This is a genomic window from Dehalobacter sp. DCM, from assembly GCF_024972775.1.
In the GTDB taxonomy this organism is placed as follows: domain Bacteria; phylum Bacillota; class Desulfitobacteriia; order Desulfitobacteriales; family Syntrophobotulaceae; genus Dehalobacter.
Genome location: NZ_CP092282.1, coordinates 4,373,235 through 4,488,577 on the forward strand (window position 1 = coordinate 4,373,235; position 115,343 = coordinate 4,488,577).

General features: G+C 44.6%; 107 protein-coding genes, 5 tRNA genes and 1 pseudogene (2 of these 113 cut by a window edge). 12 read left to right on the forward strand and 101 right to left on the reverse strand.

Annotation, left to right across the window (positions count from 1 at the left end):
* From uvrB to LPY66_RS20375, 15 genes are all read right to left on the reverse strand, one after another.
* Window positions 1–1,651, reverse strand: partial view of an excinuclease ABC subunit UvrB gene (gene uvrB / locus LPY66_RS20305; RefSeq protein WP_337986052.1) — the 5' portion only. 395 nt of this gene lie to the left of the window's left edge; only the first 1,651 of its 2,046 coding nucleotides appear in the window; its start codon is at window positions 1,649–1,651; its stop codon lies beyond the left edge, outside the window.
* A gap of 195 nt (window positions 1,652–1,846) precedes the next feature.
* Entirely contained in the window at window positions 1,847–2,863 is a 1,017-nt protein-coding gene (locus LPY66_RS20310) for a hypothetical protein (RefSeq protein ID WP_337986053.1), read from the reverse strand.
* A 409-nt stretch (window positions 2,864–3,272) separates the two neighbouring features.
* Entirely contained in the window at window positions 3,273–4,460 is a 1,188-nt protein-coding gene (locus tag LPY66_RS20315) for a S41 family peptidase (protein WP_337986054.1), read from the reverse strand.
* 92 nt (window positions 4,461–4,552) lie between these two features.
* Window positions 4,553–5,683 carry a murein hydrolase activator EnvC family protein gene (locus LPY66_RS20320; protein ID WP_337986055.1) on the reverse strand — a complete coding sequence of 377 codons (1,131 nt, stop codon included), beginning with the start codon at window positions 5,681–5,683 and terminating at the stop codon, window positions 4,553–4,555.
* Between the two features lie 116 nt (window positions 5,684–5,799).
* The gene (gene ftsX / locus LPY66_RS20325; protein WP_337986056.1) at window positions 5,800–6,684 is read right to left on the reverse strand and encodes a permease-like cell division protein FtsX; all 885 of its coding nucleotides are present in this window, start codon (window positions 6,682–6,684) and stop codon (window positions 5,800–5,802) included.
* The gene (gene ftsE, locus LPY66_RS20330) at window positions 6,674–7,360 is read right to left on the reverse strand and encodes a cell division ATP-binding protein FtsE (protein WP_337986057.1); all 687 of its coding nucleotides are present in this window, start codon (window positions 7,358–7,360) and stop codon (window positions 6,674–6,676) included. The genes ftsX and ftsE overlap by 11 nt, the downstream gene beginning before the upstream one ends.
* Window positions 7,361–7,872: 512 nt before the next feature.
* Entirely contained in the window at window positions 7,873–8,832 is a 960-nt protein-coding gene (locus LPY66_RS20335) for a transketolase family protein (protein WP_337986058.1), read from the reverse strand.
* Window positions 8,832–9,644 (reverse strand): transketolase, encoded by an 813-nt coding sequence (locus tag LPY66_RS20340; protein ID WP_337986059.1) that lies wholly within the window; start codon window positions 9,642–9,644, stop codon window positions 8,832–8,834. The genes LPY66_RS20335 and LPY66_RS20340 overlap by 1 nt, the downstream gene beginning before the upstream one ends.
* Before the next feature lie 79 nt (window positions 9,645–9,723).
* Window positions 9,724–10,831, reverse strand: a protein-coding gene (prfB, locus tag LPY66_RS20345; protein WP_337986060.1) for a peptide chain release factor 2 whose coding sequence is annotated in 2 segments (ribosomal slippage) — window positions 9,724–10,761 and window positions 10,763–10,831 — 1,107 coding nt in all. Because the reading frame shifts where the segments join, the coding sequence is not laid out codon by codon here.
* A gap of 90 nt (window positions 10,832–10,921) precedes the next feature.
* On the reverse strand, window positions 10,922–13,435 hold the full coding sequence (secA, locus tag LPY66_RS20350; protein ID WP_337986061.1) for a preprotein translocase subunit SecA: 2,514 nt from the start codon (window positions 13,433–13,435) through the stop codon (window positions 10,922–10,924).
* A gap of 215 nt (window positions 13,436–13,650) precedes the next feature.
* Window positions 13,651–14,181: a ribosome hibernation-promoting factor, HPF/YfiA family gene (hpf, locus tag LPY66_RS20355; protein ID WP_337986062.1), complete on the reverse strand. Its 531-nt coding sequence runs from the start codon at window positions 14,179–14,181 to the stop codon at window positions 13,651–13,653.
* Between the two features lie 367 nt (window positions 14,182–14,548).
* The gene (locus tag LPY66_RS20360) at window positions 14,549–15,292 is read right to left on the reverse strand and encodes a ComF family protein (RefSeq protein ID WP_337986063.1); all 744 of its coding nucleotides are present in this window, start codon (window positions 15,290–15,292) and stop codon (window positions 14,549–14,551) included.
* A complete protein-coding gene (locus LPY66_RS20365; RefSeq protein WP_337986064.1) occupies window positions 15,276–17,117 on the reverse strand; it encodes a DEAD/DEAH box helicase family protein in 1,842 nt (613 codons plus the stop codon). The genes LPY66_RS20360 and LPY66_RS20365 overlap by 17 nt, the downstream gene beginning before the upstream one ends.
* 73 nt (window positions 17,118–17,190) lie before the next feature.
* The gene (locus tag LPY66_RS20370; protein ID WP_337986065.1) at window positions 17,191–17,448 is read right to left on the reverse strand and encodes a hypothetical protein; all 258 of its coding nucleotides are present in this window, start codon (window positions 17,446–17,448) and stop codon (window positions 17,191–17,193) included.
* Window positions 17,449–17,616: 168 nt separating this feature from the next.
* Window positions 17,617–18,831: an O-antigen ligase family protein gene (locus LPY66_RS20375; RefSeq protein WP_337986066.1), complete on the reverse strand. Its 1,215-nt coding sequence runs from the start codon at window positions 18,829–18,831 to the stop codon at window positions 17,617–17,619.
* Between the two features lie 95 nt (window positions 18,832–18,926).
* Between LPY66_RS20375 and LPY66_RS20380 the strand changes: the two genes are divergently transcribed.
* Complete coding sequence (locus LPY66_RS20380; RefSeq protein ID WP_337986067.1) at window positions 18,927–20,051, forward strand: glycosyltransferase family 4 protein; 1,125 nt, start codon at window positions 18,927–18,929, stop codon at window positions 20,049–20,051.
* 33 nt (window positions 20,052–20,084) lie between these two features.
* On the opposite strand, the gene LPY66_RS20385 is transcribed toward LPY66_RS20380, so the two are convergent.
* The 4 genes from LPY66_RS20385 to spoIIID form a co-directional block, all read right to left on the reverse strand.
* On the reverse strand, window positions 20,085–21,548 hold the full coding sequence (locus LPY66_RS20385) for a nicotinate phosphoribosyltransferase (RefSeq protein ID WP_443112445.1): 1,464 nt from the start codon (window positions 21,546–21,548) through the stop codon (window positions 20,085–20,087).
* Window positions 21,549–21,644: 96 nt separating this feature from the next.
* Window positions 21,645–22,403 carry a WecB/TagA/CpsF family glycosyltransferase gene (locus LPY66_RS20390; RefSeq protein ID WP_337986068.1) on the reverse strand — a complete coding sequence of 253 codons (759 nt, stop codon included), beginning with the start codon at window positions 22,401–22,403 and terminating at the stop codon, window positions 21,645–21,647.
* Window positions 22,400–23,386 (reverse strand): rod shape-determining protein MreB, encoded by a 987-nt coding sequence (gene mreB, locus LPY66_RS20395; RefSeq protein ID WP_337986069.1) that lies wholly within the window; start codon window positions 23,384–23,386, stop codon window positions 22,400–22,402. The genes LPY66_RS20390 and mreB overlap by 4 nt, the downstream gene beginning before the upstream one ends.
* Before the next feature lie 179 nt (window positions 23,387–23,565).
* Complete coding sequence (spoIIID, locus tag LPY66_RS20400) at window positions 23,566–23,820, reverse strand: sporulation transcriptional regulator SpoIIID (RefSeq protein WP_337986070.1); 255 nt, start codon at window positions 23,818–23,820, stop codon at window positions 23,566–23,568.
* A gap of 619 nt (window positions 23,821–24,439) precedes the next feature.
* Here spoIIID and LPY66_RS20405 point away from each other — a divergent pair.
* The 4 genes from LPY66_RS20405 to LPY66_RS20420 are packed head-to-tail and all read left to right on the forward strand — an operon-like array spanning window position 24,440 to window position 27,419.
* Window positions 24,440–25,000: a tryptophan transporter gene (locus tag LPY66_RS20405; protein WP_337986071.1), complete on the forward strand. Its 561-nt coding sequence runs from the start codon at window positions 24,440–24,442 to the stop codon at window positions 24,998–25,000.
* A gap of 16 nt (window positions 25,001–25,016) precedes the next feature.
* Complete coding sequence (locus tag LPY66_RS20410; RefSeq protein ID WP_337986072.1) at window positions 25,017–25,859, forward strand: energy-coupling factor ABC transporter ATP-binding protein; 843 nt, start codon at window positions 25,017–25,019, stop codon at window positions 25,857–25,859.
* On the forward strand, window positions 25,856–26,689 hold the full coding sequence (locus LPY66_RS20415) for an energy-coupling factor ABC transporter ATP-binding protein (RefSeq protein WP_337986073.1): 834 nt from the start codon (window positions 25,856–25,858) through the stop codon (window positions 26,687–26,689). The genes LPY66_RS20410 and LPY66_RS20415 overlap by 4 nt, the downstream gene beginning before the upstream one ends.
* Complete coding sequence (locus LPY66_RS20420; protein WP_337986074.1) at window positions 26,658–27,419, forward strand: energy-coupling factor transporter transmembrane component T family protein; 762 nt, start codon at window positions 26,658–26,660, stop codon at window positions 27,417–27,419. The genes LPY66_RS20415 and LPY66_RS20420 overlap by 32 nt, the downstream gene beginning before the upstream one ends.
* Window positions 27,420–27,558: 139 nt before the next feature.
* Here the strand turns inward: LPY66_RS20420 and spoIID are convergent, their stop codons facing one another.
* From spoIID to LPY66_RS20435, 3 genes are all read right to left on the reverse strand, one after another.
* Entirely contained in the window at window positions 27,559–28,494 is a 936-nt protein-coding gene (gene spoIID, locus LPY66_RS20425) for a stage II sporulation protein D (RefSeq protein WP_337986075.1), read from the reverse strand.
* Between the two features lie 110 nt (window positions 28,495–28,604).
* The gene (murA, locus tag LPY66_RS20430) at window positions 28,605–29,855 is read right to left on the reverse strand and encodes a UDP-N-acetylglucosamine 1-carboxyvinyltransferase (RefSeq protein WP_337986076.1); all 1,251 of its coding nucleotides are present in this window, start codon (window positions 29,853–29,855) and stop codon (window positions 28,605–28,607) included.
* A 174-nt stretch (window positions 29,856–30,029) separates the two neighbouring features.
* Window positions 30,030–30,686 (reverse strand): hypothetical protein, encoded by a 657-nt coding sequence (locus LPY66_RS20435; protein ID WP_337986077.1) that lies wholly within the window; start codon window positions 30,684–30,686, stop codon window positions 30,030–30,032.
* Between the two features lie 272 nt (window positions 30,687–30,958).
* Between LPY66_RS20435 and LPY66_RS20440 the strand changes: the two genes are divergently transcribed.
* Window positions 30,959–31,258 (forward strand): metal-sensing transcriptional repressor, encoded by a 300-nt coding sequence (locus LPY66_RS20440; protein ID WP_337986078.1) that lies wholly within the window; start codon window positions 30,959–30,961, stop codon window positions 31,256–31,258.
* A 147-nt stretch (window positions 31,259–31,405) separates the two neighbouring features.
* Here the strand turns inward: LPY66_RS20440 and LPY66_RS20445 are convergent, their stop codons facing one another.
* From LPY66_RS20445 to LPY66_RS20615, 35 genes are all read right to left on the reverse strand, one after another.
* Window positions 31,406–31,810, reverse strand: coding sequence for a F0F1 ATP synthase subunit epsilon (locus LPY66_RS20445; RefSeq protein WP_337986079.1), 405 nt, complete (start codon window positions 31,808–31,810; stop codon window positions 31,406–31,408).
* Between the two features lies 1 nt (window position 31,811).
* On the reverse strand, window positions 31,812–33,215 hold the full coding sequence (atpD, locus tag LPY66_RS20450) for a F0F1 ATP synthase subunit beta (RefSeq protein ID WP_337986080.1): 1,404 nt from the start codon (window positions 33,213–33,215) through the stop codon (window positions 31,812–31,814).
* 37 nt (window positions 33,216–33,252) lie between these two features.
* A complete protein-coding gene (gene atpG / locus LPY66_RS20455) occupies window positions 33,253–34,101 on the reverse strand; it encodes an ATP synthase F1 subunit gamma (protein WP_337986081.1) in 849 nt (282 codons plus the stop codon).
* Window positions 34,102–34,119: 18 nt separating this feature from the next.
* Window positions 34,120–35,622, reverse strand: coding sequence for a F0F1 ATP synthase subunit alpha (gene atpA, locus LPY66_RS20460; protein ID WP_337986082.1), 1,503 nt, complete (start codon window positions 35,620–35,622; stop codon window positions 34,120–34,122).
* Window positions 35,623–35,626: 4 nt separating this feature from the next.
* Entirely contained in the window at window positions 35,627–36,199 is a 573-nt protein-coding gene (locus LPY66_RS20465) for a F0F1 ATP synthase subunit delta (RefSeq protein ID WP_337986083.1), read from the reverse strand.
* Window positions 36,193–36,687, reverse strand: coding sequence for a F0F1 ATP synthase subunit B (gene atpF / locus LPY66_RS20470; RefSeq protein WP_337988151.1), 495 nt, complete (start codon window positions 36,685–36,687; stop codon window positions 36,193–36,195). The genes LPY66_RS20465 and atpF overlap by 7 nt, the downstream gene beginning before the upstream one ends.
* A gap of 120 nt (window positions 36,688–36,807) precedes the next feature.
* A complete protein-coding gene (gene atpE / locus LPY66_RS20475) occupies window positions 36,808–37,038 on the reverse strand; it encodes a F0F1 ATP synthase subunit C (protein WP_337986084.1) in 231 nt (76 codons plus the stop codon).
* Between the two features lie 93 nt (window positions 37,039–37,131).
* Window positions 37,132–37,872 (reverse strand): F0F1 ATP synthase subunit A, encoded by a 741-nt coding sequence (gene atpB, locus LPY66_RS20480; protein ID WP_337986085.1) that lies wholly within the window; start codon window positions 37,870–37,872, stop codon window positions 37,132–37,134.
* 7 nt (window positions 37,873–37,879) lie between these two features.
* Window positions 37,880–38,239, reverse strand: a complete 360-nt coding sequence (locus tag LPY66_RS20485) for an ATP synthase subunit I (RefSeq protein WP_337986086.1) — start codon at window positions 38,237–38,239, stop codon at window positions 37,880–37,882.
* The gene (locus LPY66_RS20490) at window positions 38,232–38,462 is read right to left on the reverse strand and encodes an AtpZ/AtpI family protein (RefSeq protein ID WP_337986087.1); all 231 of its coding nucleotides are present in this window, start codon (window positions 38,460–38,462) and stop codon (window positions 38,232–38,234) included. The genes LPY66_RS20485 and LPY66_RS20490 overlap by 8 nt, the downstream gene beginning before the upstream one ends.
* 161 nt (window positions 38,463–38,623) lie before the next feature.
* Window positions 38,624–39,739: a non-hydrolyzing UDP-N-acetylglucosamine 2-epimerase gene (wecB, locus tag LPY66_RS20495; RefSeq protein WP_337988152.1), complete on the reverse strand. Its 1,116-nt coding sequence runs from the start codon at window positions 39,737–39,739 to the stop codon at window positions 38,624–38,626.
* A gap of 542 nt (window positions 39,740–40,281) precedes the next feature.
* Window positions 40,282–40,737: a deoxycytidylate deaminase gene (locus LPY66_RS20500; RefSeq protein WP_337986088.1), complete on the reverse strand. Its 456-nt coding sequence runs from the start codon at window positions 40,735–40,737 to the stop codon at window positions 40,282–40,284.
* 89 nt (window positions 40,738–40,826) lie between these two features.
* Window positions 40,827–41,459 (reverse strand): uracil phosphoribosyltransferase, encoded by a 633-nt coding sequence (upp, locus tag LPY66_RS20505; protein WP_337988153.1) that lies wholly within the window; start codon window positions 41,457–41,459, stop codon window positions 40,827–40,829.
* Window positions 41,460–41,554: 95 nt separating this feature from the next.
* Entirely contained in the window at window positions 41,555–42,826 is a 1,272-nt protein-coding gene (gene glyA / locus LPY66_RS20510; RefSeq protein WP_337986089.1) for a serine hydroxymethyltransferase, read from the reverse strand.
* A gap of 71 nt (window positions 42,827–42,897) precedes the next feature.
* Window positions 42,898–43,461 (reverse strand): TIGR01440 family protein, encoded by a 564-nt coding sequence (locus tag LPY66_RS20515; protein WP_337986090.1) that lies wholly within the window; start codon window positions 43,459–43,461, stop codon window positions 42,898–42,900.
* A gap of 150 nt (window positions 43,462–43,611) precedes the next feature.
* Window positions 43,612–44,055 carry a ribose 5-phosphate isomerase B gene (gene rpiB / locus LPY66_RS20520; RefSeq protein WP_337986091.1) on the reverse strand — a complete coding sequence of 148 codons (444 nt, stop codon included), beginning with the start codon at window positions 44,053–44,055 and terminating at the stop codon, window positions 43,612–43,614.
* 23 nt (window positions 44,056–44,078) lie between these two features.
* Window positions 44,079–44,510, reverse strand: a complete 432-nt coding sequence (locus tag LPY66_RS20525) for a low molecular weight protein arginine phosphatase (protein WP_337986092.1) — start codon at window positions 44,508–44,510, stop codon at window positions 44,079–44,081.
* Between the two features lie 42 nt (window positions 44,511–44,552).
* Window positions 44,553–45,101 carry a manganese efflux pump MntP gene (locus tag LPY66_RS20530; protein WP_337986093.1) on the reverse strand — a complete coding sequence of 183 codons (549 nt, stop codon included), beginning with the start codon at window positions 45,099–45,101 and terminating at the stop codon, window positions 44,553–44,555.
* Window positions 45,102–45,113: 12 nt separating this feature from the next.
* Window positions 45,114–46,232, reverse strand: coding sequence for an L-threonylcarbamoyladenylate synthase (locus LPY66_RS20535; protein ID WP_337986094.1), 1,119 nt, complete (start codon window positions 46,230–46,232; stop codon window positions 45,114–45,116).
* 62 nt (window positions 46,233–46,294) lie between these two features.
* The gene (gene prmC / locus LPY66_RS20540; protein WP_337988154.1) at window positions 46,295–47,173 is read right to left on the reverse strand and encodes a peptide chain release factor N(5)-glutamine methyltransferase; all 879 of its coding nucleotides are present in this window, start codon (window positions 47,171–47,173) and stop codon (window positions 46,295–46,297) included.
* A 71-nt stretch (window positions 47,174–47,244) separates the two neighbouring features.
* On the reverse strand, window positions 47,245–48,312 hold the full coding sequence (gene prfA, locus LPY66_RS20545; protein ID WP_337986095.1) for a peptide chain release factor 1: 1,068 nt from the start codon (window positions 48,310–48,312) through the stop codon (window positions 47,245–47,247).
* A 223-nt stretch (window positions 48,313–48,535) separates the two neighbouring features.
* Window positions 48,536–48,736: a 50S ribosomal protein L31 gene (gene rpmE, locus LPY66_RS20550; protein WP_337986096.1), complete on the reverse strand. Its 201-nt coding sequence runs from the start codon at window positions 48,734–48,736 to the stop codon at window positions 48,536–48,538.
* A 118-nt stretch (window positions 48,737–48,854) separates the two neighbouring features.
* Entirely contained in the window at window positions 48,855–49,835 is a 981-nt protein-coding gene (glpX, locus tag LPY66_RS20555) for a class II fructose-bisphosphatase (RefSeq protein WP_337986097.1), read from the reverse strand.
* Window positions 49,836–49,893: 58 nt separating this feature from the next.
* Window positions 49,894–50,529, reverse strand: a complete 636-nt coding sequence (gene fsa / locus LPY66_RS20560) for a fructose-6-phosphate aldolase (protein WP_337986098.1) — start codon at window positions 50,527–50,529, stop codon at window positions 49,894–49,896.
* Window positions 50,530–50,597: 68 nt separating this feature from the next.
* Window positions 50,598–51,278: a hypothetical protein gene (locus tag LPY66_RS20565; RefSeq protein WP_337986099.1), complete on the reverse strand. Its 681-nt coding sequence runs from the start codon at window positions 51,276–51,278 to the stop codon at window positions 50,598–50,600.
* A gap of 152 nt (window positions 51,279–51,430) precedes the next feature.
* On the reverse strand, window positions 51,431–52,624 hold the full coding sequence (gene alr, locus LPY66_RS20570) for an alanine racemase (protein WP_337986100.1): 1,194 nt from the start codon (window positions 52,622–52,624) through the stop codon (window positions 51,431–51,433).
* A gap of 17 nt (window positions 52,625–52,641) precedes the next feature.
* Window positions 52,642–53,718 (reverse strand): lipid II:glycine glycyltransferase FemX, encoded by a 1,077-nt coding sequence (locus tag LPY66_RS20575; protein WP_337986101.1) that lies wholly within the window; start codon window positions 53,716–53,718, stop codon window positions 52,642–52,644.
* 96 nt (window positions 53,719–53,814) lie between these two features.
* Window positions 53,815–55,419 (reverse strand): CTP synthase, encoded by a 1,605-nt coding sequence (locus LPY66_RS20580; protein ID WP_337986102.1) that lies wholly within the window; start codon window positions 55,417–55,419, stop codon window positions 53,815–53,817.
* Window positions 55,420–55,538: 119 nt separating this feature from the next.
* The gene (argS, locus tag LPY66_RS20585) at window positions 55,539–57,224 is read right to left on the reverse strand and encodes an arginine--tRNA ligase (RefSeq protein ID WP_337986103.1); all 1,686 of its coding nucleotides are present in this window, start codon (window positions 57,222–57,224) and stop codon (window positions 55,539–55,541) included.
* 322 nt (window positions 57,225–57,546) lie between these two features.
* Window positions 57,547–58,968, reverse strand: a complete 1,422-nt coding sequence (locus LPY66_RS20590) for a PepSY1/2 domain-containing protein (RefSeq protein ID WP_337986104.1) — start codon at window positions 58,966–58,968, stop codon at window positions 57,547–57,549.
* An 11-nt stretch (window positions 58,969–58,979) separates the two neighbouring features.
* A complete protein-coding gene (gene sleB / locus LPY66_RS20595) occupies window positions 58,980–59,687 on the reverse strand; it encodes a spore cortex-lytic enzyme (protein WP_337986105.1) in 708 nt (235 codons plus the stop codon).
* A gap of 288 nt (window positions 59,688–59,975) precedes the next feature.
* Window positions 59,976–61,145, reverse strand: a complete 1,170-nt coding sequence (locus LPY66_RS20600) for a pyridoxal-phosphate-dependent aminotransferase family protein (protein ID WP_337986106.1) — start codon at window positions 61,143–61,145, stop codon at window positions 59,976–59,978.
* Window positions 61,146–61,248: 103 nt separating this feature from the next.
* Window positions 61,249–62,640 carry an asparagine--tRNA ligase gene (gene asnS / locus LPY66_RS20605; protein WP_337986107.1) on the reverse strand — a complete coding sequence of 464 codons (1,392 nt, stop codon included), beginning with the start codon at window positions 62,638–62,640 and terminating at the stop codon, window positions 61,249–61,251.
* An 18-nt stretch (window positions 62,641–62,658) separates the two neighbouring features.
* Window positions 62,659–63,378 (reverse strand): DUF2225 domain-containing protein, encoded by a 720-nt coding sequence (locus tag LPY66_RS20610; RefSeq protein ID WP_337986108.1) that lies wholly within the window; start codon window positions 63,376–63,378, stop codon window positions 62,659–62,661.
* A gap of 70 nt (window positions 63,379–63,448) precedes the next feature.
* Entirely contained in the window at window positions 63,449–64,603 is a 1,155-nt protein-coding gene (locus LPY66_RS20615; protein WP_337986109.1) for a THUMP domain-containing class I SAM-dependent RNA methyltransferase, read from the reverse strand.
* 358 nt (window positions 64,604–64,961) lie between these two features.
* Between LPY66_RS20615 and LPY66_RS20620 the strand changes: the two genes are divergently transcribed.
* Together LPY66_RS20620 and hflX are read left to right on the forward strand one after the other, a co-directional pair.
* Entirely contained in the window at window positions 64,962–65,363 is a 402-nt protein-coding gene (locus LPY66_RS20620; protein WP_337986110.1) for a response regulator, read from the forward strand.
* A gap of 205 nt (window positions 65,364–65,568) precedes the next feature.
* Window positions 65,569–67,377, forward strand: a complete 1,809-nt coding sequence (hflX, locus tag LPY66_RS20625) for a GTPase HflX (protein WP_337986111.1) — start codon at window positions 65,569–65,571, stop codon at window positions 67,375–67,377.
* Here the strand turns inward: hflX and LPY66_RS20630 are convergent.
* The 9 genes from LPY66_RS20630 to rlmH form a co-directional block, all read right to left on the reverse strand.
* A complete protein-coding gene (locus LPY66_RS20630) occupies window positions 67,337–68,275 on the reverse strand; it encodes a 1,4-dihydroxy-2-naphthoate polyprenyltransferase (protein ID WP_337986112.1) in 939 nt (312 codons plus the stop codon). The two genes, hflX and LPY66_RS20630, sit on opposite strands and share 41 nt — an antisense overlap.
* Before the next feature lie 54 nt (window positions 68,276–68,329).
* Complete coding sequence (larC, locus tag LPY66_RS20635; protein WP_337986113.1) at window positions 68,330–69,532, reverse strand: nickel pincer cofactor biosynthesis protein LarC; 1,203 nt, start codon at window positions 69,530–69,532, stop codon at window positions 68,330–68,332.
* Between the two features lie 39 nt (window positions 69,533–69,571).
* Window positions 69,572–71,518, reverse strand: a complete 1,947-nt coding sequence (locus LPY66_RS20640; RefSeq protein ID WP_337986114.1) for a methyl-accepting chemotaxis protein — start codon at window positions 71,516–71,518, stop codon at window positions 69,572–69,574.
* Window positions 71,519–72,279: 761 nt separating this feature from the next.
* Complete coding sequence (locus tag LPY66_RS20645) at window positions 72,280–73,437, reverse strand: DUF362 domain-containing protein (RefSeq protein ID WP_337986115.1); 1,158 nt, start codon at window positions 73,435–73,437, stop codon at window positions 72,280–72,282.
* A gap of 26 nt (window positions 73,438–73,463) precedes the next feature.
* Window positions 73,464–74,234, reverse strand: coding sequence for an enoyl-ACP reductase FabI (locus LPY66_RS20650; protein WP_337986116.1), 771 nt, complete (start codon window positions 74,232–74,234; stop codon window positions 73,464–73,466).
* Between the two features lie 98 nt (window positions 74,235–74,332).
* Window positions 74,333–74,530: a (Fe-S)-binding protein gene (locus LPY66_RS20655; RefSeq protein ID WP_337986117.1), complete on the reverse strand. Its 198-nt coding sequence runs from the start codon at window positions 74,528–74,530 to the stop codon at window positions 74,333–74,335.
* Between the two features lie 298 nt (window positions 74,531–74,828).
* Window positions 74,829–76,613 (reverse strand): sensor domain-containing diguanylate cyclase, encoded by a 1,785-nt coding sequence (locus tag LPY66_RS20660; RefSeq protein ID WP_337986118.1) that lies wholly within the window; start codon window positions 76,611–76,613, stop codon window positions 74,829–74,831.
* Window positions 76,614–76,837: 224 nt separating this feature from the next.
* Window positions 76,838–77,827: a 2-hydroxyacid dehydrogenase gene (locus LPY66_RS20665; protein ID WP_337986119.1), complete on the reverse strand. Its 990-nt coding sequence runs from the start codon at window positions 77,825–77,827 to the stop codon at window positions 76,838–76,840.
* A 136-nt stretch (window positions 77,828–77,963) separates the two neighbouring features.
* Window positions 77,964–78,446, reverse strand: coding sequence for a 23S rRNA (pseudouridine(1915)-N(3))-methyltransferase RlmH (gene rlmH / locus LPY66_RS20670; protein WP_443112446.1), 483 nt, complete (start codon window positions 78,444–78,446; stop codon window positions 77,964–77,966).
* Window positions 78,447–78,680: 234 nt separating this feature from the next.
* Between rlmH and LPY66_RS20675 the strand changes: the two genes are divergently transcribed.
* Window positions 78,681–78,908, forward strand: coding sequence for an alpha/beta-type small acid-soluble spore protein (locus tag LPY66_RS20675; RefSeq protein WP_337986120.1), 228 nt, complete (start codon window positions 78,681–78,683; stop codon window positions 78,906–78,908).
* A 208-nt stretch (window positions 78,909–79,116) separates the two neighbouring features.
* Here LPY66_RS20675 and LPY66_RS20680 read toward each other — a convergent pair whose 3' ends face one another.
* The 18 genes and pseudogenes from LPY66_RS20680 to LPY66_RS20765 all read right to left on the reverse strand — a co-directional run bounded on the left by LPY66_RS20680 (window position 79,117) and on the right by LPY66_RS20765 (window position 98,778).
* The gene (locus LPY66_RS20680; RefSeq protein WP_337986121.1) at window positions 79,117–83,460 is read right to left on the reverse strand and encodes a 2-hydroxyacyl-CoA dehydratase; all 4,344 of its coding nucleotides are present in this window, start codon (window positions 83,458–83,460) and stop codon (window positions 79,117–79,119) included.
* Between the two features lie 341 nt (window positions 83,461–83,801).
* Window positions 83,802–84,893, reverse strand: coding sequence for a S1C family serine protease (locus tag LPY66_RS20685; protein WP_337988156.1), 1,092 nt, complete (start codon window positions 84,891–84,893; stop codon window positions 83,802–83,804).
* A gap of 164 nt (window positions 84,894–85,057) precedes the next feature.
* Entirely contained in the window at window positions 85,058–85,849 is a 792-nt protein-coding gene (locus LPY66_RS20690) for an MBL fold metallo-hydrolase (RefSeq protein ID WP_337986122.1), read from the reverse strand.
* Between the two features lie 61 nt (window positions 85,850–85,910).
* Window positions 85,911–86,573 carry a tetratricopeptide repeat protein gene (locus tag LPY66_RS20695; RefSeq protein WP_337986123.1) on the reverse strand — a complete coding sequence of 221 codons (663 nt, stop codon included), beginning with the start codon at window positions 86,571–86,573 and terminating at the stop codon, window positions 85,911–85,913.
* Between the two features lie 20 nt (window positions 86,574–86,593).
* On the reverse strand, window positions 86,594–88,036 hold the full coding sequence (scfB, locus tag LPY66_RS20700; protein WP_337986124.1) for a thioether cross-link-forming SCIFF peptide maturase: 1,443 nt from the start codon (window positions 88,034–88,036) through the stop codon (window positions 86,594–86,596).
* Between the two features lie 213 nt (window positions 88,037–88,249).
* Entirely contained in the window at window positions 88,250–88,390 is a 141-nt protein-coding gene (gene scfA, locus LPY66_RS20705) for a six-cysteine ranthipeptide SCIFF (protein ID WP_337986125.1), read from the reverse strand.
* 13 nt (window positions 88,391–88,403) lie between these two features.
* Entirely contained in the window at window positions 88,404–88,940 is a 537-nt protein-coding gene (locus LPY66_RS20710; RefSeq protein WP_337988157.1) for a hypothetical protein, read from the reverse strand.
* A gap of 177 nt (window positions 88,941–89,117) precedes the next feature.
* Window positions 89,118–89,192, reverse strand: a tRNA-Gly gene (locus tag LPY66_RS20715).
* A 171-nt stretch (window positions 89,193–89,363) separates the two neighbouring features.
* A pseudogene (locus tag LPY66_RS20720) lies at window positions 89,364–90,275 on the reverse strand (M14 family metallopeptidase); the annotation flags it as partial.
* Window positions 90,276–90,460: 185 nt separating this feature from the next.
* Window positions 90,461–90,536: transfer RNA gene (locus LPY66_RS20725), tRNA-Phe, on the reverse strand.
* A gap of 51 nt (window positions 90,537–90,587) precedes the next feature.
* Window positions 90,588–90,663 (reverse strand) — tRNA-Glu (locus LPY66_RS20730).
* A gap of 106 nt (window positions 90,664–90,769) precedes the next feature.
* Entirely contained in the window at window positions 90,770–91,447 is a 678-nt protein-coding gene (locus tag LPY66_RS20735) for a class I SAM-dependent methyltransferase (RefSeq protein WP_337986127.1), read from the reverse strand.
* 368 nt (window positions 91,448–91,815) lie between these two features.
* Entirely contained in the window at window positions 91,816–92,796 is a 981-nt protein-coding gene (locus LPY66_RS20740) for a uroporphyrinogen decarboxylase family protein (protein WP_337986128.1), read from the reverse strand.
* A gap of 44 nt (window positions 92,797–92,840) precedes the next feature.
* The gene (locus LPY66_RS20745; protein WP_337986129.1) at window positions 92,841–93,470 is read right to left on the reverse strand and encodes a corrinoid protein; all 630 of its coding nucleotides are present in this window, start codon (window positions 93,468–93,470) and stop codon (window positions 92,841–92,843) included.
* Between the two features lie 147 nt (window positions 93,471–93,617).
* Window positions 93,618–94,964, reverse strand: coding sequence for an MFS transporter (locus LPY66_RS20750; protein ID WP_337986130.1), 1,347 nt, complete (start codon window positions 94,962–94,964; stop codon window positions 93,618–93,620).
* A 213-nt stretch (window positions 94,965–95,177) separates the two neighbouring features.
* A complete protein-coding gene (locus LPY66_RS20755; RefSeq protein ID WP_337986131.1) occupies window positions 95,178–95,357 on the reverse strand; it encodes a hypothetical protein in 180 nt (59 codons plus the stop codon).
* A gap of 26 nt (window positions 95,358–95,383) precedes the next feature.
* Entirely contained in the window at window positions 95,384–96,199 is an 816-nt protein-coding gene (locus LPY66_RS20760) for a 4Fe-4S dicluster domain-containing protein (protein ID WP_337986132.1), read from the reverse strand.
* On the reverse strand, window positions 96,199–98,778 hold the full coding sequence (locus LPY66_RS20765) for a molybdopterin-dependent oxidoreductase (RefSeq protein ID WP_337986133.1): 2,580 nt from the start codon (window positions 98,776–98,778) through the stop codon (window positions 96,199–96,201). The genes LPY66_RS20760 and LPY66_RS20765 overlap by 1 nt, the downstream gene beginning before the upstream one ends.
* Window positions 98,779–99,048: 270 nt before the next feature.
* On the opposite strand from LPY66_RS20765, the gene LPY66_RS20770 reads away from it, so the two are divergent.
* Window positions 99,049–101,145: a sigma-54-dependent Fis family transcriptional regulator gene (locus LPY66_RS20770; RefSeq protein WP_337986134.1), complete on the forward strand. Its 2,097-nt coding sequence runs from the start codon at window positions 99,049–99,051 to the stop codon at window positions 101,143–101,145.
* A gap of 64 nt (window positions 101,146–101,209) precedes the next feature.
* Here LPY66_RS20770 and LPY66_RS20775 read toward each other — a convergent pair.
* The 14 genes from LPY66_RS20775 to LPY66_RS20840 form a co-directional block, all read right to left on the reverse strand.
* A tRNA-Lys gene (locus tag LPY66_RS20775) sits at window positions 101,210–101,285 on the reverse strand.
* Between the two features lie 110 nt (window positions 101,286–101,395).
* Entirely contained in the window at window positions 101,396–102,679 is a 1,284-nt protein-coding gene (locus LPY66_RS20780; RefSeq protein ID WP_337986135.1) for an adenylosuccinate synthase, read from the reverse strand.
* Window positions 102,680–102,798: 119 nt separating this feature from the next.
* Window positions 102,799–104,127, reverse strand: coding sequence for a replicative DNA helicase (gene dnaB / locus LPY66_RS20785; protein WP_337986136.1), 1,329 nt, complete (start codon window positions 104,125–104,127; stop codon window positions 102,799–102,801).
* A 109-nt stretch (window positions 104,128–104,236) separates the two neighbouring features.
* A complete protein-coding gene (lonC, locus tag LPY66_RS20790; RefSeq protein ID WP_337986137.1) occupies window positions 104,237–106,162 on the reverse strand; it encodes a Lon family ATP-dependent protease in 1,926 nt (641 codons plus the stop codon).
* Window positions 106,163–106,259: 97 nt separating this feature from the next.
* Entirely contained in the window at window positions 106,260–106,706 is a 447-nt protein-coding gene (gene rplI, locus LPY66_RS20795) for a 50S ribosomal protein L9 (RefSeq protein WP_337986138.1), read from the reverse strand.
* A complete protein-coding gene (locus LPY66_RS20800; RefSeq protein WP_337986139.1) occupies window positions 106,703–107,668 on the reverse strand; it encodes a DUF2232 domain-containing protein in 966 nt (321 codons plus the stop codon). Before LPY66_RS20800 ends, rplI begins: the two co-directional genes overlap by 4 nt.
* A gap of 15 nt (window positions 107,669–107,683) precedes the next feature.
* Window positions 107,684–107,998: a MazG-like family protein gene (locus LPY66_RS20805; protein ID WP_337986140.1), complete on the reverse strand. Its 315-nt coding sequence runs from the start codon at window positions 107,996–107,998 to the stop codon at window positions 107,684–107,686.
* A gap of 104 nt (window positions 107,999–108,102) precedes the next feature.
* Window positions 108,103–108,348 carry a 30S ribosomal protein S18 gene (gene rpsR, locus LPY66_RS20810; protein WP_337986141.1) on the reverse strand — a complete coding sequence of 82 codons (246 nt, stop codon included), beginning with the start codon at window positions 108,346–108,348 and terminating at the stop codon, window positions 108,103–108,105.
* 19 nt (window positions 108,349–108,367) lie between these two features.
* Window positions 108,368–108,772 (reverse strand): single-stranded DNA-binding protein, encoded by a 405-nt coding sequence (locus LPY66_RS20815; RefSeq protein WP_337986142.1) that lies wholly within the window; start codon window positions 108,770–108,772, stop codon window positions 108,368–108,370.
* 19 nt (window positions 108,773–108,791) lie between these two features.
* On the reverse strand, window positions 108,792–109,076 hold the full coding sequence (gene rpsF, locus LPY66_RS20820) for a 30S ribosomal protein S6 (RefSeq protein ID WP_337986143.1): 285 nt from the start codon (window positions 109,074–109,076) through the stop codon (window positions 108,792–108,794).
* Window positions 109,077–109,179: 103 nt separating this feature from the next.
* Window positions 109,180–110,280: a redox-regulated ATPase YchF gene (ychF, locus tag LPY66_RS20825; protein ID WP_337986144.1), complete on the reverse strand. Its 1,101-nt coding sequence runs from the start codon at window positions 110,278–110,280 to the stop codon at window positions 109,180–109,182.
* A gap of 35 nt (window positions 110,281–110,315) precedes the next feature.
* On the reverse strand, window positions 110,316–110,510 hold the full coding sequence (locus tag LPY66_RS20830; protein ID WP_337986145.1) for a DUF951 domain-containing protein: 195 nt from the start codon (window positions 110,508–110,510) through the stop codon (window positions 110,316–110,318).
* 15 nt (window positions 110,511–110,525) lie between these two features.
* Window positions 110,526–111,194 carry a CvpA family protein gene (locus tag LPY66_RS20835; protein WP_337986146.1) on the reverse strand — a complete coding sequence of 223 codons (669 nt, stop codon included), beginning with the start codon at window positions 111,192–111,194 and terminating at the stop codon, window positions 110,526–110,528.
* A gap of 22 nt (window positions 111,195–111,216) precedes the next feature.
* Window positions 111,217–111,314 (reverse strand) — tRNA-Sec (locus LPY66_RS20840).
* A gap of 616 nt (window positions 111,315–111,930) precedes the next feature.
* Here LPY66_RS20840 and LPY66_RS20845 point away from each other — a divergent pair.
* Window positions 111,931–112,143 carry a sulfurtransferase TusA family protein gene (locus LPY66_RS20845; RefSeq protein WP_337986147.1) on the forward strand — a complete coding sequence of 71 codons (213 nt, stop codon included), beginning with the start codon at window positions 111,931–111,933 and terminating at the stop codon, window positions 112,141–112,143.
* Between the two features lie 25 nt (window positions 112,144–112,168).
* On the opposite strand, the gene selB is transcribed toward LPY66_RS20845, so the two are convergent.
* The gene (selB, locus tag LPY66_RS20850) at window positions 112,169–114,061 is read right to left on the reverse strand and encodes a selenocysteine-specific translation elongation factor (RefSeq protein ID WP_337986148.1); all 1,893 of its coding nucleotides are present in this window, start codon (window positions 114,059–114,061) and stop codon (window positions 112,169–112,171) included.
* A 158-nt stretch (window positions 114,062–114,219) separates the two neighbouring features.
* Between selB and yyaC the strand changes: the two genes are divergently transcribed.
* Window positions 114,220–114,789, forward strand: a complete 570-nt coding sequence (yyaC, locus tag LPY66_RS20855) for a spore protease YyaC (RefSeq protein WP_337986149.1) — start codon at window positions 114,220–114,222, stop codon at window positions 114,787–114,789.
* Here yyaC and LPY66_RS20860 read toward each other — a convergent pair.
* Window positions 114,786–115,295, reverse strand: coding sequence for a DUF4446 family protein (locus tag LPY66_RS20860; RefSeq protein ID WP_337986150.1), 510 nt, complete (start codon window positions 115,293–115,295; stop codon window positions 114,786–114,788). The genes yyaC and LPY66_RS20860 overlap by 4 nt on opposite strands.
* 18 nt (window positions 115,296–115,313) lie before the next feature.
* A protein-coding gene (locus LPY66_RS20865; protein ID WP_337986151.1) for a DUF554 domain-containing protein crosses the window boundary here: on the reverse strand, window positions 115,314–115,343 show its 3' portion. It continues 666 nt past the right edge of the window; the window shows 30 of its 696 coding nt (coding positions 667–696); its start codon lies off the right edge, out of view; it ends in the stop codon at window positions 115,314–115,316.

Below are 115,343 nucleotides of genomic sequence, written 5' to 3' on the forward strand. Positions count from 1 at the left end.
CATACATGATGACTTTTCCGTTTACATTGCGGGCAGCCCGGCCGACTGTCTGAATTAAAGAACGTTCCGAACGCAAAAAACCTTCTTTATCGGCATCCAGGATCGCTACCAGGGATACCTCCGGTAAGTCAAGCCCCTCTCTTAATAAGTTGATCCCTACAATGACATCGATTTCTCCTAACCGTAATTCACGCAGGATTTCAAGTCTTTCTAATGTCGTAATATCGGAGTGGAGATAGCGGACCTTAATATTCAGTTGTTTCAAATAATCGGTAAGGTCCTCGGACATTCTCTTCGTCAGTGTTGTGATCAGGATTCTTTCATTATTGGCGATGCGCAGCCGGAGTTCACCGATTAAATCATCGATCTGTCCTTTAGTCGGTCTGACGCTGATCTCAGGATCAATAAGTCCTGTTGGCCGAATGATTTGCTCCACAGCTTCCCGGCAATGTTCTTTTTCATAGGGACCTGGTGTCGCACTGACATAAACTTTCTGCGGTGTGAGCAATTCAAATTCGTTAAAGCGCAGCGGACGGTTATCCAATGCGGACGGCAGCCGAAAACCATGCTCCACAAGCGTGCTCTTCCGCGACCGGTCTCCTTCATACATCCCTCTGACCTGCGGGAGAGTCTGATGTGACTCGTCAATGAACATAAGAAAATCCTTGGGGAAAAAATGCAGCAGGGTATAAGGGGTCTCGCCAGGTTCTCTGAAAGTCAAATGACGGGAATAATTTTCTATCCCGTTGCAAAATCCCATTTCGCGAAGCATTTCGACATCGTAGCGTGTGCGCTGTTCGATACGCTGTGCTTCCAAAAATTTTTCTCTGGCTCGGAACCAGGTTAGCTGCTGTTCCAGCTCCTGTTCTATATTCGCTGTTGCGACAAGCAACTTCTCTTTCTCGGTGACATAGTGCGAATTCGGGAAGATCGCGATGTGCTTTCGTTCTCCCAAAATCTCACCCGTAAGAATATTTACCTCGTAAATGTGTTCAATCTCATCACCAAACATTTCGATCCGAACCGCCTTTTCATCCGAAGCGGCAGGACAGATCTCGACGATATCCCCTTTGACACGGAACGTTCCGCGGGAAAAAGACATATCATTGCGGTCATATTGAATTTCCACCAATTTGCGAAGCATTTGGTTCCGTTCAATTTCCTGACCCTGCCTGAGAGAGAGTACCATATTTCGGTATTCATCCGGCGAACCCATACCGTAAATGCAAGAAACGCTGGCTACGACGATGACATCACGCCGTTCAAACAATGCGGCTGTTGCAGAGTGGCGTAGTTTTTCGATCTCTTCATTGATGGAGGCGTCTTTTTCTATATAAAGGTCATTCGACGGAACATACGCTTCCGGCTGATAATAATCGTAATAACTGACAAAATACTCCACTGCATTTTCCGGGAAAAACTCTTTAAACTCACAATAGAGCTGGCCGGCTAAAGTCTTATTATGGGCCAGAATCAAGGTGGGTTTCTGGACACGTTCGATAATACTGGCCATGGTAAATGTTTTACCGGACCCCGTCACCCCGAGGAGTGTCTGATGGTTTTTTCCGTCTAAAACCCCCTCTGTCAGCTTGTCCACTGCTTGCGGTTGATCACCGGCAAGTGCGTAGGGAGCATGCAGTCGAAATTCCATACTTTTTGACCTCCATTTGTAAAGAGTATCTTTATTATAAGATACACCCTACGTCAAGTCCAGCAGCCCCTATCTATTGAAAATTTTACCGTTATTTCCCGATGTGTATAGGAATTAACTGCCTATCTAAGAACGAAAACCTATGGGAACATGTTAAATGTACCCTTAGCGATGCCATCGTTATCCAACCGACAGTTAATTTTGAAGATCGCTTAAAATGCTGCTAATGAGCTCTCCTCGGAAATTATCCAGTCCCCGGAAATTCAACGTATCATTAATGACGTTTTTAAGCTTGAATCGGGCAATTTTACTGTTCTCCATAATCTCCACCAAGGTTGGGCTGTGTTTCAGCTGAAAGCCTTGCTCCTCGATCCGGCATGGATTACCCTTCCAGACTGCCAGATTCTTCTCTGGAAATACCAAGCCAATAACGGTATACGGTTTTAAGGGATGTACGATGATATCCATTCTCTGTCCCAGAGATTTAACTTCTTCCAGCAAGATACTCATGACATCAGAGGATTCTTCGCTATCGAGACAAATGCGGTCAAAATCCTTAATATAGCGCGGCACAAGATTAAACCAGGAGTCCAATTGAAGACCATGTAAAAAGAATAGCGACAAATTGCTGCTTTTAACCTTTGATAAAATTATGGCAATCTCATCAAAGCACCCACTGTCTTCTAAATTCTTATTACTTTGGTTCATCTCGGATCCGGTTAGAATAGGCGCCATGGATTCGCGTTCAATGGCATTATCTTGTTTGCCCAAATAATCCTCCCTGAGTTGGTGAATAATCTGTTGTTCTATATCGGCCAACTGGTGTTCCAATACCGTGATTTGGTCACGGTATTCTTCAAGTTTGCTCTTGCGGCAAAAAGAAGTAAAATCTATTTCCCTCACATACCCTCCGCTGAACTCGAAGCCCCATTTAAATTCATTTTTATCGAGGAGAGCGATTCGATAACTCGGTAAAAATATTCCGGCAACAGAATCAGGCTCTCTAATTGACCGGATATAATCAACCTCATATCCCCTATCGATCAGCTGAATTCCAATTAATTTCATCATTGTCGACTTTCCTGTCCCCGGCCCGCCGGTCAGCAAGTATGTATAACGGATATCTTTCAGCAATTCCGACAACAATGACACATAACCATAGGGAGTAAAAGCCTCAATAAAGTAATGCCTGACGCCTGCTGCGTTTCCCACCACGATTCCTCCTATTCGAGATATACTGTGTGATATTTTATGCGGAACAAAGCATCAGCGTTCGTATCTCTGCATGATATTAAGTAAAACTTGGCTGGCGTCAAGTCCTTAGACGAAGGCGGCAGCCATAGCTGCACTTATGTAATTCAGAACGTGAATTAAGCTTTCTGGAACAGAAAGTCACTTATACTTTCTGATATACTAAGTAAAACTTGGCTGGCGTCAAGTCCTTAGACGAAGAAGACGCAGCCATAGCTATACTTATGAAGTTCAAAACGCGAACCAAACTACTTGGACATAAAAAAACCTCCCCCTTATGATAAACAGTTTAATTATTTTAACTGCTGTCATAGGGGGAGTATACCACTAGCTGTTACACCCCTCGTTTACATTGAATTATCCATATTATTTACTGAATCATCTGCCCCAATGCCTCAATCCCCTTCGTGAGCTGACTGTCAAAGTCCGCCTCGTTTGGCAAGATCGTTGCTTTCTCATCTTCCTTAAGCTCCACCTTGACATCCGGTTCGACGCCAATTTTATTGATGTCGTTTTTCAATGGTGTAAGGTATTTGTCGGTTGTTAGCTTGACACTGGTATTGCCGTCCAGTTCGAATACCGTCTGCACAACGCCTTTGCCATACGTCTTCGTTCCAACCAAGATTCCGGCGCCGTAGTCTTTAACTGCACCGGAAACGATTTCCGATGCTGACGCCGAATACTCATTAATGAGGAGAACGATGGGTTTATTGATATAGTCGGCGGTTGCCCTCCGCGTATCAATGTTTCCTTTATTATCCACGATATGAACGATAGGTCCGTCATTAGCCGGTACCAAAAGACTGGCGACTTTTATCGCCGCATTGACTTCCCCGCCCGGATTGTAACGCAGATCAATAATCACACCGTTATATTTATCGATATCCATTTCTTTAAGTACGTTTTCCAACTCATCGCCGGTCTGCATACTGAAGCTGGAAATATCGATCAGCGCAATATCCGGATGTCCGGGAAGTGCCTGCCCTTCAACCGTCGGAACATTGATATTGTCCCGGATCATTGAGACGACAAACTCTTTACTCGTCCCAGGCCGATAGATCGTCACAGATACCTTGGTTCCGGGCTCGCCGCGTAATATCGCGACAGCGGTGTCCGAGCTGATTTCGGAAACATCTGTATCATCGATTTTGAGAATAATATCCCCGGCCTGAAGCCCCGCCCGTTCTGCGGGTGATCCCTTGATGGGCCGCATGACAACCAATTTGGTTGGATCCGCCGTACTTAAGTGGACGCCAATACCACCAAATGTTCCCTGAATCGAATTCATCAGTTTTTCGTTCTCTTCCGCATCCTGATACGATGAATATTTATCCAGAGAACTGACCATTCCCTTAATGGCTCCCTCGACAAGATCGGCACCTTCAGTTTCATTTAAGTAATATTTATCAATAAGATGAACGACTCGCGTGAGTCTTCCCATATTATCATAATTAACAAAAATAATTCCGCTGATGATTACCGCCAGTGCCGCACATAAGATCAGGCCGACTGCAGCGGCCTGTATAAATGCTTTTTTCCAGTTGACACGGTTAGACAATGATCCAACACTTCCCTTAAGCTTATTTATCCTTATTATATGCGGACAAGTTTCTCGTTATTGCCCTTTTGCCATAACCGCAAAAATAAATATTAGAAAAAGGCCATGGGATTCGTTGGAACACCGTTTTTCCGAACTTCAAAATGCAAGTGCGGACCTGTACTCCACCCTGTGGAACCAACATAACCAATCACCTGGCCTGCTGAAACAGTGGCGCCTGCGGCGACTGCCCGACTGGACATATGTCCATAAAGCGTTGACATATTATTGCCATGGTCAATGATCACGGCATTGCCATATGCACCGTACCATCCAGAGAAAATGACTGTGCCTGCACCGGCTGCCATTATTTTGGAGCCATAGGAAGCCCCGATATCAACCCCGGTATGCAGTTTGTATTGCCCTGTTACCGGATGAACCCTGTAACCATAATTACTGGTTATATATCGGGTGTATGATGGCCACGTATTAATGGTACCGGTTACTTTCCCTTTGTTGTTTTTTTGAAGCTCACGGATCTTTGCTTCCAGTGCTTTCGAATCGGCTTCCAGTTTTTCAATTTGTTCGAGTATTTCTGCTTGATCTTTTTTGTTTTCAGCTAAAGCGATCTGTTTTTGCGCTTTCGTGCTATCCAGGTATTGTTTGGCTGCTGCCGCTTGCTGCTTTAAGTTCTCCGCTTCATTCATTTTATTAACAAGCTGCACTTTTTTCTGATCCAGATCGTGTTTCTGAACACGGATATCCGTCAAGATATCCTGATCGTTTTCCACCAAACAACTTAAATATTCTACCCGGGTGATAAAATCAGAGAGATCCGTTGACTGAAAGAGTACCTCGAGATAATTGACCTGACCCGCTTCGTATATCGACCGAACGCGATTGCGCAACGTTTCCTGGCGATCAGTCAATTCGGCTTCTTTCGCTTCCACTTCACCTTGGATATAGGCGACTTCTTCCTGAGCATTGGCAAACGCATGTTCTTTTTTGGATAAATCGGTTTCAGCCACAGTGATCTTTTGGGTGAGATCCTTGATTTGGGTTTGCATTTGCTGTGCTTTATTCGTTAGATTTTTAAGATTGCTCTCAGCTTTATTTTGTTTCTGTAATATCTCCTGCTGCTGTTTAAGCGCGTCATCTAAATCATCTGCACTGACCGGAAAACTAAATGTGACTAATAAGACAGCCAGTATAAATAGCACAACGACTTTCGATTTTTTCGCCATTCTCTTTTATTACCTCCCGAATAAAACTCTAAAATTGAAAATATCTTATTCTTTTTTATATATCGTCATTTGACGTCAGTAAATGAAGAAACCTGACTGGTTCACCCTTCAGAAGCTTAAATGTTCAAGAACTTTCTTACTGAAAAAGCACTAGCCAGAAATCCCATGGCGATTCCGCCAAAGAACATGATCAAAAGAACAGTGAGAATAAACTGTTGACTGCTGACGACGGGGAGAAATGTCAATGACGTAATGATATAGTTCAAAAGACCGGTATACGTAACACCAACAAGCGTAATGGCCAGCATGGCCCCGATCATGCCAATCAATATACCTTCAATTAAGAACGGCCAGCGCACAAACGATTTGCTTGCCCCCACAAGACGCATGATTTGGATCTCTTTCTCTCTTGAATTCACGTTTGTCTTGATATTCAGGACGATTAGCAGAAAAGATGCGCAGGCAAATGCCACGACCACACCAATCCCAATCCAACGCAGCCACTGAGTAAATTTGACTAGTTTTTCAACGAACCCCTGTCCATAACGGACTTTATCAATACCATCGAATCCGTTGACCTCTGCTGCAACCGCTTCGACCAAGCCAGCTTCGGTGGTCGTGATCGTTATCTTATTCGGAAAGGGATTGACCCCACCCAAATCTTCCAACAATGAGTCCGAATCCATGGTCTCTTGGAACTCAAGGATTGCCTGATCCTTAGTGGTCAGCGTAACGGTAGCTATACCTTCAATACTTTCTATTTGGCTTTTCAGATCAGCAATCTGTGTGTCTGTCAAATCATCTTTAAGAAAAACGGCAATTTCTACCTGGGACTCAAAGGTATCTGCGATATTCTCGGTATTCACTAAAAAGAAAATGGAATATCCAAGAATCGTTAACGAAATCATGACGGTTAAAATAGACGCTGCACTTAGCCAAAAATTTCTCTTAAGTGACAAGAGGGACTGCGTGATCACATAACCAAAAGAGTTAAAAGTCAATTCGATATGCCCCCTCTTTACTGTCCGATGTTATTCTGCCTTCTTCGATGCGCACAACTCGTTTTTTCATTTTGTCGGTAATGTAGCGGGCATGCGTCGCCATGACAATGGTTGTCCCCATTGCGTTGACATGGTCCAGTAACTCCATAATGTTCCAGGATGTTTCCACATCAAGATTACCCGTCGGTTCATCCGCGACAAGCAGTTCCGGACGATTGACCAGCGCTCTGGCAATACAGACCCGCTGTTGTTCCCCGCCGGATAACTCAGACGGAAATGAATTCTTTTTCTTGGAAAGTCCAACCAGATCAAGGATCCGATTGCTGTTCTCTCTGGTCTCTTTCTGACTCTTGCCAATAACTTGTTGTGCAAAAGCAACGTTCTCATAGACTGTTTTCGTCGGCAGTAACTTAAAGTCCTGGAAAATAACGCCTATTTTCCTTCTGACTAATGGAACCTGATGCGCATTAATTCTGACAAGATTTGTATTGTCTATCAAAACCTGTCCTCTGGTGGCTATCTCTTCACGGTATAACAATTTGATCAAAGTCGATTTGCCTGCGCCGCTGGCGCCAACCAGAAAAACAAATTCCCCTTTAGCAATGTCCAGATTAACATTCATTAATGCACGCGCCCCACTGGGATAAATTTTGGATACATTTTTCAGTTTGATCATTATTTTTCTCCTCGACTAGTACCTTGTTAACTCTAAAATGATAATATAATAGCTTGCAGATTTTTGTAAGACAAGGCGGATGATTGAGGCATACCGAGCGTATGTCGATTGACGTCCACGGATGGACTAATGCCGCGGACACCATGGAGGGTGTAGGAGCGGCAAGGCCACGGATGGACTAATGCCGCGGACACCATGGAGGGTGTAGGAGCGGTGAAGACAACGCAGTATTACTAAAAATCTGCCGCCAGAATATATAAGCTTTAGGGTTAATATGGTACTAACCTACTGTTGCGGTGCCAATATCTTTTATAACGTATTACTCTTCGACATGATACTCCGATTTCCTGTTAAAAAAGGCTAGAAATATTAAACAAATTTACCTTATGATAACCATGCCAATAAATTAAAACTGCATCATACATCGGGTACAGAATTTTAAGTATACCCGAAAGCATGATGCAGTTTGATTCTGACATAAACATTCTTTGTGGATTGAATTATGACCGACTTTATTTTCGTTGCATTACGTCCTTGACAGCGGCTATGATATCTTGGGCTTTCAAGTGATACTTCGCCAGAAGTTCATCCGGACGGCCAGATTCTCCAAAGAGGTCCTGTACACCAACACGACGCATAGGCACCGGATAAGTCTCACCGAGCACTTCCGCCACGGCACTTCCAAGACCGCCGATAATATTATGTTCTTCCGCCGTAACAACCGCCCCGGTGTTTTTCGCCACTTGAACGATCGTATCCTGATCGATCGGCTTGACGCACGCACAGTTTACAACCGTGATTTCAATACCATCCGCACTCAGTTCGTTAGCCGCTTTCAAGGCTTCCACAACCATAAGGCCGTTAGCAATCACCGCTGCATCTGTTCCTTCTCTGATCACGTTGGCTTTGCCTATTTCAAATTGATACTCCGAATCAAAAAGCACCGGCAATGCCAGTCTTCCCAGCCGGATATAGACCGGTCCACGAAACGCTGCCGCCGCTTTGATAACTTGGCTGGTTTCTTCGGCATCCGCAGGCACCAGCACCGTCATATTTGGTACGGAGCGCATGATGGCCACATCTTCAATCGCCTGATGCGACGCCCCGTCTTCTCCGACACTGATACCGGCATGTGTTGCGGCAATTTTTACATTCAACTTGGGATAAGCGATGGAGTTACGAATAATTTCAAATGCCCGTCCTGTCGCAAAGATGGCAAACGTGCTGGCGAAAGGAATCTTTCCCGCTGCTGCCAGACCTGCTGAAAAACCAAGCAGGTTTTGTTCTGCGACACCCATATTGATGAAGCGTTCCGGGAAAACCTTGGCAAAATCAGCCGTCTTCGTTGATTTGGACAAATCCGCATCGAGGACAACAATATCTTTATTGTCTGCACCGAGTTGAGCCAGTGTTTTTCCATAAGCGTCACGTGTTGCGATACTCTGTGTCGTATTAAGATCAAAGACTCCCATTACTTCCCACCTCCCAGTTCGGTCAGGGCTGTTTCCGCTTGTTCCGGATTCGGCGCATTTCCGTGCCATCCTGCTTCATTTTCCATGAAGGAAACCCCTTTGCCCTTTACGGTTTTGGCAATGATCATGGTGGGCTTTCCTTGAAGACCTTTCGCTGTTTCAATCGCGCTATAGATTTCTTCAGAAGCATGCCCATCAATTTCGAGAACATTCCAGCCGAATGCGCGCCATTTTTCATCCAACGGCGCGGAGTTCATGACGTTTTCGGTCTTCCCGTCGATTTGAAGACCATTGCAGTCAAGAAATGCCGTGAGATTATCCAGTTGGTAATGGGCGGCCGCCATGGCGGCTTCCCAAACTAGGCCTTCCGCCATCTCGCCGTCTCCCAGCAGACAATAGACACGGTAATCCTTCTGATCCAGCTTTCCGGCCAGCGCCATGCCACATGCAGCGGATATCCCCTGTCCCAGAGACCCGGTCGACATATCGACGCCCGGTACCTTCTTCATATCAGGGTGACCCTGCAGAAAATGACCGGTCTTCCTCAAGCTTGAGAGTTCCTCTCTGGGAAAATAACCTTTCGCGGCCAGTGCCGCATAGAGCACCGGTGCAGCGTGGCCTTTGCTTAAGATAAAACGATCTCTTTCAGGCCAATCCGGACGAGACGGATCAACATTCATCACCTTGAAATACAAAACTGCCAATATATCCGCTGCCGAGAGGCTGCCACCGGGATGACCGGATTTTGCCTTCAACAGCATGGAAATGATATCCTTGCGAATACCGCAGGCTATTTCTCTAAGCTCAGACATAGAATAAAATTCCTCCTTATTCTAATAGCGTGTTCATCGTTAATATGGCTTAATTAGTATGCAATCTCTCACTTTGCCATTATTGATTCTGACTAATATTTTGCTGCAGAAACGCCGATACAAAATCGTCGATTTCGCCATCCATGACCGAATTGACATTACCTGTCTCATAATTAGTCCGGTGGTCCTTGACCATACTGTAGGGATGAAATACATAGGAACGGATTTGACTTCCCCAAGCGATATCATTGAGTTCGCCGCGGACCTCCGAAATCTCTTCCTCCTGTTGTTTCCGTTTCAGTTCAAGCAATTTTGCCTGAAGGACGCGCATACAATACGCTCTGTTTTGAATCTGCGAGCGTTCGCTTTGGCATTGGACGATTATCCCCGTCGGAATATGAGTGATTCTTACCGCCGAATCTGTCTTGTTGACATGCTGTCCGCCGGCACCGCCGGAGCGATACGTATCTACTTTCAAATCTTCCGAATCGATGGTTATTTCGGTATCCTCCGTCACTTCCGGGATCACATCCACCGAAGCAAACGACGTATGCCTCCTGCCGGAGGCATCAAAAGGGGAGATACGCACTAAACGGTGTACCCCTTTTTCACTCTTGGCATAGCCATAAGCATTTTCCCCTGCCAAGGAAAATGTGGCGCTTTTAATACCGGCCTCATCGCCAGGCAGAAGGTCGAGTGTTTCCACTTTAAATCCACGGCGCTCACCCCAGCGCACATACATTCTATAGAGCATCTGCACCCAGTCCTGGGCTTCCGTTCCACCTGCACCGGCATGCAGTGTGATGATGGCGTTATTCTGATCATAGGGTCCGCTGAGCAAAATCTCCAATTCTAAATTGGAAAATCGGGTCTGCAGGCCTTTGACCGATTTCTCTATATCCTCTTCCAACGACGTATCGTCTTCCTCGACTGCTAATTCCCACAGGGTAGACGTATCCTCCAACTCTGTTTGGAGCTGTTCATATAAAGCCACTTTATCTTTTTCCCGGGCCAGTTCCTGCATTATTTTTTGCGCAGACACAGGATCATCCCAGAACCCCGGCTTATTAAGCTCCTCTTCCAGTCTTCCTATTTTCACATGACGGCCAGCAACGTCAAAGGGAAACCCTCAAATCTGCGAGGCGCAATTTTAGGTTTTCAATTTCTTTTTTCCAGTCGGCGAGCACACAAATCACTTCCTAGATTCATAATTTATTATCTTTATTATTAAAGTAAAATCCGCAGAGTTTGTCAAGGTCAACGCCTGTCCGCCGGCATCATGCATTGATGCCGCAGCATTTTTTATATTTCTTCCCGCTGCCGCATGGGCATGGATCATTGCGTCCGATTTGTTCCCCTGCTTTCCGGGGCGTCTTTGCCTTTTCTTTCTCTTCCTCCTCGTAGCGATTTTCTGTAACCTTTTGATTCTGTTCGGGGACTTGTGTCGTGATCCGGGGTGTGACCCTCAGGATATACGTTGCCACATCTTCTTGGATAGCCTCAATCATTCCCTGGAACATTTCGAAAGCTTCATTACGATATTCAATCAGAGGATCACGCTGACCGTAAGCCCTTAAACCGATGCCCTCCTTCAGGCTGTCCATAGCAACAAGGTGATCTTTCCAGCGGGTGTCGACGACCTGCAGGACGACGGCTCTTTCAATTTCCCGCATTAATTCAGAACCAAACTGGGCTTCTCGGCTCGCATACAGTTCATGGACGCTGTCCAGAAGCAGCTCTTCAACTTCCTCTCGAGACAGGTTCGTGATCTGCTCGGCAGTAAAATCATGGTCGGGAAGAATAACATTATCAATATATTCGAGAAAACTCACCAGGTCCCATTCCTCGGGATAAGGACTATCCGCGCTGTAGCGGGCCACGGTGTCCACGATGACCTTCTGAATCATCTCCATGACCTGATCCTTCAGATTGCCGCCGGTCAGGACATCACGGCGCTGCGAGTAAATGATTTCACGCTGTTTATTCATGACATCGTCATAGTTTAAAACATGTTTCCGAATGTCAAAGTTCCTGCCTTCAACGCGTTTCTGCGCATTCTCTATACTTTTGCTGACAATCTTAGATTCCACCGGGATACTGTCATCCATACCGAGTTTATCCATCAGCCCGGCAATATTGTCTCCACCAAAGAGACGCATCAGATCATCGTCCAGCGAGATATAAAACTGCGACGATCCCGGGTCTCCCTGACGGCCGGAACGTCCGCGAAGCTGGTTGTCAATCCGTCTGGACTCATGCCTTTCCGTTCCGATGATATGCAGTCCGCCAATTTCTTTGACCCCTTCCCCCAGTACGATATCCGTACCACGTCCGGCCATGTTGGTAGCAATGGTGACCATGCCCGGCTCACCTGCTTTGGCCACGATCTGTGCCTCGATCTCATGGAATTTCGCATTGAGTACCTGGTGAGGAATATTCTTTTTCTTTAGCATATCACTAATTCTTTCGGATCTTTCAATGGAAATAGTACCGACTAAAACCGGTTGCCCAGCCATATGTTTTTCGATAATATCGTTGACTACGGCGTTAAATTTGCCTTCTTCCGTCCGATAAATGATATCGGGGAGATCCTGGCGGATCATCGGAAGGTTAGTAGGTACTTCTACAACGTCCAAATGATAAATATTAATAAATTCCTGTTCTTCAGTCCGAGCCGTACCCGTCATACCGCCAAGCTTTTTGTACATTCGGAAAAAGTTCTGGAACGTGATCGTTGCCAAGGTCTGTGATTCACGTTCGATCTTGACATTTTCCTTCGCTTCGATAGCCTGGTGTAATCCCTCGCTGTAGCGCCGGCCAAACATTAAGCGGCCGGTAAATTCATCCACAATGATGACCTGTCCGTCTTTGACGACATAATCCCGATCTCGCCTGAACAACGTATGCGCTTTAAGGGCTTGATTAACATGGTGGGCCACCTCATTGTGTAAATCATCATAAAGGTTGTCAACCCCGAGCATTTTTTCAACACGGGTTATTCCGGCTTCCGTAAGGGTAACCACTTTGTCCTTTTCATTAACATGATAATCATCCTCAATGATAAGCCTCGGGATGACTTTGGCGACGCGATAATACAATTCTGTCGGCTTGTCCGATTCACCTGAAATAATTAATGGTGTTCTGGCTTCATCAATGAGAATGGAGTCCACCTCGTCAACGATAGCATAATTTAATTCTCGCTGAACAACAGCCAGGGGATTTACTGCCATGTTGTCCCTCAAATAATCAAATCCAAATTCGTTGTTGGTGCCATAAGTGATATCTGCGTTATAACTCTCCCGCCGTTGGTCATGCGTCAAGCCATGAACGATCAATCCAACCGAAAGGCCCAAAAAGTTATAAATCTGACTCATCCATCCGGCGTCACGGGATGCAAGATAGTCATTCACGGTGACGACATGGACTCCCTTGCCGGTCAACGCATTTAAATACGTTGGTAGTGTTGCGACCAAGGTTTTACCTTCTCCGGTTTTCATCTCGGAGATTCGGCCGTCATGGAGGACCATGCCGCCGATAAGCTGAACATCATAATGCCGCTGACCAAGTACGCGTTTAGAAGCTTCTCTAACCACAGCAAAGGCTTCCGGCAATAAGTCGTCCAGGCTTTCTCCCTGCACAAGCCGTTCCTTAAATTCAGCTGTTTTCGCCTGTAAGGCTCGGTCGGAAAGAGCCTGCACCTGCGGCTCCATTTGATTGATTATGTCTACCTTTTTTTGATACTTTTTAATATCTCGCGCATTATCATCCAATAAATTTTTTAAAAATCCCATAGTTTCCACCTTTCACCTTTTTAAGGTGTATTTCCCTATCTATTTTAACACTCTGCTTCTAAAGGTTCAATCTAACCCTTTCTGCTAAACATTGCACCTTCATGCAGAGTATATTTTCATAACAAATGTCCCGCAATTGATATAACGGGACATTTGTTCGTTCCAGCTATGTTTGAACTCAGCGTCTACACTCAATTCACAATCCGAATGATGATTTAGAATTCGGGTTCCAGCAATCCATAACCGCCATGTTTGCGGCGATAGACAACATTGATCTGCTCCGTATCTGAATTAGCAAATACATAGAAGTTATGCCCAATTAAATTCATTTGCATAACAGCTTCTTCAACGGACATCATTTGGGCTGAGAATTTTTTGTTTTTGACAATACCGTCGACGATAGTAAGCTCTTCATCTTCTTCCATCACAAAACTGGGCTCTTCTTTTGTCCCCTTGACCCTATTCTTTCCTATGCGTTTCCGGTATTTCTCCATCTGACGTTCGAGCTTATCCACAACAAGGTCAATGGAAGAATACATGTTATCAGTTTCTTCTTCACCTCTCAGGATAAAGCCATTCAGCGGGGCAGTCACCTCAACTTTTTGACGTTCCTTCTCAACGGACAGCATGACTTGAATATCAAGGAAATCATCGGAGTACTTTTCCAGTTTACGAACACGTTTTTCAACATACTCTTTGAGGGAATCTGTGATCTTCATCTGTTTGCTTCGAACATTGATATTCATTGTCTCAACCCCTTTCGCCTGATACGATAGTAATAAACGGATACTCTATTAAGTATTCATCTTCGACCTTAAAATTCCTGCCACAATTTGTCTCGTTCCCTATATTATTGCCTGAGCATGCTGAAAACATCCTGAGAGCCTCTGTCGTTTTTTAAGTATATAATTTCCGTGGAGAGAGAAATTTCGTTGAAGTTATACACATTCAATTGTGGATAGTGTTGATAACTATGTTTTTTAGCGATTATTTCGGTTTTTTTTGGTGGATAACATCGTTTACAATCCGACAATTAGTACTTTAGTCCTGCATTTTATGTTTATCCTCTGTTTTTATTTTACAGCATTCTCTTAAAATCTTACTCTATTGACATTATTCTTCTTTCCCTGCACCCAGACAAACTGCGTATATATTGTCTATACCGCCTGTTTTCAGAGCTTTGCTGCATTCCTCCAAGGTTGCTCCAGTTGTGACAACATCGTCTACAAGCCAAACGGTATGGATATGCTTTCCAAAATTAGGTTTAAGTGTAAATGCACCTTGAAGGTTCTTCAGTCTTTCCCGGCGCCCTAACGCTGTTTGTGACAAGGTCTCCCTGTTCCTAAGAAGCATATCTTTAATGTCGATCCCCAAACGGCGACTGAGAATAGAAGCCAAGACCTCCGCCTGATTGTAGCCTCTTTGCGCTAATCGCGCAGGATGCATAGGAATAGGCACAAGGGCGTCGGGCGGAGGAAGCACGTTAATCACCCAGGACACAAGATCGTCAGCCAGGGCCAAAAGGTGATACGGCTGACTTTTAAACTTGATCCGGTGGATATAGTCCTTCAACGCGCCGTGATAGTGACCCAGCGCGGTGACTTTCCGGAGCCCCTGAGGCCCATTACCGGACTCGCAGTCTCTGCAGACTTGTTTCTGGATCGGAATAATTTTCCCGCAGGCAATACACCGCGGACTTTTTGTCAGCAGATATCGTTCTCGACAATCAGCGCATACCACATCCTCCGACCGATTACCGCATAATACACATTCCTCTTCGTCCTTAAACCAGAGCGTGGCTGCGTACTGCTTTGAATTAAGCCACGCTACCTGCAGATTATTACGCCATCCGCTCATGTGAGCTCCCCCAGGCTTTGGCCAGATCGTTCTGTTCAATGATCCATTGCCTTGCCTCTACCATTGCCGGCGTTTCTCTGCTAGCCAGGAACAATACTTTACCAAAATTGCAGGTGTCGTGTCTTCCTGTTCTTCCGGCCATTTGAACCAGCGTCCGGGTATTAAAAATCTCATGGTCTGCATAGAGAACAACGGTCTGGACACCCTTAATCGTTATCCCTCGTTCCAAAATGGACGTACTAATAAATATATCTCCCTTTCCCCTACTGAAATCCATTATTTTATTGACTCTAGCTGGATCGGAACTCCAGCTCCCATCGATATTCAAATCTCCTAATAAGTGGGTCAGCAGCGTTTTCCACATTTTCACCAGGGCAATAGTAGGGACGAAAACCAGGACAGGGCCATAATAAGTCAATTCACTGAGCGTTTCTTTCAGAACTTTCAAAGGTTGTTCCAAATTTCTTTTATCATAGGCTTGTGACGGTATCCTGTATGTTTCTTTGAGTTCGATTTTATGCCATTCCGGAACAGGTAGCGGATGGCCATGGTAGCGAATGGGCAAACGCACGACCGGGCGTTTCTCAGCAGAAAAACGAGCCAATATTTCCTTGGAAGGCGTTGCTGTAAGGTATACCATTTGCCCGTTTTCTTTTAAAGCTTGACGCAGACCAAACGCCAATACCTGATTGCCTGTATAAGGGTAGGCGTCCATTTCGTCAAAGATAACGACATCAAATGCACGGTAGAATCGCAGAACCTGATACGATGTAGCCACTGTGAGCTGCGCGGGTTTATAATCATGGGACACTGCCCCGCTCAGGAGCTTAATTTCTATATCTGGAAAACATTTCACCAGACGCGGCTGCACGTCATGCACAACGTCCAGTCTAGGTGCCGCAAACAACACCTTCTTTTTCGTATGCAAAAGGTGTCTGATCAAAGGAAAACACACCTCCGTCTTACCTGCACCACAGGCAGCCCAAAGTAAGGTTTCCTTTTCCTTATCCCCAAGCACGCATTGCCATAATTCCTCTGCCGCATGCTTTTGGCCATCGGAATAATTAAGTGCAGGCGGCTGGCATTCTTCAAACAGAAGCGAGCTCTCCTCACTGACACGTTCCATCACTGATTGCGGCTGTTTTAAGCGGAAAAGAACCTGTAGTGAATTGATTGGGCCGATATTCTGACAATCCTGACAAGTAATCGTTTTTGCATAAATCGACGGCCACGCTACAACATTACTGCTGCCGCAGCGCTGACAAATTTGGCGGTTACCCTCTTCTTTAAAAGCGGTCAGCCATTCAGCCAGACCGGAGCATACAGCGAACTGCATAAGAGCAACAACGTCTTCTTCCTTTATACCCAGTTCATTACCCAGTAGCACGATCTCGTTCTCCGCCAGTTGCCTTCCTTCAACAAACCTCAGAAATGACTGAAATAAACTATCATTCTTTTGGATATGCCGGATAAAATTCTCTTGCGAATCATCTTCATAACCATGTGTTTGTTCACCATTTCTGTTGCAATCACACTTCTTCCAGATATCCGCCTCACGGATATCTTTCCAGGAGGGCAACTCTTTTCCAACTCTGATGTTGATCTCATCACGCTCGATCAAGCTTATGATATTTCTTAGCGCTCTTTCCCCCGGATCCTTTCGTTTTTGTTTCCCGGGCCACAAAAAATAAGCAGGTTCTGAGATTATCGCTTTATTTAAACAATTTAAGGGCAAGCCGAGATTGATATACCGTTCCCAATCTCCTACCAGCCTGTCCACTGCGGGGACAGGTGAAAAACCGAATTCAGCTTTCGCGTTCATCATAAGATGAAACAACATTGTTTTTACCCGATATGCTAACCAATAAGTTAAATTCGCTGTTGACTCTGTCAATCGGTTACAGCATATGTTCCCTTCTTACAAAATTCACCGTTAAACCTGGAAAACGTTTCTCCAAGCGCACTTTTACATCGCCGCGGACCCTTGGTTCAAAAATATCGGAAGATTCGATATTCATAACAATACCAGTTGTTCTCCCTGTAGTCTTTCTGATCATATAGATTTCTTTTTCCATGTCTTCAAAATCAAATACCAAGGAAGTGACCATTACCCTGCTTGTGGCATTGCATGGTGCCGATGATAAGTGCAAATCCATGATTTTTCGCTGCACTGCATGGGGAATTTGCCATTCATATCTGCCTGCACATATCCAAGCTAGAATAATTGCGCACGTAAACACAATAATCAGTAGCATGTTATCGTCCTGCCTTCCCGTTATCATTGCGATATTATCCTCATCGTTATAATGATATGCGGCAGCAGTTTAAGCGGTTCTGTTCATCCCAGCCAGCATCCAAAAAAGGATGCCAACAATTCCAAATAACATATCTGCATCAAACGCACTGTGAAGGCCTAAATAGAGAACAGCCGTTTTACTGATGATCGGATCCATATTTTTTTCGATGATCAGACTGCGAACATAGTTAAAAACCCCTTTTCCTGCCCAAATTATGCAAATTGCTACTCCTGCCAGTCCCTGGTTAAGCAGGATACGGCAAAATGAAGAGTGGGGATCCAGTGTCCAATAAGCTGTGGTCTGTACGAAGGAAAACGCCAGCCACCCGCCTGCCCGCGGCAGAAAATGCGCATCCCAGGCAAGTTTGATACTATCTCGGAAATAGTGCATTCTTTCAGTCAAGCTGGTATTCGTCCAATCGAATAAATGCAGTATCCCATCCGGATAACGCGAAATCATAGGAGCAATAAAAAGCAACAATACGACACATGCCGCTCCTGTAAGTGCATACACTTCTTTTTTTCTCTGCGGATTACGTCCATCCTGATTGGGCCTGCGATGGCCGCGATGTTTTACATGATTTCTTACACAGCCATCTTTAAAAATGATAATCATGGTTACACCCACGCTTAAAAGAAGAGACATACGCGATCCAGTCAAAAGAAGACTGCAGATAAATAATCCCCACACAGCCGGCATCAGTGCAGCTATACGAACAGTAATTTTTTTCCTGTATTGATATAATACCATAATATGGCAAAAAAGAAAATCTGCTGCTGTATTAGGATAGCCAAAACAAAAAGCATATCTCTCTTGTTCCGGCGCAGGCGGAGGAAGCCATACTTTTTCGCTGCCTGGCAGTAAGGATAAAATGATGCATATAAGCGTGACCCCCACAAGGCGCAATACGATATGTCCTTTATTTTCTATTTCCGCCAGCCGACTGCCCCATAAATAAGCTATCCAATAAATCAACCAACGCAACGCATCTAACCAGCCGTCACTGCTCCTGACGGGCCAAATCAATCCCGCAAGGGACAGGAGAATCATCGCTCCAAAAAAAAGATTTGACCACGGGCAGCTTGGCATGTTCGATAAAGAAAACTGTCGCCAGTTAATCAAGCAGAGAAAGATAAAAATACTCCCCAGTACAATCCACTCCCGAACAAAAAAAATCCCGTGGCAGATAATTCCAAGGAAAAAAAATAGGGGTAAAATAGACTCTGCTTTCCAGAAATTCACTTAATGCCCTCCAAAGGACTTGCATGTCCGGTAATCTTTCACTATCATATTTATAGAAATAATTAGAGATTATGCCCAATAATCGGAGGCAAACCATGACGATCAATGTCCTACATCTCATTGGTGGCGGAGAAATCGGCGGAGCGGAGCAAAATGTATTTAATCTCGTCAGAAATTTAGACCGTGAAAAAGTGAATCCCCATCTCGGCTGTCTGATCAAAGGTTCTCCTTTTGCCGCTCTGGCCCGATCACAGGGTATAGCCACGGACATCTTTCCCATGCGCTTTCCGTTTGATCTCCTCCCCGTACCGGCTATTGCCGCCTACTGCCGAAAGCATAATATCCGACTTATCCACGCGCATGGGACCCGGGCCAATCTACTAGGACGAACCACCGCGGGACGTCTGAAGATCCCTTGTATATCAACTATCCACAGTTTGCCGGAATTTGATTATCTGTCCACGTTAAAAGGACGGATATCACTTGCCCTGGATGATGTAACCCTGCGTTCTTCTGCGGGTCTAATCGCCGTATCGGATAGTCTGAGGGAATCAATGTCGCGCCGGCTTCAAAGAAAACGATTGCCTATTCCTCTGAAAACCATTTATAACGGGATTGAAGCGCTCGATTTCAGCCAAGCTGCAGAAATGGGTGAGCAATTTAGAAAAACCTGGGGAATACCGCCCCAGTCAGTTGTGATCGGAACGATCGGCCGTCTACATCCGGTTAAAGGACAAAACCGCTTGGTTGAAGCCATCACTGTTCTAAATAAAGAATATAAAGACCTCCACCTTGTTATCATCGGTGAAGGTCCCTTATATGACAGTCTGCAGGAACAACTGGATGCATCCGGTATTTCATATACGCTGACCGGTTTTCTTCCGAATGCTTGGAAAGCGCTGCCGGCGATGAATATCTTCGTCCTTCCATCGCTCAATGAAGGCATGGGACTTGTCCTGCTGGAAGCGGCTCAGGCAGGTATACCGATCATTGCCTCTGATGTTGGCGGGATACCTGAGTTATTATCAAATTACGCGGAGGCGATTCTGATAAAACCGGGCGAACATTTGGATATTGCACTTGCCTGCAGTTTATTGCTGAAAAATAATGGTCTGATCCGAAAATTAACGGACAACGCACGGAAGCGGGCAATGGCTTTCACGGTGGAGCGAATGGTAGAGAGTACTACCGCATTTTATGTGCATGTAACCAGTCAATAACATCTGATGTACATTACTTGGGATAATTGTTATCTATACCATGCTGTTAGACTCCAGCAGCGCGTGTTTTGTGTCCCATAGTTTTTGTGACAGGTCCACATAATACTTGTGGGGATTTTCAAAACGCTTGACTTCGTCCCATAATAAATCAACTTGCTGTTTACAGTATGCATTAATCTCATCAATCGAAGGGGATTGATATATTTTTTTCCCCTGTTTAAAAATGGGTACAAGAAGTTCTTTGGCTGTAAAATTAACTATCGTTTTCGTTTTCCACACCGCATTGGGATCAAAAAGTCTGAGTTCCTTTTCTTCATCAATTGTTTCATTGTAGATACAAAGTTGATCGGCAAACGCCTTCCCGCTTTCCTTATCATAAAGACGGTAGACCTTTTTAAAGTGAGGATTTGTGATCTTATTTGTGTTTTCGCTGATTTTGATCTTAGGAACAATCGTTCCGTCATCTTGTTCTATGGCTACCAACTTGTAAACGCCGCCAAAAACAGGAGAACTTTTGGATGTAATCAAACGCTCGCCAACACCGAAAATATCTATCTTAGCTCCTTGCAACAGTAAATCCCGAATAAGATACTCATCCAGTGAATTCGAAGCAACTATTTTACACTGTGGCATACCGGCTTCATCCAACATTTTTCTAGCTTTCTTGGACAGATAGGCGATGTCACCGGAATCCAAACGGATACCAAAATCAGTGATACCCATCGGAACCAACACGTCTTTGAAAGCCCGTATGGCATTCGGAACGCCACTCTTTAAGGTATTATAGGTATCGACCAAAAGTGTTGTATTATGAGGATAGAGCTGGCAATAAGCTTTAAAGGCTTCATATTCCGTGTCAAACATCTGAACCCAGGAATGTGCCATTGTTCCTTTAGCCGGAACCCCGTATAACTGGTCCGTTAGGGTGCACGCAGTACCACTGCAGCCGCCAATATAAGCGGCTCGTGCTCCAATAACAGCCCCATCGAATCCCTGCGCCCGACGAGAGCCAAATTCAAGCACAGCCCGGCCTTCTGCGGCACGGACGATCCGATTCGCCTTGGTTGCAATCAACGATTGATGATTCAAGGTGAGCAGGGTAAATGTTTCAATAATTTGCGCTTCAATGGCCGGGGCTTTCACCGTCAGTACCGGCTCATTGGGGAATACAGGAGTTCCTTCAGGGACAGCATACACATCGCCGCTAAATCGAAAATCCGAGAGATAAGATAGAAATTCAGCATCAAATATCTTCTTGGAACGCAGGAAAGTAATATCCTCTTCCGTAAAATGCAAGTTCTCAAGGTAATTCATCAGCTGTTCAAGTCCTGCAGCAATGGCAAATCCGCCTTCATCCGGAACACTTCGGAATATGACATCGTAATAGACATTTTTCTTGTACAAACCATTTTTATAATACCCATTACTCATTGTAAACTCATAAAAATCACAAAGCATTGCCGCGTTTTTGGTCGACATATCGTTCTCCATTTTCATGTAATTCCTTCTGAAACCACGTAATATATTCAACGCATTATGTATTGTGCTCTATTTATTGGATAACCAGTTATTGGATAACCAGCAATGCGTTCATTATGTTTCTTTGTGTCCCGTGTGACGGTGCTTTTGTTGGATGACTCGCATCAGATACAGAGGCAATACCACTTGCCGCCGAATCCGAGATGGCTCAGATATGAGCCGGTACAGCCATTCGATGCCCCATCGCTGGAAGAACTGCGGGGCACGCTTGACTTCGCCTGCTAGGACGTCCAGCGAACCGCCGACACCCATTTTGACCGGGGCGAGATCGTTGTTTTCTTGATTCCAGTATTCCTGCTTCGGCGCGCCGAGTCCCGTTAAGAGGACATCCGGGGCAAAGTCTCGGATCTTGTCTAATAGCGCGGGTTCTTCTTCTCGGGTAAAGTAGCCGTGGTGACTGGCAAAGATAACACCCGGGAAGACCTTACTTTGTTCAGTTGCTGCCTTTTGCGCAACCCCGGGCTTTGATCCTAATAAGAATATCCGCCACCCATTTTTGCTTCCCTCTTCCAAGATTCGGATCGCAAGATCGATGCCGGTTACTCTTTGTTTTAATTCTTTTCCCAGAATCCGCGCGGCCCAAACGACCCCGACCCCATCAGGCACGATCACGTCGGCTGAATTAATCATATCCCGCAGCGGTTCATCTTTCTCAGCGTGATAGATCAATTCCGGATTGGCAGTGATCACCCGAAGACGTTTTCTGTTTTCTACAGCATGACGGATGATGTTCATACTGCCGGCTTCATCGATCTGATCGATCCGCACCCCCAGGATATCGATGGAGAAAATGTTTTCCGTGGCTGATTTCATTTAAAGCTGTCCAAAACCTTTCCTGTTCCTAAGGCGACACATGAGATCGGATTATCGGCCAGCATGACCGCCAGACCGGTTTCCCGGGCGATCCGAACATCCAGTGAGTGGACCATGGAACCACCGCCAGTCATGATAATACCTCTGTTCATGATATCGGCAGCCAGTTCGGGCGGCGTGCGCTCCAATACTTCCTTGACGCCGGCTACGATCACTTCCAAAGCTTCTTCCATGGCTTTATATGTCATCTTGGAATTGACGGTCACTGTTTTGGGCAGGCCTGTGATTAAATCCCGGCCGCGCACATCAATTTCATTATTTTCGCTGTTGCCTTCAGGAATAGCACAACCGACGCTGATCTTGATATCTTCGGCAGTTCGTTCTCCGATCATCAGATTATATTCTTTCCTAATATACCGGATGATAGACTCATCGAGACGATCGCCGCCCATTCGGATACTGGTCTTAGTAACAATCCCTCCCAAGCTGATCACGGCAATGTCGGTGGTGCCGCCTCCGATATCGATTACCAAGTTGCCCTCCGGTCCGAAGATGTCGAGTCCAGCACCGATAGCAGCTGCATACGGTTCCTCAACGACTTTGACATGGGTGGCTCCTGCTTTGGATGCAGCCTGTTTTACCGCTCTTTCTTCAACCTCGGTCACACCTGAAGGAATACAGACAACCACTCTGTTTTTGATAAACGGCCAGGTCTTTATGCCTGCTTTTTTTAGGAAGTATTTCAGCATGATCTCGGTCGTTTGATAATCGGCAATCACGCCATCCCGCATTGGCCGAATCGCCATGATATTGCCCGGTGTTCTCCCAATCATCAGTCTGGCATCTTCACCAACGGCAATTTTTTTACCGCTGCTCTTGTCAATCGCAACAACCGAAGGTTCATTCAAAACAATCCCTTTTCCCTTTACATAGACCAAAACACTTGCTGTCCCTAAATCGATCCCGTAGTCCGTCCCAAACATCCAATGCGACCCCTTTCAAAATCATATCATAGGCTTGTCCTCAAATAGAATAAAATACAATCTCCCTGACGGGAGATAATTTTCATAATTATTTGCATTATATTTTCGCTTCGTTTTTTCAATTTCCTCTTTATTTCTCTAATTTTTGGCTCAGTCTTCCTTTTTCTCTAAATATTCAGCTATTCTTCGTTTTGCATATATTTCTTCTTTGTTGCTTCGCCGCCCCGGATATGTCTTTCGGCTTTATTGCTCTCCAGGATATGCTTGACTTGAGAGGAAAGCCTACTGTTGATGAGCGGCAATCTTTCTGTGACGTCTTTATGCACCGTGGACTTACTCACCCCGAAGACTTGAGCAGTTTGCCTTACTGTACAACTGGATTCAATTATGTAGTTGCCTATATCTAAAGCTCTCCTCTTAATATGTTCCTGCATTTTCCCTCTCCCCTTTAAAACCGCAGTGTTTAGTTCATTTATATGCCGGTACAATTAAAAAAGACATCCTGCAAAGGATGTCCTCATTTGGTAATTACTGTACATTTTTATGCTTTGTGTAATATCTATCTGTTGACAAGATAAAATTTCTATGCTAATATCGGCTAAAGTTTAATAATCTACTTAAACCAGCGATGTGGAAATCAAACCGATGGCATGCGCCTTCAGAGAGCAGGGGGTGGTGGAAGCCCTGCGGAAATGCAACTCGGCAAATGGACCACGGAGGGCGAGGTGAAAGGGTTTTACCCGAGTATCTTAGACGAAGGCCGGCGTTAACGGCAGAAAATGTGTTGGCATTTTTGTAAGAGTGGATTTGTCCGTATTGGACTGGTCAATTAAGGTGGTACCGCAGATAACAGTGTCTGTCCTTATCTAAAATAAGGGCAGGCTTTTTTGTTTTCCTTGTATGGTATACAAACGGAATGTACCGCGGAGCCATGTATGGTAGGATCGATTGGCCAAAAAATACTTGAAGACATCCTTTATGCCAACAGTCCTATGAAGTCGTACGCACGGCGGCGAAACCAAAAAATACGAACGTGCAGAAAGGATGCTTATCATGGAAATGGAAAAACGAGTTGTTGTCACTGAAAATGAAAAGAGAAAAGGTCTTAACGCTTCAGACCTCATACTCATCGGCGTCTTGTTGGCTGCAGGTGCTGTATTGAAATTCTTCGTGGGTACCGTCATCAACTTTGGCATGAAGCCAAACTTTATTATCGCCATGTATTGTCTGATCATCCTCTTGATCAAACCCCGCTTGCGCGAGGCTGCCATCATCGGTCTCCTGGCTGGTGCTATCTGCCAATTTTTTCCTGGACAGCCCTACATCAATTTTGCCAGCGAATTACTTGGCGCTATAGCCATGGCATTGCTGACAATGATTCCCATGGCTATTGGTAAATTCTCATTAAAACCCATTGTCTGCACCTTTCTCTCCACGCTGGTCAGTGGCTTCACCTTCGTTGGCATTATGTATCTTATGTACTTTTCCGGTGCGGATATCAAACCAACTCCGCTTGCAGCCTTTCTTGTTATTATTTTAGGAACAGCCGCCATTAATGCCGTTATTGTTCAGGTTCTGTATCTTCCGCTAAAACTGGCATTGAAAAAAGGCTAGAAAGGGATGTTTCATTGTGATCACGATTAACGATCTGCATTTTAAATATAAGGGCAGCGACCGCTTTGCATTAAAAAACATTAATATAGATATTCACCCCGGTGACTTCATCGGTATCATCGGCAGCAGCGGCGCCGGCAAATCAACGCTGACTTACGCACTGAACGGGATCGTTCCCCATCACTACACCGGCGATTTCTATGGGTGTGTGAAAGTCAACGGTCTGGATTCGGTGGAAGTCCGTCCGGAACAGCTTTCTGCCTTTATCGGCAGTGTATTCCAGGATATTGATGGGCAAATGGTTGCTTCAATTGTTGAGGATGAACTGCTGTTTGGTCTTGAGAACTTCAGCGTAGCGCGAGAAGAAATTGAAACCCGAGTCAATGACGCACTCGATACGATCGGTATTGCTGATCTGCGTTACCGCAGCATCAGCACCCTTTCAGGCGGGCAGAAACAAAAGGTCGCAATTGCGGCCATCGTTGCGCTGCGTCCGGACGTGCTGCTGCTGGACGAACCAACCGGCGAACTGGATCCCCAAAGCAGTCTGCAAATTTTTCAAATGCTGCGGAAACTGAATCGAGACTATGGCATGACCGTGATCATCGTGGAACAAAAAATAATGCTGCTATGCGAATTTGTCAATCGTTTGGTTGTCATGCACAATGGGGAAATCCTTCATCAAGGACCCGTGCGGCAGGTACTCCGCAATAGCACGGACCTTGAGCACATTGGTATCAATGTCCCACGCATCGTTACCCTGGCCAATGAGCTAATAGGAAAAGGCCTCTATCACGGTGAGCTGCCCCTTAATCTTGACGATGCCGTGAGAATGGTGAATGAGGTGATTGGCGCATGATAACATTTGAAAATGTCTGCTTTAGTTATGGTAAAAGCCCTGTTATCTGCGACGTATCTTTTCAAATCAACAAGGGCGATTTTGTAGCCGTGATCGGCGAAAACGGTGCCGGTAAATCGACGCTGAGCAAGCTCTGCAACGGCCTTCTTAAACCAACATCCGGCCGCGTAACCGTAAACGGCAATGACACCCGCACAACACGCACCAGCAGCCTTGCCAAAATAATCGGGTTCTTATTCCAGAACCCTGACCGACAAATCTGTCAGAATACAATCAGCGGAGAAATCATGTTCGGGCTGGAATGTGTCCTTGATGACGTCGCTTTGCGCCATGAGCGCTGCGAAGATATGCTGCGGCAATTTGATTTTGACGGTATGGCTGATCCCTTTACTCTCAGCCGGGGCGACCGTCAGCGAGTCACGTTGGCATCACTGTTAGCCTGTCGGCCGGAAGTACTGATCCTCGATGAACCGACCACCGGTCTTGACTACCGCGAATGCACCCACATCATGGAACTGATCCGAGAACTGAATGAAGCAGGAACGACAATCATCATGGTTACCCATGATATGGAGCTCGTACAGGATTATGCACAACGCGTGCTGGTGATCAACTCCGGAAAACTCATAGGGGACGGTGCAGCCAAATCAATCATGACAAAATTAGATATGCTGGCGGCAGCCTCCGTTGCCCCTGCTCAGATTCCAGCACTTGCCCTCCGTTTGGGCAGTGATTTCCAGAATGTATTCACGGTGGAACAAATGACAGCCATCATTGAGAGGAAAGCAGGTGAAAAAGATGTCCGGATTCCTAGATTATGTACCGGGTGATTCCTTTCTGCATCGCCTCAATCCATTGACGAAGCTCATGCTTTCACTTGTTTTATGTGTTACTTGTTTTATCAGCGATCTGCATTTCTATGTGATCGGCGTCATTGCTCTGAATCTGCTGCTTGCTGCATCTGCCGGCGTTTTTGACCGATCATTTCGTATTCTTAAGGCATTGATAAAATTTTCTATCGTTTTATTTATCCTGCAGATTCTGTTTGTTCGGGATGGAAACGTCCTGTTCAGCTTACCGCTGAATATTGTGATCACGGACAAAGGTTTGTCATTTTCTATGCTCTTCGTTCTGCGTCTGTTAGCGGCAACACTGCCATTAGCACTGATGCTTTCTGTTACTCAGATGAACGACCTATCCAATGTACTGGTTGAGCAGCTGCGGATACCTTATAAATATGCATTTTCGTTGATGACTGCTATTCGGTTTATTCCTATTTTCACTAATGAAATGGCTGGAATCATGGAAGCACAAACTGCACGCGGCGTAGAATTTGATACACGAAATTTCTTCAAAAAGCTGCGTTTAATATTGCCGATCTGCGTTCCACTCTTGATATCTTCTGTCAAACGCATCGAAGGTGGTGCGATTTCCGTCGAACTACGTGGCTTTAATTGCCGTAAAAAGGGCAGCGGTTATAAGCGCTACAGCATCAAAGGGTGTGACCTGATTACGATGGGCACATCCGTGTTGCTCGTTGTTATGGCGGTTATTCTGTAGTTTACACGTAAACGAACTTCATGTCTTTTATTTGAATAGTGATAAGGCACTTCAAACAAATAATTGAAGTGCCTTTTGTTCATGGATAAATTTATGCTGCAAGGTAATGGTTGACAATCACTGTCAATGTATATAATCATCAGTACAGCTTTTTAAGCTTGGCCCCGACATAATAGTGACCGAGTATTTCTGTATAGGTATCACCATTTTGAGCAAGATCATTAGCACCATATTGAGACATACCGATGCCGTGCCCTTTACCGTATGCAATAAATTCAATTTGTGTTCCATTCGTCTTCCATTCGAAATCTGTCGACGTCAGTTGCAGTTTTGTCCGAATGTCGGTCCCTTTAAATATTTTGTTACGAACGACTAAGGTTTTGACCCTCCCTGCTGCTGTCCTGTTAAGAACTGAAATATCATCATCGCTGATACCTCCGGTCGTGCTGCTGAAACCCAAGAGCCGATAAAATTCGCTGCTTGTAAATTTTTGATGCTGAATGAAACGAAGCGGTCTAATCTCGCCCGAGGAGACATTCCTTAGATAGTCGCGATCCGAACTCCAGACATCACCCGATTTCTCTGTGTTTTTCCGTCCGCTGCTGCTATGGAAAAACGCATCGATGATCTCACCATCGTAACTAAGAACCAGCCCCTGGGTCGTTTTAACTGCTTTTAGTATCTTATTCCGATTATAGACATAGTTGATTATACCCCAATTCTTAATCATTTGTTCATTAGAAATCCAGGCTTGGGTCTTGACCGTGGTATCGACGTCATAGCTGCTTTCAGCTGTGCTTTGCATCTTTTTAACAACGTAAGTACGCGCTGCGACAGCCTGCGCTTTCAATGCTTCCCGCTCAAACGATGCCGGCATTTCCGCCGCAACGACCCCTACCAAATAGCTTTCAATCGCCATTTCCTTGACATGGCCGTCGGATAATTTGACTCGGACTGTCGTTCCGTTTTTAATCTCATCGGGATCAAAAAAATAACGGACAGCGACGGGTACGATCCCCAAAAAGAAGATAACGGCCATGATTACAGCCGTTATTTTATTTGTGCTTTGACCCATATTTCAGCCCCCTTATGCGGTACAAGCTTATAACAATGTATGCACCGAAGGCGAAGATATGCCTGCCAATCTATTCAATTGTTAATTACAACCAACGATGTATTCCGTATTTAATCTTCTCTGAAAATGTCAGCCCCGATTCCTCGCAGTTTTGCGTCGAGATTCTCGTAACCTCTTTCAATATGATGGATTTCTCTTACTTCAGATGTTCCATTAGCCGTAAGCGCCGCCAGGACAAGCCCTGCGCCTGCCCGTAAATCACTGGCATTAACCGTCGCGGGGTGTAGCTCTTCTACGCCATGAACGATGGCGCTTCTTCCTTCTATCCGGATATCGGCTCCCATCCTTTTGAGTTCATCAACATGCATGAAACGATTCTCAAATACGGTTTCCGTTACCATGGATGTTCCCTGTGCCCGAGTCAGCATCGCCAGCATAGGTGCCTGTAGATCCGTGGAAAAACCAGGATGAACTTGTGTTTTGATATCAACCGCGTGGTAATTGCCTTTGCCAATAACGCGTATACCATCGCCATCCTCACGGTAGACCACACCGGCTTCATCCAGTTTGGCCAGCAGTGATGCCAAATGAACTGGGATAACATTACGAATCAGGACTTCCCCCCCGCAGGCAGCTGCCATCAAGATATAGGTGCCGGCTTCAATTCGGTCGGGTATGATCGTATGAGAAGTACCATGAAACTCTTTGACCCCTTCGATATAGATGATATTTGTTCCAGCCCCACGTATTTTACCGCCCATTTCGTTAATGAAATTAGCCAAGTCAACGATTTCCGGCTCCTGAGCTGCATTCTCGAGGACAGTAGTCCCTTCAGCAGCTGCTGCCGCCATCATGATGTTTTCTGTGGCACCGACACTCGGAAAATCGAGATAGATCCTGGCTCCGTATAGTCTGGACGCGGTAATATCTAAAAAACCGTGATCCATTCGGACTTGGGCCCCTAATTGTTCCAATCCCTTAATATGCCAGTTTATTGGTCTGGAACCAATCGCGCAGCCACCAGGATGTGAGATGCGGACTCGGCCGACACGGGCAAGCAACGGCCCCATAATACAAATTGAAGCTCTCATTTTATTGATCAAATCATAGGGAGCCTCAATATTTTCCACATCCTTGATTTCAAGATACAATTTCTTATTTTTCCTTTTTACTTTGCCTCCAAGAGATTCTATGACCTGACCCATGACCTGAACATCCAGCAGGTCTGGTGCATCTTCCAGGACAACTTTATCTAAAGTCAGCAGGCTAGCTGCAATTATCGGCAAAACAGCGTTTTTGGCTCCACTGATATCTATTTTCCCTTCTAATTCTTTCCCGCCTGTTATGACAAATTTACTCAAATGTGTGTCACTCCTGACATTATACTTACTTTACAGTCGATATCTCTGCTGTATTCTATTGTAGGTATCGATGGTTAGCATAGTTGGTATATAGTTCTTTTCTCCTGCGCCTTTTTCCTTCTTTCAGGCGGAAACTTGCAGCATTTCCTCGTCACTGACAAAATACTCCTTTTTTTAAATCTCTTCAAAAAGTGCTGGCAGAGCAATGATTGTTTTGGCTTGATCGCAGGCACTCTTCGTGATCCCCTGGATTGCTATACGCGACTCACCTACTTGGAGGTTATAGGGGATTCGTTCAGAGTAGCCGGCATATGAAGACAGCACAGGCATCACGTTCATATCAATCATTTTAATATCGTAGTGGGCATAAAACTCCTGTATATTGATAACTTCCTCGATCCGTTCTTCGAGATAGACTTTGGTTTTGCTGTTATTAAGCATATCGCATAACGTGTTGTATCGCTTGTAATATTCTTTTTCTGCTTCCCTGGTTACAGTACGCTGCGTACTGTACTTGAGTGCCGTATTCCCTGAATAATCGCACAGTATCTCTTTGTGCCATGTCAGCCCGCTGGATTTTAGTATTTTTTCAATCGCTATCTGCCGGTCTAATTCCTCGGACCAGACAATGTATTTTAGCTGGGCCTCCTGGCAAAATGTCTGCCCAGAATCCAATAGCAGCGGTATTAAGCTTTCCTCTTGCTGATCATGCTGAATCGCTATACCACCCGCAGTTAAAAGAAAAGTCGGCTGCAAAAGCATCAATACAATCATAATCATCATAGCAGGTATAACGCGATAGTGACGAATGGAATGGCTTCTTATATCCATAACAGTATACTCCAGATGTTGAAAAAAATAAATATTAGAAATCCGTTTATTGATAGTTTGACCAATCTGGCATTTGACAAAACATCGTTTCGCAAAAGTAATTATTTTCCGTTTTACTAAATGAAGGCTGCTGTTCTTCTGAACTATGCCCATTACTTTTTTTATGATAAGATAGATAGTGTTATCAAATGCGATCCCGATGTGCACTCTTGAAATTATTTGAGTTTAAATGACTATTAGAGGTTTGATGACTGTTAAAGGAGGCAGAAAGAGTGGAAACGAGCAAGGTACTGGAACACACGCATGCTCACTCCCATCCGAATAAAAAAAATGTCATTAATAGATTGTCCCGTATGATCGGGCACCTGGAAGGCATTAAACGCATGGTTGATGATGAGGTCGACTGCAGTGAAATACTAATCCAGCTGTCTGCTGTCAGATCAGCGATCAACAGCACAGGAAAAGTGATATTAAGTGACCATATCAATCATTGCCTGATTCATGCGTATGAAGAAGACGATACCCAGGTGATCGAAAAACTGAATGATGCCATTGATAAATTCTTAAAGTAATTATAATGACAATGATACGACTCGAAAAATACATGCTTAACTATAACCCACGAACTTAAAATGTCATTATAAAAGAGGGCTTACGATTTAGATCGTTTTGCCCTCTTTGTGCTTACCTTTGGATTCAATTTGTCTATTATCGAATTCTTACAACTTATCCGTTGCTCTAAGCCGTGCGAGAGATCTTTTCAAAGCAACTTCTGCTCGGATCATGTCCGTCTCGCTCTGTTTTTCTCTGAGGCGTTTTTCGGCACGTTCTTTGGCAGCTTCTGCCCTGTCAACATCAATAGACTCCGCACGTTCAGCGGTATCAGCCAGAATCGTTACCTTATTTTGGGCAACTTCCATGAAACCGCCGCTGATTGCTATTTTTTCCACTTTGCCGTCTTGGGTATAGCGGACAACGCCGATCACCAGATTCGCAATGAGCGGAGCGTGATTGGCTAAGATACCCAGTTCCCCCTCTGCTCCAGGCGCCAGGACGAATTCTGCTTCCGTATTAAGAACTTCGCCGGCAGGTGCAACGACAACAAGGTTAAATGTTCCAGCCATATTATACAGCTCCCATTTGTTTCGCTTTTTCGACCGCCTCTTCTATGGTTCCGACATAACGGAATGCTTCTTCAGGCAACGTATCGTACTTACCTTCGCAAATTTCCTTAAAGCTCCGGATCGTTTCCTTAATCGGGACATACTTTCCTTTCATGCCGGTAAAGGCTTCGGCCACACTGAACGGTTGGGAAAGGAAAATCTGGATGCGGCGGGCCCGGTTTACAATAATCTTGTCATCTTCACCCAACTCATCCATGCCTAGAATGGCGATAATATCCAATAGTTCCTTATAGCGTGCAAGAATCTTCTGGACTTCACGGGCAACAGTATAATGCTCTTCCCCAACAATTTCAGGTGTAAGGATCTGAGAGCTGGAATCCAGCGGATCCACAGCCGGATAGATCCCCATTTCCGAAATAGACCGATTAAGAACCGTCTTTGCGTCTAAGTGGGCAAACGCGGTAGCCGGTGCGGGGTCCGTCAAGTCGTCCGCCGGCACATAAATCGCCTGAACGGAGGTAATAGAACCTTTCTTGGTGGATGTGATCCGTTCCTGCAGATTACCCATTTCCGTAGCCAAGGTTGGTTGATAACCTACCGCCGACGGCATCCGTCCGAGAAGTGCGGATACTTCCGATCCGGCCTGGGTAAAACGGAAAATGTTATCGATGAAGAGGAGCACGTCCTGTCCCTGTTCATCACGGAAAAATTCTGCCTGGGTAAGACCGGTCAGTCCTACTCTTAAACGGGCTCCGGGGGGTTCGTTCATCTGACCGAACACCATCGTCATCTTGTTAATAACACCGGAATCCTTCATCTCATTATAGAGATCGTTTCCTTCACGTGTGCGCTCGCCAACGCCGGCAAATACGGAAATACCGCCGTGCTGAGTAGCGATGTTGTTGATGAGTTCCTGGATTAAAACGGTCTTGCCGACACCGGCTCCGCCGAATAATCCAATTTTACCGCCTTTGGCATAAGGTGCCAGCAAGTCAATAACCTTAATCCCTGTTTCCAGCATGGTATCGGTGGTTTCCTGCTCGACAAACGGCGGGGCCTGACGATGGATCGGGAATTTCAGTTCGGTTTGAACTTGCGGCTGATTGTCGATTGGATCCCCCAGAACATTGAACATTCTGCCCAATGTCTCCGTACCCACGCTGACGGAGATCGGTGCTCCGGTATTAATGGCTTCGACCCCTCTGGTCAGTCCGTCTGTGGATGACATCGCGATACAACGCACGGTATCGTTGCCAAGATGTTGGGCAACTTCCAGCGTCAGCGTCATGTTCTTTTCTTCGTTCTTAATCACAATCGCACTATAGATTTCCGGCAGCGCATCGGGATCAAATTCGATGTCAACAACCGGACCCATGATTTGAATTACTTTACCTGTTTTCGACACTAGCTTTAAACCTCCTTTGATAAGGTACGAAAAGCAACTACTCCAGAGCCGCAGCTCCCCCTACGATTTCTGTGATTTCCTTAGTAATCGCTGCCTGACGCGCTCTGTTCATGGCTAACGTGAGTTTGCTGATCATTTCTTTCGCATTCTCCGTCGCAGAATCCATCGCGGTCATTTTTGCCCCCATTTCACTTGCCTTGCTTTCCAGGAGAGCAGTGAAGATCTGACTTTCGATATAGCTGGGGAGTAGCCGTTCCAACATTTGCTGGGGTTCAGGCTCGAAGAGATAACTGCCGTTTGCCTTTTCAGCGGATGGCTCGATGGGCAGTAATTTCGTAACGGTAGGTTCCTGAGTCAGAACCGATATGAATTTGGAATAAATGAGATAAACCTCATCCAATTCACCGTTGGTATATAATCCGATCACGTCCTTGGCTATATCTTTGGCTTGACTATAATTCGGACTATCACCCAAACCAATGAACTGAGAAATTATTTCCGCATGACGTCTTGTGAAAAAATCATAGCCCTTCCTGCCTACTGCTACCAAACCGACTGGAACGTCCGTCTGTTCTTCAAGCAATCCTTTGGTCGTACGATTTAAGTTAGCATTAAAGCCACCGCAAAGACCACGGTCCGAAGTTACCAGAATGTATCCGATTTTCTTCACCGGACGTTTTTCCAGAAGCGGATGTTTTGCGTCCGCTTGGTTCTGAACGAGACGGGACAGAACGCTTTGCAGCTGTTTCGCATAGGGGCGGGAAGCGATGACTTTTTCCTGAGACTTCCGTAATTTAGCCGCAGCTACCATTTTCATCGCTTTGGTGATCTGCTGCATATTGGCTACGCTGCGGATTCGTCTGCGAATATCGCGTACTCCTGCCACTTCATTCACCTACTCTTTCTAGACTAAAAAGCCTTGTTTGAACTCATTAATGGCGTCACCGATTTCTTTCGTGAGTTCATTGGAAAGAGCTTTCTCCGTACGAATTTTTTCGGGAATCGGCGTCGTACGCATGAAGCGGAGAAGTTCTTGTTCGAATTCAGCCATTTTTTCCAGGGGAACATCATCAATATAGCCTTTAGTAGCCGCGAAGATAATGATAACTTGATCTTCAACCGCCATCGGCTGATATTGTCCCTGCTTTAAGATTTCCATTGTTTTCTGGCCTCGGTTTAAGCGAGCCTGAGTTGCTTTGTCCAGATCGGATCCGAACTGGGCAAACGCCGCTAATTCCCGATAAGAGGCAAGGTCAAGCCGGAGCTGGCCTGCAACTTGTTTCATAGCTTTGATCTGAGCAGATCCGCCAACACGCGATACCGAAATACCGACGTTGATGGCAGGACGGAAACCGGAATAGAATAAGTCGGCTTCCAGGAAGATCTGGCCGTCCGTGATGGAAATAACATTCGTCGGAATATATGCCGAAACGTCACCGGCTTGGGTCTCAATAATGGGCAGCGCGGTCAGTGATCCGCTTCCTTTTTCCGGTGAAAGCTTGGCTGCACGCTCGAGTAAACGGGAATGCAAATAGAAAACGTCGCCGGGGTAAGCTTCACGGCCGGGGGGGCGTTTCAGCAACAGTGACAATTCACGATAGGCTACTGCCTGTTTGGACAGGTCGTCGTAGACAACCAGAACGTGCTTGCCGTTATCGCGGAAATACTCACCCATAGCGCAGCCGGAGTACGGTGCGATATAGAGCATCGGAGCCGGGTCGGAAGCCGTAGCCATAACGACAATGGAATAATCCATTGCACCATGCTCTTCCAGCTTCTTAACGACACTGGCTACGGTCGATTGTTTTTGGCCGATAGCAACATAAATACAAATACAATTTTGCCCTTTTTGGTTAATGATGGTGTCAACGGCCAAGGCAGTTTTTCCTGTCTGGCGGTCACCAATGATCAGCTCACGTTGTCCGCGACCGATGGGAACCATGGAATCGATGGATTTCAAACCGGTTTGCAGCGGTTCATGAACGGATTTTCTGTCTACAACACCAGGTGCGTTGGATTCGATCGGACGATAACCGGCCGCTTCGATATTCCCTTTGCCGTCGACAGGTTGTCCAAGAACATTGACTACACGTCCAATCAAGCTTTCACCCACCGGAACTTCGACGATCCTGCCGGTACGTTTCACTTCGTCGCCTTCCTTAATATTCGCGTAAGGCCCGAGGATAACGCAACCGATATTATCTTCCTCCAGGTTCATGGCCATCCCATATATCCCGCCGGGGAACTCGAGAAGCTCTCCGGACATCGCTTTCTCCAAGCCATAGACACGTGCAATACCATCACCGACCTGGATAACAGTACCGACATCAACGACTTCAAGAGTGGTTTCATAACGTGCAATCTGTTGTTTGATGATAGAACTAATTTCTTCGGGACGTAAATTCATTCTTTTAGTTCACCCCTACTTCCTGCTGAGGTTTTGACGATGTTTTTTTCAATTCTTCTCTTATTTTAGACAATGCGGTCGTAATAGAGCCATCCATAACACGATCCCCTACTTGAAGTTTGGCTCCACCGATCAATGTCGGATTTACTTCGGAAAGTAAACGAACATTCTTGCCAGTTGTTTTGGCAATGGTTTCTTTGAGTTTTTCTTCTTGTGCCGGTGACAGTGCGGTGGCACTGATGACTTTAGCTTCAATAATGTTGCGTGCTTCATTGGCAAGACGAGTAAATTCACGCTGAACTATACTAAGGAGATTTTGCCTCCTGCGATCGATCAACAGATAGACAAAATGTCTGGTCATATCTGAAACAGTATTTCCAAATATACTTGCCAGAACCTGCTTTTTTGTTTCTGCTTCAATATCCGGATGGTTCAGCAATATCTTCAGGTCATTATTCTGATTAACGGTTTCAGCCAACTCAAGCAATTCTTTTTCGATCTGATCCAGGACAGACATCTCAAGGGCTAATTCGAAGAGTGCCTGTGCATATCGGTGTGCCAGAGCGCCGTTTAACATGGCCGATCCCCTACCTCTTGAATAAATTGTTCAATGAGTGCTTCCTGACCCGTGATGTCCAAGTTCCGTTGAATGATTTTCTCAGCAACAGCAACGGACATATCAATAACCTGCGCTTTGACGTCGGCAATTGCCTTTTGACGCTCGCGTTCAATATCAGCAAGGGCAGCCTGTCTGAGCTTCTCATTTTCAAGTCGCGCTTGAGCAAGTATTTCAGCAGCACGTTCCTCACTGCTCTTTGTGGCCTTTTCAATGATCAACTGAGCCTCCTGGCGGGCTTTACGCATATCTTCCTGGTATTCCAGCCGGATCCTCTCAGCTTCTTTTCTTTCGTTCTCAGCATGTGCCAGGTTGTCCTCGATTGTCTGACGGCGTTTCTCCATCATAGCCATCAGGGGCTTCCAGGCAAATTTAGCGAGAATCCAGACTAAGATTAAAAATGATACAACCTGGACAAGTAATGTTAAATCAAAATGCAGCGGATTAATATTACCGCCTTCCGTAGCAGCAGATGCAACAGTTAATACCATACCGGTTCCAAAGGGATTCAATCGGTCCTCCCCTCCTCTCTTATGCTATGCATAAAGTTAAAGACAAAAAGTTACGTCCTATTTTGTGAAGAACATCAAAATAGCGATAACCCATGTCAAGAGAGGAAGAGCTTCAATCAAGCCAACACCGATAAACATCATTAACTGTAATTTCCCTTGAAGTTCCGGTTGACGTGAAGTTCCATTGATCGCACTGGAGATAACATTACCATTACCAATTGATGCACCAAGTGCAGCTAAACCGGCTGCGATACCGGTACCTATCATTGCAGCAGCAGAAATATCCATAACAAAGATCCTCCTTAAATTATAAATAAATTTTAATGATTAACCTTAATCCGTTTTCAGTGAGCTGCCTGTTCACTGAACAACTAGCCATCATCAATGGTCAACATTGACTGCCTGGGCTATATAAGCGATTGTTAAAACTGTAATAACAAAAGACTGAACAGCCCCAATAAACATGCTGAAACCAAGCCAAATCGGCATCGGCACGATTCCTCCAAGTACCATAAATCCAGGCAGCATCAGAATAACTGATATTAGGACTTCTCCGGCAAATATGTTTCCGAATAGACGGAAAGCCAGCGTCAGCGGTTTGGATAAGAAATCGACAACATGAATTGGTAACATAAAGGGAAATGGCTCCACAAAGTGATGGAAATAATGGGCACCTTTATACTTGATCCCAAAGTATACAACAAGGATGATAGTTAACAATGCCAATCCCATAGTTGTATTAATATCGGCAGTCGGAGACATCAAGGTTGCCCCGCCCAGAATGTGATTTAATTGTGCAAACTCAACATTTTTGAATATCGGAGCGGCGATATTCGGAATAAGACCAAGCATATTGGAAAAGAAAACAAATAGAATAAGTGTCAATAGATATGGAAGAATCACGACACCTTTTTTATAATCCATGTTATCCGAAATCAGCGACTTTACAAAGTCTACAATAAATTCCAGTACGTTTTGGATCTTCCCCGGCTTACCACTTGTTAGATTACGAATTCCGAAAAACACAAATATCAAGAGGAGTGCTATCGCCATCCAGGTCATTACAAGTGTTTTACCATGCAATGTAAAATTTCCGACATGCCAAAGAACTGTTTCATGCATTCATTGCTCACCCCCTCCCATGTATGCGTTGTTGTATCAAAGCTATAGACAGCGGTATAAGTATACCGGCTGCAATCCCCCCGGCAAAGTATGGCAGCCATTCCGGCTTAAACCTGAAGATTATTGCCACTACCATGGTGATCATACCCAGCCTGGAAAATAGACTAAGATAATAGGTTCTCAGAGCGCCATTGATGTCTTTGTCAATCACTTTACGTGAGTCTCTGAATAACCATTGGATATTGATCAGCCCCGTTAAGAAACCAATCAGGATTCCCAAAATCTGATATTTATCCGTAAAGTAGACTACGAGCAGGGTCGCAGACGATACATAGCCGGCAAGGATAGTAAATACTCTTTTACTCATCTTTTGATTTCTCTAGCTTCATAATGGACCACACCAAATAAATAACCCCCAAAATCACACCGGCAAGCATTAGCAAAATTGTGAAGACCGGAAAGATCCCGAGCTTCAAGTCCAGAAATCTACCAAGAAAATACCCGCCGATAGCCAGCCCGGCTAAAGTAACGGTAAATGATGAACCAACGGATATCAATTTGACCCATTTACCTAGATTCTTGTCAGCCATTGATATGCCTCAATTCTAACAGGGATATTCAATGCATATATCATGCCAGTTGCTGAATCAGGAAAAGTGCTGTATTTCCCAGCTTTTGCTTCATCACTCAATTGTTGTATATTCTCATTTTAGTAAAAAAAAGCGACATTCTTATGCATTTTGACGTAATCTCATAACCGTTTATTTAAGTACTTTAAAATGATACCTGCTATTCTTTGGCTGGCTGTTCCATCTCCGTAAGGATTGGCTGCCTTCGACATTCTATCGTATTCTTCTTGATCTGACAATAAACGGCGCAGACTGTTCAGCACATGTTCATATTGTGTTCCTACTAGCATAACAGTCCCTGCGTCTACAGCTTCAGGACGCTCCGTCGTATCGCGTACGACCAGGACTGGCTTGCCCAGTGATGGTGCCTCTTCTTGGATACCTCCGGAGTCTGAGAGGATGAGATATGCTCTGGCCATCAGGTTAACAAACGGCTCGTAATCCAACGGTTCAATCAGATGTACGCGTTCATTCCCTCCCAAGATTTCATTGACAACTGCCCGTACCGTGGGGTTTTTATGCACCGGAAAAACAACATCGATATCCGGAAATTCCTGCAGAACAGTATCCAGCGCTTGATAAATCTGCCGCATGGGCTCTCCCCAGTTTTCACGACGGTGCGTCGTCATCAGAATCAATCGCTTTTCCTTGTTATCATCAAGTATTCTGGTCAGATCCTTATCCGCAAAGTGATAATCCGGTCTGACCGTCGCCAGTAAAGCGTCAATGACTGTGTTACCCGTGACGAATATTTGATCGGGGCTAATCCCTTCACGCAAAAGATTGTCCCGCGATACAGCTGTCGGTGCAAAATGGAGATCAGCTAATCCCGTCGTCAGCTTACGGTTGATTTCTTCCGGCCAGGGGGAATACTTTTGACCTGTTCTTAAGCCCGCTTCGATATGTCCGATTGGGATTTTATGATAAAAAGCGGCCAACGCCGAGGTAAACGTCGTTGTTGTATCCCCTTGAACGAGGATCAGATCCGGCTTCTCTTTGCCGAGTATGTCATCCATCCCTGCAAGAACACCCGTCGTTAAACTCGCCAACGTTTGGCCATGTTTCATCAAATCGAGATCATAGTCCGGTGTGATTTGAAAAAGCTGCACGACCTGGTCAAGCATTTCCCGGTGCTGGGCAGTTAAGACGACACAGGAATTGATGGCTTCTTCCTTTTCCAGGGCTTTGACGACGGGCGCCATCTTGATTGCCTCCGGCCGAGTCCCGAATACCGTCATGACCTTGAATTTTGTTTGTACTCCCACACTATTTCCCCCATAGACCATAGTTTACCCACAAAAATCGGTTTTGAAAAATCTTCAACCTGATATATTATACCCGTCTCCGAGAGTTTCCGCAAATATATACATATATATACATATTTATACATTGATATTTTAGCACGTCCGTAAAGGATTTTAGGCTGAAAGCTGAATGTATACCATTACACACAAGCGCAGCACTAACTAATACAACGTTCTCTAAATACCATGACAGAAAGATGTAATAATCTGGGCTGGTCTGCATGCCACATTCCGCTTTCGGCTCTTGCGCCATCCTTGGCGCAAAGAGCCGCGCTACGCAATCCGTGCTCCGCTTGTCGCCGGAACTGTGGCACGCAGACCTGATTTGAGGTGTAAAGAAAATTAAAGAATACTGTACTATATGTCAAAAAAACCGCCGCTAAGTGGCGGCGGCAGGGCCCTATCGCTATTTGAACGACAAACGAGATACTACGGCTTCGATATATCTTTCAAGGGAATCAGTTATGATTTTGGTTTTATTCACTTGCTTCAAATCGGATATTTTTCTTTTTCCCGTTCTCGTCCTGAAAAACGACACGTCGGATCATGGCGTTTTTTATCATTCTGCGACAAAGCAGGCACGGTTCAGCCGATGCTCTCTCCCCATCATGACCATAGCCGGATATGTAAATCGTGGCCCCCTGCATTTTCACCGGATCACCGGCGATAATAGCATTCTGCTCAGCATGGACAGCAACACAGAGTTCATACCGTTCTCCCTTGGGTACATTGAAACGCTCTCTTACGCACTCCCCTGTATCGATACAATTTGGTTCCCCTCTTGCCGCGCCGTTATACCCGGTACTGACAATGATGTTGTCTTTCACAATGACTGCCCCGTAATTGCGTCTTAAACAGGTTGACCGTTTGGCTACCAGCTGGGCAATGTCAAGAAAATACTCGTCCCATGCCGGTCTGCTCTCATTATTCATAACTGTTCTCCCCGCTCCCGCCTTAAGGCATAATCTATATAAGGTTTCAGATTTCTCTGGGAAAAAAATATGTCACTCCATCATGCAATCTAATCTTCTGTTCCGAACAACCGGTCGCCGGCATCGCCAAGTCCCGGAACAATATAAGCACACTCGTTTAAACACTCATCCAGAGCGGCAGCGTAGATATCCACATCCGGATGCGCGTCCTGTACGACCTTGATTCCTTCGGGAGCTGCGATAAGGCACATAAGACTAATCCGTTTAACGCCTCTCTGCTTAATAAAGGAAATAGCCGCTGAGGCAGATCCTCCGGTTGCCAACATCGGGTCAACCAAAATAACTTGTCTTTCGGCGGCGTCTGTAGGAAGTTTGTAATAATACTCCACCGGCTTGAAAGTTTTTTCATCCCGGTACAAACCGATATGGCCTACTTTAGCATCCGGGATCATCTTTAATATCCCTTCAAGCAATCCCAGTCCAGCTCGCAAAATTGGCACAAGGACAACCTCCTTGCCGGCAAGCTGTTTCCCTTTGGTCAGTGTCAGCGGCGTTTGAACCTCTGTATCAGCAAGGGGCAAATCTTGTGTAACTTCGTAGGTCATCAACATCGCCACTTCGTGTACTAATGCGCGAAAATCTTTCGTTGACGTATCCTTATTACGGATCGAGGTTAGTTTGTGCGCTATCAACGGATGGTTCGAAACAAATACTTTTCCCATGCCTATTCCCCTATCATCATATTTCTTATAAGCTATTCTTTCATCTTTTCCATCGAGCAGATCAACAAGCAATTCAACCACAGTCAAACTGTCATTTATACCTCAACGTTTCCACCTTCAGCTTTATATAGAGGGAAGTTGTTGCACAGCTCTTTAACGATTGTCTCTGCCTGCGTGATTTTCTGAGTATCGGCCTGCGCAGTGAGCGCCAGGTCGATCGCCTCGGCAATCAGTTCCATTTCTTTCTCCCGCATTCCCCGGGTCGTGGCCGCCGGTGTCCCGATACGGATACCGCTGGTCACATTCGGGCTTTGTGGATCGTAGGGGATGGCATTTTTATTCACGGTGATCCCAACATTATCCAGGATCTTTTCTGCTTCCTTGCCAGTCAGTCCCTTGCTGCGAACATCAATCAGCATGAGATGATTGTCTGTTCCGCCGGAAACCAGACGAAAGTCTCTCTGCTTAAATGCCGTAGCTAACGCTTGGGCATTATTGATGATCTGCTGCTGATAAACTGCAAATTCCGGTTGAAGTGCCTCACCAAAAGCAACGGCCTTGGCGGCGATAACATGCATCAATGGGCCGCCTTGAATACCAGGAAATACCGCTTTGTCGATTTTTGATCCAAACTCTGCTTTGCAGAGGATAAGTCCGCCCCTTGGGCCACGCAACGTTTTATGGGTGGTACTGGTCACGAAATGCGCATAGGGAATCGGGCTCGGGTGAAGCCCAACCGCAACGAGGCCGGCGATATGTGCCATATCGACCATCACAAAGGCGCCAACGTCATCGGCGATCTCTCGAATACGTTTAAAATCAATCTTTCGGGGATACGCACTGGCTCCGGCTACGATCATTTTAGGTCGATTCGTTTGCGCTGCTTTGTAAAGCTCATCGTAATCGATGCGCTCTGTTTCTTTATCTACGCCGTACGGTACAAAGTTAAAATAATTTCCGCTTAAATTAACTGGGCTGCCATGGGTAAGATGTCCGCCATGTGCCAGATTCATCCCCAGCACAGTATCCCCGGGTTTCAGCATAGCGAAATAGACCGCCGTATTCGCTTGAGCACCTGAATGGGGCTGCACATTGGCATATTCCGCATCAAAAAGCTTTTTGATCCGTTCGATGGCGAGCTCTTCAACAATGTCGACATACTCACAACCACCATAATAGCGTTTTCCCGGATAGCCTTCGGCATATTTATTGGTCAAAACCGACCCCTGAGCAGCGAGCACAGCCCGGCTGACAAAATTTTCAGAAGCAATCAGCTCAATTTTATATTCCTGTCTGTTCTGTTCCAATTCGATTGCTTCCGCAACCTGCGGATCTTGTGAGGCCAGATACTTTAGAATATAGTCCATGCTATCATCTCCCTCTTACCATTATTTCATAGTATATTGTCAAAAACTTGGTGCCAGCCAAGTTTACTATACTAACTGCAAGGATAAGCTGCTCTCGGTCCACCGACATATTTTGGCCGTGTTCTGGCCAAGGTGACATGTGCTGAACCAAGGCTTTTGATATCGATACGGACTGGGACAACCACTGCCCGCAAATGCATCCCAATAAATGTATCGCCTATGTCGATTCCTGCGTCTGCCTTAATCTGTTCAACTGCAATCGGTTCCGAAAAATTATCCCATGCCGCTACTGCCAATGCACCTCCAGCAGACAGCGAAGGCATTACGATCACCGATTCAAGCCCCAGTTTCTCTGCCGTCTTCTTTTCCACGATTAACACCCGGTTTAAATGTTCACAGCATTGAACGGCGATAGATACCTCCAGCCTGGACGCCCATAGGGTTAATGGTTTGATTAGGATGTCGGCGACTTCCCTGCTGCTGGCTTTACCGATTTTGCCTCCGAGCACCTCACTTGTGCTGCAGCCGATGACGATTAACTGTCCGGGATGCAGTCCGGCTGTCTCTGCAAAGGCTTGAAGAATATGATCCCATTCACCGCTGATATACTGGAGCATTTCCGTCTTATCCGACATGATCCTTACACGCCTTTCTTAAGTAAAACTTGGCTGGCGCCAAGTCTTAAACGAAGGCGACCGCCATAGCTGCACTTATGTAATTCAGAACGTGAATCAAACTTTCTGGGACAGAAAGTCACTTAGAGTTTTTCTGATATACTAAAATACTCACGCCTTTTTCTCAAATTCGTTGATCAAATCTATCCGCCGTGCATGTTTCCAACCGGCGAAAGATGTTGTCAGGAAGGCATCCACGATGTCTAAAGCAACCCCTTGTCCGATGACTCTGGCGCCAAGCGCGAGAATATTGGCATTGTTATGCTCCCGTGCCATTTTAGCCATATAACTGTCTGTACAGAGAGCCGCCCGAATACCTTTGACTTTATTGGCGGCAATCGATATCCCGATCCCTGTGCCGCAAACAAGGATACCGCAATCCGCTTTACCGTCCATAACCGTTTTCGCAGTACAGAATCCATATTCCGGATAGTCAACAGACGTCTCGGAATCTGTCCCACAGTCAACGATCTCATATCCTTTTTCTGTAAGATACCCCTTGATACACTCCTTCAGACTGTACCCGGCATGGTCTGCACCTAAAGCAATTTTCATCGTATGCCTCCGTTTTGATCTTATTATAGTGAGCGAGTTACACCGGCCTTAATGATTTCTTCGATATCCGCCGCGCATTGGCGATAGGTTGCCAACGAACCCTGCCAAGGATCGGTGATTTCTTTCCTTAAACCAGCCCAATCCCCGATTTGTTTTATTTTATCCTGAAATTCGGGGTAAGCTTCAGTTAATAAGTCTTGCTGCGCGTGTGTCATAGTGAGTATCAAGTCAGCATGCTCAACACTATCCCTTATTAACTGGGTTGCCCTATGTCTGGAAATATCAATTCCTTTTTCTTTTAAGGCCTCCGAGGCATGCCGGCTGACGGCATCGCCGGTATAGGCATGAATGCCTGCAGAAGCAAGCTCATGTTCAACCGGGAAATAAAGCCGGGCTAAACCCAAAGCCATCGGGCTGCGGCAGGTATTGCCGGTGCAAACGAATAAAATTTTCATGCTTTCATTATACCCTCTTTCCGGGAGTGGAGTAAATTGTTATTAGAAGAATATGCTGTAGGCCATGCGTATTCCTATCAAAAATAAAATTATGCCACCAAGCGCTTGGGCTTTGCCGCCTAACCAAGTCCCCATTTTTCTTCCCAGGATAATGCCCAGTCCAGTCATGGTTCCTGCCGTAAAACCCATGACGAGTGTCGCCGGAAGTATCGCGCTGACAAAGGTCCCCAGAGAGAAGCCGACACTGAGTGCATCCAGGCTTACGCTGAAAGCCAATGCGTAGATTCCGAAACCATTCAAATTGGGAATATTCGTTTTTTCTCCTCCCCGCAGAGCGCCTAAAACCATTTTACCCCCAAGCCAAAGGAGTATGACCGCTCCGATCCCAACGGCAATATTACCAAACAGAAGACCCAGTTTCTGTCCGACCCATAGGCCGGTCAGGGGCATAATCACATGAAAGACCGCAACGATTCCTACAAGTCGGGCTGCTGTTCTATTCTCGATCCCAATCATTCCCAATGCAAGCGAAAATGAAAAGGCATCCATTCCTAAAGCGATCGATACCGCAATGATCCATAAAATCTCCAAGAGATATCCTCCTTAATCCTGATCCGGTCGGGATAGTATTTTAGCAGGATCAGACATGTTTTTCTTACCTGCAGCTTTTCTAAGGCGGTTCATAAAAGCTAACCCGATCCCCTCTTCCGAGATTTCTTCAGCGAGGATCATATCAACCTTATGTTTATCGCAATAGCGAAGTCCCTCATACAGACGGCCTGCAGCCAAGGTAAGATCCTCCTCTGACCCCAGGATAAATAGCGTATCTGCCCTGCTAAGTATGTCCATCGGCATCAAAGCGGCTGTATTCTTTAAGCAAAGAAGCCCTATTTTTTTTCCGTCTTCTTTCTTGCATAGGAGATGCGATATCTTCTCAACTTTTTCCGGAATGCTGCCATGGATAAGGACCACATCCCCCTCCGGCGCATAATGCCGGTATTTCATACCCGGTGATTTCGGTTGATCATTGCCGGAATGGCAGTCCAGATCGACCCTACCCAAAACAGCCTCCAGCTGTTCACGGGTGATCCCTCCGGGACGCAAAATCACCGGTATTTCTCCCGTCAGATCCAGGACAGTTGATTCCAATCCGACCGTACATGGTCCGCCATCGATGAGCAGCGGAATCTTCCCGTTTAAATCCTGCCAAACATGCTCTGCAAGGGTGGGACTCGGTTTCCCAGATAGGTTGGCACTGGGCGCTGCCAGCGGACAGCCCGCCGCCTGGATCAGAGCTAAGGCAACCGGGTGGGACGGCATGCGGACCGCCACCGTATCCAGTCCGCCGCTGACGATGTCCGGGATGATGTCTTTTTTCGGTAATACAATCGTTAACGGGCCCGGCCAAAACTGGCGTGCACAGATTTCTGCTTTTTGGGGCCACACTCGGACAATACCCGTTACTTCAGCTAAAGAAGCAATATGCACGATCAACGGATTATCGGCAGGGCGCCCCTTAACTGCATATATTTTTTGGCAAGCGGCGCCGTTTAAGGCGTTCGCGCCCAAACCGTAGACAGTCTCAGTCGGGAAAGCAACAATTTCTCCTTTTTTCAGAAGCTCTCCTGCATCCTTAAGACACTCTGCCGTCTTTTCTGTAGGAGGCAGTGCGTCGCGGGTATTGATCCCTTCTAAATGGATAGATACTCTTTTCGTTTCCATAGCCGCTCCTCATCACGGATTCTCCAATGCATACGAACGAAACATCAAAGATATGATAATGGTTATTCCTTCCTGGCGATGACTATTCTATCCAGGCCGGCATAATCCTGAAATATTACAGTTCTATAACCTTCTGACGCAAATAAGGTTTTAACAGAAATCCCCTGATCGTAACCGATCTCTACGAGCAAAACACCCTGCGGGCTCAGATGAGCACCTGCATCCCGTGCGATACGCCGGTAAAAATCCAAGCCGTCATTCCCGGCAATCAGCGCTTGTACGGGCTCTCGCCTGACTTCAGGTGAACAGACCTGCCAATCGGCATCGGATACATATGGGGGGTTGGATACAATGATATCAAATGTTTCTCCTGATACTGCCTGAAAAAGGTCGCCTTGCCGAAATTCAACAACGGCATTAATCCGTTCTGCATTGTATCGAGCAACCGCTAATGCATCTCGTGAAATATCCGTCGCCGTAACAACAGCATTTGGCCAACAATGCGCGACTGAAACAGCAATAGCGCCGCTGCCGGTACACAGATCCAAAATCCTCACAGGTCTATACTTCGGACTCTCTTCTATAGTCTTTCCCAATTCCACGGTTTTCTCAACCAAGAGTTCCGTCTCCGGTCGCGGAATCAATACCCGATGATCCACATAAAAATCCAATCCCATAAACTCCCGGACCTTAAGCAAATAAGCCAGGGGTTCCCGCCGGCCGCGTCTTGTAACAAGATCGTAATACTTCTCTCTTTGCGATCCCGTTACCTGTATATCACGCGCGATATACAATCTGTCTCTGGTCACGTCTAAGATATGCGCGAGAATAAGATCAGCCTCTGCCCGGGCTTCCGGTACATCACACATCTGCAGATGCCGAGTACCTGTACATAATAATTCCCTTATATCGAGGGCTTCCATAATTTCCTTGGCTAACACACTTTTCAACTCTATTCCAACACGAGTACCATGTCAACCTGTTTATGTTGGCCAGGTACTAGCAAAATAGTTTAAACAGAAGCTTTCAGCTTTTCTGCCTGATCGGTGGTAATCAACGCATTGATGATTTCTTCAAGATCCCCGAGCAGGATACTATCCAATTTATGCAGGGTTAGTCCGATTCGATGGTCTGAAACCCGTCCCTGGGGGAAGTTGTAGGTACGGATGCGTTCGCTGCGGTCACCGGTACCGACCTGGCTCTTTCTTTCCTGCGCAATTTCCCCGGCGGCTTCCTCCTGCGCCTTTTCCAAAAGCCTGGCTCTAAGCACCCTCAACGCTTTGTCTTTATTCTTATGCTGGGATTTCTCGTCCTGGCAGGAAACAACAATGCCGGTCGGAAGATGTGTGATTCGTATTGCCGACTGAGTCGTGTTCACCGATTGTCCGCCAGGCCCGCTGGAACAAAAGATATCAATCCGGATATCATTGGGGCTGATAGTGACATCGACTTCTTCGGCTTCTGGCAGGACAGCCACCGTGACTGTCGATGTATGGATCCGTCCTCCTGATTCGGTCGTCGGAATACGTTGCACGCGATGGACGCCGCTCTCGTATTTTAACCGGCTGTATGCACCCTGTCCTTCGATCATGAAAATAATTTCTTTAAAACCGCCGATATCCGTATAACTTGCGCTCAGAAGTTCGGTTCGCCAGTTTTGGCTTTCGGCATATTTAGTATACATTTTATATAAGTCGCTTGCAAAAAGCGCCGCTTCATCGCCGCCTGCACCAGCCCGGATTTCCATAATGACGTTCTTCTCGTCATTAGGGTCTTTAGGCAGGAGCAGGATCTTTAATTGCTCCTCCATCATCAACTTCTTTTCCAGAAGTTCATCTTCCTCCGATTCCACCATGGCCCTCATCTCGCTATCCGTTTCATCTACCAATAGTGCCTTGAGGTCTTCGATCTGCCTATTATTCTCTTTATAGGCCTGATAGACGGTCACTGTCTCGGTTAACCCCGCTTGACTTCTGGCGTATTTCTGAAAATCTGCCTGGTTGGCAATGATCTCCGGTTTGGCCAGGAGTTCAGTGAGCTCATTGTATCTTTTTTCAATATCTTCAAGTCGGTTCAGCATTTCTGATCTCTCCCAAATATCGTAATCTTCACTATCGGGCGTAAACATAGTAATGGTGTATTTCGTAATGGTTTACTTTACAAGAATTTCTGACTGGCTTGTTATTATTCTATGATAGTTCCGGCCCTGTAGCAAGCACACCTTTTAAAGTAGCTAGATAATCGAAAAGCAGAGCTTACGCTCTGCTCTTTTACTTGGTTGTGGCAACGACCAATCGCCGTTATTACTGCAAACCGTATTTCTTTTTAAAACGATCGACACGACCACCGGCGTCAACAAAACGTTGTACACCTGTGTAGAAAGGATGACACTTGGAACAAATATCCGTTTTAATATCTTTCCTTGTGCTGCCTGTTTCTATGACATTACCGCAAGCGCAGGTAATTGTAGTCTGTTCATATTTCGGATGAATCTTTTCTTTCATAACCAGTCACCTTCCTTCCCATCAGATCGCTCAAAATCGAATAGAATCGACGAATGATATTTTAACATATCTTCACCTATCCGGTCAAGAAAAATCCAAATTTACGCCGATAATCTCATTATTCATTGCAAGCGCCTTTGATTGCATATTTCGGCTTTTTAGCAAAACAATGTTTCGCTTCAATGAATCGTACCGTCCCTGTCTTGCCACGCATGACAACAGTATGCGTCGTCGCTCCGTCACTGTTAAAGATAACGCCCTTAAGCAGCGGTCCTTCTGTAATCCCGGTTGCCGCAAAGAAAATGTCGTCCGTATTAACTAAATCATTTAAGGTGAGGAGTTTACTGACATCAGTGATTCCTAAATTCAGCGCCCTTTGAATGTCATCATCGTTTTCCGGCCAAAGTCTGCCCTGCATTTCACCGCCCATGCAACGCAATGCTGCTGCAGCAAGTACACCTTCCGGGGCCCCGCCTATACCCATCATGACATCAACCCCGCTTCCGGGAAGCGCGCAGGCAACCGCCGGTGCTACATCCCCATCGGTGATCAAGCGAATTCGTGAACCGGCTTCTCTGACCTGCTGGATGATTTCCGCATGCCGTGGTCTATCCAAAATAACAACCGTCAGATCTTTAATATTTTTATTTAACCCTTTAGCGATATTCTCCAAGTTTTCAGCAACAGGAGCATCCAAATGAATACGTCCTGCCGCACCTGGTCCAACAGCGATCTTATCCATATACATATCCGGTGCGTGCAAAAGCCCATAACGCTTCGTGACTGCCAGTACAGCAATTGAGCCCGGCATGCCTTTTGCAACCAGGTTGGTTCCTTCCAACGGGTCGACAGCAACATCGACCTCCGGTTTCTCACCAGTACCAAGTTTCTCTCCAATATAAAGCATCGGGGCTTCATCCATTTCCCCTTCACCGATGACCACCGTTCCATCCATGTGAACCGTATCGAATACGGCCCGCATCGCTTCTACCGCCGCATCATCCGCTTCATTCTTTTTTCCCATACCTACCCAACGGGCGGAGGCCAGCGCTGCTGCTTCCGTAACCCGGGCAAATTCCATGGTTAATTCTCTTTCCATCTCGCTACATCCTTTATTAATTTATTCTTTATCTTATGACCCAACAGCCAAGTAATCATTATTTTTTCCAGTCTGCCAAGAAACGGTTGATTCCCGCTGTTGTTAACGGATGCTCCGATAACTTGCTAAGGACATTGTATGGAACCGTCGCAAAATCGGCCCCGATCTTTGCTGCCTCCAATACGTGAACAGGATGTCGGATACTGGCAGCAATGATTCGGCAGTCCAGATCATGGACTTCAAAAATTGTGCAGATGTCTGATAATAGATCCATACCGACTTCACCGATATCATCGAGTCGTCCTAAGAAAGGACTGACATAAGCCGCGCCGGCGCGTGCAGCCAGTAACGCTTGAACCGGTGTAAATACTAAAGTAACATTCGTTCGGATCCCTTCCTCTTTTAAAGTCTTTACTGCTTTCAGCCCGTCCAGAGTCATTGGGATCTTGACAACAATATTCGGAGCGAGAGAAGCAAGCTCCCGAGCCTCTGTTACCATGCCCGCATAGTCCAAAGCAATAACCTCAGCGCTGATAGGACCATCAACGCGTGCCGCAATATTACGGATAAGCGTTAAAAAATCCGTATTTTCTTTAGCTACTAAAGAAGGGTTTGTTGTCACTCCGGCGATCACACCCATATCCCAAGCCTTTGTGATCTCGTCAATATTTGCTGAATCCAAGAAAAACCGCATAAATATCATCCTCCCTTACATATTAGAGATGACAGATCGATTTAATGACGGTTTTAGCACGTTTCTGCTTAATTTTTAATCGTAATTTTTCGTATAGTATCATTAACAATCTGTATCATATTGGGGTCCAGTCTAATCGCTCCAACCTCATCCAACGTACGTAAAATGGATTTGTTTTCGGTATTGATGATCCCGACGGCATGACAGCTAGCACAAAAAAGTTCGATTTTATCCGGAAGGATCTCTACCGACAGATCATGACTCCCGCACTCACAACTAAGCTGCCCCTTATCAGCCATCCGGTCCAGTATCTCCATTACACCATAAACAATAAAGAAATCATCGGTTTCACTGGCAAATTCTTCATCATCACTGACAAACTCAGATACAAATTCAACAAAATCGCGTTTCGTCTCCTGACACAGCGCAACAACCGTCTGCCGGGGCCCGAAATAACCAATGGGACGGGCCTTGTCATTACACACAAGACTAATCGGCTCTGTTCCCCAGATCGCTTTCCTCGATGCCGACCTATGATGTGCTTTCCCGCAGTAAATACATTGATACTCGATACTGACTTTTTTGTTTTGGTGTTTGAAATTGAGCAATGTGAGTAGTGATGTTCCACAGGAGCAGAAAAAATTATCTCTAACATTATTCGCTAACGAAAATGCAGAAATCGTTTTATATTGTATCTTTCCACAATGTGGACAAATCATTCCGATTGTGGTTACAGCCGGAAAAATCACGAGCGACTCACCCCCTTGGCACCCCATCAGTCGCTGATCCTTATGCGTTATTATTTCTCCGGATGAACATTTTTTCCTGCAATAATATTAAATTTATAGCAGAAAAGCATTCAGTATAAAGATAAAAGTGACGCCAAGAAAAAAGAAATAGTTTATATCTCCTTATTACCTACTGTGTTAAGTGCCAAAAATTCCTCGCTCAAAGACCGTGCTTTATAGTATAACCCTTCTTTTATATATATCCTCATTATTCGCGGATTTGCCTGAGTCCTTCTTAGGGGAATGATCATTTCGTCACCGAGTTGGCAAGGTACCTCTCCCACATCAAGCACCGTCAGCTGCATACCGATCTTGCCTGCCACTGTCACTGTCCTCCCGCCCAGCATAAGTTTTTCTTTTCCTAACTGTATGCCGATCAGAGCAGCCGTATTCTTGATAATAATTTTAATCAGGTCGATCACATTCTGTGGTACCAACTTTGGTTCAATCCCAAAACCATCAGCATATCCTGCAGGGATCACCGCCAGCGTCGTTTCTTTTTTTGTTTTATAGAGACTCTGGTAGCCGACATAGGTAGCCTTTGGCGCCTTTTGGACGTGGACAATACGGGTCTTTGCCAGCCAAGGGTCTCTTAAACGCAGTTTTCCGGCAAAAGCAGGTGTTGGGTAATGCCCGATAATAAGTGTGCCCACCCTCACGTAATCGTAGTGGTACTGCGGAAAATCAAAATATGCGGCACTGTTGCAGACATGTTTTTCAGGAATAAGAATACCTAAAGCTTCCAATTTTTTAACTGCATCAATAAATCGCTCGTGTTGTATTTGTGTATAGGCTTTGTCACGCTGCGCGCCGCGTGCAAAATGCGTATAGGCGCCTCTCACGTGGAGAGAGGACGCTGCGGTCAATCGCGCCGCCAGCTCCTGCAGCTGTCCATCAGCAAATCCTGTCCGACCCATCCCCGTTTCAATCTTGATATGGACCTTGGCTTGTTTGCCGCACTTCGCCGCAAGCTTGTTCATTACCGATATCCAGTCAAGCTGAGAGACAGTGATTTCTATATCGGCTTCAATGGCGGCCGGCCAGTCTTCCGGGCTAGACGGACCGAGCACCAGGATTTGGCCCCTAATTTGTTGAGAGCGCAGAGCTAAGGCTTCCGTAATCGTTGTCACAGCATAGGCCAAACACCCTTCTTCTTGCAAGGCGCGGGCAACTTCCGCTGCACCAAGGCCATAGGCGTCGGCCTTAACAACGGCCATAACACTGCATCCTTCCGAAAGGCCGGATACAACCTGTTGATAGTTATGTTTTATTGCATCGAGATCAACTTCGATCCATAAGTCCGACATTATTTACCTCTTTACAATCACTTTCCTCGCAATTTAGCCAGCAAACCTTTCAGCTTCCCTGAGTACACTTTCTCGGCAATTTGCCAAATTGTATACATAAATGGCCGATAGACAAAGTCCCATTCACCGATAAATTCAGTGAATTCACCATTGAATCCTTTTTTGAATTTATAGAGACCATAGAGCGGGTTATCCTCACTCAGATCACCGGATACGCCTCGGAAATCATACAGACTGCAGCCATTGGCTTTCGCCCAGCGAATCATTTCCCACTGAATCAAATAATTAGGCATCACATTGCGATATGAATTGGAAGACGCGCCATAGATGTACCAGGCTTTATCACCGGTAACAAACGCCAGTGTGCCCGCGATGATCTTCCCTTCAAACTCGGCAATAAAGAGTTGTCCAAACCCCGTCGGAACCAGGGTATCGTAAATATCTTCAAAATAGGAATAGGAACGCACTAAAAAATTATCCCGTTCGGTGGTTTCCTTAAGAACCCGATAAAATTCCGGAAGGTCCGTGCGCGTACCAATCCGGATATGAACACCTTTTTTGATAGCCAGGCGAATATTGTAACGGGTCTTTTGATTCATATTCGCGAGGAGTACCTCTTCATCGGGTGATATATCCAAACGAAAAACAAACTTCGGCTGAACCCCTTCAAAATTTTTACCGTTATCCATTTTCTTAAAACCCGCTGCGGTAAGCAATTGGGATAAAACCTGATCCTCAGAAGGGATATCCGGATCGATTTTTAAAAGAATGGCTTTTTGTTTCTTGGCCAAGTCTTTGATGGCATCCATAACAGCCGTTAATTTCGCTTGGTTATGCATGTCTACAACCGGTCCCCGCGGACAATAGAATATGGGAGCACCAATCAACGGCAACCTCCGCTCAAGAACCGTAGCTGCCGCAATCACGTCACCATTCTTGTTTTCTAAAAGCAGCCGCCATGGTTTCCAGCCTGTTCTGCCCTTGATTTCTCCCCATTCCCACAGTTGCAAAGCATGTCCTTTTGGGTGCGAACATATAAAGGCGTTAAAATTTTCTCTATCTTTTTCAGTCAGCCAACGCGCTATCGTCTCCATGTATAATACCTCTCCCGGACAGTGTTCCCGTTTATTAGTAAATAAATACCAGCCTGTCTGTTGATATCGAACAGCCAGGCCGGCTTGAAATCTATCCTATTTCTCCTTTAATGATGCCGATATAAAGCTCATAAAGAGTGGATGCGGTCTGTACGGTCTGGACTTGAATTCCGGGTGGTACTGAGAAGCAACAAACCAGGGATGATCCGGATACTCTGTGATTTCTACCAACCGCCCATCCGGTGATGTTCCTGAGAAAACAAGTCCGTTCTTCTCCAATATCTCACGGTAGTGATTATTGACTTCATAACGGTGACGATGCCGTTCATAAATGACTTCACTGCTATAGGATGTAAATGCCAAGGTATCCTGTTTGACTTTGATCGGAGATATACCTAACCGCATGGTACCGCCCATATCTTCGATATCCTTCTGTTCCGGCAGAAGATCAATCACCGGGTATTCCGATTCAGCGTTAAACTCCGTGCTATTCGCCGCGGACAAGCCGCAGACATTTCTAGCAAACTCGATAATAGCGCATTGCATCCCCAAACATATTCCCAAATACGGCACTTTGTTCTCTCTGGCAAATTGGATAGCTTTGAGTTTCCCTTCAATCCCGCGGATACCAAATCCTCCGGGTACTAAAATTCCCTTGATCCCTTCAAAAACTTTACTTGGATCGCTATCAGGAAGCTCTAGCTCTTCGGAATCGATCCAATGAATATTTACTTTGGCATTCTGATCTATCCCGGCATGGCGTAACGCTTCAGCAACACTGAGATAAGCATCCGGAAGTGCAACATATTTGCCGACGATAGCTATATCGGTTTCTTTGCAGGGAGATTTGATTTTTTGGACCATATTTTCCCACGAAGTCATATCGGCTTTCGGTGCTTTTAACCCCAAACAGTTCAGGACAATATCATCCATTCCCTCGTTTTGCAGACGAAGGGGGACTTCATAAATTGTTGAAACCGTTGTGTTGGTAATGATCGCTTCTTTATCGATATCGCACAGCAGCGCTAATTTCTCTTTCATATCATCGTGAATCTCTTTATCCGCCCGGCAGACAAGAATGTTTGGATGAATCCCGATTCCCTGAAGTTCTTTGACCGAGTGCTGCGTCGGTTTTGTTTTTACTTCACCGGAAGCGGAAAGATAAGGAAGGAGCGTCACGTGAATATAACAGACATTGTCTTTGCCCATATCGCCGCGTACCTGACGAATAGCTTCCAGGAAAGGCAGTGATTCGATATCGCCGACCGTACCGCCAATCTCGGTGATGACGACATCCGGATTGCTTTCACGGGCGACACGGTATATCCGTTCCTTGATTTCATTCGTGATGTGGGGAATGACCTGAACCGTCCCCCCAAGATAATCACCTTTGCGTTCCTTGGTAATTACTGACCAGTATATTTTACCGGTAGTCACATTGCTGTTTTTGGACAACGGGACATCAATAAACCGTTCATAGTGTCCAAGATCAAGATCTGTTTCCGCACCATCATCCGTAACAAATACTTCGCCATGCTGGTAAGGACTCATAGTTCCAGGATCGACGTTGATATAAGGATCAAATTTTTGGATCGCGACTTTTAGTCCCCTTTTTTTCAATAAGCATCCCAATGAAGCGGCGGTTATTCCTTTTCCTAGGGAACTAACAACTCCTCCAGTAACAAAAATAAATTTCGTCATCCTTTTCTACCCTTCCTTATCACATAATGTTATAAAATCAGTGATACACCTGCTATGTACCACATATTGAATTCCTCTTTAAATCATTGATTACAAAACAAAACAATAAGGCTCTTACCCTACATCCTTTCGGGTGCGGATACACCCAGGATACCCAGAACATTGGCTAAAACCTGCCGTGTGGAATGAATTAAGCCCAGACGCGCTGTCCGCAGAGCCTCTTCATCGACCAAAACACGCTGGCTGTTATAAAACGTATGAAATAAAGCCGCGAGATCCAAGACATACCTGGCCAGACGATGAGGCTCGAACATCTTGGCCGCCAAAGCGATTTCCCCAGGGAGATCGGCAATTTTTTTCAATAAATCTCTTTCTTCCCTGGAATCGAGAAGCAGCAAGTTTTCTCTTTCAGGAATACCCTTCCATCTAAAGCCCTGCTCTTCCGCTTGTCTTAAAATACTGCATAACCGCGCATGCGCATATTGCACATAATACACCGGATTATCGGCAGACTGGGATTTAGCCAAATCCAGATCAAATTCAACGGTTGAATCCGGATCGCGCATAATAAAGAAGAATCTGGCCGCATCTTTACCGACTTCGTCGACCAATTCTCTCAAGGTAATATATTGCCCCGATCGTTTTGACATCTTCACAATTTCGCCGTCCTGTATGAGTCTGACCAGTTGCATCAATATAATCTGAAGGGAATCCGGGCTGTAACCAAGGGCCTGCATGGCACCCTTCATCCGGGCAACATGACCGTGATGGTCAGCTCCCCAGATATTAATAACTTTATTGAAGCCCCGTTCATATTTATTGCGGTGGTAGGCAATATCCGCCGCAAAATAGGTCGGCACACCGTTACTGCGGACGATAACTTCATCCTTTTCATCACCCAGTAAACTCGCTTTCAGCCAAAGGGCACCCTCTTTTTCATAGATATACTCTTTGTCCTCTAATTGTTGCATCGTTTCACGGATATAACCGGACTCATGCAAAGACTGTTCACTGAACCAAACATCATAAAAAACGCCAAATGTTTCTAAGGTTTTCTTGATATCCGCAATCTTTTCTTGCAGCGCATAGCTAACCAAAAATTCCCGGCGTGACTCTTCGTCAGCCTGGACGTATTGATCACCGACATGATCGATGATATGACGGACCGTATCGACCAGGTCCTCGCCATGATAGCCTGCTTCCGGGAAAGGAACATCATGGCCAAGGAGTTGGAGATAACGCGCTTCCAAGGAAAGGGCAAAGTTATGGATCTGATTGCCGGCATCGTTGATATAAAACTCACGGCTTACATGATAGCCCGCCATTGTCAAAAGCGACGCGAGACTGTCCCCCAGTGCTGCGCCTCTGGCGTTACCCATATGCAGCAATCCTGTCGGATTGGCACTGACAAACTCAACCTGTATCTTTTCCCCTTGCCCAATATTGACAGCCCCATAGGTATCACCCTGCTTAAGTACTTCTGGTATCACGGAAGTCAGCCAATTTGGATCCAGGCGAAAATTAATAAATCCGGGTCCGGCAATTTCACAGGTGGTGATCCACGTATCCGCCGTATCCAGATTAGCAATAATGACTGCGGCAATATCACGTGGAGCTCGCTTGGCCTGCTTGGATAGAAGCATAGCCAGATTCGTTGCCAGATCCCCGTGTTCACGTTCCCGAGGTTCCTCAAGCACGTAAGCAGGAAGTTCACCAAAGCTCAGTTCTCCTTTGAGAAGTGCTTGGTGTGCTGCTTGCTCAAGATTTTTACAGATAGTTTCTTTAATTATTTCATAGACACTCAAACCGGGGGCTCCTCCTTTATTTGGATCGTATCACTGGATTTTTTAGATTTAACGGCATTTCAAGATATTATTGCCTGATATAACAGTAAAATATCTGTATGTTACAAAAAACTTCCATTAGCCAGTAAAATAACTACCAATAATAAATTTTAATACATTTTACACGAAAATACCAGCACTTAAAAACTCAAAGCAGAAAAGAGCAATTTCCACTTTTCTGCTTTGAATTTAACTATTCTCCAATTATATTGTAAACAATCATTTTTTCAAGTCAAATTAAACCAAATTGCCAGCGAGACAGTACACTAGCGGGCTTATCCTCTTATTGGATCAGCTTCCCTGTCGGCATATCGATAATCCGACTAATTTTTTCTTCAGTGCCTGTGACTGCATTGATGTATACCATATACTCTTCGCCAAAGGCGGTTCCTCTGAATTCATAACAAAACTCTTCTCTCGTACCCAGCTTGGCGATAACCGTTTTTCTGCTCTCGATCACCTTAAATTCTGTTCTTAGTTTCGCCTTGGCTTGGGCTAGAGTCAATTTGGCAACGAGATCCCGTTGGTGATGATAGGCGTAGTACGGATTGGCATCGAAGCCAACAATTTGGCCGTTGTCCGTTGCGACGGTTAATCTTATTTTATCGGGATACAGCAGAACTCCCTCGTCCTTGGGAACTACATCTACCTGGATATAGGATCCAAAGTCCTGCGTGGATATCACCGTCAGATTCCAACCCATTTTATCCAGTGTATTGTACGCATGGTCGATGGCTTTTCCAACATCCAGGCGTCGATCGTTAATTTCTCTTTGGTCCCTGAAAAAAGTAACGACACCGCCCTTTTTACTCACTTCCAAATACGCACTGCCATCGGTTAGATCATACCCGCCTAATGGATTTTCACTGAGGTTGGTTACTTTCGGTGCAGGGTTGCTAAAACCGATATCCCGAAGAAAATCCCGAGCAGATGTAATCGCCTGACTTTCATTAACAACCTTATCAGGCAGTCCAAGAGGCTTTTCCACGAAGTGCTTATCCAATTCACCTTGATAAGTAAACGGCGGATACTTTTGAAGCGCGACCTCCAACTGTTTCAAGCCACCCCGGACCGAAGTCGCTGACTGTTGAGAACTGTCCGCTTGTTCGCTCTTTTGACTCTGTTCCCCTTCATCGCCCTGGGCTGACGTCTGCGTTGTTTTGCCAATACCCATCCTCTGCAGAATACCAGGTTGTTTATCCACCCACGCCAGATTTTCGGCATTGAACTGATTGTAGATTTGTTGAACAGCGCGATTAATCTCGATGACACGCTCATGCATATCATTAAACGTTTTTTGTTCTTCTGCGCTCATTTCTCCGGCACCGGCTGCTCTCCGGGTCATTTCTTTGCTGAAGTCGCTGATTTGGTTAATAAAGGTGCCTATATAACTAATCCCTACCTCATCTGCCGGGAGCTGACCCAGACGACTTACAGCAGTTTCGCTTCCCTTCCAGGATTCCCCAAGGTACAGCACTTTTTGGGCTGTGCTGCCCGCTACTTTTGCCTTAGACATACTTGTTTCTAGTTCATTCAAAGATGTTGTCAAGTCGGTAAAGGCTCTCGAATATTGGTTTTGGGCTTCTGTTTTATACTCATTGATCGTCCGAAATTCATAATATCCCCACCCAAGTGAAAGCACCAAGGCTAGGCCTAATGTCACTGCCAGCCAAGAAAGGATTCTTTTCTTTGTATCCTCATGCATGCGTTATCCCCCTAACGAGTGAATATATGGCTACCGATTTTTTTGATTTGCGGTCTGGACCAAATAAACTTATTTGACGTCTTAGCCGGGTTAAAGTAATAGATTGCTCCTCCCGTCGGATCCCAGCCGCTCATGGCTTCTCTGGCCGCCTTAACAGCTGTTTCATCCGGTGCTAGATTGATCTGACCGTCATCGACTGCAGAGAAAGCTTTCGGCTGATAAACAACACCGGCAATGGTATTCGGAAACTTGGAACTCTTGACCCGATTCATAACACAGGCACCGATGGCAACTTGTCCGATATAGGGCTCACCTCGGCCTTCAGAGTGAATACATCGTGCCAAGAGCTGAACATCCGAACTTTTGTAACCAACTTTTTTACCGGAAGCAGTGGTACTCTCACCGGTCAGTCTTTTTAATTCTTTTATGGTTCTCTGTCCAGCAATACCGTCTGCTTTTAGCCCATGTTCTCGCTGAAACCGTTTGATAGCGGCCTGTGTCGTTTTACCGTAAATACCGTCAACTTTTCCGACTTGATAACCGATTTGCGTTAATTTTTTTTGTAAATCCCGCACCTCTGACCCCCTCGATCCCTTAGAAAGGGCTCGGTCACCAAGCGCTGCTTGACTGGCCACGGAAAATAATAAACATAGAATTAGGCTCACTGAAATAATCAATGCAATTCTTTTGCTTCGTCTTGCATCGGGATCGTATAACATACTTTCACCTCACTGTGTATTTTGTCTGCCATCATGAGTCACTCTCTCAGGAATGGTACTGTTTTTTCTTATTTTGGCTTGTATATCCTATGTTTATCCTAAATAAAAGCAAGATCGTATTCGCCAAATTATTACAACCCAAAAAATGCCAAAGTAAAAGGAGGCTGTCTTAATTAATCAAGTACAGCCTCCTGTAAATGCTTCAGCGATTAAATCATCGGCCCCAAGGGGAACGCCATAATAATTTACTAGCACAGAGTATTCTAATTAAAACCCGTATTTTGCTGCTTACTTGGTGTTGGCAGCAAATACGTCATGAAAGACATTACAGGCTTTCGCACCGTCAACCGTGAAGCCCATTTCCGTCAGCGTTTCAGCAATGATCTGCAGCGCTTTACAAAAAATATCGTTGGTTGTATTGCCCATGTGTCCTAGTCTGAAGCCTTTTCCGGCAAGTGCGGCCAGTAATCCGGCAACGATAAGACCTTTTTTCGCCAAGGTCGATCTGAATTCCACATCATTGATCCCTTCAGGATAGAGGATGCAGCTCAGTGTTGGAGCCGCTACATCTTCTGCCGCGAAAATCTCCATACCCATGGATCGGATAGCAGCGCGGATACCCTTACCAATAGCGATATGTCGACGATAACGCGCAGCTGTCCCTTCTGTTGCAATGATTTTCATGGCTTCGGCATAGCCATAAATCATATTAATGGGATGAGTCGCGAAATATTTCTGGGGCTCCTTCATAATAGGACTCCAGTTGTTAATATCCATATAATAGCTATTGCAGACATCCATTGCTTCTCTTGCAGCCAGGGCTTTCGGGCTCAATACCACAATTGCCAATCCCGGAGGTACACCGATGGCTTTCTGGGATGCCGTCAAGACAACATCGATTTTATAATCCGGAGCACCGTATTCTTTCCCCATGTCTTCTTCCAAACCGGCGGAAGCACAGACTCCGTCTAAAATAAACAAGGCGCCATACTTTTTGACAGCAGGTACTACTTTATCCAAATTTGCTGCAACACCAGTAGACGTATCCGCATGCGTCACTGTAACAGCCTTAAAGCCTCCCTGCTGAAGTTTTTCTTCAATCTGGGCGGGTTCAATTTGTTTACCCCACTCTGCCGTAAGTACTTCAGCCTCGATCCCCAGTGCTTTGGCAACACCAATGAACCTGTCACCAAAATATCCGTGGCTCACGATCAATAATTTCTCGCCGCGAGCAACGGTGTTGGCTAATGCCATTTCCATTGCTAATGTTCCTGAACCGGCTATGACAAACACTTCACCGTCAGTATTAAACATTTTCTTCGTCTGCGCGAGAGCTTCACTGAATATCCCGGCAAAACGCATATCGGTATGGGACATCGTTTCACGGGCAAGGGCTTCATAAATCTCATCGACAACGGGTGTAGGTCCTGGGATAAGTAACATTTCTTTATTAGGCATTGGGGCTATCCTCCTTGAATATAAAAACATTAAATAATAATTTTCACCATCATCGAATTATATCATTAATTTGGTTTTTCGGATATTTTTAGCCAAACATTTTTTAAAATTCAGCCGATTTTACAGTGCGCGGAAATGGAATCACATCACGAATATTAGCAATTCCACTCAAATACATTATCAAGCGTTCAAAACCAAGACCAAAGCCGGCATGACGGACACCGCCATACTTTCTTAATTCGAGATACCATCCATAATTTTCACTATTCATTCCCAGCTCGACGATCCGTCTGACTAGGAGGTCATGACGCTCTTCCCTTTGGCTGCCGCCAATGATCTCGCCGACACCGGGAACCAAAAGGTCCATAGCGGCTACTGTTTTCTGGTCATCATTCTGCCGCATATAAAACGCTTTGATATCCCTGGGATAATCCGTAATAAATACAGGCTTACCGAATACCTTCTCGGTAAGGAAGCGTTCATGTTCGGTTTGCAAATCCAGACCCCAATCAACCGGATATGCAAATTCAATATCCGCTTTCTTCAATATATCCACCGCAGCGGTATACGTCAGCTCCCCGAATTCCGACTCTAGGACATTATTTAAGCGATCCAAAAGCGTATTGTCGATAAATTTTTGAAAAAATGCCATCTCATCCGGACAATGTTCCAAGGCATACCGAATGAGATATTTGATCATCTCTTCAGCTAGAGCCTGCACATCCGAAAGGTCTGCAAAGGCAATTTCCGGCTCAATCATCCAAAATTCAGCCGCATGCCTGGCTGTATTGGAATTCTCTGCCCGGAATGTCGGGCCGAATGTGTACACATCTTTAAAAGCTAAACAGTAACTCTCAGCATTCAACTGTCCGCTTACTGTCAGGTTCGTTTCCCGTCCAAAAAAATCTTCCCGAAAATCGACTGCCCCTTGCTCGTTAATTGGCAGTTTATCCAGTTTAAGCGTTGAAACCCGAAACATTTCCCCCGCGCCCTCAGCGTCACTGCCGGTAATAATTGGCGTATGAACGTAGACAAAGCCCTTGTCCTGAAAGAATTGGTGCACAGCATAGGAAATAACCGAACGCAGGCGAAAAACAGCGGAGAACGTATTGGTCCGCGGGCGGAGGTGTGCAATTGACCGCAGAAATTCCATACTATGTCGCTTCTTTTGCAATGGGTAGTCCGATGGACAGGCGTTTTCGATCGTGACCTTTTCTGCTTTAATTTCAATCGCTTGATTGGCTCCCGGCGATGCTGTAATCCTGCCCTTAATAAGCAAGGCGGAACCAACGCCAAGTTTACTGACATCAGAGAAATTAGCTAACGTATTATCATAAACGATTTGCAGATTACGAAAAAAACTGCCGTCATTGAATTCAATGAAACCAAATTCTTTGGATGATCGCACCGTCCGGATCCAACCATTGATTTGAATATCCTGTCCGATGAGTGATTCCCCTGAACCCATAATATCTTTAACCGTTAATTTTCTCATAATGACCTCTCAAAAGGCTTATTTATTTTGTTCGCGATAATTCTCCACTGCTTCCGCCCACTGTCTTCGGGCCATATTGACATACTTAACATACCGGCTTCTATCCGGATGGTCGCATACTGTAGAAAAATACTTTAAGGCTTCGTTATACTTACCCAGCCGGCGATCCAGCTCGCCGATACAGTATAAAATCAGGATTTCCGGCATCACCTCCGGATTAAAATCGGTATAGATATAGGACTTCTCATATTCTTCACAGGCCAGATTCAAAAAACGCATTTCTTCTTCCATATTCCCCATGCCGCGGTAAATCCACGCCAAGCGGTGACAGAGTCTTGCCAGAACAAAATGTTTTTCGTTGATAAGCTGTGCAAAATAAATAGCCAGCTTGAATGTTCGAACAGCCAAATTATGATCGCGCGGTTCGCAGTAATTAATGCTACGGTCCATTTTATCAGCCATTTTTTCTTGCGTTCTATCTCTGAAAACTTGCGGCATACTTTTACCGAAGTCATCCGAAAAAGTAAAACCGCAGCGTGGACAAACCGTTACATAATAGAATAATGGATTCGGTTTATTCATGTCAAAAATCTGGCCAAAATCACTGTCCACCCGGTGTGGTTTAATAAACCGCGAACGAACTTTTTTGCTTGTAAACACCTCTTCGCATAGAATGCATTGAATCTTTGCATCATAGAGCGGATCCATATTTTCAAGCTTATCATTCGAATTTACCATCGTTATTTTTCCTTCTCACTGTTTGATAATCTGCATATTAATTCTATTTTAACCATTTTTTAAAATTATGCTATATCTCGTCAGTATTTTGTTTTTTAGGAGGCCTCGGCCCAAAAAATTGATAGTAATGACATTGTATCCTTCCATTGTATAACTTTCGGCTTTTGTCCCATTTTTTCATAATAAATATTTCCGGTTTTGGCAGTGCCGTCAGCAGGTGCAAGGACCAATCCGTAAGTTCGGAGAATACATCGCCGAGTTCCCTATATAATACCTCCGCTTCGGCAGTATTCCCCAATCGTTCCCCGTAAGGCGGATTCGTGATCAAATAGCCATAATGAAAACGGGAACGTACTTCTTTAACTGGCAATTTTTGAAAATATATTTTTCCTTCTAAACCGGCTTCACGCGTATGCTCCCTTGCCAGCCTTAATGCCTTAGGATCAATATCTGATCCGTAAATCATCAGGGGCAGATCCCTTTGCCAAAGATCTTCGGCTTCTTTTCTGGCTTTAGTCCAATATTTTTCGTCAATATTCGGCCATTGTTCAGCCGCAAAGGTCCTAGTCAATCCCGGCGCCCGATTTTGTCCAATATAGGCAGCTTCGATTGGGATAGTCCCAGTGCCACAGAAAGGATCTATAAGTACCCGATCCGGTTTCCAATAACTTAGATAAACCATCCCCGCAGCGAGTGTTTCCTTTAAAGGAGCTTCACCGGCTAGCGCCCTATAGCCCCGTTTATTGAGACCTTTGCCGGTGGTGTCGATCGTTAATGTCACTCTATTCTTCAGGATCGATACCTGGACGGCGTAGCGCGGCCCCGTTTCTTCAAACCAACTTATGCCGTATGTATCCTTCAGTTTCTCTACAATGGCCTTTTTAACAATAGCCTGACAATCCGATACACTAAATAACTGGGACTTCACGGATTTGCCCGTCACCGGGAATTCTGCATCCACCGGGAGCCATTCCTCCCAAGGCAGTGCTTTGGTTTGCTGGAAAAGTTCCTCAAAGGTTCGGGCCTCAAATTCACCTACTTTGATACCGATACGATCTGCACAGCGCAGCCAGAGATTCGCCCTGCATATCCCCTCTTCATTTGCGGTAAAGATTACCTTACCATTTTGAACCTCCATATTTTCATAGCCTAGTTTCCGTAATTCATCTGCGACGATGGATTCTAAACCGAACGCAGTCGCAGCAATCAGTTCTATCCGTGCCATTCATAATCACTCCTACTGTTTTGATTGTCTTGGCGTTGCCATGCTATGTCAAAATAGCTATTTTAACGCTTCACTATGCTTTATGGTCTTTTTATGTTATCTCATTGTTGTATAGCCATGGATACTCTTATATATTCCTGTGTATTTTTTTACCTTTTTTTCAACTATAATCTTGTTTATTTTCCTAACCAAAATAATTAACAAATTCCAAAGTCCTTGATAATTTTAGCTTTTTTAATAACTGTCATTAAAATATTTTTTTTATTCTTTGACAGACATCAACATTTTTCTTCCTTAGAGTATTGTATACTTATTAAGGTTACAAAATAAGAAAATATTTTTTAAGGAGGAAAGACAGTTGAAACCTGTTGTCATGGTTGTCGATGACGACCCAGGGGTAGCCAATCTTCTTTGTACGCTGCTAATAAGCCATGGTTACATTCCCGTTACCGCGTCAAACGGATATGACGCGATTAATCTTCTATCAAGCAGTCCGAACCTAAAACCCGACATGATTATTACAGATTATTCGATGCCTGTACTTAATGGACGCGAATTTATTGAGAAAATATCCTCATTAAGCGAAACGAAAGACATTCCCGTGGTTATGATGAGCGGATCTCGAATTGAAGAAAAGGATCTACCCGAGACAGCCAACTACAAAGGCCTTGTAACAAAACCGTTTAAAATTAATACGCTGTTAGAAGTGATCAGGCGTTTTACGATAGAACGGAACGATTCGCCGGTTGTTTTAGCGTAAATGAATAGGATGCTAAATTCATAATAACCGTAATTCAATCAAAAGGCAAAGTATGCCTTTTTCTTTTTGCGCAAAATAAACAGACTCATTTTATGCCTTCAAGGTAAGAAGGGATGCACCCATTTTTTTTATATTGCTTCCCTATGTTATAATTTATTTTATCGTTCATTAATACGACATTAGCTTTTCTTTTAAAGGAGTATTCATGATGAAGATTAATGGGGAAACAGAGGGTATTCGCCACACGATCCTGGAAAAACTGAATAACTTCTATTCTTTGCGGATACCAAAGGACTGCCTCTGGACTGAAGAGCTCATAGTCGAACTTACAGCCATATCTGCAGAGATTAACCGTGAGATTGCACTGTATCTGGATCGTAACGGACGGATCATCGACGTTAGCATCGGCGATCACCAAACCGTGAAACTCGCTGCTGTTCAGAGTAAACGCAGCCCCGGTCATCTCACAGGCATACGCTGTATTCATACTCATCCTAAAGGCGGTGGGATGCTTTCTTCTGTTGATATCAGTTCCCTTGAGCTCTTATCTCTCGATATGATGATCGCAGTCGGTATACGGGAGAATCAGGCTACAGATATATTTGTGGGAATCCTTTCGCCCGAAGCCTCCGAAGGTGTCCGTATTTACGGACCATACACTGCTGCTAAAAATGACTTTGCATTTATGATCGAACATATGCGAGATACGGAAAAAATCCTGCGTACCCAACATACCGAACATACGGAACAAGAACGCGCCGTTTTGGTCGGCCTTCAAACACGATATACTCGGGATCTCTATGGTGTCAGTGAAGCGGAAGTTTCATTAGCCGAACTGAAAGAGCTGGCTAAAACAGCCGGCGCCATCGTGGTCGGCTCTCTTATGCAAAAGAGAGAATCCCGTGATACTGCAACCATCATTGGTCAAGGAAAGCTGGAGGAACTTCGTCTTCTGGCCCAAACCACGAAAGCAGATATGGTTATCTTTGATGAAGAGCTCAGTGGCACCCAACAACGCACTCTTGAAGAAAAGCTTGGCCTTAAAGTTTTATCCCGCACGAGCTTGATCCTGGATATCTTTGCTCAACGCGCGCGCTCCAAAGAAGGTATCTTGCAAGTCGAATTAGCCCAATTGGAATATCAGCTTCCCCGTTTGACAGGTACCGGACTGCTACTTTCCCGGTTGGGGGGCGGCATTGGGACACGCGGACCGGGAGAAACCAAATTAGAAACAGACCGGCGCCATATACGATCCCGGATAATCCATTTAAAAGCCCAATTGACCGAAATACGAAAACAACGCGGCATCCTTCGCGAAAGCCGCCAAAAAAATAACCTGCCTGTTATCTCTCTCGTCGGCTATACAAATGCAGGTAAGTCCACGTTGCTTAATGCTTTATGCGGTACCGATGTCCTAGCCGAAGATAAGCTGTTTGCGACACTTGATCCGACAACAAGAAAGCTCCACTTGAATAACGGCATCACGGTGCTTATATCAGATACGGTGGGCTTTATCCGTAAACTGCCTCACCATCTACTTGATGCTTTCAAGTCTACATTGGAAGAAGTATTATTATCTGATCTCATCCTAATAGTAACCGATGCGTCTGATCCGCAGGCGGAAGACCATATTCGTATCGTCGATGAGATCTTGACTGAACTGGGGGCCGGATTGAAGCCTGCTCTCATTATCTTGAATAAAAGCGACCGTATCACCAATGAAGACCCTATCAGTCTTTGGCGGGAGAAACGGCCTGTTGTCGAAATATCCGCTTTACAGAAATCCGGTCTCGAAGAACTTAAAGATACGATTGCGAATATGCTTAGCAGCGGCAGGATTCAGGTCAACCTTGAAGTACCCCTGTCTGAGGGGGCATTGATCGCCTGGCTGCATGCCAATAGTAAAATTCGCTCGCTTTCCTATACCGAAAACGCCGCCAATATCGAGGCCGAATTAGATTTGTCTTTCCGGGCTAAAGTCGAAAAATACCTTCTACAATCAGGCAGAGGATAAGCAGCATCCCAAAGAGCGTATTCAACTTACCAACATTTACCATCCCTGGCATCATTTCTGCCGGGGATTTCTTATTAACAAACCCCGCCAGAGCTTTTACAGCCTGGGGAATACTTAATACAACAAGGAGTGTCCAAGGGTGCAGTACACCCATCAACACCAGCATAACAAGCCACAAATATGCAAAAATAAACATACCGGTCATAAACAGTACCGCGCCGCGATGTCCTAAAAGTATAGCCAGTGTATGCCGCCCATTGAGCTTGTCTCCTTCACGGTCCCGGATATTGTTCGCCATCAGAATTGCTCCAATCAGTACGAAGTTAGGGATCGATATCAGAAAGACCTCCCGACTAACATCTCCGGTTTGGACGAAATAGGCAATCATAATGACTCCCGATCCTAAAAAAAGACCTGCCAGCAATTCGCCAAATGGCGTATAGGCGATGGGTATGGGTCCTCCGGTATATAAATAGCCAACAACCATACAGCCTAATCCAATCCATGCCAACCACCAACTTGTTGTGCTACAGATATAGATACCCAGTAATGCCGCAATCAGCAGACTAAGCAGCGCAAGGTTCAATACCGTCCGGGCCTTAACGCCATCACGGGTGATTGCACCGGCTATACCGATCGACTCGGCTGTATCCAGACCACGGACAAAATCATAATATTCGTTGAACATATTTGTCGCCGCTTGGATCAGAATGGTTGCCAGCATCATCGCAGCAAACAAGCCCCAATGAATATGGCGGCTCTCTTTCCAAGCCAGAACAGATCCGACCATGACCGGAATAAACGACGCTGTTAATGTATGCGGTCGAAAAAGCTGCCACAAAATCTTTCTGCGACTTGTTTTTCCTTCTTGCTTCTTTTGTGAATCATTAGGTGTCATTGATCGTCTAAACTCCTTCAAAAAATATCTTTCAAACGTCACTCTGTTTATCTTCTACTCCATGTTTTGCAGTAGCATGCTCTTTTCTAATTCCTTATAAATCATCATGAGAGGGACATTATTTTCCCTGGCCAGCTTTTTGCAATCGGCATATTCCGGCTTGGCCTTAATTTCTTTTCCACCCAAGATCACGAATTTGACTTTGATTATACCATACTTTGTTTGGAACTGCCGTATCTCCCGTTTGCACATGACCTTTTGGACAGGGTAACGACGAAGTCCTATAGCCGTCGTTTCTGTTAGAATAATTGTTTCAGCCAATCTTATCGCGCTGTTTTTTAGCAGTACGCGCAGCAATGTCCCCGGTCGGCCCTTCTTCATGATCATCGGCGTCTTAGATACATCCAACGCCCCTGCTGCAAAAAGCTTTTCCTCAATGTATTCATACCACTCCGGGTTCATATCATCGATATTCGTTTCTAATACCCATTGTGTTTCTGTTTCAAAGCCATCGTTTAACGAGCCTTCCTGGCTTTGTGCTTCAACTATCTCACCAAGATACACCCGTAAGACATTCGGTATTTCCATATCCCTTTTACCTATACCATAGCCTATCCGATTGGCAGTAAAAGCCGGGCGATCCGTGTATTCCTGCACAATTGTCTTTAGGATGGCAGCGCCCGTCGGTGTTGTTGTCTCAAAAGCAACGCGCCCATATTTGACAGGTACTCCTTGCAGAAGCTCTGTCACTGCAGGAGCCGGGACGGGCAGCACGCCATGCTCGCAGCGCACAAAGCCGCCTCCGAGCTCGATACTGGAAGCCATAACTTTGTCCACCTGAAGATATTCCAAACATACAGCGGCGCCCACGATATCCAGGATAGCATCTGTGGCACCAACTTCATGGAAATGAACCTTTTCTTTTTCTATGCCGTGTACCTGCGCTTCTGCCCCAGCCAGAACATCAAATATAGCCAGGCTCCTCTTCTTTACTGCCTCCGTTAAGGTACTCGCACAGATAATTCTCTCAATATCCGCTAAATGTCTGGCAGATGAGGATGGGACAAGGATTTCCACCCTTGTCCCTTGAATACCCATTTTTTGCTCAGATTGTATGGTGATGGAATAGTTCTCTGCCAAAGGCAGACGTGCGAGTTCAGCTAATAAATAGTCCTTATCCACGCCGAGGTCCAGTAAGGCGCCAAGATTCATATCCCCGCTTATTCCACTGAAACAGTCATAATATAAAATCTTCATGTAAACCCTGCTTATCCGTTTATATATCCACTAATGATTTTATCCTATCCTGAATTTATCGGCAAGTTCCTCCAACCGAGATGCCATCGCACTTAGCTCTTCGACATGCTGGACTGTTTCCGTCATCGTTGACATTTGTATATCTGCAGCATCATTGATAACTGTTGCTCTGTCCATAACCAGCTGGGCGTTACGTTCGGCGGCTTCTACCTCTTTAACAACATTATTGCCCTTACCGACAAGCTCGACGGTTCGATACGAGATTCCTTCAACCTTTACCTTAACGGTATTAAACGTCTGCTCGATGGTATCAAAGACTCTTCCAGCCTTCTCAACTTCTGCCGCACTCTGGTGGATGACCTGCGTTTGTCCGAGCATCAAATCGATGGTTTCTTCAATATTCGTGTTAATCTCAAGGATAAGCTGCTGTATTTCCTGCGTAGAGCGTGCCGACCCCTCCGCCAACTTGCGTATTTCATCGGCAACAACGGCAAATCCTCTGCCGCTTTCTCCGGCTCTGGCCGATTCTATCGCTGCATTCAGGGCTAACAAATTGGTTCTTTCTGCTATGTCTGTGATTGTATTAATAATATTACGAATTCTCTGGGAAGTTTCACCCAGTGCTTGGACTGCAACCCCAGTCTTCTGTGCTTTCTCGGTTAACACGTCCATCTGGAATTGAATTTCCCGCATCGCATAATGCCCATTCTCAGACGCCTTTTGAGCTTCTTTAGCTAAGACAAGAACATCACTTGACGCAGCAGAAATCTCTGTTATACCCACAGCCATATTTTCAATATCTCTAGTCGAAATCCGCGTCTTATCCAGGCTTGATTCCGAAGCCAGGGCAACTTCTTGAATACCTTCGCGAATATCTTCACTTGTTCTCGATAATTGATCTGTATGCTGTAAAACCGTCTCCAATGAGCCGGTAACTTGGCCTGCACTCTCTTTGGTAACTTTGATCAATTCGCTTAAGTTTCCAACCATTAAATTATAGGCTTTGACCATATCGCCAATCTCGCCTTGGATCTTATCTTCATACTTATGCTGAAAATCACCTTCGCCAATATAGTTCAAGAGGTTGGATACGGTTCCCAACGGCTTGACCATCTGCCTTGATACGATATAACCGCCGCCGATGGCAACCACCAAACAAACAAGTATAATAACAATATTGGTAACGACCATATTTTGTTTTGCTTTGGCACTGGCTTGAGCTGCTATGATAGTACCCTGCTTGGCAACCGGCTGTCCATTGATATCCTTCAGGACAGTGAATGACGTTAAATAGTTTGCATTCTTATAGTTTAATTCTATTGGCGGGGCATTGATATCCTTAATCATCCCAGTTAAATCTTTATTCGTTGTTAACGAAGGCTTCCCATCAAGCAGATATATCATTACTTCAGCGCCCGTAAGCTGTGTAACTGTCTTCAGATGCGCTTCTGTTAAATATTGACCAAAAATCAAATAACCTGAAGGGGATCCTTCTCCATTATTGTTTAATATTTGGCAGACAGCGACAAGGGCCAGCTTACCCGATGCTTGATAAAGACCATTAACAATTTTCTCTTGACCATGAGCTACCCTTTGCAGCAACGGATCGTTAAGCACGTTGGGGCTGAATTTCTCAGTACCGATGCTATCAATTACTTTACCGGATTTATCGCAAACTGCAACAAAATTCAAACTATAATCTTCGGCCGCAACGCTAACCAACTGTTCATTGATCCAAGCAAGGTCTTTGCTTTGAACTGCATTATAAGCATCTTCCCAGAACCCATAAGAGTTCACGCCCTGCCTGATTCTGTCGGCTAAGAAATCAACGGTCCTCTCATTGGCTTGTTGGGAGAACAACACTTGTTCCTGTTCGATCTTGGCAAGATCTTTGCTCACAAGATAATAGCTGATCAGACTGCCTGCTAATACCGGAATAAGCGTAAAAACCAATAGAATAATCTGGATCTGCTTCCGTAACGTCATTTCGCCCTCCGTAATATTATATTTGTATTATGTATCGTACATATTACCCAAAAAAATAAGTATTTCTTCCACCATTATACATATATACATAAAAAATTACATAAATATATTTGTGCTTAATTTACAAAAGCAATGGATTTTGATTTCGGCAAAACGTTTTCAATATGAAACAAATTAATTGCAAAAAAAGAATAGCTTTGACGTCATAAACTAAAATAATCAACGGAAATAGCTCTGTTAGCAAGCTTGAGCAAAATTTACTTGGTCTGCAGCTAAGAGGCACGCTTTTTGCATAAGAATAATAGATGCCTTTCTTTAACCATTGATTATTATTGAAATATTAACAAAAGAGACAAATACATACGGTATAGATAATGGAGGTGATTCAAATGGGATGCTGGGCCTGTAACCCTTACTGTGGTAACTGCAAGCCCCCGAAAGAAAGACCGCGGCAGTGCCCGTCCTGCCAGAAATATTGCTTTAACCCTGAAGCAAAGGATTGTCCGCGGTGCGGTGCTGAACTTCCGCTGAGAGTTCCTCCTCCAGTCGTAAAATGCCATTATAGTGGGTTGATTTGTGCCAATCCGTGTAATAAACATAAAATTGATGTTTCAGCTAAATGGCACTATATGCCCTGTAAGCATAATACCCCGCCACAAAAAGAGAAAGAGTAGAAACAAACATAAATAACGTTTTTGTTCTATGTGGAACATAGTGAAGTGTATCTCATTAAATATATTGACTGCCGATAGTTGGTTTGATTAATGACGCCGGAACAGTTTGCCTATCGGTTTATTTTTTATAACGATAGCGCCTTGGGGGCAGAGTTCCTGACAACAATAACAGCGAATACACGCGTTATAATCCCATTTTGGAAGAAGCTTCTCCTTCTTTTTCCCGAAGGATATAACCTGGTTCTGCTTAGGGCAGACAACATCACATTGCTTGCACCCTATGCACAAGTCAGGAATAACAACAGGATCCGGTGCCATTGCTCGGGATACAAATTTGTCCATAGAAGGCAGTATCCGGTTGACCAATCCGGAACTCCGACAAACTTTGAAGTCCTTGCACCGCATCGTAGAAATTGTCTCCCCGAGAATTTCAATATCCGGAGGAAGTACTGTCCCCCAAAGTGTATCCTGTGCCACTTTCAAAAAAGGTACCTCTAATACATTCTTATAGCCTATCAATCTGACAGCTGTGGAATCCACAGCTGTTAATGATCGTCCCATAATAATCGTATCCATTTGTTTAGGATTTCCGTTCAACGGCCCATTCCCCTCCATGGCAATGATCCCGTCAAGAATCGCAAATTTGGTTTTTACCAGCGAGTTTATGTCCAGCAGAATCCTACTGAAGTATTCCGGATCGGGCTGCTTTAGGTGCCACTGGGCCTTCTGGGTCCCAGGCACACAACCAAATTGATTCTTTACGGCTCCGGTATAGTACATCAATGCGTGTGTTTTCAATTTGGGGAGAGTTATCAATACGTCAGCTTCGTAGGCAGGTCGGGCAATATCCCAGTACTTATAAAGCAAGGGTTTATCCAGTTCGACATGAACAGCATCATTAAAATCGGCATAGGTGACATGGTACTTTTGAGCTATTTCCATAAAGCCGGATTTCTCAGCAGCCCTTAGTGGATCTTGGTGACCCGGAGAATCACCAAAAGAGATCTGATCTGTAAAATCCTTAATTACTCTGATCGCGGCCTCAAAAACGGTGTGGTGTGTGATTACCGGAGAGTTTTTGCTGTTGACATTCAAAAAGTTGGGTTTCAGCAGCACCTTGCTGTTACGTGGTATGAGGCTTCGAATAAATGAGTCTCCGCCCAATAACTCAAAGCCTTCGCGAATTTTCCGCTCAATCAGATCAACCTGATAATCTGTACACTTTAGTAAAGCCACTTTTTCCATTGTGCTTGTTTCTCCATCTGCAAAAGTTATATTCCCATAATATTTAGACCGCAATCGACGTGCATGATTTCACCGGTAACCGCGCGCGAAAGCTCACTTAAGAGGAATACAGCCGGCCCGCCGATGTCTTCATGATCGATTCTTCTTCTTAACGGCGCTTTTTGATCGGCCGTATCCAAGATACTGCTAAAGTCCTTGACCCCTTTGGCGGACAGCGTCTTGATTGGTCCAGCGGATATCGCATTGACGCGAATTCCCTGCGGACCCAGATCCGATGCCAAATAACGTACTTCCGTTTCCAACGCTGCTTTGGCAACTCCCATGATATTGTATCCCGGAAACACTTTTTCGGATCCCATGTAAGTCAGAGTAATTATACTGCCGCCCTGGGTCATAAGACTTTGCGCTCTCTTAGCCACTGCAGCCAATGAATAGGCACTGATATCCATTGCCAGTGCATAGCCGTCCCGCGTCGTATTGACGACGCCATTTTGAATATCTTCTGCCCGGGCAAAGGCAATCGAGTGAACTACGCCGTGCAGAACACCATAATTTTGCTTTAATGCTGTGAATAAATGATCGATGGCATTATCCGAGGTAACATCACAGCTATAGATCGCACTGGAATCAAGAGACGCCGCTAACTCGGCCACAGCGTCTTTTTCTCTCTCGCCAAGATACGTAAATATGAGATTAGCGCCCTGGTCACGCGCAGCTTTGGCTATTCCCCAGGCAATACTCCACTTATTTCTCAGCCCCATAATTAAAATATTTTTCCCTGCCAATAAAGAACTCATGGATATCATTCCCTTTCTGTCTTCAGTTGTTTCAGAATAGCATGAAATACAAGAATAAATTCGATAATGTAGTACGGAAGATTCCTCACAAATCAATATCAGAAATCCAATAATGCACGTACAACGTTGAACGCAGCCGTTATGTATGGAGATAAGAGCGGGTAACATGCTTCACTACTCTTTTTCAAGGCGACAAGCTTAATAGCAAACGACATACTTGTTAATTCACCGCACATCCTGCAATTCGTTTTGGGTAACTGTTTATAGTAATCAAGCGCTGTAGGTTTTCGGCGCATTTCATAAAGGAGGTCAATTATTTCAAGATAGATAAATACTAAGCCCCTTTAACACACAGAAAACAGATGTTTTGTGGCAGTAATCGGTTTGTTCCCTATGACTTATGGTTTAGGATGATTTATTTTCTCATAGAATCGTGATTAATGCCATAATTGAATTGCAGCTGGTTTTACAGCACTTGTTCATTGACTGGGTCGCCTTCTGCTTTACATGTAAAAAAACAGACATTTGTCTGTTTTTTTACACCCATTCTCATACTAACAGCTAATACGATATTGATCAGCGATACCTGCGGTTTTACATTGATTCATCATATAACTTGACCCCGTTTTTTCCGTGTTCTTTGATATAGTACAGTGCTTCGTCTGCGACATGAAACACTTCCGTATATGTTCTCCCGTGTTCTGGAAACAAACCGACACCTACACTGCAATACGCAGTGTATTGCTCACCTGCTTCTTCCAAATTAATCTCCATGATATTCTTTTGCAAGGCATTGACCCGATCCTGAATTTCCTCTATTGAATTAATGTTTTTAAGAACAATGACAAACTCGTCGCCGCCTACCCTGCCGATAATATCCGAAACACGAAACGTCATATTAAACGTTTCAGCAATTCGCCGGAGTAATTTATCCCCGGTTTTGTGCCCCCAATTATCGTTTACATGCTTAAAATTATCAATATCGACCACCATCAAAGCATGACGGGAAGCTGCCCCTTCGTTGGAAAAAAAATCCTCGCAAAGCATTTGTGTTGTAATATTATTATATAATCCGGTGAGTAAGTCTCTTTCGGCCTTTTCGAGCAGTTTTTGTTCGCGGGTCTTTTGATCGTCTATATCCATTAACTTGCATAAACAGCGGTAAGGCTTACCCCTTTCATCGCGAAGTATGACCGCCTTGCAGCGGCACCAGAAATCAACTCCGCTGCCGCGCTTAAATCTAAAATCAACACTAAACGTCTTGTTATCGATTTCACTTGTATTATACATACTGTCAAAGGCCTTTACGACAGTATCCACATCCTCCGGATGAATCATACCGGCATTTACTTCACCGTGTGGAAAATTCACAAAAATAAGATCCCTCTGCAAAAAAGATTTGGCATCGCCCATTATTTCCGCTTCCAATGTTAGCAGGTCCAGATCAATGATAATATCTAAGCCTAACCCGGTCAGGATCTGTTGCCGCTCTTTATTGCGCCAATATTTTTCTTCTATTCGTTTCGCTTGTTCAGCTAACACATCGTCGTGTATATCTCTTACTGTGAGTAAGATTTTCTCTTCCGGTTCATAATAATGATAGACGACCTCTCGCCAACGCTGCTCCGGTGTATCATTAATCCTATACCGGAAAGCATACCGCCCATTGTTCTTGACAGAGTTCACGACATTGGCTAATCTAGCCTGTTGGTAATACGCTTCGCGTTCCGCTGCAGGCACCAGCGTATCGCGAATAAACTTCATCCACCTGTCGTAATCCCCAATCACAGGTACCCGGTGTGAATTACTGCCGTTGCCGGCATATTGTTCGAACAAGCCGGTCTTAATATCCACCAGGGTAATATATTCGTAATGCGCCAACATGGTCATTTCGAAGATCGAGCGCAGCCGTATACTTTCTAACTCTCGGGCTTTTTCCTGTATAATTGGCCGTGTCAGCGTAATCTCGATGACATCGTCATTTTCTTGATTTGTTAAGAAAATCACAGTCACCTTAACCCAGCGATAGATGCCGTCATCACCCAATTGTCGGACTTCCAACACGACACTCGTTTCCCCTTTGGCGTAGGCCTTGATCAAGCTTTCTCGCGAGAACGTATTATAGAATATCTTTTTGTGCAGGGGATCGACGGAGGCTATGCCATTTTCGATGAGCTCATCAAACACACCGCCGATAGGCGATGTTTTAGTTGTATAGCGCCCGTATTCTAACATTTTATAGGAGTTCTTCGTCAGGTTCACATAGATGATCATCGGAAAGAATTTGGAGATGGCAAATAACAAATGCTGCATTTCAAGAGTACCGAAATCATCCTCACGAATCATAGGCAGTATTTCTATTGCAGTGTCCTCTGTCATATTTATCACCTGCTTAAGTCTTTATCATCCAAAATTGATACTCTTTGGATTTGTCAATTGGCTGTTCATAATTATTATCGTACATTTTTCGACATATTTATAATAGTTTTTTTATTATCAGTAATTTCTGTTTTGAATAACATACATCGCATTATTCCTTTTTGTCTTCTTAATGATGCTAATAAGAAAGCTATCACATCGTTTAGCATATTGTTAACTCTACCTTAAAGACTATTTACAATGCAGACAGGCCGTTTTCCGTCTTGTACGCGTCGCATGTTTGTCGCAATATTTTTGTAAATCGTTTCAAACACATTCTTTGTGAGGCCGGCAATATGGGGAGAGAGCGAAACGCGATACTGGTATTCTTCAGGGAGATTTAAAATTGGATTATCCAGTAAAACCGGTTCCGGTGCCAATGTATCCAACCCGGCACCCGCTATTTGTCCTGATACGATGGCTTCCTTCAAATCGTCATGGTTTATAATTTCACCCCTGGCCGTATTGATCAGTATGGCTGTCTTTTTCATCTTAGAAAAAACATCCCGATTAAACATGTTAATTGTTTTTGGGGTGACTGGAACATGGATACTGATGATATCACATTGTTTATATATCGCTTCTAAATCCAGATAGGTAACATTTAATTGTTCTTCCGTTTTAATATCAACCGGCTTGGTATTATTGTAGCTGACTCTGCAGCCAAATCCCTTGAGTCTTTTGGCTGTTTCTCTTCCGATAGCACCAAAGCCAATAATCCCAACATGACAAAACTCAAGTTCAGGTATTCCTTCCAAGCAAAACTGGCCTTTTGCCTCGATCTGCTTTCCTTTTCTTATCATCATTTCGCCTTCACTGAAGCGCCGCAGGGTTGTCAGCATTAATAAAACAGTTTGTTCGGCTACCGCCCCTGCATTGACCGAAAAATTGTTACAAACATACACATTGCGTTCTCTTGCCGCTTCGATATCAATTCGGTTGTATCCCACCCCTTCCGAATGAATCATTTTTAATGCCGGCAGTGCCTCAATGATTTTTCTGCTAACAGGCAAAATGGCGTCTACCAAGATGCATTCTGCATCGCTTGCTTTTTCTATGACCTCGTCATCTGTGTAGTGTTGACCGATGTCAATCATTTCCCAATCCGCCGGTATCATCGACTTATGCATATAGTGATCAACTCGGGCTTTTGACGTTAAAATTGCAATTTTCATGACTTATTCCCCCATATTATTCCAGTCTTTATCTGATTGCCAATTACAAATGGAACTCCCAAAAAGTACGATTCAGATCTTTTGACAGTGTCGCATCTTTACTTTGCCATCTCGCCATAAGTGCCATAATTAAAGCTCATTTATGATAAGTCTCTCCTTTATTGATTTTGCAGGCACGGTATATCTGTTCAAGTAGCATTAGCCGGATGAGCTGGTGCGGAAAAGTAAGCATGGAAAAAGACCACCGAAAATCAGCTCGCTTTCGGACTTCATCTGCCGTGCCTAACGAACCGCCTATGATAAATGTTATCCTGCTTTGCCCCGCCAGCGCCCGTCCTTCCATAAGCTCACCCACCTCAGGTGAGGTAAGCACCTTGCCCTGCAGATCCAGTAGCACGACAAAATCCTGACTTGAGATTAGCTTTAATAACTTCTCACCTTCTTTTTGTCTGACTTTTTCCTCTTCGGCGGCAGATGCTTTTTCCGGACAAGGTTCATCATCAACTTCAAGGATTTTTAGACGAACATAACTGTTAAGGCGCTTTGAATACTCTTTAATTCCATCCTGAAGATATTTTTCTTTTATTCTGCCAACGGTCAGAATTGTTATTTGCAGCATATATTTTCTCCACTATTTACCAAATAATACTTTTTAAATTCTTCTATACTGACTATACTTATACTGTGATGCGCCGTCAAGATTGGACTTATATGAACAATTGATTTTGCTGCTATTAATAATTTACTATAGATATTCTTTGGTTCTTTCGGTTAATTATATAAATTGTTCAATTAATTACAACGAGAGCTTTTTAATATTTTGTCAATAATAATATTACGGAGGTGAAGATAAATGGGCAGAACAAGTGAAAGCACAAAAAAGCTGCTGCAAAATTTAAAAATGGAAGCAGCTGCGGAAATCGGGTATCTCGATTTTGTCAGAGAAAACAATGACCATTATAAGGGCGATGTGACTGCGAGACAAAATGGTCTGGAAGGCGGCCCGATCGGCGGCCAGATGGTCAAGAAAATGGTCGCTTTTGCTGAGCAGCAAATGAAGCAGAATAACGGCAAACTATAGTCTTTGACTGCATTACTCGAATCATTGCTAATCCGCAATAATAACTTGCTCATAAACATGAAATGACCGTGCCGCTACTTTCTATCCGTATCGCCATAGCAAAAGGTTTCTCACGCTTTTTGCATTCGTGACATAAAAACAGGCCAAATGCTTAAATGCCTTCAGCCTGTTTTTCCTTTTTTGTATTTAAATTATGCATAATCTCCGGTTAGATAATTTTTTGTTCTGTTTCTGGTTTTTCTAATCTGCCTGTCTCCAGAGGAATCGTCATCGAATCTCTACTCGTGGCGTCGACAGCCGCGTTACTGTGATTATTCGTTCCGTTTGCTTCTTTCTCCATATTCTTAAAAGCTACCGACAACATCAGTTTAATTCGGTTGATCTGATTGACTTGGCTGGCTCCCGGATCATAATCGATCGGAACAATATTGGCCTGGGGATACTGACGCTTCAGCTCCCGTACCATGCCTTTGCCGGTAATATGGTTAGGCAAACAGGCGAAAGGCTGCAGACAAGCGACATTGCTGGCGCCGCTTTCGATAAGTTCGATCATTTCTGCCGTTAAAAACCAACCCTCTCCGGTCTGGTGACCGAGATGCATGATTTTACCGGCCATATTAGCTAATTCATAAATGGATTTAGGGGGGTGATACCGTTCGCTTTTTTTTAGAACACGTTTCATTACGCGGCGATAATTTTCCATCCGCCAAATAAGATAACGGCTGATCAGCTCGCCTTTAAGTGATCCCGCTAATTTACTTCTCCGGAATATGGTGCCGTAAGCACAATACATAAAGAAATCCATCAAATCCGGCATGACGGCTTCTGCCCCTTCTTTTTCCAGGACGTCCACAATAAAGTTATTTGCAAAGGGATGGAACTTTACAAGGATCTCGCCGACAACCCCCACTTTTGGTTTCTTAATATTCAGAGTTTCTATTTTTTCAAATTCCTCAACCACACGACGGATATTCCGGTGGTATTCCCGAGCACGCATCCCTGCCAGGCTCGGCTTCAATTCCTTCAGCCATTTATCAAGCAGCGCATTTGTTTCTCCGGCATTTTTCTCATAGGGGCGAGTGGCAAAAGTCAAACGCATAAGCAAATCACCATATACTGTAGCCATAACACACCGTTTGATCATCTTCATCGATAGTTTAAATCCCGGATTTGATTCCAGCCCTCCCGCATTCAGAGATATAACGGGAATGTGTTCCATCCCGGCATCTTTTAACGCTTTACGAATAAAACCGATATAGTTACTGGCACGGCACCCTCCACCCGTCTGTGACATGATGACGGCCGTCTTGTTCAGATCGTATCTGCCGGATTTTAATGCGGCCATAATTTGACCGACAACAAGAATCGAGGGATAACAGGCATCGTTATGCACATGCAAGAGTCCCTGTTCGACGACACCCATTTCGACATCCGGCAGTATCTCCATTTTGTAGCCTTCTAACCGAACAGCCTCCTGGATCAGTTCAAAATGAATGGGAGCCATCTGCGGCGATAAAATCGTATACTCCTCTTTCATCGCTTCTGTGAACACAACCCGCTTCTTGGTCTCAAACAGTTTTTTTGCTTTGATTTGTTTTTTATCTCTTTCCTGCATCGCTGCAAGCAAGGAACGAATACGGATACGGACAGCACCGAGGTTATTGATTTCGTCAATCTTGACCAACGTATACGTTTTTCTGTACTGATGAAGGATCTCTTGGACCTGATCGGTAGTAACCGCATCCAAACCGCAGCCAAAGGAATTTAGCTGGACAAGCTCCAATTCATCCCGAGTCGCTACAAAACTGGCTGCAGCATACAGCCTGGAATGATATACCCATTGGTCTAGAACACGCAACGGTCTTTCCACTTGTCCCAGATGCGCAACGGCATCTTCAGTCAGTACCGCCATACCCAGACCGGCAATCATCTCCGGAATACCATGGTTCACTTCCGGATCGGTGTGATAAGGACGACCGGCCAGGACAATCCCTTTTCGGTTATTCTTCTCAAGATAATCCAAAATTTCTTCGGCTTTCGTCCGAAGATCCTGACGAACGGCATCTCTTTCGACAAATGCTTTATCCACTGCCACGGCTGCTTCCTGTTTGGTAACGCCCAGCGCTTTAAATTCTTCATAGATACGGACTTTTAAACGTTCCGGGTTATCGATCGGCAGGAAGGGGAAAATAAGCTCAACCTGCTTGTTCCTTATCTCATCCACATTGGCATGGATCGCTTCCGGATAGGATGTCACAATCGGACAATTGTAATTGTTGTTGACACCCTCCATCTCTTTTTCGTCCCTCGGCAAACAAGGGTAAAAGATCCGCTTAATCCCTTTATTCATCAGATCCCGAATATGCCCGTTCGTTAATTTTGCCGGGTAACACAAGGATTCAGAAGCCACCGTTTCCATCCCCAGCTCGAAAATCCGTTTCGAAGAACGGCTGGATAAAATAACCCTGAAGCCAAGTTCCGTCAGTAAGGTAAACCAGAACGGATAATGCTCATACATGTTCAACGCACGCGGGATCCCAATCTCCCCACGTGGGGCTTCATCTTTTTTCAACGGTTTATAAGCAAACAGCCGCTTATATTTATAATCAAATAAATTGGGGATCTCTTCTGTCTTACTTTCATAGCCCGCACCAAGTTCGCAGCGATTCCCTGTCAGGAATTCACGGCCATCAGAAAATTGATTGACCGTCAGCAAGCAGTTATTTCCACACAAACCACAATGCCGCGTCTTGGTTTCGGTATGAAAATTCTCCAATTTGTCCGCACCAAGCAAGGTAGACTCCTGCCCGGTCTGATAACGATCTTTAGCAATTAATGCGGCTCCGAAGGCACCCATGATCCCTGCGATATCCGGTCTCACGACTTTGCGGCCTGTGACAAGTTCAAAACTTCTTAATACAGCGTCATTTTTAAAAGTTCCGCCTTGAACAACAATTTTTTCACCAACTTCTGAGGAATTATGCAGGCGAATAACCTTATATAACGCATTTTTTACGACAGAATACGATATCCCGGCAGCAATACTGCCGATATCGGCGCCTTCCTTCTGGACCTGCTTAATTTTAGAATTCATAAACACCGTACACCGCGTGCCTAAATCGACCGGCGTTTTTGAGAACAGCCCCCGCTGGACAAATTCGGTTAACGGGAGGCTCAAGGATTCAGCCAGAGTTTCGATAAAAGAACCACAGCCCGATGAGCAGGCCTCATTCAGCATAATATTATTAATGACACCGTCTTGAATCAGCATGCATTTCATATCCTGACCGCCGATATCCAGGATAAAGTCGACTCCCGGCAGAAAATGTTCCGCGCCTTTTAAATGGGCAACTGTTTCAATCTCGCCATGGTCTACTCTCAGTGCCGCTTTTAATAATGCCTCGCCATATCCGGTAACAACCGATCCGGCAATAAATGCCCCGGACGGCATCGCCTGATAGAGCATCTGCAGTGCGGCGATCGTTGATCTCAGAGGGCTTCCCAGATTACTGCCATAATGGGAATATACCAAATTGCCTTCCATATCAACCAAAGCCAGTTTCGTTGTTGTAGAGCCTGCGTCGATCCCTAAGAAACAGGCACCACTCACCTCTGCTAACGTTTTTTTTGCAACAGTATGCTGTTGATGCCGTTTGCTGAATTCCGCATAGTCCTCTTCGGTGTTGAACAACGGCTGCAGAAGAGTCGTTGCCGAATCCGAATTGTGCAGATTGGGAATATTATTATAGAGCGTATTCAGATTAATTGTTTCATTCATCTTTGAAGCCAGTGCTGCGCCAATGGCGACAAAGAACTGGGCATTATCCGGGGCGATACTATTTTCCGGCTTCAATTTCAGTGTTTCAATAAAGCGCTTGCGCAGTTCCGGCAAGAAGGAAAGAGGGCCTCCCAAAAACGCCACGTTGCCGCGGATGGGTTTCCCACATGCCAAACCGGCAATGGTTTGATTGACCACCGCCTGAAATATGGATGCGGCGATATCTTCCTTGGCTGCACCTTCATTCAAGAGCGGTTGGATATCCGTTTTTGCGAAAACGCCGCAGCGGGAAGCAATCGGATAAATTTCCTTATGCTGGGTTGCTAAATCATTTAACCCTTTAGCATCCGTCTTTAACAAGATAGCCATTTGGTCAATGAAAGCGCCCGTCCCTCCTGCACATGTCCCATTCATCCGCAGCTCAGGCGCACTGCCGAAGTAGGTGATTTTAGCGTCTTCCCCCCCCAACTCGATGGCAACATCCGTAGTTGGAATAAAACGCTCGATGGCCTTCTGACAGGCAATGACCTCCTGAATAAAAGGGATCGCCAGCTGTTCAGATGTAGACATCCCGCTGGATCCGGTAATATTCATTGTGACTTTTTCGTTCCGGAATTGAACGTATATTTTTTGCAGCAGGTTGCTGACAGTGTGCTGAACATCAGAAAAATGCCGTTGATAACTGCTGAAAACCAAGTTATCATTCTCGTCCAAGATGGCAATCTTTACAGTTGTTGAACCAACATCCAAACCGATATGCATACGTTTAGACATTCTTTCGCTCCTTTTACAATCCGGCTGCAAATATTTTCACAGCTTAGGCACAGGTGAGTATTTTTTAGGAATATATACGATCAGACACTGATAATCCTATATTTCACTTATATATTAAAAATTGTGATACGCCATGATTATAACATTTTTCAAATTTAATTCCAAATAGCAACTTTTCCTAAGTGTCGCTGTTATCCTCCTTATAAGGTAGCAGGTTGTGTCCGTCCATATAGTTTATGAACATTCACTAAAAAATGTATTACGAAATAGAACCGCCGGTCTTAAAGATCAGACACAACGGTTCATCGCATCACCGTCAATTCCTGCTGCTAAATACGCCATTACTTAATTTCCCCGAGTACGACTTCGGCTGTATACGTATTACCCCCTCGAAAATAGCTGACGGTTACACGATCCCCCACCTTATATTTAAACAACTGGTGGGTTAACTCCAGCGAATTGGATATGTCAATCCCATTGATTGCCGTAACAATATCCCCGGCTCTGATCCCTGCACGATCTGCCGATCCGCCATTCTGTACACTGGCAATATAACAGCCCATTGGCCAGTTTTTGTAGGTCGCGTATTCCTCAGTATAACGATCATCGATACCAACTTGAAGGCCCGGATGACTGGCGTATCCCTTTTCAATAATCTGCTGGATAAACGGCAGCGCATCGGATATGGGTATGGCAAAGCCCATTCCCTCAAATCCCTGTGTATTGTTTTTCGCGGAATTGATGCCGATAACCTGTCCACTGTAATTGACGAGAGGACCACCACTGTTACCGGGATTAATGGCTGCATCGGTTTGAATCAAATTAAAACTTGCTTCTCCCTGTAACAGTAGAAATCGATCCGTTGCCGATACGACGCCGTTCGTTACGGTGCGAGCAAATTCCTGTCCCCCGGGGTTCCCAATCGCAACCACCGATTCACCCACCTGCAGCAGAGATGAATCACCAAGCTGCACGGCGGTTAGATTCTGTGTGTCCTCTATTTTAATTACAGCAAGATCTGTTCGTTCATCGCCGCCAACCAGCGTTCCGGGCACGTCGCGGCCATCCACCAAGGAAACCATCAATTTTTCGGCGTTTTCAACCACATGATAATTAGTTACGATATACCCTTTGGTTGAATTGATAATAAATCCGGAACCGCTGCCTGCTTCACTGAGTCCGGTGCTGCCGCCAAAGAAATCGCTGCTGTATTGAAAATTAGCGATCCCGACAACGGCCGGTCCGACTGTCTTTGCGATAGTAACAACAGGGGATATTCCGCTGGACGATCCAGCGCTATCGACTGGCGGCGGCGCGCCTTGTTCAATTATAACCTTTCCTCCGGATACAATATTGCTGTTAGGATACAAGGCAGGTACTAGTGTCACTGTAATCAAACCGCCTAAGACAGCACTGACAACCGCCAGTATCATCGTGGATATGAACCGAGGTTTTTCATTTCTTGATTTTCGGTAGCCATTGTTCCAGCCAGTCCGGTCATGATCCTCATATAAATTATTATCGGGATGGCTGTAGCTAGTGTTGCGGTCATTATCATTTCGATTAAAGTAATCCAAAGGGTATCCCTCCCTCCGTATTATGAACTCAAATCAATCAGTTCATGTGGACAATGTCTAGGTGCCACACGAATCTTCAGACTTTGACACTTGCGCCTGATCCTGGAATCTCTTAGTATGTCCACTACGGTTGCCAGAGCAATCTGCGGTGTATTATTTTCTTCGCTTAAGTGGGCAAGAACGACTTTCTTGGTATTCTCATCCAACCATTCAATCAATCCTTCTGCCAATTGAACATTGCTTAAATGGCCCCGGTTTCCGCTGACCCGTTTCTTGAGATGATACGGGTACCTTCCCTGCCAAAGCCTTTCTACATCATGATTCGCTTCAACGACATAGGCATCGCAGCCCTGAAGATGGCGATGCATCTCCTCTGTAATCATCCCGCTGTCCGTAGCGATACCCAATGCGGCATCATGACTGATGATTTTTAAGCCATAACTTTCCCGGCTGTCATGGGAAGTGGCAAACAAATTTATTTTCATTCCAGCCAGTTCAAAACTTCTACCAATAATGTTCTTCTGTTCTGGCCGCAGTGTACCGATTTTATCCTCCAATTCGTCCCAAAGCCCGGCTGTGGCGTATACAGGAATTTTTAGCTTGCGTGCCAATGTTCCGACGCCCTTGATATGATCGGAATGTTCATGGGTGATGACGATACCCTCCAGTTGACCTGCGGCTATATTGATCACATCCAGATTTGCGAGGATCCTTTTTGTGGCAATCCCGCAGTCTACCATAAGACTCCGGTTATTTTGGCCGACTAATATTGCATTGCCGGAACTGCCGCTGGCCAATGTTGCAAAATACATTTTGTCACCTTCCCGATTGACTGATTGCACGAAAAATCTGCTTGGCAGGTATACAACAAGATTATTTCTCCTGGCCAGAACCTTCGCTATCAGCTGGTTCTGTTCCTTCGGCCAACCCGATCATATCCTCGAGATTGCTCTTCATTTCTTCATCAGTATTATATTTCAGTGCTGTCTGCCAATATTCCTTGGCTTGTGTATAATTTTGTTTAACGTAAAAAAGATACATACCGTAGCCATACAAAGCGTCAACATCATGCGGCTCTTTTTTTAAGATCTCCTTATAGGTCTTCTCCGCTAATGCGGCATAGGTTTGATTGGTTGCATCGGCAGTACTGAGAAGAAAGGCTGACGCCGCCAATTTTAAACTGACTTCCGTATCTTCTTCTTTGGTCAACGCTTCTTGATAGTAGTGAACTGCATTATTTAAGTCTTCCTTATACTCTTCTTCATTCAATTCTATAGAAAGTTGAGACTTTTTGTAATAAGCATCCGCTAAAGCCACAATCGTTTGCAAATCTTCAGGCTTGCTTTGCAGCGTTACTTTCAGCTGTTCAACAGCTTGCACCCGGGCATTGTATTCTTGCTCCAATGCTGACGGGCTCTCACCATTGACAGCATCATCGGCTGGCGGCATAAAAAAGACAAATGATGTACCAATCAAAGAGATACACACCATACCGATAATGACATAGACTGCTAGCTTCTGAGTTCGTTTACGCATTATTTTCCTCCGTCTGTTTGCTATGATAGCAAATTTCTTTGTGAGGCTTCTTTGATCTTTAGATAATAAGCTATTTCCAGCCGCTTCTTCTGTAACTCGCAGCCCAGTGGATAGACTTTCGTCAATTCTCCGCTAAACGCTGTATTTGCGGCATGGCAGCCGCCGCTGCAGGAAAATCGGGCCCAACAGGATCGACATTCTTCTTTTGAGTATACCTGCGCTCGACGAAAAGCCTGGACGATTTTCGGATCAAGAAATCCCTCGGAATCATCCAGTGACCCCAGCTTGTATTGTTCCTGTCCGACAAACTGATGGCAGGGGTAAATATCCCCTTCCGGAGATATGGCCACATATTCATGACCTGCGCCACATCCGGATAAGCGTTTCACGAGACACGGGCCTTCATCGAGTCCCGCATTGAAATGGAAAAAAACGAATTCCTTACCGTCTCTTCGGTATTCCAGAACCTTTTCCCCTAATATGTCATAGCTGCGTTTAATCTCTGTGAGGTCTTCATCACGAAATGCATACTCTTCCTGCGGTGAAGCGACTACAGGTTCCACCGAAATCCGGTTGATTCCGCTGTCGGCCAAGTGTAAAACATCTTTATAGAAGTCCGTATTGAAATGGGTATACGTACCCCTGACATAATAATAATTGCCGGTTGCATAGGGAGAGGAATTGGGTCTTCTGCGGGCAAAACTGAGTATTTGTGGCATAATCCGATCGTAGCTGCCGGCTCCATTCAAAAATGGTCTCATTCTGTCATTGACGTCCTTGCGCCCATCTATACTTAAAACCACACTGATCTCCTCTTTCTCGAGAAAATCAGCCGTTGGCTGATCAAGAAGCACCGCATTGGTTGTCAAGGTAAACTTCATTTTCTTTCCCGCTTGAGCGGCTATCTCTTTTCCATAGGCAATCAGCTCTTTGACAACAGGAAAATTCATTAGCGGTTCACCGCCGAAAAAGTCAACCTCGCACTGTTGCCGTTCACCGCTATGATCCAGTAAAAAATTCAAGGCTTTTTTCCCGGTCTCAAGACTCATCAGTTGGCGACTGCCTCCAAAAGGCCCCGTTCCCGCAAAGCAGTAGCCGCAGCGAAGATTGCAGTCATGTGCCACATGCAAGCACATCGCTTTAATTATCGGCTCATCCGGATAGAGCAGCACCGTTTCCTCGGCTTCAGGTGAAAAAAGCAAACCCTGTTTTTGCAGTGCAGAAAGCTCGGTAAGAATTTCGTGCTTTTCCTCGGCAATCAGGTTTAACCCTATATTCGGGACTATCTGCGCAAATTCTTTGAGACCGTTTTTTCTCTGCCAGGCAACCATCTCCAAAATAAGGCCTTGGGTCACGTCATCCAAGACATGAAGGGATCCTGAGTTTACATCATAGGCAACATTAATATCCCCTTGGCGGTATACATGAACATTCTTCTCAATACAATAGTTTATTAATTCCATTACGACATTCCTTTGCATTAACAATTACACCTATTATACCATTAAAAATACACATAAAAAACAAACCTGAATTGTAACCACATGAAATCATCAAAAAAAGTATCCCAAATTCGCCCCCGGCGGCGAATTTGGGATACCGTCTTTTTCCAGAAGGCAATGTAATTAAAGCTTGGCGTGCGCCAAGCTTATGGTGGTGTTGAAATATATTCCAATTTATTTTTCACAAACCTGATTACCAACAGTACACGATGTTTTGCATGCGGACTGACACGATGTCTGGCACTTTCCGCATCCTCCCGTTTTAGCCGTTGAACTCAAATGGCCCTTGACGACGGTTGTAATATGTTTAGCCATAATATCCTCCTTATTATTCTTTTGGTTGACTGAACAGATAAATTACTTTTCCCTCACTGGAGTACCCTGTAATATCCGCATTAACAGATGGAACTTGTGGTTCACTGACAAAGGCATACCACAGACGAAGCTGATCGGTAGGAACAATATTTCCCTGTACCGTTTCCCCATTTGTTGTCTTAACGGTCACGCTGGTGATATCTTTATTCGTTATCTTTCCGTAATATAGGGAATACTGAGTGCCATTTTCACCGAGATCAGCATACCGCCATTGCAAACCATCCGGATACGTAACAAGTTTGCCCACTGCACTACCTGTCCATTCCCAGCCAATTGCGTTTTTCGTAAATATCCCTACACTGAGTTCTGTTTCATACGTATAAAATACAATCCCGGAATTATTACTGACCTGCTCGATATATACTAATTCATACCCTTTGGGAATAAGCGGTTTTGCTTTCTCTACAGCATCTTTCAGCGAGTTGCATCCACCCAGTACCGCTGTCAAAACTACAATAATAAGAATGGATAGAACCTTCTTGAACCGCATCTTATTGGAAAACGTTCTTTTCGAGTCAGATAACATACTATTCTTTTCAGCTCCTTCTGGCATAACGCCTCACCAAGCTTCTTGTGATTTCTCAGACGGTGCTCTTTGAAATTATAGGCAGGCAATAGAATTAACCGATAAAAAAACCAGCATTATACTGGCAACACATTCTTAAGTTGGAGCGGAAGACGGGATTCGAACCCGCGACCCTCGGCTTGGGAAGCCAATGCTCTACCGCTGAGCCACTTCCGCCTATCCCTTTTAACAAGGTATTTATTATTATAGTGATAATCTGCTTGTTCGTCAAGGGTCTTGAGCCCTACTATATATACACAATTTTCAAATACTTCCAATAATTCCTTTCGCTTCCATTGACTTTTTCGCATAATTATACTACTGCAATCAGATCCCGGCATAACTCAATCATGTAAGTTGAGCCGCTGTCAAGAGCAGCCCTTCATTCTCTTGATATATCTGTCCAAGTTGAGAAATCGGAAGCGGATTTTGGCCTTGCCCGATCTCAATCGTATAGCCAGGCCGGCGAAACTTTTCGATAAACCAATCCTTATATCCGGCATACGAAGTCATCCCTACGGCTTCTTCCAAAGTATATCCGCTTAGACGAGACAAACAACGGGCAATTTCTTTATCTCGAGTGGAGGCTAAATTACGATAATTCCAATAAATAATTCGCCCTTGACTATGAAATGCCAGAACTAACTGAAAATCATGCTTTCGCGTAAAGTCAGCAACCGCTTTGGATTCCGGTTCCGATTCTGGTGAAGCACCGGAAAAACGTGTTGGTCCAGGGCCTTTAATATCGTGGCTTGCTTCCGCACCCTTTGATAACTGCCAAGAGGCGTCATAATTATGGTTGAGGTCAACTCCGTGTATATTTGCTTGCCATACCTGGCTAAAATTAGTCCGTCCATTGTTCCATTTTAGGAGTGATTGATTATACGGGTGATCCGGCTGCAAGCCATTTAATACCAAATCAACGCCATCGGGATTAACCATCGGCAAAATATAGATGGAACTCTTTTGCCATTGACTTTGAATATCGCATCTCCCAAGCAGCGTATTGCTAATGTAGCTTTCAAGATAGTTTTCACTGAATTTCATTAGCAGCAGCGCCGTCAACCATTCCAGCGCATGGTGGGCCCCATTATAAAATACGTGATTCGGACCGGTACCTAACCTAAGATAATAAAGGTTACGGCCAAGTACACTCTTACCGGCAATTCCTATCTCAAGAAACGGGTAACGCTCCTCCAGACTGTGAATATCTCTCTCCATGACATCATAGGGATAACTTTGCATCGTATTAACGATTTCACGCATACCGGCATCCTGCTTCCTCTAAGTAATCTTGTTATACTCTATGGGCAAGATATAAAAATATGCGTGTTAAACCATCCACCGGCGTTGCAGGACAAATAATGTTCCGTTATTTTCATAATTCATAACACAATAAAGCGGCTCGTATTAGTTCATCTAATAAAAACCGCTTCTCGATCCAATGGTGCCTCAGGACGGAATCGAACCGCCGACACGAGGATTTTCAGTCCTCTGCTCTACCGACTGAGCTACCGAGGCAAATTTTAAGTCAGATCGCCTCTTCGGTTTTCTGACCTGTGATTATGGATATGGTGACCCGTACGGGATTCGAACCCGTGTTACCGCCGTGAAAGGGCGGTGTCTTAGGCCGCTTGACCAACGGGCCACATAAATCGTCAGTTAAGCTAATTGCGCTGACGTTTTTTAATTATACATATAACCGACATAATAGTAAAGTGTTTTTTTTAGCTTATAGCATTTTTTTATTTTTTTTACTTTATTGCATAAAAACCGGCTTGCATAACTGAAACCCAAAATACCTCGACCGCAGTAAAACCAATCTCTTTTAAAAGTTTTAGATGAGATTCAATCGTTATAGGAAATATTTCAACACCATAACGGCTTAAGTGCTTATTGACTTCCTCAGGACTCTTTCCTTGTTTTAATTGCGCACTCCGCCACCGTTCCAGCCCAATGCTCAAACCGTTATCGCTTTGGGGCCTGATGGTCTCAACGGTAACATACACGCCACCCGTTTTTAACATTCGGAAACAGTTTTGAGATGCCTTATTACGCATTTTATCTAAGTAATGATGGGATAATATTGCGGTGATGACATCAAATTCATTATTCGAACAGGTCAAGTCTTCTGATCCTGCCTGAATATATTCTATGTCAGAGATTTTAGTTCCGTAGAGCTTTCGCCTGCTGATCTTCAACATTTCATCCGATGGATCCGCCAGAACAAAACGGCAATTGAGAAATTCAGGTGTCGCCTTTTCAATCAAGTTTCCTGTCCCACAACCCGTATCAAGCCAATTCGCTGGTTGAGCCTTTACAACTTTGATTAAATCAATTGTCTGCTCGAGGATACCGCTGTAAAACGGTATTGTTTTATTAATATTTGCATCATATTTATGGGCAGGTTGAGACGTTTTATTATCCTGCATACCAATTCCTCCCCCTTATTACTATCATTATAGTACAAATATAGTTCGTGCCAATTAAAATTCGATAAATAGTGTAATAATATGAAAAAACACCTTCGAGGATAACTCGACGATGCTTTATTCTAAACCGAACACCATTTTAATGAATAATATTTACGGAGGATCAACTTTTGGTGAGCTATCCGAGACTCGAACGCGGGACACACTGATTAAATGGTTTATGTCTAATTAAAATTTATAGCCTAAATTTTATAATTGATACTGATACATCTGATATCGTTAATATAAATAAAAAGAGACGGGTATACCATCCTTTGTGTCATAGCTAAAACACAAGACAGTATACCCATTAATCATTTTGCAGCTTATTAAAACATGAGCTTGCTCATTTTGTCTATTTCATTGTCAACGGCGATATCGACACCGGGGAAGTTACTCTGAGGGCCACCATGGGTGATGCAGGGAATGAAGTAAAGTTTGCCGTTTGCTCTGCAGGTTTCTTCAACGAGTTTCGCACAGTTTTCCTGTGTCCACTCCGGGAAATCAACCAAACCGCTGTGGATGCCTCCCATGAAAGTAATTTGTTTGCCGTATTTTTCAATCAATGCAGGAATATCATTCGTGTTCATGACACCCTGCCAGATGTCAATTCCCATTTCGATCATGAAAGGAACGAGATTGGCCGCATAGCTGTCACTGTGGTGTATAATGACTTCAACGCCGTTTGCCTTATAAAAGCCATAGACTTTTTTATACGCAGGCAGGATAAATTCTTTAAACATGTCAGGAGATAAGAAAGAGTTTTTCTGACTGCCCCAATCATCATGATGGAACAGGGCATCAGGATGCAAGTGGTCAACTAATTCTTTCGCCAGTGCGAGTTCAAATTCGGTAATATAATCAATCAGTTCATGCATGGCTTCGGGTTCTTCATAGAAACTCATCAAAGCATCTTCCATGCCCATGAGGTAATGAAGGTGTTCAAAGATCCCCGGCGCAATAAAGACGGTGGCAAATTCTTCGTTGCGATCAATGGCTGCGACAGCTGCCTGTGCTTTAGCCCAGGCTTCTTCCGGGCAAATCACATTTGGCGCTTTCACCGTTTCCCGCCATTTTGTGATATCTTTTATGACTTTATGCTCCGAATCATGAACGGGAAAAGAAGCCATCTGTCCCTCAGGCCAACGAAGCGTGACACCCCATTCATTCACAACTTCTTCGCCGAGAGAAGGTTTCCGACGGACAATCGGTGTGTTCATAATTAGATGAAAAGCCTCATACTGTTTCACAAATCGGTCCGGACTTCCGCCTTTTAGTACTTCCATTAAATTCTGTCTTTTTGTTAACATTACTGATACCTCCAATTTCATATGCAAATTCGGTTTACGGTTATTTACTTAACCAATTCAACCGCTTTAACCGCAGCACTGCCGGCATCGGGAGCAAATCCGTCAGCACCGATTTCGTTAGCGAATTCCTGGGTTACTGGCGCGCCGCCGACGATGACTTTAAAGCCGGTGAGTCCGCTGCCTTTAATCGTCTGAACTGCTTCTTTCAAAGCCGGCATGGTGGTGGTCAGAAGACCGGAACATGCGACTAAGGTGACGTTCTGGTTTTCATTGATGGCTTCAATCCATCTGCCAGCCGGGACATCCACGCCCAGGTCGACCATGGTGAAGCCGGCGCTTTCGATCATCATGGAAACAAGGTTTTTGCCGATATCGTGCAGATCGCCGGCAACGGTTCCGATGATGCAGGTTCCGAGGGAATTGCTGCTGTCGCCAGCCAGTAACGGTTTCAGGACATCAACGCCTTTGGCCATGGCTTTAGCAGCCATCAGCATTTCCGGTACAAAGATTTCTCCGGTAGAGAATTTGTCGCCAACGACACTCATTGAGTCGACCATTGCCTGAAGAATATCTTTGGCTGCGCTGCCTTCATCCAATGCTTCCTGAACCAGTCCGGGAATAAGTTTTGTTTTTCCTGCTTCTACCATTGTTTTAACTTCATTGATTTTTACCATTTAACAATTCTCCTTAATGTTACTAATTTGGGCATACAATACTAACACGCATTTCTGCGATTGAGAATGAAACCACCGCTATCAAATCAAAATACCGCACGATTTTAAATCAGCAGTTACTAAAATTTTGTACCAATCTGAATTTACTTATGCTCTTTCCTTGATTTCTTTTTGATATTGCGTTAGCATAGCTGTGTTCAGTTTATAGAAGAAGATAATAATAATCCCGATTACAGCGGAAATACCCGGAATAGCGACGGTCAACATTTTGACGCCGCCAATCAGTTCCGGTGTCACAGGAACATTCGCAGCATAGCCTATCCCCGCAAGACCGTAACCGGCAACTGCTCCGCCGATGGCGATCCCGATCTTGATCGGCAGTGTGAACATCGCCATTACAGCCCCTTTAGTGCTTTTACCGGTTTTCCATTCAACATAATCCGCAGTATCAGAATACATGCCGGTATTCAGCGTGTTTCCGAAAGCAAAGCCAAAGAAACCGATCGCCATCAGCGTAATGAATGTTGTCGCATTATTCGCAAATAGGTAGACGGATATTAAACTGATCAGGAAAATTATCAAGCCAATCAGGTACGTAGGTTTCTTATCAAGTTTTTTGATCAGCATCTGCGATACGATCGTGCCGATCAGCATAGCGACATTAATAGCGACGAAGAAGATAGAAATCATCAGCATGCTGCCGACGACATATTTGAAGTAATACGTTACCATCGCATACGTGCCGAACATGGCGGTAAACCGGGTCACTTCCGTCAGCATTAGAATGAGCAGCTGGCCGTTTGTACCGATAGCTTTCGCCATATCCCCGACGGTGACTCTCGAGGCGCCCGCACTGACAGCATTTTTTCCGTCATCAAAGGGTTTGGCAATCTTAGCAATCGTGAAGAAAGATGCCATCATGACAACCGCAAAGATAAGAACAGTAAGAAAGAAACCTTTTGCTTCATTTCCGCCGCCAATGTAAATCACCATCGGCATGGCGATCAGACCAAAGATAACCTTTGCCGCTGCATTGGCCTGGCCTCTTCTGGCTGAGAGAAGGGTTCTGTCTGTGGGATCTTTGCCCAGGACGGCAACCAGCGTATAATAAGCAACGGTCGCTAGATTGACACAAACGTGAGCGGCAACGTAGGCAACACCCAGATATAATGCCTTGGCTGCCGGACTCAGGTTCGGGTTATAAAACATCACCAGAAAGAAGATAGCAATAAGTATCGGCCCGACTAAAAGCCAGGAACGGTATTTGCCCCATTTCATGTTGCTTTTTTCGATGATTCCGCCGGCAAAAATAACAGAAATTGCATCCACGATCCGGGCGGTCAGAAGGATAGTACCCATTGCTGCGGCTGATAACAGCGCGACGTCGGTAATAAAATAAGAATAATAGGATGTCGCCATCGTCATTAATAAGATAAACCCTAACTCGCCAACGCCATAGATGTTAATGATACTGCTTTTTAATCTTTCTCCCATATCTATAGACCTCCTAAAAATTATTAATAATTCCAGGGATAACTGAATAAATCACACGAGATTTTAGAGCTGTTGCCCGCCCATTCTGTAAGAAATCGACAAGCACTATTTCCTGAATAATGAATTGAAATAATGGATTGAAATAATGATCTGGGAGAATAGTGCTTGTAAACTTCTGGACTAATCTATTGCGGGACCCTGCAGCAATAGCAGTTAAGATTCGTTTGAGGGATTATCGGAAAGCACATTCTGCTGTTTTTTCATTGACGGATCGCCTGAACCCGGTGTACCGTCATAGCCGCATTTTCTGCATGTGGTGGCAACAGGCGGGTTAAACATCCCGCATTCCGGGCATTTGACAGGCTTATTTGCTGTTGGTGGTCTGAAGCACATTGTTTATTACCTCTTTTCTATGAAGATTAGTTTAATTTTTCCATCGGAATCGCACCGATATTCACGCTTTTGTCCAGATTAATTGCGGTAATTTCATAGGACTTATAGCCGTCGGCCTGAATCATGAGCGAATATTGCCCTGAATCAAGGCGTCTGAACCAGAAATCCCCGAAATCATCAGATTTCGTTGTCCAATTTGTTTTCGAAGACAGATCGGTAAGGGTGATTTCGGCATTTTCAATGATTTCGTTCACTTGGGGATCGTAGAGGACCCCAGCCACAAATAATTTTGGCAGATTCAAATAGTATACTCTAGGTTTCAATCCCAGTTCCGGCTGGATGACTTCAGCCTGAGCAATCAGATCGCGGAAATCTTCCTCTTCTCCGAATTTGATCGCTTCTGTTGCGCAGGCATCGACACAGCGCGGCAGTTCACCTTCGTCGACCAGATGTGCACAGCCAGTGCATTTTTGTGGAACTTCCAAGGCGTCATTCCAATAAATTGCGCCGTATGGACAAACATCAGTCAACGCTTTTTTTCCCTTCGCTTTAGCGGGGTCAATAATAACCAATCCGTCCGCACGTTTGTATACGGCACCGCTGTCATCGTGTCTTAGGCAAGCGGGATCGTCGCAATGCATGCATAGGCGGGGAAAGTAAGCGACATTAACTTTGGGTACACTGCCGTGAACCGTTTCACTGACTTTCATCCAGAAATGGCCCATGTCCGGCTGCGGTTTAGCAATCGGAGACCAGTCATTGTCGACATGTTCATCTTTGCAAACCAATTGACAGCCATAGCAACCATTACATCGTGCAACATCGATAACAAATACTTTCATTATTTCACACCTCCGACAATCCAGGATGAGAGACAGACGCCTGTACCCGGATCATAATTTCTGTTAAACGCTTCAGGATATGCTGCTTTTAACGCATCGACATTGCATTTTTCTACATTAACCAAAAAGCCGCTGGTGACCTCGCCAGCACAGTTTTTCGACACTGTCATTGAGGGGCAGATCAGGTTGTTGGCTCCGCCGCGGTCACCGGTACCGGCATCGATGGGATCCAGACGCGCGCCATGGTCCTGATAAATTACATTCGGTCTGATTCTTTCAGTAACATAGGCACCGCCTAAAACCCAGCCGCGATCGTTGAACAGCTTTATTACGTCTCCGTTTTGGATGCCAAGCGGTTCGGCATCGGCAGGATTGATCCAGATTGGTTCATAGAGATAACCGTCGCTGCCTTTTACCTTACAGGTTGGGATTTCCCTCAACCAGGAAATATCATCGAGGTTAGCATGAACCCGCCAGCGTGGATGGTTTGATACCAGTAGGAACGGAAAAGTTTCCGATCTCGGGTGCAAAAAACTCTCCGAATGGCTTTCGCCGTAAGCGATCCATTGCGGATAAGGTCTCCGCTCTTTGTCATCCGGGAAAACATCAGCCAGATCTTCAGAGTAGATTTCCAATAGACCGGAGGAAGTTTCCAAAGGATAATTCTCAGGGTCATTGCAGAAATTACCGAATCCTGGAACGTCATTTTCCCAGCCCTCAGCAGTCGGTACCATATAGTATCCTTTGTCTAAGAATTCCTCAAAGCTGAGACGGTCAGCAAGGCCGGAATCCATAAAGCCTTTTTTGATCCAGCCCATGGCATCTTTGCCGTCGGTATACGCATCATATAGTCCAAGCTTTTTCGCAACCTCGCCGACAGCTTCCCAGTCGCTCTTCGATTCTCCGATGGGTTCAATACACTGATCTTCAAAGAAGAGATGATTAAAATTCCCGCTTAAAGTATCAACGGAAATATCCATTGTTTCAAATTTAGTATTTGTCGGCAAAATAATATCGGCAAAGAGGCAATCGTTTTCCAGCCAGGGGTGCTGAGCCACTACACATTCCACTTTAGGGCTTCTCAGCGCGCGGATCATTTCGTTGCCTTCGGTCCAACAGGTTGTCCAGCATGGTGTGTCAGTCCAGATCATATGAATCTCAGAACCACCGTCTTCGATCGGATAGCGATACTCCATGAACTGGTCCTCCCGCGGATAACCGGCCATTGTCTGTCCATACCACGTCAGTGGTTCATCGCTCAGAATCGCCTTTGCGATCAGCGTTTTAGGCAGAAATTGCGGTGACATTGTATAACGCCAGCCGGTATACGCAGATTTAACATTGGGAATCACTTCGCTTCGGGGTGCAGGCATCTGCTCATTCATGCCAAATAATTGCCATTCAATAAACTTTACCTGGCCGCGGCCGGGTTTACCTAACCCCTGCATCGCCAATAAACACACTTCCATACGGGCCGGTTCATGGGAATAGCAAGAGCGTATATACGATCCGCCGTTACAGTGAGCAATCGATGTCGCTTCTTTGGCCCATTTTCTAGCCAATGCTTTAATCGTATAGGCAGGGACCCCGCATATTTTTTCAGCCCATTCCGGCGTTTTTGCTTCCGTATTGTCTTCACCAAGGGCATGACGTTTCAAATATTCAAAACCGATAGTATGCGTTTTGATATATTCCTCGTCATAAAGATTTTCAGTTATCCAAACATAGGCAATCGCAAATTGCAGGGCCAGGTCGGTATTCGGCAAAACGGGTATCCACTTGTCGGCGTGGATGGCCGCTCCATAATTCAGATCCGGGCAAATATAAACCGATTTAATTCCAATGTCACTGAACCAATAACATAAGCGGCTGGCTTGCTGTCCGCCCCACCCCCATGTCGTGGTTTCGGGGTCGCATCCCCAGAAAAGTACCATTTTCGAGTTTTCGGAAATGTCCTTAAACAGGTTGGTCTGCTTTCCCTGTCCTACCGGGTCCTGACCCCATACATGCTTGGCTCCCCAGTACCAACCTTCCCAGCTGTCTGCATTTCTGGCCTGGAGTGTATAGCCACCCATAAGGTCCAGCAGTTTCATTTGACAGCCATGTGCTGCATGAACCGTTTTCGTTTCGCCATGGCCGTCTCCTTGAGCTAAGACTGCATAAGGACCATATTTGGCATTTACTCTTTTTAATTCTTTGGCGATGAGGTCTGTTGCTTCATCCCAAGAAATTCGTACAAATTTGCTGATGCCCCTATTTTCAGTGTTCCTTTCTCCTTCGGGATCCCAGTCCACTCTTTTCATGGGATAAGGAATTCGGTTGGCGGAATACGCCCTTTTCTTATAAATCATACTGTAAGGTGGTAAAAGCGATTTCATTGTCGGTTCGAAGGTTTTTCCGTTTACCTCCATTTTCCAAGGTCTCATGTGTTCCGGGGTATACTTTTGGTCATAACGAAAGTTACGTATCCGGACTATTTTACCATCCTGTACGTCGACTTCAGCAGAATTGGACCCTGAGCCAAAGCCGCACATCCCAATTCCTTTATAACAGGTTTTTTTGGCATTGTTTTTTGCCATTCTCTGTAGCCTCCTTCATAGATTATTTGATCGTCGTATCCGACTGCGGTAATCTAGATTGCAAGATGCATGCCAAATAATATATTTCACAAAGATAGCGATTATTTCAACTTTTACTGTTAAAGATAGCCGATTAATAGAAATTATCAAACGCAAATATAAGATATATTCGCATATTTAAGAATAAATTCTAATATTTGCGAATATATCGCTATTTTGTTATAATAAGAAAGATAATGCTGTCACCTTTACTTAATTGGAGGCCTAAGAATGGATCCACAGCCCAAACCGGATACCCATGTTTTTTTGGATATGACGCCGATGTCCCACACGCCAGAACGATGGAAGGGGATTATTCAATGTAAAAAAGACTTTCTGGAAAAAGGGATAGATCCGACAGTATCGCCTTATGTGAGCCAGGAAGTCGCAAATTCCTGGATTCGTTCTCGGAACTACGGCCTGACGGCAGAGTCGATGTTAGCAGCGCCGTCGATAACAGCCATTGAATTGGAATCGCTTTATCTGGAAAATTCGGATCTTATAAGCATCGCATTGCCGTTGATTGACAGTTATAAACCATTGCTCACAGAGTCAGGCTACATCGTGTCATTAACCAACGATCGAGGGGTTATTCTTTACCGCAGCGGAAACACCACGTTAGTTGACCGTTTCGGCGATCATGTTGCTCTTGGGACGATTTGGAATGAATCGACAATCGGGACATGTGCTCATGTCTTATCAATGATCCACCAAAAGCCAATGACTCTTTTAGGCCCTGAAAATTTCCCTTCGATCCTGCAAAGTGATATTTCTTCTGCTGCGCCAATCTTCGACAGCACAGGAAATACGATTGCCGTACTCACATTAGTACAGAAACTGGGTGAAGATCCTTGGCAGGAAGATTATCACAAATTGCAGCTTCATACGCTGGGATGGGTCACATCTATGGCAATGGCGATCAAATCTCAGCTGAATCTGAAATATAACACAATGAAGTATGAAAGTACGAATACGGCTTTACAAACGGCGATTAAACTGTTGACGGAAGGAATTATCATTATCAGCGCTGAGGGCACAATTCAGCATATCAATGCTTTAGCAACCCAAGTTATCGATGAGGATGCGGAATCCGCAATTGGCAAAAATATTCGAGAATATTTGGTGAAAGACAACCCGTTGGATGATCTTTTGCGAAAAAACCAATATATTGAAGCCGTTGATATTGGTGTTCGCAAAGCGGACGGTTATCAGACCTATCGTTTTACAATCCAGCCGTTCTCTTCCGATCAACAGACCGGTGGTATCGTCATCCGGATTAACAATCTCGAAAAAACGGATCGAGTTGTTTCTGCCGGTACAGGCTCAAAGACAATTTTTGATTTTGACAGCATTAAAGGGGAAAGTACGCAGATAGCCCAAACTAGAGATTTAGCCAAGCGCTTTGCTTCCTCTACGGCCAATATTCTTATTCTAGGTGAAAGCGGAACTGGTAAAGAATTGTTTGCGCAAGCAATCCATAATTACATCGCACCGACAGGCCCGTTTATCGTTTTAAACTGCGCGGCAATACCCAATAACTTGATTGAAAGCGAATTATTCGGATATGAAAGCGGTGCTTTTACCGGAGCAAAAAAATACGGCAATCCGGGGAAAATCGAACTGGCGCAAGGAGGCACGCTTTTTCTGGATGAAATCGGCGAGATGCCCGTTGAACTACAAACGGTATTGCTCCGCGTCCTGGAAGATAAACAAGTGATACGTATCGGCGGCAATAAATACCGAACGGTTGATTTTAGACTGATTGCAGCAACAAATAAAGACCTGGAGTCCATGATACACACTCACCAGTTCAGGCAGGACCTATATTATCGTCTTTCTGTTCTTAAAATCAAAATTCCGTCCCTATGTAACCGTGGAGTGGATGTTATTTTTCTGGCAAAGTATTTTATTATCAAACACTGTCGGACGGGAAAACTGCCCCAGCTCAGCACGGATACAGAGGTTGAACTGCTCAGATATGCTTGGCCGGGGAACGTCAGACAGCTGGAAAGTGCCATTATATATGCACTGAGTATCTCTGACGGCGATGTCATTCTACCTAAACATTTACCCGAGGAAATTTTAAACAATCACCCGGTTCAAAATCAATATGAAAAAACCCTAGTAAGTTATGAAAAGCAAGTAGGGACCAATTCAGTACCGATAGAAGAATTAAGTCATGTCCTTTCGATTAAAGAAGCAGAAAGAATCGTTATGATGAACGCTCTAAAAAAGGCTGATAAGGATATTTGCATCGCCGCAAAATTGTTAGATGTAAGCAAATCCACGTTATATCGCAAATTAAAAATACTCGGAATTGATGTGTGAATTGAATTTACCAAAAAACACAAAACGCTTGCACCTTTACGGACACAAGCGTTTTAAACATATTTGGTGAGCCATCCGCGACTCGAACGCGGGACACCCTGATTAAAAGTCAGATGCTCTACCGACTGAGCTAATGGCTCGGGATCACAATTTAAAATTTTACTATGTCAGCATCTATCATGTCAAGAGCTTGATTCAATATTTCTCTTTTTATTTAGGAATTTTATATATTATTACTTAATATATCAGTTTAAAAGATATCGCCTCTGACGATGGTCTGGTCCCGTCCGGGGCCGACCGCAAGCATCGTCACAGAAACACCGGTCAGTTCTTCAAAACGTTGGATATAATTTTGGGCTTGAACAGGCAGCTGCGCATACTCGGTAATCCCCGTCAGGTCTTCCTGCCAGCCGGGCATTTCTTCATATATGGCTTCGCATTCAGCTAATACCTTCAGACTTTGCGGAAATTCACGTAAAATTTGGCCTTGATAGCGATAGCCGGTACATATTTTTAGTGACTCTATTCCGGTAAGCACATCCAGTTTGGTAAATGCAAAATCAGATATGCCGCTGACCCGAACTGCGTAGCGCATAATCACAACATCCAACCAACCACAGCGACGCGGACGACCGGTTGTTGTCCCGTATTCGCCGCCTTTTTCTCTAATCAACTCACCCATTTGACAGGTCAATTCCGTGGGAAAGGGGCCTTCTCCGACTCGGGTCGTATAGGCTTTGACAACCCCCACAACCTTACTGATTCGGGTAGGTCCCACCCCAGCGCCGACACAGGCTCCGCCGGCAATTGGATTGGATGACGTTACATAAGGATATGTGCCATGATCCAAATCCAGTAATGTACCCTGGGCGCCTTCAAACAGTACTTTTTTACCGTCAGCCAGGCAATTATTTATCTCCAGCGAAGCATCGACAACGTAGGGACGGATTCGCTCGGCATACATTAGACACTCTTCAAGTACGTCTTCATATTTCAGCGGTTCGTGGCCATATATTTTCGTAATCAGCAGATTTTTTTCCTTCAGATTATCCTGAAGCTTTGCAGCTAAATCCTCTTTATCCAAGAAGTCTGAAATGCGGATCCCGGTACGGGACGCCTTGTCCTTATATGCCGGTCCAATCCCGCGTTTTGTTGTTCCGATCTTTTTATCGCCCTTGGATTCTTCTTCCAGTGCATCTAATATACGATGGTATGGCATGATCACATGCGCACTGCTACTGATCTTGAGATTTGATGTTTTTACACCGCGATTATCCAGATAATCCAGTTCTTCGATTAAGACCTTAGGGTCGATAACCACGCCGTTTCCTATGACACAGACTTTCTCCGAATAAAAGATACCGGATGGAATCAGATGAAGTTTAAACGTTTCTTTACCGATCACAACGGTGTGGCCGGCATTGTTTCCGCCTTGATATCTGACCACCATGTCGGCTTTCTCTGCAAGAAAATCCGTTATTTTGCCTTTTCCTTCATCACCCCATTGGGTGCCGATAAGTACGACTGCCGCCAATGTAAATCCCCCATTTCATGCATGAGTCATCCCAAACATTCTAATCTTATCAATGATTGACCGTCGTTGTCAACAAAAATCCGAACATTCATTCTAATGGACGGTTGAATGTTCGTATATTAATTATAATTCCTGTCGAGATTGACAAACTTGGTGAATTCCTTCAGATAGCCCAGTTCGACTGTTCCTACAGGACCATTACGATGCTTGGCAATAATAATTTCTGCAATGCCCTTTTTCTCAGAATCCGGATGATAATATTCATCGCGATAGATGAAGGAAATGACATCAGCATCCGCTTCAATAGAACCGGATTCCAGGAGGTCGGACATGATCGGACGCTTATCCTGACGTTGCTCAACGCCGCGATTAAGCTGAGAAAGGGCGATAACCGGTACGGATAACTCCCTGGCAACCCCTTTCAGACCTCTGGATATTTGGGCCACCTCCTGCTGACGGCTTTCCATTTTTTTGCCAACAGTCATGAGCTGAAGATAATCAATGATGATGATGCCTAGACCGTATTCCATTTTTAGCCTTCGGGCTTTGGACCGAAGTTCAGCTAAGGATATGCCGACGGTATCATCGATAAATATCGGGGCATCCGACAACGGTCCGACAGCCTGTGTCAGCTTTGGCCAGTCGGCATCGAGTAGCTCGCCGGTCCGAACTCTTTGTTGATCTACCATCGCTTCAGAACAGAGCATACGCTGCACTAACTGTTCTTTGGACATTTCCAGACTGAACACGGCAACAGGTATTTTCGATTTTACTGCTGCATTTTGAGCCATATTCAATACTAAGGCTGTTTTTCCCATTGATGGCCTGGCGGCGATAATCACCAGATCCGAAGACTGCCAACCCGATGTGATACGGTCAAGTTCCCTGAAATGAGTGGGTACACCTGTTAAATTACCTTTATTGGCATAGAGGTATTCTATTTTATCAAACGTCTTCAGCAAGATGCTTCTGATCGTGACAAACCCTTCTTTAGATTTCTTCTGAGAAATCTCAATGATGAGTCTTTCGGCTTCTTCGAGTAAACCGAGTGCTTCCTCGCCAGTCTCATAACCTTTTTCTGCTATATAACCGGCAATTCGGATCAGCTGACGAAGCAAGGCTTTTTCAGCAACGATACGCGCGTAGTGTTCTACATTAGCTGCAGACGGAACAGCGCCGGCTATCTGAGAAATCGTCCCAATACCACCGACGCTTTCAAGCTTTCCGGATTGACGAAGCCCTTCGGCTACCGTGACAAGATCAACGGGGTCGCCTTTTTCAAAGATATCCCTGATTACTTGATAAATAATTTTATTGGCATCGCGGTAAAAATCCTCCGGAAATAGAATCTCGAACACGGTACTGGCCTTCTGGGAATCCAGCATTAAAGACCCCAACACGGCCTGCTCAGCATCAAGATTATGAGGAGGAACTTTCAGAAGTTCCATGCGTTCTATTCTCCTTGTTTATCCCCAACACTGTCTAATACGACATCTACACCTATTATACCATGAGCTGCTGTCATTTCCGACACAGAATGTTATGAATAAGTGTCATTTATTCCGCTGCGGCAATTTTTATTGCTTCTTCTATATTTTCGACAGCGATTACTTCGATTCCACGTAATCCGGAAGGCACTTCCTCGAGGTTCTCTTTAGGTATAATCACGGTATGAACGCCAGCTTGCTTAGCGCCAAATATTTTTTCATAGATACCACCCACCGGTCTTACCCTGCCTTGAATGGAGATCTCTCCCGTCACTGCGACATTACCCTTGAGCGGCTGCTTTTTTAAGGCACTATATATGGCCATAGTCGTTGCCAATCCTGCTGAAGGGCCATCGATCCTGCCGCCGCCTACTACATTGACATGCAAATCGTAGTTTTTTACATCTTCACCGGTAAGACTCCGAATCACGGCCGCCGCATTAAAGACGGCGTCTCGAGCCATGGAACCGGCTGTCTCGTTAAAACGAATACTACCCTTACCGGTCTCGGCATTGAATACCTTAACTTCGATTTCTAAAACTGATCCCAGGAACCCGGCAACACCCAGCCCAAGAATTCGGCCGATGTCACTCGCTTCGGAAACCCGTTTCTGAACAAACGGAGTGAGCCTAGCTGATCGCAGCACCTCACGAACATCTTCTTCGTTAATGATAATTTGCTTTTGCCCGGGATTACGGAATCGAGCCAAACCATAAGCATCCAAGAGAATGCTGTTAGACTTTCTACCCTCAATCATGTATTCGCTGATGATTTCCGGGACATTTTCATCCAGACAGACCCCGAGTTTTTCTGCAGCCTGACGAACGATATGTTTAATATGTTCCGGTTCCAATGGTTCAAAATAAACTTCCGCACAACGAGAACGCAGCGCCGGATTTAAATCCTGCGGTTCCCGCGTCGTTGCACCGATAAGAACAAAATCCGCAGGTACGCCTTCCTCAAATACTTTCTTGATATATAGCGGGATTTGAGGATCGAGCGGATCATAATATGATGATTCAAAATTAACGCGTTTATCTTCCAAGACCTTAAGCAGTTTGTTCAAAAGAGTCGGATCCATCTCCCCAATTTCATCAATAAAAAGCACACCGGTATGGGCATCATTTACAAGTCCGAGTTTGGGTTCCGGAATCCCAGTATCTGCCAGATCGCGTTTTGCTCCCTGATAAATGGGATCATGCACTGATCCCAGAAGGGGATTGGTGACGTCACGTGGATCCCACCGCAACGTTGTACCGTCCACTTCGATAAATGGAGCATCTTTACCGAATGGCGAATCGGGGAATTCTTTTACTGTCTCCAAGGCTACTCTGGCCGCAGAGGTTTTTCCAACGCCGGGAGGTCCATAAATCAATATATGCTGGGGAAAAGGTGTTGCCAGTTTAGCCAAAAGAGCCTGCAGTGCTTTCTCCTGGCCGATGATCTCCTCCGGTGTACGCGGGCGCAGCACTTCGATCGCAGAGGAAACTGGCCGCGTCGCATTCATTTTTTCTAATTGAGCGAGTTTACGAAGTGTCTGCGCATTTTCTGGACCGCTCGTTTCTTTGAGGACCTGGGTTTTGATTTCCTTGATATACTCTTCATGCCGTTCCTGCATTTTTTCCTGCACTGCCTGATTCAGGCGATCTTCGACAGAGCGCTTGGCAACAACTTCAGCGATTTGTGCTTCGATTTCCTGCAGGATGTTTGGAATATCCGCCAAATCCGGAAGCGGCTTGTCTGTCGGATCATCATTGACTAACTTCTGAAGTCCGACGATTCTATCCTCCAACCGTTCAGAACGCATTAAAGGCAACGCCTCTAACTTACTGGCCTTTAATATTAGCTTATCCGTTCCATATAAGTTAGAAAGAACCACGTAAAGCGCATCAACTTCAAGTGTCAGAAACTCACTCATACTTTCCACGCTGTCTGCGCTTTCCTGTGGATTATCCGGACTATCCTGACGGATAAATTTCTTTAGTAAGCTTTTCACTCGCGGTCACTTCCTTGTTTAACTCGTACAAAGTCAACTTTCCAAGCTCAATAAATTTTATCACTGATTATGATTGAAAGTTAACCAAGTTTGGGATCTATATAGCTTCAATCGTAATCGAAAGGTTTGCGGTTACCTCTGGATGAAGTTTCACCGTAATCGGAAATTCTCCTAACCCTTTGATTGATTCCTTGACTTCAATCTTTCTCTTATCTAGTTTTAGTCCATATTCTTTTTCTAATACGTCAGCAATCTCTTTATTGGTAACTGAACCAAAAAGTCTTCCCTTTTCACCAACTTTAACTCTTAACACAAGGTTGAGCGTCTTGATCTTTTCACATAAATCAAGAGCTTCCTGCTTCTCTTTTTGTTTACGCTTATCTTCAAGTCGTTGTTTATGGGCAAGATCCTGGACATTTCCCTGGGTTGCCTCTACTGCCAGCCCGCGGGGAATAAGAAAATTTCGGGCATAACCGTCCGAAACCTCACAGACTTTACCTTTCTTGCCTAAAGATTTAACATCCTCTTTTAAAATAACTTTCATTTTTTATCTCCCTCCGTTTTCTCGGGAACCTTTCTATTATTAAAGGCAATATCAAACAAACCAATGAATACGATAGTCATTAATATAAACGGGGACATTATCAGTGCAATAATTACCAGAATGGCCACAAGCCAGGGCGATAGTCTGTATTTTTTTATGACATACGCCAAGCAGACTAATCCCATAACGAAGGATAACGCAGCCGCTACTGCCATGACATTCATCCCGATAATTTTAAGCACGGTATTCGCCAAATAGTCTCCGCCAAGGTAGCTACTAAGACCAATAATTGCCAACCAGACAGCATACCAAGGCAACTTCCAGTAGGCCATTGGCTTTGGTTTTATCTTGTCAATAAAAAACCTAAAGACGATATAGATCAATCCAAATTCCAACATACCAACAATAGCGAGAAAAGCCGGCATCAATTGGAAAACCATGGGGATGATCATACGCAACATGGTTTCGAGTTGCTGTTCTGTCATTCCCTGTGCTGCCAAAGCTTGCGTCAGCCCCTGATCCTTGTATAGCTGTAAGGTACCCGTAATCGCGTTGTCCAACATATCCGGCTGGAGCGCGGCGATAGTCGCCGGAAGCGCGGGTATTGCGCTGAGCAGCATCGCCATTATCAGGCCCCAAAAAATACTGTGACTGGTTGAAAGCCCTTTTTCTTTAAGCAAAACAAGAAGAAGCCCCGCCAAGGGTGTAAAACCGATCTGAACCAGACTGTCTACACCGATTGAGACCGAGGGAATAACAGGAATCAGGGATAAAACATAGCCAATCCCCAGTAAAATTGCTGTCTGCCGGAAACCTGAATTTCTTGTCTGAACAAAAAAGGTCAACAGAATGATACATTCAATAATCCAGCTCCATACAGAAAAAAAAGACGCGAGTATCGGCACACCCACTAAAACAAACCGGGATACATAGCGAAATGCATCCTTATCGCTTATAACCATTTAACTACCCCTGTATCAGTCTTCTTCAGGAACGAGATAATTTAGCAATAGGCTCAAATCTCCCCATTCCGTTTCCAAATTAAGAAAATCATCCTTCTGCCATTGCGCCATCTGATTATAGAGTACCCTGTCTAAGCGAGAAAAATCATAACCCAGTCTGCGTGTTAGCAGGTAACTTAAACCAACTAACCCAGCCATACTTTCCAGTAGATGTTCCTGAGACGCATTCAGGGTTCCCTGTTGAACCAGATATTGCGCTCTGAGAAGTTCGACTTTCAATTCCTCTATAACCTTGGAGCATTTAACAATATCTAATGACACACATTCCACGACATAACCCTCCTGCTAAAATGTTTATAAACATTTCGCGGAAACTAGCTCAAACTCCTTCTTTATTCCATTAAAAAAGGGAGCTGTAATGCTCCCTCTCTTTACTAGTCGATGATGTAGGGCAGCAACGCGATGCTGCGAGCCCGTTTAACAGCAATTGTAACTTGTCTTTGATGCTTGGCGCAATTACCGGAAATTCTGCGAGGCAAGATTTTACCTCTTTCAGTAATGTATTTACGTAATTTTGGTGTATCTTTGTAATCGATGCTTTCGACTTTGTCAACACAAAAGCTGCAAACTCTTTTACGCGGACGGCGTCCCCGTTCTTTTTTAACGGCAGCGTTAGCCACTGAACGCTCCCCCCTTCAATCAAAATGGCACATCGTCATCAAGACTGACTTCATGTGCAAAAGATCCAAAATCATTCTGAGCGGAAACAGACCCCCCGTTACCATCCTTAGGACTTAGGAAACGTACATTCTCCCCAAGGACCTCTGTAACCCATCTTTTCTGCCCATCCTGACCATCAAATGAACGAACCTGAATCCTGCCGTCAACAGCTGCTAGTTTGCCTTTAGCCAAATAGTTGGCACAAAGTTCGGCTAGCTGTCGAAAAACGACGCAGGGAATGAAATCTGTTTCTTTTTCACCCTGACTATTCTTATAGTTTCGGTCAACAGCCAAGGTAAATGATGCCACAGCGACACCATTTGGCGTATAGCGCAATTCAGGGTCTTTCGTCAATCGCCCTATAAGTACAACACGATTTAACAATCTTAACCCCTCCGCATTCCTATTCCTTTTTTGTGGTCATAAACCGGATAACAGCATCAGAAATTTTCATCAGCCTCTCCAATTCGTCAACCGTACGCGCTTCACCGTTAAAGTTCATCAGAACATAAACACCCTCATTGAACTTCTTAACTTCGTAAGCCAGGCGTCTTTTGCCCCATACATCGACCTTGAGGTCTGAACCGCCATTGGCAGTAACAACCTCTGCGAACTTGTCAACGTTAGCTTTTACCGCTTCCTCATCAAGATCCGGCCGAATGATGTACATGTTTTCGTACGCTTGCATAAATGCACCTCCCCTCGGACTAAATGGCCCCACACAACGTGTGGAGCAGGGAATTAAATTCTACATCAAATTATTATATCATCCATATATTCTTTTGGCAAGTTTAAACATTAAAGCGAAAATGCATAATATCGCCGTCTTGAACAATATAATCTTTGCCTTCCAAGCGAAAAAGCCCTTTCTCCTTGGCTCCGTTAAGACCGCCGTTTTCCATAAAATGCTCATATTTGACTACTTCAGCCCGGATGAAGCCTTTTTCGAAATCGGTATGAATCGTACCGGCAGCCTGTGGGGCTCTGGTTTCCTGTCGAATCGTCCAGGCCTTTACCTCCTTAGGGCCGGCTGTAAAAAATGTCATCAGTCCGAGCAGCCGGAATGCGCTTTGGATGAGCCGGTCAAGCCCTGATTGATTCAATCCGAGCTCCTGCATAAATAATTCTTTTTCCTCATCGTCAAGCTCGGCAATTTCTGACTCGATTTTAGCGCATATGGGTATGACCTCCGCCCCTTCCGCATCAGCGATTTCTTTTACTTTTTGCACATATGGGTTATTCTCACCCTTTGATGCCTCATCTTCTGATACATTGGCAGCATAAATCACCGGTTTCATGGTCAGTAAACTGATGGTTTTTAAAAGATCTCTCTCGTCTTGATCAAGTCCAGCCATATTGGCAGGGATCCCCTGATCAAACTTTCCGATGAGTTTTTCCAACACGTCTGCTTCCACTTTTGCTTTTTTATCTCCGGACTTGATCATTCCGATAAGTTTTACCTGGCGCCGAGATACGATCTCCATATCGGCAAGGATAAGCTCCATACGAATCGTATCGATATCTCTCTCAGGGTCGATTTTGCCTTCAACATGAACAACGTTATCGTCTTCAAAACAACGAACCACATGAACAATAGCATCCACCTCCCGGATATGAGAAAGAAACTGATTCCCCAGACCTTCCCCTTTGCTGGCACCTCTTACTAAACCGGCAATATCTACAAATTCAACAACAGCCGGTACAATCTGTTCAGGATTAACAATTTTTGCGAGTTCATTAAGCCGAAAGTCGGGAACGTGTACGATACCGACATTGGGATCAATGGTGCAAAAAGGATAATTTGCTGATTCAGCCCCAGCTTTAGTTATTGCATTAAAAAGTGTTGACTTGCCGACATTGGGCAAGCCAACGATACCTACATACAGTGACATGATGTTCCCCCTTGTAATATATGTCCCCTATTAATTCACGGATTCTCTTCGCTATGCGAAACAATCTCTTTGATGTTCCTTTCCAGTTTAGGCCGGGTAATCCACGTTTGATGGCCGCATTTTAAGCATTCGATCCTAAAATCCATACCTGTACGCATTATTTTAAAGTCCGCATTGCCACATGGATGGAATTTCCTTAAACGGACGATATCGCCCACAAATAAATTCATGAAATAACCTTCTTTTTATAATACAGTTATACCCTGGAACAGGGGTATCGATTCCAACGGATTTCTAAAGATATCACCGGCAAAAGCGGAAATGACGGATAACAATATATCGTATCCTTCCATAAACCATGGGAATAAGAGCGAATCGCTAGTTTTAAATAGAGCAATGTCGGCTGTGGTTAAAATTGGTGAGAAAAATCCCAAAATCAAGGATAGGACAATCAACATAGTAAGCAGCCCAAAAATAAACCCACCGCCACGGTTAATAAAGCTTAAATTTTTAGCTAATGGTGTAATAACCAAAGCAATAATGATATTGATGATGCAGACTACTAATATAAACAAGGCAAGTACAGATCCAATTTTTAATATGTAGTCCGTCAATACAGGAGCAGTCTGTCCAATAATTGACTGAGTAACGGTATCTGTGATTCCACCATCTGTTCCACTGGCTTTATTCTCTGCAATCTTTGTCAGAAAATCAACGATTTTCGGTTTAAGCCTTTCTTCAAGTCCAAAAACAGGTTCAATTACATTCAAAAAGGGCTTGTGAAAAAATACCGCGATACCGATTGCTGCGAGATTACCTATTAATCGCGACAATCCGGTGATCAGCCCTTTATGAAATCCGGTAATGCCGCTCAATACCAGCAATACCAGTAAGATATAATCAAATGTATTCATGTCGTCCACTCCTTGTCAAGAATGGCGGGGATATGTGCGAATCGAACACACCTCGGAACGTTCTGCGTCCCGACACACGGATTTGAAGTCCGGGGACAGCACCAGCCATCCTATATCCCCTTATATGAAAAATACTTAAGATTTATTCTACCACATTATAGCTTTAAATGTCGAACCACTCAATGTTGTGTTTTGGGAATTAATCAATTTTTTATACAAAACCGGTAAGATTTGTATTTTCTAGCCTGGAATAATGGAAATAGTGTCGATAAATTTCAGGATATATCCCATGCTTATTCAGTATATAACAAATTATTATGTATATTTAAGTGAAAAATATAAGTATATTTTAATGTAAATGATTCATTAATATATTAGGCATAATATTAATGATAAATATATTGTAAATTATCATGTAAATATTATTAATATGCACATCATATGCAACAGTGTTATTTAACTGAATTAAGATAGATTACTATATTTATACTATACTAACTCACTAATTTTAACGTTATTTTACGTGTTTATTATCATGTATGTTTTTAGTTTTTATTTCTGTAAATATACATTCTAATATTCATGTATATTTACATGCTATATTTATGTAAATATACATGAATATCTAATGCTGTTCGTATTATCGCCGATTGTGCTTGTTGCGTAATTGAATTGCGCTGAAATTTTTATAGTGTTAAAATAAGATATATCATAAAATGACTAAGGAGTTGATCCCTTGAAAGAAGTAGACGCCAGAGGCTACTCATGTCCGGAGCCGGTTATTTTTACAAAGAGAGCTTTAGCCAGTGATCCACAGGAAATTGTTGTTCTTGTTGATAATGATACATCAAAAATCAATGTTGAACGTTTTTTAAGAGTAGCTGGATATCATGTACAAATTACGCATGATCAGCCTAACGAATATATATTAAAAGGAACAAAAAAGTAACTGGGCTTAACCTGTTTGAAACTGCTTAACTCAAGACGCGAATATCCCCATTTCTCTGGGTTACATTGATTGAATCGAAATATTCTAATAGCGGTACAGCATATTTGCGTGATGTTTGCCAACAGTCCCGTGCTTCAGAAACCGTGATTTGTCCCTTGGATTCAAGGTACTCCACAAGTAATTTTTTTGCTACTTCAATCGCCGCTGCCGAAAAATAATAACCGCTGACAGAAAGCCAGATTTTTTTAGTTGTTAAGAATCCAGCATAATCTGGAAATTTTGAAATTTGTATACCGAGCTTACCAAGTACAGACTCCGGCGCCGGTGGATTTAATCCCGCTTCTTCCCACGTTTTCCTTAGTGTATCGAGCTGATTGCGAATCGTATCCGGTAAGGCAATATCGGCAGCAGATTCAACCTGACTGCTGCTCAACCGATAATATTGGTTAACATAACCCCACTCCAGCATGAGCTGCCATTTACGCAGTGGTAAGTCAATTTTCAGGATCTTCTTTAATTCTTCTCTGCCCACCCCGCCGCGCAGCGGGTTATTTTTTTGATATTTTTCTACTTCGGCAGAGGTCTTATTTCCCCAATCTTTGGCAGAATCCATTAGCCAATAATATTCCTGTCCTTCATCAGAAAGGGCAATGATAATCTGATCGTTTTGCATCATAGTCAAATCTTGATTAATTTCATCAGTCGCAAGTGCTGTCTTTTTTCTTATTTCATCCAGAGATAACGGAAAAGAGAGCTCTTTTTTTATTAAATCACTGATACTGCCTTCTGCTTTGATCCGAAATTCATTCAGCACCTTTTCCTTGAATCTTTTTTGCTTAAGAGCCGCCATACCAAGCACTGTTCCCCCGCCGATAGTTGTAACCGGCGAATAGAATCGAACAACAAAGTTATCACCCTTTGCAGCCAGGACAGGCTCTTCCAGAATAATTTGAGCATACCCTTTTTCGCCTGGCGCTAATTCCTCCTGGTCAAGAAGGTGGATGCGGCCTAATGTTTCCGAAGTTCCAACATGAAAGTGAATGCGTTGTCTTTGTTTAATTGCTCTTTTTTCAGAAGGGAGATTATAGATTTCAACATCGAGGACTTGTCCCACCGTAAAATGACCGGATACGACGAGATTAGCTCCTCTTTGTATATCATCGACCGCCAAATTACTGATATTCAGCGCAGCTCTTTGACCTGCATAGGCATTGTCAACCTGTTGGCCGTGTACCTGTATATTTCTTATCTTCGTTGTAAGACCACCTGGTTCTATGGATACTTCCTGTCCTTTTTGAAATGTCCCGCTAATCAAGGTCCCAGTAACGACTGTCCCAAATCCACGTATCGAGAAAGCCCTGTCTATTGGCATTCTGGCTGGGAGGTCTGCGCGTTTTCCTTCCGTTTTCTCCAGTAGCTTAATAATTGTTTCTAATAAATTGGGAATACCCTCACCGGTGATGGATGATACCTTGCAATAGGGGGCATCAGAAAGAAAACTACTCTTCAATATTTCTCTGGTGTCTTGCTCAATCATATCCAACCATTCTGGTTCAACCAAATCAACTTTGGTCAAAACGACGATGCCCTTTTGAATTTTTAGTATGTCCAATATAGCGAGATGTTCTAAGGTTTGAGGCATTACTCCTTCATCCGCCGCGATTATCATCAAAACAATGTCCATACCGCTGGCTCCGGCCAACATTTGGCGCACAAACTTTTCATGTCCAGGAACATCGATAATGCCTGCTTTTCTTCCGTCAGGCAACGTGAGATAAGCGAATCCCAACTCAATAGAAATTCCGCGTTCCTTTTCTTCTTTTAGTCTGTCTGTGCTAATTCCCGTCAATGCTTGAATTAGCTGTGTTTTTCCATGATCGACATGGCCGGCTGTGCCGATAATGAGAAATCTATCCATGTTTTTTTCCTCTGCTTTTATTATTTATAGTATATCTACTTATTATATTATGGGAATGATTGGATAACAAACTCTTCTCATGATTTTTAACGTATACGCATAAGTATAACTAATTTTGGAAATAAACTTAACGAGAAGCTTTCTTGGAGGTTAGTGATTTGGATTCACTTTTTTTAAATAACCGACAAATAAGAGCCCACTATAGCGATAAGAAAGGGTTAGACCTTCTTGAAAACAAACTTCTGGAATATCTCCAATCGACATTCTCCAGACCCATCGTTTTAATATGTATCGGTACGGATAGGTCAACAGGTGATTCTCTAGGGCCTTTAACCGGAACAAAGCTCAACCAAATTGGAATTCCAGGCCTAACTGTTCTAGGTACTTTGAGCGATCCTGTCCATGCAGAAAACTTAGACAACACACTCAAAGCCGTCTATCTCGCTTTTAAAAACCCCTTTGTCATTGCCCTTGATGCCTGTCTCGGACCATCAAATGCCATCGGCTGTATCAGTCTTTCGGATGGCCCATTAAAGCCAGGTACTGCGGTAAAAAAAGAACTGCCGGCAGTTGGGGACATCCATCTTACCGGCATAGTCAATATTAACGGTTTTATGCAGTATATGGTCCTCCAAAATACACGGTTAAATATCGTTTGGCAAATGTCGGAGGTCCTATGCAACTTGTTTTCTGAAACCTACAACCATTACAAAAAGAGCATTTCTTAAACAATAATATTATTGGTTGAGGCCTTTTCGATAGCTTGTTTTTCCTCAGGGCTTAGCTTTACTTTTGCCTGCCCTTTCTCGATGTGCTTTGCATAGATCCTGCATTCTTCAACGCTATGAATCCCAGTTAAAACGACACCTGTTTTTTCCTGATTTAATAACGCCAGTGTAAAACTTAGATCGGCACCCATATTTTTAAATGAATTGAATCGTATAAGTTCTGCTCGGTCCACTCCGCTGCGGAGCTTATTTTCAATTAAGACAAGTCGCGAGCTATGATTGTTAAGCATTTGTTTTAGATTGCTTACTTCGTTTAAATTTTCCTTCAATAAGTCCTCAATCGGTGTTCCTGATAATAACGTTTGCAGACTGACGTAGGCATTTTCAAATTCTCTCATTCGTTTACGAAGGCTGAAGGTCATGATTATGGCAACAAGAGCAATAATGAGCGTAACTGCAGCAGTTATTATTATAGCTAACGTTACCGGGCCCAACAATGACAACAAAAATATTCCCCCTAATAATTAGTAAATACCCAGATATTGAAACAGGAT

Coding starts and splice junctions, on each gene's coding strand:
- LPY66_RS20320 (WP_337986055.1), bottom strand. CDS start 5,683: ATGGCGAAAAAATCGAAAGTCGTTGTGCTATTTATACTGGCTGTCTTA.
- ftsE (WP_337986057.1), bottom strand. CDS start 7,360: ATGATCAAACTGAAAAATGTATCCAAAATTTATCCCAGTGGGGCGCGT.
- LPY66_RS20335 (WP_337986058.1), bottom strand. CDS start 8,832: ATGGGAGTCTTTGATCTTAATACGACACAGAGTATCGCAACACGTGAC.
- LPY66_RS20340 (WP_337986059.1), bottom strand. CDS start 9,644: ATGTCTGAGCTTAGAGAAATAGCCTGCGGTATTCGCAAGGATATCATT.
- secA (WP_337986061.1), bottom strand. CDS start 13,435: ATGGGATTTTTAAAAAATTTATTGGATGATAATGCGCGAGATATTAAA.
- hpf (WP_337986062.1), bottom strand. CDS start 14,181: ATGAATATCAATGTTCGAAGCAAACAGATGAAGATCACAGATTCCCTC.
- LPY66_RS20360 (WP_337986063.1), bottom strand. CDS start 15,292: ATGAGCGGATGGCGTAATAATCTGCAGGTAGCGTGGCTTAATTCAAAG.
- LPY66_RS20365 (WP_337986064.1), bottom strand. CDS start 17,117: ATGATGAACGCGAAAGCTGAATTCGGTTTTTCACCTGTCCCCGCAGTG.
- LPY66_RS20370 (WP_337986065.1), bottom strand. CDS start 17,448: ATGGATTTGCACTTATCATCGGCACCATGCAATGCCACAAGCAGGGTA.
- LPY66_RS20380 (WP_337986067.1), top strand. CDS start 18,927: ATGACGATCAATGTCCTACATCTCATTGGTGGCGGAGAAATCGGCGGA.
- LPY66_RS20385 (WP_443112445.1), bottom strand. CDS start 21,548: ATGAAAATGGAGAACGATATGTCGACCAAAAACGCGGCAATGCTTTGT.
- LPY66_RS20390 (WP_337986068.1), bottom strand. CDS start 22,403: ATGAAATCAGCCACGGAAAACATTTTCTCCATCGATATCCTGGGGGTG.
- mreB (WP_337986069.1), bottom strand. CDS start 23,386: ATGTTTGGGACGGACTACGGGATCGATTTAGGGACAGCAAGTGTTTTG.
- spoIIID (WP_337986070.1), bottom strand. CDS start 23,820: ATGCAGGAACATATTAAGAGGAGAGCTTTAGATATAGGCAACTACATA.
- LPY66_RS20405 (WP_337986071.1), top strand. CDS start 24,440: ATGGAAATGGAAAAACGAGTTGTTGTCACTGAAAATGAAAAGAGAAAA.
- LPY66_RS20415 (WP_337986073.1), top strand. CDS start 25,856: ATGATAACATTTGAAAATGTCTGCTTTAGTTATGGTAAAAGCCCTGTT.
- LPY66_RS20420 (WP_337986074.1), top strand. CDS start 26,658: ATGTCCGGATTCCTAGATTATGTACCGGGTGATTCCTTTCTGCATCGC.
- spoIID (WP_337986075.1), bottom strand. CDS start 28,494: ATGGGTCAAAGCACAAATAAAATAACGGCTGTAATCATGGCCGTTATC.
- LPY66_RS20435 (WP_337986077.1), bottom strand. CDS start 30,686: ATGGATATAAGAAGCCATTCCATTCGTCACTATCGCGTTATACCTGCT.
- LPY66_RS20445 (WP_337986079.1), bottom strand. CDS start 31,810: ATGGCTGGAACATTTAACCTTGTTGTCGTTGCACCTGCCGGCGAAGTT.
- atpA (WP_337986082.1), bottom strand. CDS start 35,622: ATGAATTTACGTCCCGAAGAAATTAGTTCTATCATCAAACAACAGATT.
- LPY66_RS20465 (WP_337986083.1), bottom strand. CDS start 36,199: ATGTTAAACGGCGCTCTGGCACACCGATATGCACAGGCACTCTTCGAA.
- atpE (WP_337986084.1), bottom strand. CDS start 37,038: ATGGATATTTCTGCTGCTGCAATGATAGGTACCGGTATCGCAGCCGGT.
- atpB (WP_337986085.1), bottom strand. CDS start 37,872: ATGCATGAAACAGTTCTTTGGCATGTCGGAAATTTTACATTGCATGGT.
- LPY66_RS20485 (WP_337986086.1), bottom strand. CDS start 38,239: ATGAGTAAAAGAGTATTTACTATCCTTGCCGGCTATGTATCGTCTGCG.
- LPY66_RS20490 (WP_337986087.1), bottom strand. CDS start 38,462: ATGGCTGACAAGAATCTAGGTAAATGGGTCAAATTGATATCCGTTGGT.
- wecB (WP_337988152.1), bottom strand. CDS start 39,739: ATGACGGTATTCGGGACTCGGCCGGAGGCAATCAAGATGGCGCCCGTC.
- LPY66_RS20500 (WP_337986088.1), bottom strand. CDS start 40,737: ATGAATAATGAGAGCAGACCGGCATGGGACGAGTATTTTCTTGACATT.
- upp (WP_337988153.1), bottom strand. CDS start 41,459: ATGGGAAAAGTATTTGTTTCGAACCATCCGTTGATAGCGCACAAACTA.
- glyA (WP_337986089.1), bottom strand. CDS start 42,826: ATGGACTATATTCTAAAGTATCTGGCCTCACAAGATCCGCAGGTTGCG.
- LPY66_RS20515 (WP_337986090.1), bottom strand. CDS start 43,461: ATGTCGGATAAGACGGAAATGCTCCAGTATATCAGCGGTGAATGGGAT.
- rpiB (WP_337986091.1), bottom strand. CDS start 44,055: ATGAAAATTGCTTTAGGTGCAGACCATGCCGGGTACAGTCTGAAGGAG.
- LPY66_RS20525 (WP_337986092.1), bottom strand. CDS start 44,510: ATGAAAATTTTATTCGTTTGCACCGGCAATACCTGCCGCAGCCCGATG.
- LPY66_RS20535 (WP_337986094.1), bottom strand. CDS start 46,232: ATGGAAACGAAAAGAGTATCTATCCATTTAGAAGGGATCAATACCCGC.
- prfA (WP_337986095.1), bottom strand. CDS start 48,312: ATGCTGAACCGACTTGAAGATATTGAAAAAAGATACAATGAGCTCACT.
- rpmE (WP_337986096.1), bottom strand. CDS start 48,736: ATGAAAGAAAAGATTCATCCGAAATATGAACAGACTACAATTACCTGC.
- glpX (WP_337986097.1), bottom strand. CDS start 49,835: ATGGAAAGAGAATTAACCATGGAATTTGCCCGGGTTACGGAAGCAGCA.
- fsa (WP_337986098.1), bottom strand. CDS start 50,529: ATGCGGTTTTTCTTGGATTCAGCAAATATTGACGAGATCACAAAGGCT.
- alr (WP_337986100.1), bottom strand. CDS start 52,624: ATGTCGGACTTATGGATCGAAGTTGATCTCGATGCAATAAAACATAAC.
- LPY66_RS20575 (WP_337986101.1), bottom strand. CDS start 53,718: ATGGAGACGATAGCGCGTTGGCTGACTGAAAAAGATAGAGAAAATTTT.
- LPY66_RS20580 (WP_337986102.1), bottom strand. CDS start 55,419: ATGACGAAATTTATTTTTGTTACTGGAGGAGTTGTTAGTTCCCTAGGA.
- LPY66_RS20590 (WP_337986104.1), bottom strand. CDS start 58,968: ATGCATGAGGATACAAAGAAAAGAATCCTTTCTTGGCTGGCAGTGACA.
- sleB (WP_337986105.1), bottom strand. CDS start 59,687: ATGTTATACGATCCCGATGCAAGACGAAGCAAAAGAATTGCATTGATT.
- LPY66_RS20600 (WP_337986106.1), bottom strand. CDS start 61,145: ATGCCTAATAAAGAAATGTTACTTATCCCAGGACCTACACCCGTTGTC.
- asnS (WP_337986107.1), bottom strand. CDS start 62,640: ATGAGAAAATTAACGGTTAAAGATATTATGGGTTCAGGGGAATCACTC.
- LPY66_RS20610 (WP_337986108.1), bottom strand. CDS start 63,378: ATGGTAAATTCGAATGATAAGCTTGAAAATATGGATCCGCTCTATGAT.
- LPY66_RS20615 (WP_337986109.1), bottom strand. CDS start 64,603: ATGGCACGGATAGAACTGATTGCTGCGACTGCGTTCGGTTTAGAATCC.
- hflX (WP_337986111.1), top strand. CDS start 65,569: ATGATGAAGATTAATGGGGAAACAGAGGGTATTCGCCACACGATCCTG.
- LPY66_RS20630 (WP_337986112.1), bottom strand. CDS start 68,275: ATGACACCTAATGATTCACAAAAGAAGCAAGAAGGAAAAACAAGTCGC.
- larC (WP_337986113.1), bottom strand. CDS start 69,532: ATGAAGATTTTATATTATGACTGTTTCAGTGGAATAAGCGGGGATATG.
- LPY66_RS20640 (WP_337986114.1), bottom strand. CDS start 71,518: ATGACGTTACGGAAGCAGATCCAGATTATTCTATTGGTTTTTACGCTT.
- LPY66_RS20645 (WP_337986115.1), bottom strand. CDS start 73,437: ATGGAAAAAGTGGCTTTACTAAAGTGTACAGATTATCAGGTTGATCTG.
- LPY66_RS20650 (WP_337986116.1), bottom strand. CDS start 74,234: ATGAGTTCTTTATTGGCAGGGAAAAATATTTTAATTATGGGGCTGAGA.
- LPY66_RS20655 (WP_337986117.1), bottom strand. CDS start 74,530: ATGCGCCGAAAACCTACAGCGCTTGATTACTATAAACAGTTACCCAAA.
- LPY66_RS20660 (WP_337986118.1), bottom strand. CDS start 76,613: ATGACAGAGGACACTGCAATAGAAATACTGCCTATGATTCGTGAGGAT.
- LPY66_RS20665 (WP_337986119.1), bottom strand. CDS start 77,827: ATGAAAATTGCAATTTTAACGTCAAAAGCCCGAGTTGATCACTATATG.
- rlmH (WP_443112446.1), bottom strand. CDS start 78,446: ATGCTGCAAATAACAATTCTGACCGTTGGCAGAATAAAAGAAAAATAT.
- LPY66_RS20675 (WP_337986120.1), top strand. CDS start 78,681: ATGGGCAGAACAAGTGAAAGCACAAAAAAGCTGCTGCAAAATTTAAAA.
- LPY66_RS20680 (WP_337986121.1), bottom strand. CDS start 83,460: ATGTCTAAACGTATGCATATCGGTTTGGATGTTGGTTCAACAACTGTA.
- LPY66_RS20685 (WP_337988156.1), bottom strand. CDS start 84,893: ATGATACTGGCGGTTGTCAGTGCTGTCTTAGGCGGTTTGATTACAGTG.
- LPY66_RS20690 (WP_337986122.1), bottom strand. CDS start 85,849: ATGTATTTTGCAACATTGGCCAGCGGCAGTTCCGGCAATGCAATATTA.
- LPY66_RS20695 (WP_337986123.1), bottom strand. CDS start 86,573: ATGCGTAAACGAACTCAGAAGCTAGCAGTCTATGTCATTATCGGTATG.
- scfB (WP_337986124.1), bottom strand. CDS start 88,036: ATGGAATTAATAAACTATTGTATTGAGAAGAATGTTCATGTATACCGC.
- scfA (WP_337986125.1), bottom strand. CDS start 88,390: ATGGCTAAACATATTACAACCGTCGTCAAGGGCCATTTGAGTTCAACG.
- LPY66_RS20710 (WP_337988157.1), bottom strand. CDS start 88,940: ATGCGGTTCAAGAAGGTTCTATCCATTCTTATTATTGTAGTTTTGACA.
- LPY66_RS20735 (WP_337986127.1), bottom strand. CDS start 91,447: ATGCAGGATAATAAAACGTCTCAACCTGCCCATAAATATGATGCAAAT.
- LPY66_RS20740 (WP_337986128.1), bottom strand. CDS start 92,796: ATGTTAACAAAAAGACAGAATTTAATGGAAGTACTAAAAGGCGGAAGT.
- LPY66_RS20745 (WP_337986129.1), bottom strand. CDS start 93,470: ATGGTAAAAATCAATGAAGTTAAAACAATGGTAGAAGCAGGAAAAACA.
- LPY66_RS20750 (WP_337986130.1), bottom strand. CDS start 94,964: ATGGGAGAAAGATTAAAAAGCAGTATCATTAACATCTATGGCGTTGGC.
- LPY66_RS20755 (WP_337986131.1), bottom strand. CDS start 95,357: ATGTGCTTCAGACCACCAACAGCAAATAAGCCTGTCAAATGCCCGGAA.
- LPY66_RS20760 (WP_337986132.1), bottom strand. CDS start 96,199: ATGAAAGTATTTGTTATCGATGTTGCACGATGTAATGGTTGCTATGGC.
- LPY66_RS20765 (WP_337986133.1), bottom strand. CDS start 98,778: ATGGCAAAAAACAATGCCAAAAAAACCTGTTATAAAGGAATTGGGATG.
- LPY66_RS20770 (WP_337986134.1), top strand. CDS start 99,049: ATGGATCCACAGCCCAAACCGGATACCCATGTTTTTTTGGATATGACG.
- dnaB (WP_337986136.1), bottom strand. CDS start 104,127: ATGGAACTTCTGAAAGTTCCTCCTCATAATCTTGATGCTGAGCAGGCC.
- rplI (WP_337986138.1), bottom strand. CDS start 106,706: ATGAAAGTTATTTTAAAAGAGGATGTTAAATCTTTAGGCAAGAAAGGT.
- LPY66_RS20800 (WP_337986139.1), bottom strand. CDS start 107,668: ATGGTTATAAGCGATAAGGATGCATTTCGCTATGTATCCCGGTTTGTT.
- rpsF (WP_337986143.1), bottom strand. CDS start 109,076: ATGCAAGCGTACGAAAACATGTACATCATTCGGCCGGATCTTGATGAG.
- ychF (WP_337986144.1), bottom strand. CDS start 110,280: ATGTCACTGTATGTAGGTATCGTTGGCTTGCCCAATGTCGGCAAGTCA.
- LPY66_RS20830 (WP_337986145.1), bottom strand. CDS start 110,510: ATGAATTTATTTGTGGGCGATATCGTCCGTTTAAGGAAATTCCATCCA.
- LPY66_RS20835 (WP_337986146.1), bottom strand. CDS start 111,194: ATGAATACATTTGATTATATCTTACTGGTATTGCTGGTATTGAGCGGC.
- selB (WP_337986148.1), bottom strand. CDS start 114,061: ATGGATAGATTTCTCATTATCGGCACAGCCGGCCATGTCGATCATGGA.